Origin of the sequence: Gluconacetobacter sacchari (assembly GCF_014174255.1) — a bacterium.
GTDB lineage: Bacteria > Pseudomonadota > Alphaproteobacteria > Acetobacterales > Acetobacteraceae > Gluconacetobacter > Gluconacetobacter sacchari.
In genome coordinates this window covers 1-112,794 of the sequence record NZ_JABEQJ010000010.1, presented here as the reverse complement: position 1 = coordinate 112,794, position 112,794 = coordinate 1, and the positions used below count along the sequence as shown (strand labels likewise).

Genomic DNA, 112,794 nt, shown 5'->3' with positions numbered 1-112,794 from the left:
CTGGGCGCCGATCCGGTCAATACATTCGAGCGCACGCTGGGCCTGTGGGCCTTGCGGTTCCTCATCCTGTCACTGTGCGTCACGCCGCTGCGCGACCTGGCCGGGGTCGATCTGCTCCGCTACCGGCGGGCGCTGGGGCTGCTGGCCTTCTGGTACGCCCTGTTCCATCTGTCGGCCTACGTGGCGCTGGACCAGGGGTTCGACGCGCGCGCGCTGCTGGCCGACGTGACCGGGCGGCCGTTCATCATCCTGGGCATGGCCGCCTTCGTCATCCTGGCCGTGCTGGCCGCGACCTCGAACGCCCGGGCGATCCGCCGCCTGGGCCGACGCTGGAAAGCGCTGCATCGGTGGGTCTACGTGGCCGCGATCTGTGCGGCCATCCATTTCATACTGTCTTTCAAGGTCATACGCGCGGAGACGCTGCTCTACGCCCTGGTGGTGGCCGGGCTGCTGGCGGTCCGGCTGCGTCGCGCAGCGCGCCGCCGCGCGGCCTGATTCCGGTTCCCTTGTCACGATGCGGGAAAAGCCGGACAGTCATGCGATGAAAGAATGGATGAACGTGCCGTTTCGGTTGAAAGATCCGGAAAAGGGCTGCAATGGCAAGGAAAAGGCGTGATCGCCCGCCACCCGCCGCCGGGCGCGCCGATCGGCGCGGGGCCCGGCCGGCTCGCGCAGAGATGATGTCTCGGTCCGGCGGTTCAGATGGCAAGAGGTTGGGGCCGTCCGGCTTCGCCCGATCCCCGGACGACCCTTTTTCCGCCTTCGGCCCGCCGCGATGGGGCCGGCGGCCCAGACCGTCTTTCCAGGCCTCGGCCTGCGCGCCTCGTTCCGGAGAATGTCATGACCTCGCATACGACCCGAACCGACTCCGCCTACGACGTCGTCCTGATCGGCGGAGGGGTCATGAGCGCGACGCTGGGCGCGCTGCTCAAGCTCCTGCAACCGGACTGGTCGATCGGGATGTTCGGGCGTCTGGACGACGTGGCGAAGGAAAGCTCCAACGCCTGGAACAATGCCGGCACGGGCCATTCCGCGCTGTGCGAGCTGAACTACACCCCCGCCCACGCCGACGGCACGATCGACATTTCCAAGGCGGTCGGCGTCAACGAGGCCTTCCAGCTTTCGCGCCAGTTCTGGGCCTATCTGGTCGAATCGGGCGTCATCGCCTCGCCCCGCGCCTTCCTCAACCCGATCCCGCACATGAGCTTCGTCTGGGGTGACGAGAACTGCGACTATCTGCGCCGCCGGCACGCGGCGCTGAAGGACCACCCGCTGTTCAGCGGCATGCGCTTCTCGACCGACCGGGCCCAGCTCGCGCAATGGATGCCGCTGGTGATGCAGGACCGCGCGCCCGGCACCAGCCTGGCCGCGACCTGGATCGCCTCGGGCACCGACGTCAATTTCGGCGCGCTCACGCATCTCCTGGTCAATTTCCTGTCCGGGCAGGCGGGGTTCGACCTGAAACTGTCGCACGAGGTCGAGGACCTGAAGCAGGACGCGTCGGGCGCCTGGCGGGTCGCGGTGCGCAACCTGGCATCCGGCACGACGGCCTCGGTCGCCGCGCGCTTCGTCTTCATCGGCGCGGGCGGCGGGGCGCTGCCGCTGTTGCAGAAGACCGGCATCCCCGAATCCCGGGGCGTCGGCGGCTTCCCGGTCAGCGGGCAGTTCCTGCGCTGCACCAACCCGGACATCGTCGCCCGCCACCACGCCAAGGTCTATGGCAAGGCGTCGGTCGGCGCGCCGCCGATGTCGGTGCCGCATCTCGACACCCGCGTGATCGACGGCAAGGAGGGGCTGCTGTTCGGCCCTTATGCCGGCTTCTCGACCAAGTTCCTCAAGCAGGGCTCGCTGTGGGACCTGCCGAAATCGATTCGCCTGGACAATCTGGGCGCCATGCTGGCCGTGGCCCGCGACAACATGCCGCTGACCCGCTACCTGGTGCAGCAGGTGCTGCAATCCAACGAAACCCGCCTGAAGGCGCTGCGCGATTTCGTCCCCGGCGCCCGGGCCGAGGATTGGGAACTCATCACCGCCGGCCAGCGCGTGCAGGTCATCAAGAAGGACGCGAAGAAGGGCGGCGTCCTGCAATTCGGCACCGAGGTCATCACCGGGGCCAACGGCTCGGTCGCGGCGCTGCTGGGCGCCTCGCCGGGCGCCTCGACCGCCGTGTCGATCATGCTGACGGTGATCGGCAAATGCTTCCCCGGCGACCTGCCGCGCTGGGAGGCGAAGCTGAAGGAGATGATCCCGTCCTACGGCGCCCCGCTGGCCAACCGGCCCGAACTCTGCGCCCATGTCCACGAATGGACCACGCGCGTCCTGCAACTCGAGGCCTGACGCGGCGGCCCGGGTCTCACTCCTCGTCGTCGTCGTGGTCGATTTCGCTGAACTGGTCGGCCGGATGGCGCACGGGGGCCTGCTGCTGATGGCGCGCCGGGCGCGATTCGGCCTGGCGGCGGGTGAACTGCGCCGCGATGTCGGCCAGTTCGATGAACTGGTCGGCCTGCCGCCGCAGATCGTCGCCGATCAGCGGCGGCGAGGTGCGAACCGACGAGACGACCGAGGTCCGCACGCCCTGGCGCTGCACGCTCTCCAGCAGGCGCCGGAAATCCGCGTCGCCGCTGAACAGGACGGCATGGTCGATCCGGGGAGCCATCTCCATCATGTCGACGGCCAGCTCGATATCCATGCTGCCCTTCACGCGCCGGCGCCCGTTCTGGTCGACGAACTCCCGCGCCGTCTTGGTGACGAGCGAATAGCCGTTATAGACCAGCCAGTCGGTCAGGGGCTTGAGGGGGGAATATTCCTCGCTTTCCAGAATCGCGGAGTAATAGTAGGCGCGGATGACGTTGCATTTGGAACGGAAGAATGTCAGCAGATTGCGGTAATCGACATCGAATCCCAGATGACGCGAGGCCGAGTACAGACTTGAACCGTCGATAAAAAGGCATGTACGGTCGTCGGGTTGAAAAAACATGGGCCTTGAATCCTTGGTCTTTTGGCCAGAGCCTGAAATTTCGCGCGGTTTGATTGCCGCGCGGCATGATATGCCCACCACACGGCAGGTTAAAGCCGTCGGGGGCAAATTGATACGGTCGAATAAGCCGATATCGTTCCTCTGGCAAAACGCAGGAGACGCCGCGCCATGATCCTGGTCGCCATCGGGGCCAACCTGCCGCGCCAGGGCGGCGGCACCCCGCTCGAAACCTGCCGCTGGGCGGTCGGGCGCATCGCCGCCATCCCCGGATTGCGCGTGACGGCGGTGTCGGACTGGTATGAAAGCGCGCCGGTCCCGCCATCGGGCCAGCCGCCCTACGTCAACGGCGTGGCGCGGGTGGAAGGTGCGATCGGCCCGGCCGCGCTCCTGGCCGCCTTGCAGGCGATCGAGGCCGAGGCCGGGCGGCGGCGGACGGTGGCCAACGCCGCCCGGCCGCTCGATCTCGACATCGTGGCGATGGGGGCCTGCGTGCGCGACGCGCCCGATCCCGTCCTGCCGCATCCCCGGGCCTTGCAGCGGGCCTTCGTCCTCCTGCCGCTGCGCGACGTGGCGCCGGACTGGCGCGACCCCCGGACCGGGCAGGGCGTCGGCGCGGCGATCGCGGCCCTGCCGCCCCAGCCGATCCGCCGGCTGGCCGCCGCCTGACGGGGGCGAGCCCTGCCTTGCGTTCGGGCGTCGGTGTGGATAAAATGGTTTTTTTAACTACTGTAAATACCGGAGGCCTGCCTCATGGCTCGCGTCACCGTCGAAGATTGCGTCGAACGGGTTCCCAATCGCTTCGAGCTGGTTTTGCTGGCGGCACAGCGCGCGCGCGGCCTGTCGCGTGGCGAGGAACTGTCGATCGACCGCGACAACGACAAGAATCCGGTCGTCGCGCTGCGTGAAATCGCGGACCAGACGATCGAGCTGGAACAGATCCGCACCGACCTGGTCCGTTCGCTGGCCCGCGCGCCCGAGCCCGAGCCCGCGGACGAGGAAGTGATGGACCTGATCCCGACCGAACAGAACATCTTCGGTCTCCAGGACGTCTCGGCCGAGGAAGAGGCGACCCACGGCGCCGGCATGTCGGCCGAAGAGCTGGAAGCCGCGATCGAGGCCGAGCTGGGCGGCCGCGCGCGGCGATAAGCCGATGGCAGCGGACGCAGCGGGCCCTGCCGATACGGTACCCGTCGTCCAGCAGGGCGGCGCGCCGGTCGCGGGTCCGCCGCTGCCCGCCCGCGTCATTTCCTGCGACGGGCTGGTCCGGCGCGTCCGCGCCTACGCCCCCGATGCCGATCTCGACCTGATCCGCCGCGCCTTCGCCGTCGCGCAGGAGGCTCATGCCGGCCAGGTCCGCGACAACGGCGACCCCTATATTACCCATCCGCTGGCGGTGGCCAGCATCCTCGCCGGCTTCCATCTCGACCCGTCCTCGATCGCGACCGCGCTGCTGCACGACACGATCGAGGATACCGGCGTCAGCTACGACCGGCTGCGCGCCGAATTCGGCCCGGCGGTCGCCGACCTGGTCGATGGCGTCACCAAGCTGACGCGGCTGGAACTCCAGTCCGACCGCACCAAGCAGGCCGAGAATTTCCGCAAGCTGGTCCTCGCGATGTCCAAGGACATCCGGGTGCTGATCGTCAAGCTGGCGGACCGGCTGCACAACATGCGCACGCTGCATTACGTGCAGCGGCTGGACCGCCGCCAGCGCATCGCGCGCGAGACGATGGAAATCTATGCGCCCCTGGCCGGGCGCATCGGCATGGACAAGGTCAAGACCGAGCTCCAGAACCTGTCCTTCGCGGAGCTGGAGCCCGAGGCCAACACCACCATCCGCGCGCGGCTCAACTATCTGCGCGGCCAGGGCGCCGACGTGATCGAGGAGGTCCGGCGCGAGCTGGTCCGGCTGTGCCGCGAGGCCGGCCTGGGCGAGGTCGAGGTCTCGGGCCGCGAGAAATCACCCTTCTCGATCTGGGAAAAGATGCAGAAGCGCAACGTCGCCTTCGAGCAGCTTTCCGACATCATGGCCTTCCGCATCATCGTGCCGACGCGCGAGGCCTGCTATGTGGCGCTGGGGGCGGTCCACGCGGCGTTCCCGGTCATCGTCGGCCGGTTCAAGGATTACATCTCCACCCCCAAGGCCAACGGCTATCAGAGCCTCCATACCGGCGTGACCCTGCGCTATCCGCGCAACCAGAAGATCGAGGTGCAGATCCGCACCGCCGAGATGCACGACATCGCCGAAAACGGCGTGGCCGCGCACTGGATGTACAAGCAACTGTTCGGCGCCGCCGACGGCGCGGCGCAGGCGGGCACGGGCCTGCGCTGGGTGCAGGACCTGCTGGACATCCTGGAGGATTCGGCGGCCCCCGACGAATTCCTGGAAAACACGAAGCTCGAACTCTACCAGGACCAGGTTTTCTGCTTCACGCCCAAGGGGCAGCTCATCTCTCTGCCCCGGGGCGCGACGCCGGTCGATTTCGCCTATGCCGTCCACAGCCAGGTCGGCGATAGCTGCGTCGGCGCGCGGATCAACGGCCGCCTGATGCCCCTGCGGCACGAATTGCAGAACGGCGACCAGGTCGAGATCATGACCGCGCGCGGCGGCACGCCGTCCCCGTCGTGGGAGCGGTTCGTCGTCACCGGCAAGGCGCGGGCGCGCATCCGCCGCCACGTCGCCGCCCAGCAGCGCGAGGCCCACATCGATGGCGGCCGCGCCGCCCTGGCCAAGGCCTTCCGGCAGGAGGGCGTGGACGGGTCGGAAAAGGTGCTGGAGACCATCCTGTCCGACCTGAAGCAGGCCACGGTCGAAGACCTGTATGTCGCGGTCGGCAACGGCAATATCGGCCCGCGCGACGTGGTGCATGCGGCCTACCCCGAGCTGCGCCAGACGCCGCGCGCGCCGCGCATGGTGCCGGGCCTGCCCCTGCGCGCGCCGCCGCGCGCCGGCAAGGCCCGGACGGGCGGCGGCATGGCGCTGGCGGGTATCGGCCCCGGCATCGCGGTCCATTTCGCCGGCTGCTGCCATCCCCTGCCGGGCGACCGGATCGTGGGCATCGTCGCCACGGGCAAGGGCATCACCATCCACACCGCCGGCTGCCAGACGCTGGAGAGCTTCGCCGCGACCCCCGAGCGTTTCATGGACGTGGACTGGGACTACGACGTGATCGCCCGCGGCACCAGCGAGCCGCATATCGGCCGCCTGAGCATCGTCGCGGCCAACGAGCCGTCGATCCTGGCGACTTTGACCAACGTGGCGTCCAAGCATGACGGCACCATCGTCAACCTGCGAATCGTCAACCGGCAGCTCGATTTCATGGAGATCCTGGCGGATATCGAGGTCCGCGACCTGCGCCACCTGTCGTCGCTGATCGCGGCGATGCGCGCGGCCGGCGGCGTCGTCCAGGTCGAGCGGGCGAAAGGATGAGCCTGATCGGCATCGGCTCCGACCTGTGCGACATCCGCCGCATCGAACGCGCGCTGGGCCGCCATGGCGAACGCTTCCTGGACCGGATCTTCACCCAGGCCGAGCGGCGGCGCGCCGAGCGGCGGCACGGCCAGGCGCGGCTGGGCGCCTACGCCAAGCGCTGGGCGGCGAAGGAGGCCTGCGCCAAGGCGCTGGGCACCGGGTTCTCCCACGGCGTGTTCCATCGCGACCTGGGGGTCGACAACCTGCCGACCGGCCAGCCGGTCATGATCCTGACCGGCGGCGCCCGCGCGCGGCTGGACGCGCTGCTGCCTCCGGGCGGCGACGCCCGCATTCTGCTGACGATGACCGACGAATATCCCTATGCCTTCGCGCAGGTGATGATCGAAGCTGGCCGCGCCCCCTAGGATCGGTCTATGGTCCCCTCCGCATCAAACCGGATTCAGACATCATTCCTATGGACGACCCGCACAAGACCCACTCATCCCCCCTCTCGTCAGGCGGGATTCTTCCGGCCATGCGCGGGGCCTGGGACATGGTCCGCACCGTCATCATCGCCGGGGCGCTGGCGATCGGCGTACGCACGATCCTGTTCGAGCCGTTCAACATCCCCTCCGGATCGATGATCCCGACCTTGCAGGTCGGCGATTATCTCTGGGTCGCGAAATACAGCTACGGCTATTCCCATTTCTCCCTGCCGCGCTCGCCCGACCTGTTCAGCGGGCGGATCTTCCAGCGCATGCCGCATCGCGGCGACGTCGCGGTCTTCCGCTTCACCAAGGATACGTCGATCGATTATATCAAGCGTATCATAGGCTTGCCGGGCGACCGGGTGCAGGTGCGCGGTGGCGAGCTTTACCTCAACGACGTGCTGGTCCCCCGCGTGGCCGAGGGCGATTACGTCGCGGTGGACGAACATCGCACCCGCATGGAGGGCCAGCGCTACCAGGAAACCCTGCCCGGCAGCGCCGGCGCCCCCCCGGTCAAGCATGACATCCTCAAGCTGACAAACGAGGGATTTCAAAACGATACCCCGGTCTATGTCGTGCCGCCCGGCTATTTCTTCGCGATGGGCGACAACCGCGACGACAGCGCCGACAGCCGCTTCATGGGCGACGATCCCGAGGATCTGGGCTTCGTGCCGATGGAAAACCTGATCGGCCAGGCGAAATGGATTTTCCTGTCGCTCGATGCGCGCTATCCGGTATGGGAGTTCTGGATGTGGCCGGCCGAAATCCGCTGGAATCGCCTGTTCATGGGGGTGCGATGACCGAAGACGGCGCCGTGGCGTCGGTCGAGGCCCGGCTGGGCTACCATTTTCGCCGGACCCACCTGCTGCGCGAAGCGCTGACCCACCGCTCCGCCGCCCATCAGCGCAGTGGCGGCGCTGGCCGTCGCGGCCGCCAGCCGGCCGCGCTCCGCGGCGCCGGCTCGAACGAGCGGCTGGAATTCATCGGCGACCGCGTGCTGGGCCTGCTGATGGCCGAATGGCTGCTGGAGCGCTTTCCCGACGAGCAGGAAGGCGCGCTCGGACCCCGCCACGCCCACCTGGTCTCCCGCCCGGTCCTGGCGGCCGTCGCCGGCGCGTTGGACCTGACCGAGGCGCTCGACGTGGCCGAGCACGAGGCGCGCGCCGGTGTGCGGCAGGTGGCCAACGTGCTGGCCGACGCGGTCGAGGCGATCCTGGGCGCGATGTATCTGGATGGCGGGCTGGAACCCGCCCGCCGTTTCGTGCGCTCGGCCTGGAACGACGCGATCATCGCCCAGGCACACCCACCAAAAGACCCCAAGACCGCCTTGCAGGAATGGGTACTGGCCCGCGGGCAGCCGTTGCCGTCCTACCGGACGGTCCTGGTCGACGGGCCGTCGCATGCCCCGCGCTTCGTGATCGCGGTGGCGGCCGCCGGCCAGTCGGGCGAAGGGGAGGCGGGCAGCAAGCGCGCGGCGGAAAGCGCGGCCGCGGCGGATCTTCTGCGGCGGATCGGATGATGGATGATCGTAATGGGGGGACAGCCTCGCTGGAAAGGATACGGGACATGACCACGCGCTGCGGCTTTGTCGCCATCGTCGGTGCGCCGAATGCCGGCAAGTCGACCTTGCTGAACCGCATGGCGGGGGCAAAGCTGTCGATCGTCAGCCCGAAAGCCCAGACGACTCGCTTTCGCGTGCTGGGCATCCTGATGCGCGGCACCAGCCAGATCCTGCTGGTCGACACGCCCGGCATCTTCAAGCCCAGGCGCCGGCTGGACCGCGCGATGGTGGCCGCCGCCTGGACCGGGGCCGAGGACGCCGACATCACGCTGCTGCTGATCGACGCCCGTCGCGGCCTGTGCGAAACGGTACGTCCCATTGTGGAGCAACTGGCCAGGACGCGGCGCCGCGTATGGCTGGTGCTCAACAAGACCGACCTGGTGGATCGCCAGGCGCTTTTGCCGCTGACGGCTTCATTGTCCGGCCTGCTGGACGTGGAGCACGTCTACATGGTCAGCGCGCGCAGCGGCGACGGGGTGGATGACCTGCTGGACGCGCTGGGGGCCGCGGTGCCCGAAGGGCCGTACCTGTATCCCGAGGATGATCTGACCGACCTGCCAGACCGCCTGTTGGCGGCCGAACTGGTGCGCGAGCAGATATTCCTCCAGACGCATGAGGAAGTGCCCTATGCCGCGACCGCCGAGACCGAGAGTTTCCGCGAGCAGCCGGACGGCTCGGTACGGATCGAGGTCACGATCTATGTGGCGCGCGCGGGGCACAAGGCGATCCTGATCGGCGAGAAGGGCAGCCGCATCCGCGCGATCGGGGAGCGTGCGCGCAAGGATTTGTCGCGCCTGCTGGGCAGGACGTGCCATCTGTTTCTGAATGTGAAGGAGCGCGCCGGTTGGGACGAGGAAAAGGCCCGGCTGCGAGCGATCGGACTGGACGACGCGTCCTGACGCGGGAATGATCGAGCGTGCTTGTGACCGATCATCAGGGGAGATAAGAGGATCGGCGTGAGCATGGCCCGGACGGGGGACATCCCGGGTGCGGAGCCATCAGATGAGCAATCGGGGGGACCTCGTGACGGATCGCGAAGCACAAGACGTTCAGGGGTATCGCCGTGTCCTGCTGAAAATCTCGGGCGAAGCCCTGATGGGCGAAGGCTCGTACGGCATCGACCCTCAGATGGTGGATACCATTGCCGAGGACGTTGCCACGGTAGCCCGTTCGGGGGTCGAGGTCTGCCTGGTGATCGGCGGCGGCAACATCTTCCGTGGTGTCGCGGCGGCCGCCCGGGGCATGGACCGGGCGCAGGGCGATTACGCCGGCATGCTGGCGACGGTCATCAACGCCCTGACGGTACAGAACGCGCTGGAGCGGCATGGCGTGCCGACCCGCGTGATGTCGGCCATCCATATGTCGTCGGTCGCCGAGCCGTATATCCGCAGGCGCGCGGTGCGCCACATGGAAAAGGGCCGGGTCGTTATTTTCGCGGCGGGGACCGGCAATCCGTTCTTCACCACCGATACGGCGGCCGCTTTGCGCGCCGCCGAAATGGAATGCGACGCCCTGCTGAAGGGCACGCAGGTCGATGGCGTCTATTCGGCCGATCCGCGCAAGGACGCCAGCGCCACGCGCTTCGAGACGCTGACCTATCTCGACGTGCTGGCCCGCGACCTGCATGTGATGGATGCCGCGGCCATCAGCCTGGCGCGTGAGAACCGGCTGCCTATTCTCGTGTTCAATATCCACGCGCCGGGGGCCTTTCCCCAGGTGATGCGGGGTGAGGGACTGTTTACCAAGATCGTCGAAGCATCCTGACAGTTCGTTGAAAACCGGCGATCGTGCGGCGGGATAGGGTTATTTATGACGGATGGCCGCTCGCGAGGCTGCCCGGTTTGAGTGTGGAGGGCCGTTGTGGCTGCTGATCAGAAGACATTGCTGGATGACCTTCTCCGTCGGATGGACGGCGCGCTGGAGAGTTTGCGCCGCGATTTCGCGGGATTGCGGTCGGGACGGGCCAGCCCAGCCCTGATCGAGCCGGTGCGGGTCGAGGCCTATGGCGGCGAAGTGCCCTTGACACAGGTCGGGTCGATCGCGGTGCCGGAGGCCCGGATGCTGACTGTTCAAGTATGGGATCGCTCGCTGGTCGGCGCGGTGGAGCGTGCGATTCGTGATAGTGGGCTGGGGCTGAACCCATCGGCGGACGGTCAGACGGTGCGGGTGCCGATTCCGCAGTTGACCGAAGAGCGCCGCAACGAGCTGGCCCGTACTGCCGCCAAATATGCCGAGAACGCGAAGATCGCGGTGCGCGGCGTGCGACGCGACGGTATGGACCAGACGAAGACGCTGGAAAAGAAGAGCGAAATCAGTCAGGACGATGTGAAAATCTGGTCGGAAGCGATCCAGAAGCTGACAGACCAGTATGTGAAACGGATTGACGATATGCTCGCGGAGAAGGAACGCGAGATCAAGCAGGTCTGACCCCACTGTGACCATCGGTTCCGTACCCGGCCCGGCGGCCGGGACACCTGACACGCAGGCCCTCCCGACTCCCCCGCTCGATGCGGTGAACCGGGAGCGTGGCGGAGCCGTTGCCGTCCCGCCGGGACATGTCGCCTTGATCATGGATGGCAACGGGCGCTGGGCCAGGGCCCGCGGCTTGCCCCGTGCGGCGGGACATAGCGCGGGGGCCGAGGCGGTGCGACGATGCGTGCATGCCGCAATCAAGCGCGGGGTCGGCTATCTGACCTTATATGCGTTCTCCTCCGAGAACTGGCGGCGCGCGCCCGATGAGGTGGCGGATCTGACGTCGCTGCTACGGTATTATCTGCGCCACAAAGTGGCCGAGTTGTCGCGCGAAGGGGTACGGATCCGCATTATCGGCGACCTGTCGCGTTTCGATGACGATGTGCGGGCCGAGGCGAAGCGGGCCGAGGACCTGACGGCCGGAAACCGCAGGCTGACGCTGGTGTTGGCGCTGTCCTACGGTGGACGGGCGGATATCGTGCAGGCGGCCCGGCAGGTCGCGCTGGCGGTCCGCGACGGCGCGCTGGACGCGGATCGGCTGGATGAAGCCCTGTTCGGCCGTTTCTTGCTGACGGCCGATCTCCCCGACCCAGATCTGATCATCCGGACCAGCGGCGAATGCCGTCTGTCCAATTTCCTGCTCTGGCAATCGGCTTATGCCGAACTGGTGTTTCTCGACACCTTTTGGCCGGATTTCAATGAACAGCATTTTGACGCGGCGTTGGACATGTTCGCCCGACGTGAAAGGCGATTCGGTGCCCGTCCTCGGCTCTGAACTTCCCAGCACTCCACGCTCGGGCAGAAACTGGAAGGATCTCCGTACCCGCCTGATTTCGGCTGCCGTTCTCGCGCCGGTGGCGGCTCTGTGTATCTGGGCCGGAGGGGCGGCCTATGCGGCGCTTGTCCTCCTGGCCACGACGGGCATGGTGGTCGAGTGGGGGCGCCTGTTCGGATTGGCCGCGCGGTCGTGGCGGGCCGTGCTGTATGTCGCATGGCCGGTTGCCGCCATGGCCGCCGCGCTGAGTGGACATTGGCTGGTGGCGTTTCTGGTCCTGGGCGGCGCGTTCGTGTTCGGACCTGCGCTATGGAGCGGCCAGGTGGTGATCGGCTGTGCCGGGTTGGCGCTGCTGTGGCTGCGGCTGATGACGGTGCCGGGTACGGGTGAGGTGCTGTTCGTCATCATCTGCGTCGCCGTTAGCGACAGCGGGGCCTATCTGATCGGTCGCATGCTCGGCGGCCCCAAGCTGGCACCCGCGATTTCTCCGGCCAAGACCTGGTCTGGATCCGCAGGGGGGCTGGCCAGCGCCATGGTGGCCGGGGGCCTGGTCTGCGCGCTGGCGTCGGGGTCGGAGACGTGGGTGCGCGGCATCGTGTTCGGAGCTATGATGGCTGTGGCGGCCCAGCTTGGCGACCTGGCCGAAAGTGCGCTGAAACGGGCGCGCGGGGTCAAGGATTCCGGTGCGATCATTCCCGGACATGGGGGGCTTCTGGATCGCTTCGACGGCTTGCTGGTCGCGGCGCCGCTGGCAGCCCTGCTCTCTCTGGGGGCGGCGGGAGGCGAGGCGTTCTGGTATGTGACCCCCGCCGGCCTGCTGTCCGCCTTATTTGCGGGGCACGCCGATACGGGGGCGCATGCGCCGCGCGGCGGACGAACGATCCAATTGGGATGATGGCGTGTCGACGCCGAACGGTAGGGAAGAAAAAAGGCATGAAGTCAGTCACCGTCCTGGGCAGCACCGGCAGTATCGGCTGTTCCACGGTCGATCTGCTATTGCAGGCGCCGGAGCGCTTTCGCGCGGCGGTGTTGGTCGGTGGCCGCAATGTCCAACGCTTGGCCGAACAGGCCCGGGCGCTGCGGGCAGACCACGCCGTTATTGCTGACGAGGCCTGCCTTCCGGAACTCCGAGCACTGCTGGATGGCACCGGCATCGTTGCATCGGGCGGCCGGCAGGCGGTGATCGAGGCCGCTGCGCATCCAGTGGACTGGACCATGGCTGCCATAACAGGTGCGATCGGGTTGGAACCCACCCTCGCGGCGGTCGGCAATGGCCGCTTCGTCGCTCTGGCGAACAAGGAGGCGCTCGTCTGCGCGGGTGATGTCATGCTGCGCGCGGTGCAGCAGGCCGGGGCCACGCTGCTGCCGGTGGATTCCGAGCATAACGCGATCTTCCAGGCGATGGCCGACCGTCAGGTTGCCGAGGTAGAGAAGATTGTGCTGACCGCCTCGGGCGGTCCGTTTCGCCGCGCCAGTCTGGCTGAGATGGAAAAGGCGACTCCGGAAGCGGCGCTGAAGCACCCGACATGGACGATGGGAGCCAAGATCACCATCGATTCGGCCACCATGTTCAACAAGGGGCTGGAAGTCATTGAAGCCGCGCGCTTGTTCGCGCTGACCGAGGACCGGATCGGCGTCGTCGTCCATCCGCAATCGGTGGTGCATGGCCTGGTTCAGTATAGTGACGGCAGTATCGTGGGCCAGATGGGCTCGGCCGACATGCGTATCCCGATCGCCCACACCTTGGCGTGGCCGGCGCGCATGGCGACGAATTCGCCGCGTCTGGACCTGGCGGCGCTGGGACGAATGGATTTTGAAGAGCCAGACGAGGTGCGCTTTCCCGCTCTGCGGCTGGCCCGTGAGTCCTTGCGTGCTGGGGGTGCCGTCCCCACTATCCTGTCTGCCGCGAACGAAATCGCGGTGGAGGCATTTCTGGGGGGTACGATCGGGTTCCTCGAAATTGCCCGCGTGGTCGAGGACGTGATGCAGGTGCTTGGGCGACAGAGCGCCGATTCGCTGGAAGAGGTGCTGCATTGGGACGAGGAAGCCCGCCGCGCCGCCAGGTTGCGAACAGCATCTCTCGCCGCCTAACCCTCGCCGGGGCCCGTGCGCCCGAGATCGGCGATATCGCCATGAGGAGCTGACCCATCATTATGCCCGAGTTGCTGCGGACCCTTCTTGCTTTTGCCCTCGTGCTGGGTGTTCTGGTGTTCGTTCATGAACTGGGTCACTATCTGGCCGCCCGGTGGAGGGGAGTGCATGTCGATGTCTTCTCGATCGGATTCGGGCGCCCCCTGCTGAGATGGCATGACCGGGTTGGAACGGAATGGAGGGTGTGCCCCGTTCCGCTGGGTGGATACGTCAAACCACATGGGTTCGAGGGGCCGGACGAGGCGACTCCCGAGCAGATCGCGGCGTGGCTACCTGGTCGGACCTTTCATGACAAACCGGTATTGTCGCGGGCGATCGTAATCGTAGCCGGTCCCGTTTTCAATTTCCTGCTGGCCATCGTATTGTTCGCAGGACTGTTCATGCTCGCGGGCCGGCCTGAGATTCACAATGTAGTAGGTCAGGTCATGCCGGGCAGCGCGGCCGAAGTGGCCGGGTTGAAGCCTGACGACGTGATCGTGCGAATCGGAGATCGCGCGGTCTCCGATGTCGCGGATATCCAGGCACGTGTCGCGGCAGAGCCGGGTGAGCACACGGAACTGACGGTTAGACGCGGCAACCTGACAATGACCTTGCCTGTGACGGTCGGGACTGTGACGGATAAAGCCGGAGGCAGGACTGGGCAGCTTGGGGTCATGTTCACCGCGACCGTCAGTAAGCCAATGTCGCCGCTGGCGGCGCTTGTCGCCGCAGTGGAGGAAACTTGGCACCTGATGGTCCAGACGCTGACTGGGTTGTGGCAGATGCTGACCGGTCGGCACAGTGCAAAGGATCTCGGTGGCCCGCTGCGGATCGCACAGATGTCTGGACAGGTCGCTCATTACGGGGCGGCCAGTCTTGTGTCTTTCATGGCGCTGCTGTCGGTCAATCTGGGCCTGATTAACTTGTTCCCAATCCCCGTGCTGGATGGTGGCAGGCTGGTGTTTTACGGGCTGGAAGCACTGCTTGGGCGTCCGGTCTCGCGCCGGGTTCGCGACATCAGTTTTCAGGCTGGTTTCGCGGTCATCGCAGGACTGTTTCTATTTTCTACGTTCAATGATCTGTCGCATTTCGGCCTGTTCCGCTGGGTTGCGTCCCTGAGCGGTTGACGCGGCAGCATCTGTGAGTGTGCAGGCGCTTGCGCGAAGGGGGGATTTTCGGATACGTCCGCCAAGCGGATATGATCGTTCCCGCGCGTGGCGACTCCATTATCGCCCGGCGCGGTTTGCTGGTCCGTAGAGCGTCTGGTTTGGGGGAAGCCGAATTTGCCGACTAAACGTTCAACGCTTCTTGCGTCGGTTTGCCTCGTGCCGCTATTTTTCGCCGGAAGCGCCGAGGCTCGGCGTGGCGGAGGGGCGGCGGATCAGGCTTCGGGGACGCATGCCGCTCGGTTAGGCGGCATCATCGAATCCATCCAGGTCACCGGTAACGATCGAATCGAGACCAGCACCGTCCTCTCTTACATGGTCGTACAACCAGGAGATCCGTTCAATCAGGACGAACTCGATCGGTCGTTGAAGACGTTGTACGCCACCGGCCTGTTTCGCGATGTCACACTGCATCGCTCGGGCGACGTGCTTCAAGTGCGTCTGATCGAGAATCCGATTGTCAATCGCATCGTGTTCGAAGGTAATCATGCCGCGAAGGACGAGGATCTGCGCAAGGTCATTGCGTTGCGGCCGCGTGCGGTGTTCTCGACCCAGATCACGGCGTCCGATCGCCAGAAAATTCTGGAGGTTTACGCCAGCAAGGCCCGCTACGCCGCGACCGTAACGCCACAGATTATTCGGCTGGCTCATAATCGGGTCGACGTGGTCTTTCAAATCAACGAAGCCGCTCAGACTTTGATCCACAAGATTGCTTTCGTTGGCAACAAGGCGTTCAGCGAGGCGAGGCTGGCGCAGGTCATTTCGTCGAAAGAGACGGCCTGGTACCGTTTCTTCGCGTCGTCCGACGAATATAACCCCGAGCGTATCCGGTACGATTCCGAACTGTTGCGTCGCTTCTACCTGCGTAATGGATTTGTCGATTTTCAGGTGCGTAATCAGACCGGCGAATTGTCGCCGGACCGTAAATCCTTCTACGTGACCTTTACGGTGGACGAGGGGCCGCGCTACCGCCTTGGGCGCGTGAATATCCGTTCGTCGTTGAAGCACGTCAGTGCGGCGTCGCTGCGCAAATATATCGAGTTGTTCGCGAACCAGTGGTACGATGGTAGCGCGGTGCAGCATAATGCGACTGATATGCAGGAAATCCTGCAAGGCAAGGGTTATCCGTTCGCCATGGTGCGGCCGGAAATCGCCCGTAACCCTGAAAAACGTGTCGTGGACCTGCTGTTCGATGTCAGCGAAGGGCCGCGTACCTATGTCGAACGGATTGACATCAACGGTAATACGATCACGCAGGATGCTGTGATTCGGCGCCAGCTTCCAATGTCCGAAGGCGATCCGTACACTCCCACCGAGCGAAAATACGCCAAGGCGATCCTACAGGATTTGGGGTATTTCAGTACTGTTTCGGTCGATCAGACCCCGGGTTCGGCCCCGGATAGAACGAACGTGGCAATAAATGTCGTCGAGAAGCCAACCGGTGAATTTTCGCTGGGCGGTGGTTATTCGACCGACGTCGGGATCCTGGGCAATATCGGCCTGAAGCAGCATAATCTGCTGGGCTCGGGTGTCGATGCCGGCATTTCGGGTACGATGGCCTATTACCAGCGACAAGCGGATATCTCGGTCAGCGATCCGTATTTCCTGAACCGGAACCTGGTCGCTGGCGTCGATATCTTCGTTATCCAGAACAATTACCAGACCTACCAGAACTATTCAGAAGGGCGGTATGGTATCACGCTGCGGATGGGGTACGCATATACCAACCACCTGTCCCAGTCCTGGAGCTATACGCTGACGGACCGTAACGTCGACAATGCCTACACCGACGCTTCTTGGTACGTTCTCGATCAGACCGGCTGGTCGCTGCTGTCCCAGCTCAGCACGACCATTACCTATGACACGCGCGACAATCGCACGCAGCCGCATAGTGGCTACGTGGTGCGGTTGGGGGGTGACGTCGCAGGTTTGGGCGGGAATGAACGCTATATCCGCGGCAAAGTGGACGTCGGTTATTACATTCCGCTGGACGACTTGACGGGCAACCATGATTGGACGCTGGCGTTGACGAGCGGCGCGGGTGATATCGCCAACTGGGGCGGAGGCCGAAGCGACATCATTGATAACTTCTACTTGGGCGGCAGTACGCTGCGCGGCTTCCAAGACGGTGGTGCCGGACCGCGCAGCATGGGCATCCCGGCCTATACATGGAACGGCCAGTCTTACGCGATGCATTCGCAGGAGGATTTCCTCGGTGGTCGCTTCATTTATACCGCATCGGCCACCCTCAATTTCCCGATGCCTTTTGGAGCCGACATGGGGATCCGTGGGCGTTATTTCGTTGATATGGGTGGGTTGGATGGGTTGCGCCTCAAAAGGCGCTATACATCTTTGCAGGATATGCCCCGCTATACTCCGGTATATGGCGATACGCTGACCCCTCGCGTCACTACCGGCGTCGGCTTTGCGTGGAAAAGCCCTTTCGGTTTGATCAATATCGACCTTGGTATCCCGGTTTTGAAGCAGAAACATGACCGGACCCAATTGTTCCGCTTCGGCTTCGGCCAGCAATTCTGAGGTGACAATGCTTCGTTCACGTGGCGCATCCGCTCTGGTCGCGGCCGTCGTACTATCCTGCGTCAGTGCCGCCAATAGCTCGGTATGGGCGCAGGGGGCCGCGTCGTCGGGGGGAAATGCCGGCTGGTTCGTGCCCAAGACCGCTCAACCCGCACCGGCGACGTCTACTCCTCGCGGTCCGGCGCGTAACGCGGCGGTTCCCATGCCTGCCGCCCCAGTTGACAGTGATGAGACGCAGTCGCAGACGCCGCCGATTCTGCCGTTGCCGCCCGTACCCCCGTCGCCTGATATTCCGCGCGGCGTCGCGCCTCCTGTGCCGGTGATCGGCGTGATCAGTGTGCCTGACGTCATGCGTCTGTCTACTGCGGCACAGCAGGCTGAGCACGTGCTGGGCGGCCGGCGCGACGAGTTAGCGCGCGAAGCGCAGAAAGAACAGGCCGGTTGGCGGGACGAGCAGCAGAAGCTACAGGCCCAGGCTAAGAACATGTCGTCGGATCAGATCCAGCAGCGCGAACGTCACCTGCAAGAGCGCGTGATCAGTGCTCAGCGCGATTTCCGGAATCGCAACCGGATCATTCAGGAAGCGGCACAAGTCTCGCTGGGGCAGATTGAGCGCGAGCTGGTCCAGATCATCCGCCAAGTGGCGGGCAGTCGCGGCATGAACCTGGTTCTCCATCGTGAGCAGGTCGCTCTCAGCCAGGAGGGACTGGACATCACTCAGCAGGTCGCGGACCAGTTGAACAAGGTGTTGCCAACGGTTTTCATTCCTGCAGCGAATGTTGATCCCGAGGTGCTGGCGAAGTCGGGTACCATGCCGACCACCGCAGATGTCGAGCGCCAGCAGCAGGAAGCTCCCGCGCCAGTGGTTGCACCTGCCGCGCCCCCCGCAGCAACGCATCACTAAGCGAGCGCGGCACGAGATGGAGGGGCAAGTCGATACCGCCCTGACGGGAGACGGGCGGTTCTTCCAGCGGAGTGGTCCGTTTTCGCTTGAAAAGCTTGCGGAATGCGCCGGTGCCCGGATTGTCGGGGATGAGGGAAGTGATCCTGATAAGCTTTATGTTGGCGTGGCCCCGCTGCAATCCGCTGGCCCACAGGAAGTCAGCTTCCTTGACAACCGCCGCTATGCACCGCTGCTGAATCAGACGCGGGCGGGCATAGTGTTGCTGGGTCAGGCCTTTGTCGACCGACTGCCGAAGGGAACGATCGGGCTGATTTGTCCGGCGCCCTATCTGGCTTGGGCCCGTGTGGCCGGCCTGTTTCATCCGCCGCCGGCCGTGGCTCCGGGTATTCATCCGACTGCCTTGGTGGGGGTGGATGCGGTCATCGATTCTTCGGCGCAGATTGGGCCCTTCGTGGTGATAGGTGCCGGTGTGTCAGTGGGGGCGAAAACCCGTATCGATTCGCATGTTGTCATTGGCGATGGGGTGCGGATCGGTGCCCATTGCCGGATCGGCACCCACGCCAGCGTATCGCACACGCTTATGGGCGATCGAGTGACGTTGCTGGCAGGCGTGCGGATCGGGCAGGAAGGTTTCGGGTTCGCAGTCGGTCCAGAGGGGTTCGAAACCGTTCCCCAGTTGGGGCGTGTGGTCTTGGAAGATGGGGTTGAAGTCGGGGCGAACTCAACCATCGACCGAGGTTCGTCGCAAGACACTGTCATAGGTGCGGGCTCGCGGCTCGACAATCTGGTACAGATTGGCCATAATGTTCGCTTGGGACGTTGCTGTATCGTGGTTTCCCAAGCGGGGATATCAGGGTCTACGGAACTTGGTGATTTCGTCACCGTTGCTGCCCAGGCTGGTCTGATCGGTCATATTCGGATTGGCGACAAGGCCAGGATCGGTGCGCAATGTGGCGTGATGTCGGATGTAGACGCTGGGGCTGATGTTATCGGCAGCCCTGCGATGCCATTTCGGGAGTTTTTCCGGAATGTGGCGGTGTTGCGGCGTCTGGCAAAGAAGACGCCGCGCGAAGGAGGAGGAGAGGCCTGAGACGCCAGGCCCCCGGAATTCAACCGGAACAGGTGGGTACCCGTGTGAAAATGACGCGTGGATTCGCCGTCCCGAGAAAAATGGTCGGACGACGTGAATAAAGAAGTAGAGGTTCCCGCAGTGGGCGACAGCCCGACCAGTATCGAAGCGATTGACGTGATGCGGATCATGGAAGCGATTCCCCATCGCTATCCATTCCTGCTGATTGATCGAATGGTCGATATCGTGCTGGGGTCGTCTGCGGTCGGGATCAAGAACGTCACGGCCAGCGAACCGCATTTTCAGGGGCATTTCCCCTCGCGGCCCGTGATGCCAGGCGTGCTGATCATTGAAGCGATGGCACAGACAGCGGCGACCTTGGTCGTATTGACGCTGGGGGCGGCATTTGAAGGCAAGCTGGTCTATTTCATGACCATCGATGGCGCCAAGTTTCGGCGTCCGGTGGAGCCGGGCGATCAATTGCGTATCCATGTTGAGAAGGAACGCAGTCGCGCAAATGTTTGGAAATTCAAGGGCGTTGCACGCGTAGATGGGGTGTCGGTCGCCGAAGCGACCTTCAGCGCGATGATTATGGGTTGAAATCGGCTGGACCGAATTGAAACGTTTCGTTGCCGGGTAGGAGTTTCTGGGCGGCGTGGAGTGCGGTATCCGGTCTGCTGAAATGTGACGTTCAAGGTCGGGCCCTGCGGGGTGGGAGAGCATATTGACCGATTTGGCACAAATGGACTCCGTAAGCCGGGCCGCCGAAATTCATCCATCTTCGATCATCGCGGACGGAGCCCGGATCGGGCATGGGGTCAAAGTCGGTCCTTGGTGTTCGGTTGGTCCCGACGTCGTGATCGAGGACGGCGCGCACCTGATCGCCAACGTGATCATCGACGGCCGCACGCGGATTGGTCCTGGCGTCGTCTGCTATCCCTTCACAACGATCGGCTTGGCACCCCAGGATCTGAAATACCGTGGCGAGCCTACACGCTGCATTATCGGAGCGCGGACCGTGGTCCGCGAGCATGTGACGATCCATCGCGGTACCGCTACCGGCAGTGGTGTGACGCGGGTCGGCGACGATTGCCTGATCATGGCGAATTCCCACATCGCGCATGACTGCACGTTGGGCAATGGTGTCATCATCGTAAACAATGTCGTAATGGGTGGACACGTCACGATCGGAGATCAGGCGCGGATCATGGGCGCCGCGGCGTTGCACCAGTTCGTGCGCATCGGTCACGCGGCACTGGTCGGTGGTGTCTGTGGAGTCGAGGCCGATGTCATTCCCTATGGCAGCGTGCTGGGGAACCGCGCCCGGCTGGTTGGGCTGCACTGGATCTGGCTGAAGCGGAACGGTGTGCGGCCAGATGAGATGCATCGGCTCCGTCGTGCATTTCGTGCCCTCTATCCTCGTGCGATGGATGACGAAAAGGCGGCCTTCAGCCATCGGCTGGCAGGTGTGCGGGCTGAATATGGTGACGAGGCGAAGGTGGCAGAGATTCTTGAATTTATCGAGGCTCCCAGTCATCGTGGGCTGGTGCGAGTGGCCGGTGGCGGTGCAGCATCGATCGAATCTGACGGCGTATAGGGCGGAACGCCGACATGGATGTCGGTGATGTGCCGCGTCTGGCTGGAGACTGCGTGGGCATCCTGGCCGGCGGCGGTCCACTGCCGGGTCAGGTGGCGAGGGCTGTGGAAGCGCTTGGGCGCCAGGTTTTCATCATCGGGTTTCAGGATTTCGCAGAACCGCGCGTGATCGAACCCTGGCCGCATCGTTATGTCCGGCTGGCCGCTGCTGGCGAGATCTTGTCGTGCCTGCGGGCGGAAGGATGCCGGGATATCGTCCTTATTGGTCCCGTGCGCAGACCATCCTTTTCTGATCTGCGGCCGGATGCAACGGGCGCGCGGATCATGGCGCGAATTGGTCGGGCGTTGTTCTCTGGTGATGACGGGCTGCTAGCGGCGATCGTGCGCGTGCTGGCGGAAGAGGGGTTCGTCGTTCACGGTGCCCACGAGTTCTTGTCCGGTTCGGTCGGTAGGTCCGGTGTGTTGGGGCGAATTCAGCCCGATGCTGGGGCGTTGGCCGACATCCGTCATGGACAGGATGTCGTCGAGGCAATCGGGCGGCTGGATATCGGGCAGGGCTGCGTGGTGCAGGACGGGCTGGTTTTGGCGGTTGAGGCAGTGGAAGGCACCGACCGCATGCTATTGCGGGCTGGGGAATGTAGGCAACCAGGTCGGCCGGGCGGAGTTCTGGTCAAGATGCTCAAACCTGGACAGGATCGACGTGCCGACCTGCCGACGATTGGCCCAGATACCGTGAGACGCGCGGCGGGAGTAGGGTTGCGTGGTATTGCCTTTCAGGCTGGCGCGACCTTGTTGACCGATCCTGGCGGCTGTATCGCCGCTGCGGACGAGACCGGCTTGTTCTTGATAGGGGTGGGTGCGGCGGGCGTGCCTGCCACCATAGCATGAGGATGACGATGGCTTCGTATCTGCACACGATGGTGCGTGTCCGAAATCTGGATGCCAGCATCGCCTTCTACAAGCTGCTAGGCATGCATGAACTGCGCCGGCGAGACGTCCCTGACGGCAAATATACCTTGGTCTTTATCGGATATGCTGACAATGCGGCCGGTCAGGCAGAAATCGAGCTAACCTACAACTGGGGCCATGACACTGAATATGAGGTCGGGACCGGATTCGGGCATTTCGCGGTCGGCGTGTCCGATGTGGCGGCGGTGGTCGATGCAGTGCGGGTCGGCGGAGGCAAGGTGACACGCGAGGCCGGCCCGGTGAAATTCGGCACTACCATCATTGCCTTCGTCGAAGACCCTGACGGGTATAAAATTGAGTTAATTCAACGATTCTGAATAAAAGCCTGACGAATTAGCGGAGAGGGAGGTCTTTCAGGCGACGGGCCGCCTGCTCGATCGAACGGATGATCTGTTCGGCGAGTTCACGCACCTTTGGATCGGGGTGCTGGCTCAATCGGTCAGCAGAGAGCAACGCCGGGGACAGCTGACCGCGCACATCATGCAGGACTTGGTTCTGCGACTGGGCCTCGGGCGCGAGGTCGGAGCCGGATAGTGGATCGGCGTGATCGTCGTCCAAAACAGTCTTTGGCCCTGGCATCGCGGCTCTTTTCTTGCTCGTTGACGCGCCCGGAAACGGGACGTATAAGGCGCGGCTCAGGCCGAGCAGCTTTCTGGCTGATTCGGCATGTCGTGGAGTTTAGCCGCGACGCATTTGTTGTTGTCAATCGGGGAGTGGCGTCGTGAAGCGCACTTATCAACCGTCCAAACTGGTCCGCAAGCGCCGTCACGGCTTCCGTGCCCGTATGGAAACAGTCGGTGGCCGCAAGGTGATCGCAAATCGACGTTCCAAGGGGCGCAAGCGTCTATCCGCCTGATCGTCAGGCTATGCCGCGTTCCGGACCCGATCGGGATCCGGACCCGGAGATCGCACAGGGGGCTGCGAAGAGTGGCCGACCGTTCCGTCCGTCTCAAGAAACGTGCCGAATTCCTCAGAGTGGCAGCAAAGGGGCGCAAGGTGCCGTCTCCTGGGCTGGTGCTTCAGGCATTGGGTCGTGACGATGCGAACCCGGCAAGGATCGGTTTTACCGTAACGAAGAAAGTCGGTAATGCCATCATCCGCAATCGCACGCGCAGACGTTTGCGCGAGGTTATGCGGGTTGTGGCGCGCGAACAGGAGTTGACGGGCGTCGATCTGGTCGTGATCGGCCGTGATGGAACACGGGGCCGCGATTTTTTGTCCTTGGTCGAAGATATGCGTCGGGCCTTGCGCAAAGCCGGCGTGCGGGGGACGAAGTGAGCCGTCTGGTTCGGGCGGTCACGGTTTGGGTCTTGGTCGGGGCAATTCGCGTCTATCAAAGGCTCGTCAGTCCGTTTCTAGGAACGAATTGCCGTTTCGTGCCTTCCTGTAGCAATTATGCGCAGGAGGCGTTTCGTCGTCATGGACCATTGCGTGGCGCGTTTCTCGCCTGTTGGCGGATCTTGCGTTGCAATCCTTGGAACACCGGTGGATACGATCCCGTGCCTGATCGTGATTGCGCGCGGGCCTCCTGCTGTTCCTCCCACAGATAACGAGAGTCTGGCCGGTCGCTGATGGATACCAAGCGCTTTATCGTGGCGTTGTTACTCTCCGCCATGGTTCTGGTTGGCTTTGAATATTTCGTGCCGAAGCAGAGCCACCAAGAAGTCGCGCAGCAGGCTGCGCGGACTAGCCAGCAGACGCCGCCATCTGACGCGGCGCGTTCGGTCGTGCCGGTCGCAGGCGTCAGTTCCCAACCTGTGTCGGTCGCGTCTCCGCAGGCGGAAACCCGGCTGGAGATCGATGCTCCCAGCGTGCGCGGGTCAATCGACCTGTTGGGAGCGCGACTGGATGACCTAGTACTGCGCGACTATCACGAAACGGTAACCAAAGGTAGCCCGCTGGTACGTATCCTGGAAGCCGCACGCGACCCGCAACCCAATTACGTCGAGATCGGCTGGATGAACCTGACTGGCGGCCAGGTACGTGTGCCTGATGCCTCCACAGTCTGGACCGCTGACGCATCCAAGCTAACGGTCGACCATCCAGTGACACTGTCGTGGGATAACGGCGATGGCGTTACCTTTCAGATCGTGGTTGCGATCGACGCTCATTACATGTTCGCGATCGAGCAGCGAATCGTGAATCATTCGGCGCAATCGGTGTCACTGTACCCCTTTTCCCGCGTCAATCGGGCCTATACCCCCGAGGAAACCGGCGGTTATTTGGTGCATGAAGGGCCGATTTCGGTGGTCGATGGGCGCTTGGACGAAAGTAGCTACAAAAGCCTGCGCACCAGGGCGACACCGCCAAGCAATGCCTCCTGGACCGCGGCAGGGCAGAGTGGCTGGGCCGGTATTACCGACAAATACTGGCTGACCGCGGTGGTGCCCCAGCAGGGCGTGCCGGTGACGGCTAGTTATGGATACCAGGCGAATGGTGGGGCGGGACTCTATCAGGTCGGCTTCGTTGCACAGATGCCGACTGTGGTCGGTACGGGTGCGACTGCCGCGACGGCGAGTCATGTCTTTGCCGGTGCCAAGGAAGTCAGCCTGCTGGAGCAATATCAGTCTAGTCTGCATATCCCAGATTTCTGGAAGGCGGTCGATTTCGGTTGGTTCGCGTTCCTGACCCGGCCGATCTTCTATGTACTCGACTACTTGAATACACTACTGGGTAATTTCGGCCTGGCGCTGATGGCTTTCACGCTGTTGGTCAAGGCGTTGTTCTTTCCGTTGGCGACACGCCAGTTCCGCTCGATGGCGAAGATGCGTAAACTTCAGCCCATGGTTCAGGAGATCCGCGAGCGTTATAAAAGCGACCAGATGGTCATGAACCAGCAGATGATGGCGCTATATAAGACGGAGGGCGTGAATCCGGCTGCCGGATGTCTTCCGATGGTGGTGCAGATTCCGGTGTTCTGGAGCTTGTATAAGGATCTGTATGTTACCATCGAGATGCGGCACGCGCCGTTCTTTGGTTGGATCAAGGACCTGTCGGCCCCGGACCTGAGCAATATCTTCACCTTGTTTGGCTTGATCCACTGGGACCCGACATTACTGTCGCCGTATCTGCAACTGGGCGCGTGGCCAATCCTGTTCGGCGTGACAATGTTCCTACAGCAGAAGCTGAACCCGACGCCTATGGATCCCGCTCAGCAGCGCGTGTTTCAAGTGATGCCGGTGCTGTTCACCTTCTTCATGGCGCGCCAGCCGGCGGGCTTGGTGATCTATTATTGTTGGAACAACCTGCTGACGATGGCACAGCAGATGATGATTCAGCGTCGTACGCGGAGCGTGATCACGCCGGCCGTTCCGCCCTCGCAGGCGACGGTCAGGCGGAAATAAGGTTGGTCTGATGTCGGATTTTGTGGCCCCGCAGTCCTCGCCTGAAGAAGATGAGCGCTTGCGTGAGGCGGGTCGGTTGTTGTTCGCCGGACCGTGCAACTTCTTCTTCGGAGCACAAAAGCTGGATCAGCTCCCGGTGCCCGCCGCGCCGGAAATCGCGTTCGCCGGTCGGTCGAATGTCGGTAAGTCCAGTCTGATCAATGCCCTGACCGGGCGAAAGGCGCTGGCTCGTGCTTCGTCCGAGCCAGGTCGGACGAAGCAGCTCAATTTCTTTGACCTAGGTGGCCGGCTAACGCTGGTGGATATGCCGGGCTACGGCTATGCCAAGGCTGCTAAGGACGTGAAGGAAGATTGGCAGGGTATGATGTTCGCGTATCTGCGCGGGCGCCCGACCTTGCGGCGTGTCATCCTGCTTCTGGACGCGCGGATCGAGATCAAGACGTCGGATCACGAGATCATGACCCTATTGGATCGCGCCGCCGTTACATTCGAAATCGTCCTGACCAAATGCGATGCCCTTCGCCCGGGTTCCTTGGAGGTCAAGCGAGCACAGGTTGCCGATCTGGCACGTCAGCATCCCGCTGCCTATCCCGAGATCTTGCTGACCAGTAGCGAGAATGGACTCGGCGTACCCGAGCTGCGTGCCAGCCTAGCCAGCTTGGCCTTGCCGCAGACGGATGAATTGATTTTATCCTGATCATGAGCAAAGACACTGGGCATGACCTGATGAACCAACCGACGAGCGATAAAACCGGCGATATCGTACAGACGATGAAGGAAGCACAGGAGCGTGCGGCGGTCCTGGCTCAGGCTCTGCCGTTCTTGCGTCGCTACGCTGGCGATACGATTGTGGTCAAATATGGCGGCCACGCGATGGTCGACGATTCGCTGTCGAATGCGTTCGGTCATGACATTGCGTTATTGAAGCTAGTGGGGATCAATCCTGTCGTTGTCCATGGGGGCGGCCCGCAAATTAGCGCGATGCTGACGCGGTTGCAGATCCCTTCGACCTTCGTTGACGGTCTGCGGATTACCGATGCCGCAATGGTTGATGTGATCGAGATGGTGCTGGCGGGCAAGGTCAACAAGCAGGTGGCCGGCCTGATCAATCAGGCCGGGGCTCTGGCTGTCGGGATTTCGGGCAAGGATGGCGGGCTGATCACGGCGCGCCGCCTGCGTCGCAAGGTACGCGACGCCGATAGCCAGATCGAGGAAGTGCTGGATCTGGGTTTTGTCGGTGAGCCGGTGCGCATTGACCCGCGTGTTCTCTACGCCTTATCGGGATCTGGACTGATACCGGTCGTGGCCCCTGTTGGCATCGGTGAGATGGGCGAAACCTACAATATCAATGCGGATACGGCAGCGGGTGCGATCGCCGGCGCGGTAAATGCGACGCGGCTGCTGATGCTGACTGATGTGCCCGGAGTACTGGACGAAAGCGGCGTGTTGATCCCAGAACTGACGGCCGAAGAGGCCAAGCGCGGCATTGCCAACGGAATGATTAGTGGCGGCATGATCCCGAAGGTTGAAACCTGCCTGGAGGCAGTTCGTGCAGGAGCTAGAGCGGCGGTGATTCTGGACGGGCGGGTACCTCATGCTTGTCTGCTGGAACTCTTCACCGAGGCCGGTCCCGGTACTTTGATTCGCGGCGAATAACGGAGCCGACGGTCGGCGGCGGTGCATAGGAAGATGCGTTGACATGCCGAGGCTTCCTTCGCATGGTCCCGCCACATGGCAACAACGGATATCGGACAGACCCGCGCTGACGGAGGATTGCAGGATATGAACGACGAACACGCCCTTCGGCCTCATATTGAGGCGGTGTGGGAACGGCGCGATACGCTCTCCGCCACCACTACTGGTGCTGATCGTGCGGTGGTCGAGCAGGCGCTGGGTGGCCTTGATGCGGGCTTGCTGCGGGTCGCCGTCTCTACCGAGGCCGGCTGGGTAGTCAATGAATGGCTAAAGAAAGCGGTTTTGTTGTCGTTTCGACTGAATGACAGCCGCGTTATGCCGGCCGCTCCGGCACCATTCTTCGACAAAGTGCCTCTGAAATTCGCCGACTGGAATCAAGAAAATTTCACACAGGCAGGATTCCGTGCTGTCCCCGGTGCCATTGTCCGGCGCTCAGCCTACGTGGCGCCCGGTGTCGTCCTGATGCCCAGCTTCGTCAATGCTGGTGCGCGTGTCGAAAGCGGCACCATGGTCGATACATGGGTGACGATCGGAAGCTGCGCGCAGATCGGGCGCAATTGCCATATCAGTGGCGGCGTTGGCATCGGTGGTGTGTTGGAGCCGTTGCAGGCGGCACCGGTGATCATCGAGGATGATTGCTTCATCGGTGCGCGGTCCGAGGTTGCCGAAGGCGTGATTGTGGAGCGTGGAAGCGTCTTATCGATGGGTGTGTTCTTGGGCGCCTCGACCAAGATCGTTGATCGTGCGACAGGCGAAGTCTTTGTTGGACGTGTCCCGGCCTATTCCGTCGTTGTGCCTGGCACGTTGCCGCCGCGCCAGCCGACAGGCACCGATGGTGCCGCGTTGCCCTCATTGGCCTGTGCCGTAATTGTCAAGCGCGTCGATGAGCGCACGCGTGCCAAGACTTCGATCAACGAATTGCTGCGCGATTGATCGGCGCAACGATGGAGCCGGATCTGATCGACGCGCTGTCGCTGGCGCAGGACCTGATACGCGCGCCGTCCATCACGCCCGATAAAGGGGGGGCGATCGGCGTCCTAGCCGACGCCCTGCGCAGCCTCGGGTTCGATGTCATTGACTTGCCCTTCGGCGATGGCGCGGAGCGGACGCCTAATCTGTTCGCCAGACTGGGAACGGCGGGTCCGCATCTGTGTTTCGCTGGCCATACCGATGTGGTGCCGCCGGGTGATGTGGGGTGGACCAGCGGTCCGTTCGATGCCGCAGTGCGAGGCAACGTGCTCTATGGGCGCGGTGCATGCGACATGAAGGGTGGCATCGCGGCTTTCGTCGGCGCAGTGGCGCGGCATCTAGGGGGTAGGCAGCGGCTGAATGGCTCGGTCAGCCTGCTAATTACCGGCGACGAAGAAGGGCCGGCGACCTACGGTACGGTAAAGGTGCTGGAATGGATGGCCGTGAACGGCCAGATCCCTGATTTCTGCGTAGTCGGCGAACCGACGAATCCTGATCGCATGGGCGACGTCGTCAAGATCGGGCGAAGGGGCAGTCTGAACGCGCGCATCGTCGTGCATGGCGTTCAGGGGCATGTGGCCTATCCGCAACGTGCTGACAATCCGATCCACCGTCTGATGGCGATTTTGTCAGACCTGACGGCCCACCCGTTAGACGAAGGGACGGAATGGTTCGAACCGTCGAGCGTGCAAGTGACCAGCGTGGATGTGGGTAATGACGCTACCAACGTCATTCCCGCCCGGGCGTCGGCAAGGCTGAACATCCGTTTCAATGATCGGCATACTGGCAAGGATCTGGCGCATTGGATAACCCGGAGCGTTCGGGCGTACGCGCCAGGGGCGGAAATTGAGATCCGTGTCAGCGGTGAAGCGTTCCTGACGCCGCGGACCCCGCAACTGGACATGCTGCTCGAAGCGGTGCAGCAGGTAACCGGGCGTCAGCCGCGGCTGGATACGGGAGGTGGTACGTCGGACGCGCGCTTTATCAGCCATTATTGCCCGGTCGCAGAATTCGGGCTGGTCGGCGCCAGCATGCACAAAGTCAATGAGCATGTTCCTATCGTCGATTTGCAGGTGCTAACCGATATATATGCCGCGTTTATCGAAAGGCTGATGGCATGATGCAGGGACGGGGCACTCCACCTCGACCGATGCCCGGCTCTCCCGGGGGGATCGCGCGGGGTATGATGCTGCTGGGTCGTGGCCGGCGTGACGGTATGGGTTGTTTTAGCGCGACGCCTGATGCTGTACTGACTGCGTTGGCCCCACGCGTGGCCCTCTGGCTGGTCGGAGGGCTACTGACGGTGGCGCAGGCACCGACACTATTAAGCGGCGCCAAGATCCTGTTTTCACTTTGTCTTGTTCTGGCCCCCGTGGTTCTGACCCAACTATTGGCGCGCCTATGGGCGCGTGAAGCTTTATGGCCGCGTTACATGGCGGCCGCGCTATGGTGCGACTGGCTGGTATTGTTCGTGATGCTGGCGGTGATCACGATAGTCGCCGTACTGGTTCCGGCGGGAATCGGCGTAGAGCACTCGGTATTGATCTTGAATGGGGTCATTTTCGCCTATAATCTGTGGCTGACTTGGTTCGTTGCGTGGGTAGGCTTGGCGCTGAGCATGTGGCGTGCGCTCGTACTGGTGCTCGTGATTGCATCTGTAATCATGGAGCTGGGCGTGCTCTCGTCAATGTTGCCGCCGCATTATTCGCCTTGGCAGGATTTTCTGGCGTTACCATCAGCGCATGCTACGCGGTGAAGCGTTATTTTCTGAAATTCTTGCATGAATTCAATGATAAAAACGGATCGGGGTCATAGCCGACGGCCGTCAAATACAAGCCGTCTGGCGGCGCTGTCGGGCCAGCGGCGCGGCGATCACAGGTGCGTAGCGCCTCGCCGACGCGTTCGGGGGGCCAAGTGCCTTCGCCCACCAGTTTCAGCGTGCCGACCATGTTGCGGACCTGATGGTGCAGGAACGAACGGGCGTCGGCTTCTATCACGATTTCCTCGTCCAGGCGAGTGACGGCCAATCGGTCCAGTGTACGCAAGGGGCTTGCCGCCTGACATGCGCTAGCCCGGAATGAGGTAAAATCGTGACGACCCAACAATTGTTGGGCGGCCAAGGCCATGGCACCGGCATCCAGCGGGCGCTTGACCAGCCAGACGCGACCTTCATCCAGCGCCAGACGGCCTCGCCGGTTCAGGATCCGGTATCGATAGGAGCGGCGGTTGGCGGAAAACCTTGCGTTCCACGCGTGGTCCACCGCCACCGCATCCACGATGGCGACCGGATAGGGTTTCATATGAAAGTTCAGCGCATCGCGAACTTTGGAGCCCGTCAACTCGGTGGCTGAGGGAAAATCCAGATGCACCACCTGTCCAGTGGCATGCACGCCTGCGTCGGTGCGTCCGGCGGTGACGCTGGGGACGGTCCGACCTTTCGCCAATCGGGCGGCGGCATCTTCGAGTACCTGTTGAACGGACAGGTTACCGCTCTGGCGTTGCCACCCGACAAAGGGGCGACCATCATATTCAATTCGGAGTGCCCACCGTTGTATGGTGGGTTCGGACAGGCGCTGGATGTCGGACGTCACGATCCCAATACCGTCCCGGCCGGTACGGACTGACCACGCAGGAATAAATTGGTATCCATCATACTTCGGCCAGGCCGCTGGAGACGGGTAATGCGCAGGGCGCCCTTCCCGCATGCGACTGTCAACGCATCATCCAGAATCGTTCCCGGAGGGGCGAGATGACGGGCCGGAGAAGGCGCGGCGCTGCCGATCTTGATCACTTGGCCATCCAGGGTAGTGAAGGTGCCAGGCCACGGAGTCAGGGCCCTGATCTGCCGATCAAGCGCTGCCGCATCCTGCGACCAGTCGATGCGTCCGTCCTCGCGCGTCAAGCGAGGCGCGTATGTGACACCCTGTTCGGGCTGCGCTTGGGCGGGAGTTGTGGGTTGATCCAGGGTGGTGACAATCAGACGTGCCCCCATTATGGCAAGATCGTCATGCAGGGTGGCTGCGGTGGTGGTTGGCGTTAGTGCAATCCGGTCGGACCGCAGCATGGCGCCTGTATCCAACTCAGCGTCCATCCGCATGATTGTGACCCCGCTGTGGTTGTCGCCGGCTAGGATGGCTGCCTGGATCGGCGCCGCGCCGCGCCAGCGGGGTAGCAGACTGGCATGGATATTGAGGCACCCCAGGCGGGGAGCGTCCAGCATCGCAGTCGGCAGGATCAGCCCATAGGCGGCGACCACGGCGGCATCCAGTTGCAAGGCATGGAAGAAAGCATGTTCCTCCACATTAATCCGTAGTCGTGCGGGGACGCGAACGGGCAGGCCGAGTTCCGCAGCTGCCCGGTGGACAGGCGATAAGCAGATCGCTTGACCGCGTCCAGCCGGCCGGGGTGGCTGGCTGTAGACGACTACAATCTCATGTCCCGCCGCGTGCAGGGCGAACAGAGAGGGTACCGCGAAATCCGGAGTGCCCATGAAGGCCAGGCGCATAGAGGAACTCCATTCGGTTTGGATGCATCGGGAGCGACAGGCGGTGATTATCGTTTCTGACGCTGTTCCTTTGCGAGGCGGCGCATGATCATGTTGCGTTTCAAGGTCGAGAGATGATCAACGAACAGGATGCCCTCGAGATGATCGATCTCGTGCTGGATACAGGTGGCCAGCAGGTCGTCGGCCTCCAGTTCCTGCATTGTGCCGTCCAGGGCGCGGAAGCGGATGCGTACCTGCTGGGGGCGGATCACGTCGGCATACTGGTTGGGGAGAGATAGGCACCCTTCCTCTCGTGAGACGAGGGTTTCCGATTCGGCAATCACTTCTGGATTGATCAGAACAAGAGGTTCACGCTGCCGCTCGTCGCCCAGGTCAACGATGGCAAAACGCAGGCCCAGACCGACCTGCGGGGCGGCCAAGCCGATACCCGGCGCCTGGTACATCGCGGCAAACATGCGGGGAAGGGCATCGCGCAGTACAGGTTCGTCTTCGGGCCGGACCAGCCGTGTTTTCTGGCGCAGGATGGTCTGGGGGGCCACCAGGATCTGCATGGGGGTGGTGCCGGCGATTTCGTCGTGACTGATCATAGGGGCGATGTAGCGATCCTCGCGCCTGCGCGCCAGAGGGTACGCTTGTTTGGGGATGCCGCGACGTGCCTTGCGAAATCAGGCTCCCATCCCATATCATATCCACGTGGGCGCCGGTGATGGGTCCGCGTGACCGTCTCGCTCGGTTGAGGAGGCCTTATGTCGGGAAGACTTTTTGGATCCCCCATGTTTCTGGGGTTTGATCATCTGGAACAGATGTTGGAACGTGCCGCAAAAGGGACTGCTGATGGCTATCCTCCCTATAATATCGAGCAACTGAACGCCACGTCGCTTCGAATTACGCTCGCGGTTGCGGGATTCGTGATGGATGATCTCCAGATTACCCAGGAAGACAACCAGCTTGTCATCCGTGGGCGCCAGACTGACGATACACAGGGGCGCGTTTTCTTGCATCGTGGCATTGCTGCACGACAATTCCAGAAAGCATTCGTTTTGGCCGAAGGGATCGAGGTCAGCGGAGCGTGGCTGGATAATGGTCTGCTACATATTGATCTAGTGCGGCCGCAACCGGAAGTCCGCGTCAAGCTGATTGAGATCACCCAGGGGCGCACGAGCGCGACGACGGCCGAGATCGATCTGCCAAAGGCACATGCGCAGCGCGTCGCGCGGGCAATCGAGGATGCTTGAGCACTGACTGCTGCGCGGCGCGCATGGGCTCAGTTTCGGCGCGGCCAGTCGTCTGTGAGACGATAATGTGACAAGTGAATTGGCCGGCGTGACGATCGTCGCGTGACGCAGGTCATTCGCATGGAGGACCGGATCATGAGAATTACGACGCAGAATGGGCAGGTCGTTCTTCAAGCTGACCATATGCCGGTGACCGCTGACGTTCGTCATCTGACGGACATCCAGATGCGCGCGCTTGGCGTGTCGCGAGTGGCTTATATCAAGCCGGTGATCGTCGAGGGAGAGGGGGCGTTTGCCATCCATGCCGCCGACGGCACACCGATGGCGTTGACCGAGGACCAGGACACCGCCATTGAGGCGATCTTGCAGCACGAGATGATACCTACCTTGCTACATTGAAGAACAAGCCAGATGCCGGGAGCCCCGGCATCTGGTGGCGCTCCATTTCAGCCAGGGGTGGGGTCCAGCCAGCCGATATTACCGTCCTGCCGACGATAGATAACGTTGATCTGTTCACTGATACTATTGCGGAACATCAGGAGGGTAGAGGCCGCCAGGTCAAGGCGCATCACGGCCTCGCTTACGCTCAACGTCGCGATTTCTGCCGTGCGTTCGGCGATGATGGTTGCGTAAGCATGCGTGCTGTTCTCGCGTGTCGCGCCATTTGTCGCGTGTTCTGCGTCATCGGCCGGTCGCAGGATGTAGCTGCGTCCCATTTCCGGCGTGTCGCGGCGGGGTAAAGTGCGGAGATGGTCGTTAACGCGCTCGCGATAGCGTCGCAGGCGACGGGCCATGTGTTCGGCAGCATCGTCGAACGCGCCATGGGCGTCGGTACCCTCTCCTTCACCCCGCAGGGTCAGGCCGCGCGCTGCATGCAGATTGATATCGCAGGTAAAGAAGGATCGGGCGCGGCTGAATGTGACCTGGGCTTCTAGGGCACGGTCGAAATATTTGTCGGCAAGGCGATCAAGATGCCCCGTAACCCGGTGTTTCAAGGCGTCGGAGAGGTCGATCTGTTTGCCAGCGACACTGATTTGCATGTGACATCACCCCTTGCATAGATGAGCGTCCGAAACCGGACGGAACTATGCCGACGGCCCATAAATGCTCATTCCGTCGGGCGTAGCGTCAGGCCTCGAAAGCCTTTTCCCGTTTTCTCTGCGCCGAATTGGGTATCTTCAGCGCATCCCGGTATTTGGCCACGGTTCGGCGGGAGATGTCTATTCCTTACTTTCTTAATTTATTCACAATTGCTTCGTCGGAGAGAATGTCCTGCCGGTAATCGTGTGAGATCAGCAGCTTGATGTCGTAGGCCGGTTGATTCGAAATGGCTGGTGGTCAGAGGGAGAAATTTTCTCCCAGATAGACGCGCCGCACGTCCTCGTTGGCGACGATTTCCTCGGGGCGGCCCTCCATCAGGACCTGACCGCTGTGCATGATGTAGGCGCGATCGATGACTTCCAGCGTCTCGCGGACGTTATGGTCGGTAATCAGCACGCCGATCCCGCGATCCTTGAGATGGGAGACCAGGTCGCGAATCTCGCCTACCGCGATCGGGTCGATGCCGGCCAGGGGCTCGTCCAGCAGGATGTAGTGCGGCTGGCTGGCCAGGGCGCGGGCGATTTCGAGCCGGCGGCGCTCGCCGCCCGACAGGGCCAGCGACGGTGCGCGCCGCAGGTGGGAAATGCCGAATTCGCCCAGCAGGCCGGTCAGCATCTCCTCCCGCCGGTCGGGATCGGTTTCCACGACTTCCAGCGCCGCCATGATGTTCTGTTCGACATTCAGGCCCCTGAAGATGCTGGCTTCCTGTGGCAGGTAGCCGATGCCAAGCCGGGCGCGGCGGTACATCGGCAGGCGCGTGATGTCGGTACCATCGAGGGTAATCGAGCCGCTGTCGGGCTGCACCAGGCCTACGATCATGTAGAAGCTGGTGGTCTTGCCTGCGCCGTTGGGCCCCAGAAGGCCGACGGCTTCGCCACGGTTGACCTGAATCGACACGTTCCGGACCACCGGACGCTTCTTGTAGGTCTTCCCGATCCCGCTGGCGATCAGTCCGCTGAGGGTGTTGGAGGAGGGGGCATATCCCACTTCGTCCTTCGCCTCGTCAGACAGGGCATAAGGAATGTCGTTCATTGGTGGGTTCCGGTGGGGGGAGGATTGGCCTCGTTGGGGACGATCAGGCCGCTGACCCGCCCGCCAGGGTGTTCGGTCATCGTGGCGATCCCGGTGTGCATGTTCACGATTGCCGCGGCTCCGCTGATCTGGTTCTGACCCCGTGTAATATGCACATTTCCGACGATCCGCGCGATTCCGGTATCGGGAACGTATACGCCGCGGTCCCCGGTCACCGTCTCGGTTTGTGTGCGGACGAATACATGTCCGAATGCGTTGACTTTTTCCAATTTTCCCGAGCCGGTCAATGGTTGGCTGCCTTGAGCGGCCGGCTGGGGAGAGGATTGCGCGCTGTAGCCGACCAGGACGTCGGCGCGGATCTGCCGCCCGTCATTGGTGGTGACGGTGGCGTCGCCCCGCCCGACCGACATGCGGGTCTGGGAATAATATTCCATCGAATCGCGGGCTGTCAGGACGTCCTGCGGCGTGACCAGTTTCAGTCCCTTGCCGGTCAGGACCATGACGGCCTGGTCGATGTCGTAGACGCCCCTGTCGCCCCAGGCCTGGTCGGTGTCGGTAAAAATATGGACGTGTCCCAGTGCGTTAAGGCGGTAGACTTCGTTCGCGCCCGATCCGGCGTCGGTACTCTGGGAGGGGGGGGCGGGCGATCCTGGCGGGGGGGCCTTCCTGCGGTAGAAGGCCGTCAGGCGGTCGGCGGTCACGGTGACGTTGCCGCGCACGGCCTGGGCCCGGTCATAGGCGGTAACCGTCTGGGTTTTCTGGTCCCAGTCGAAGCCGCCGGCTGCCGTGACGGTGATCTGGCCGCCATGCGACAGGTCGATGGCCTGGCCGCGCGCGCCACCGGGATGGGGCAGGCAGGACGCGGCGCCAAGGAGCAGGAGCGCGGAGGCGACCTTTGCGGAGGCGGTCATCGGGAGGGTTCCGGGTGGGTGGCGGGGGAGGCGGGTGGAGGCGCGGCCGAGGCGCCGGCATGGGTATCGTCGTTCAAAATCAGCCGTCCCGGCCCTCGGAACTGGGCGACACCCTCGTGCTGGGACAGCAGGGCTCCCTGCGCGTCCAGCACGCCGAACGGGCCTTCGGCATGGACCCAGCGGTCGGACGCGATGATCCCCTGCCTGAGATCGATATCCGCGGTGACCCCGGTCAGGATCACGCCATCTTCGCGGTAGAGTGCCACGTCCTGCGTCAGGTCCAGCAATTGCTCATGTTGCAGATACACGCCCTGCGCGGCGCTGACCATCGTCCAGTCTCCGCCCTGGGTCAGGATGTCGGCGGCCGGACGGGTCAGGCTGATGCGGTCCTGGGTGAGCTGCTGTGCCTGGTCGGCGGTGATCATGAACGGGCGGTCGTGGTCGTCGAGCCCCCGATAGACCGCGCCGAGCATGTTGCCGCTGCTGACGTGCAGGCTTTCCATCTCGCGCAGGGCGCCGCGCTGCATGTTGACCAGCCGGTCGATGGCCGGCCATGCGGCGATCGAGCCCAGGAGCAGCAGGGCGGCCGCGGGCAGCGCCCATTTGGCCCAGCGGACCATGCGCTGGCGCCGCGCGATGTCGCCGGGACGCAGGACCCGCCGGATGTCGGGGCCGACCTTGTGCAGCAGCGACCGCTGCCGGGCGACCTGGTCGGCGGACCGTGCGAAATCCTCGCGTCGGGGGGGCGTTTCGCTCATGCGACGCCCGCGCGCAGCAGGTCGTGGACATGGAGGATGCCGAGCGGCACCCCGTCGCCGTCCAGCACGAACAGGCTGGTAATGGGGCGGACGCGGGCATTCATCAGCCGCAGCGCCTCGGCCGCCAGCACGTCCGGCCCGGTCGTCAGGGGGGTGGGATTCATGATGTCGGCGGCGCGGGTGCGGTCGAGGTCACGGTCCAGGACACGGCGCAGGTCGCCATCGGTGATCAGGCCGGCCAGCCGGCCATCGGCACCGACCACGCCCATGCAGCCGAAGGCCTTGCGCGTCATCTCCATGATGACCTGTCGCAGGGAGGTGTCGGGCGTGCCCAGCGGCATGACGCCGCCGCGATGCATCAGGTCGCCGACGCGGCGCAGCCGGGTGCCCAGCCGGCCGCCGGGATGGAAGATGCCGAATTCGGTCGCCGAGAAGCCCCGCCGCTCCAGCAGCACCACCGCCAGCGCGTCGCCCAGGGCGAGTTGCATCGTCGAGGATGTGGTGGGGGCCAGGCCCATCGGGCAGGCCTCGGGCGCGTCGGGGACGATCAGGGGGATGTCGGCGGCGCGGGCCAATGTCGAGGCGGGCCGTGTCGTGATGGCGACCAGCAGCAGGCCGAAACGCCGCGCATGGGCCACGATGTCGGCCAGTTCGGGCGTTTCGCCCGAATTGGACAGGGCCAGCACGGCATCGCCCGGCTGGAGCATCCCCAGGTCGCCATGCGAGGCTTCGGAGGGATGGACGAAAACCGAGGGCGTGCCGGTCGAGGCCAGGGTGGACTGGATCTTGCGGCCGATCTGGCCGGATTTGCCGATCCCCGTCACGACGACGCGGCCGGCCAGCGTCGAGAAGGCGGCGATCGTGCGGGTGAAGGCCTGGCCCAGCGCCGGCATGCGCAGGGCGGCCGCCATCTGCATCAGCCCGTCGGTTTCGCGCGCCAGCACCCGGCAGGCCGCCGCGATATCGGCCTCGGCCGGGTCGGTGTCGGGAGTCGCGCTGACGGGATGGTCGGATTGGGTCATGCCAGCCGTGTATCGCCATGGCGATGGTCCAGGTCAAACGGAACCATGGACCGCGAGGGGGAAGGGAGCCTCATGGCCGGTGGGCGAAGATGTCCGGATCTTCGTATCCCAGCAGGTCCAGCCGCGCGCGGGCGGGCAGGAAATCGTAGCAGGCCTGGGCCAGGTCGCGCCTGCCCTCGCGATGCAGCAGGGCCTCCAGTACCGCCCAGAGCGCGTGCAGATGGAGCACGTCCGACGCGGCATAGGCCAACTGCTCGGCCGTCAGTTCCGGCGCGCCCCAGTCGGAGGTCTGCTGCTGCTTGCTGAGGTCGACGCCGAGCAGTTCGCGGCATAGCTGGGCCAGCCCGTGGCGGTCGGTGAAGGTCCGGACCAGCTTGGAGGCGATCTTGGTGCAGATGACCGGCGCCACGGTGATGCCGAGCGCGTGCTGGAGGATCGCGACGTCGAAGCGCGCGAAGTGCATCAGCTTGGTGATGGCGGGATCGGCCATCAGCCGCGCGAGGTTGGGGCTGGGCGTGCCCGGCAGGATCTGCACCAGATGGGCGGACTGGTCGCCGGCCGAGATCTGCACCAGGCACAGGCGGTCACGATGCGGCTTCAGGCCCATGGCCTCGGTATCGACGGCGATCGGGCCGTGGAACGTCACCTCGGCCGGCAGGTCGCCGCGATGCAGATGGATCGTGGGCGTGGTGACGGTCATGCGTGGCTCCCCGCGTTGCAGGCGTGCGTGCCCTCGTGACGCTGTGGGACATATAATATCGGAACCGGCCATAAGCGAGGGGGCGCCGGGCGACGGCCCGGAACCCCGGGGGAAGAAGCCCGGGCGGGCGATGTCCGATACAGCATGTAGAGGGATGGTGCCCAGAAGAAGACTCGAACTTCCACGACCTTGCGGCCACAGGTACCTGAAACCTGCGCGTCTACCAATTCCGCCATCTGGGCTTAGAAGGCCCCCGTTTCCGGGGTGGTGAGGGGCATTTACGCCGAAGGAACAGGGCGGTCAACGCCGGTCTTCACATATTCCGCATAAGCAACGACATGGCGCGGCCAACTGGCCGGATGCCTGCCAGAAGCTTGATTTACCGGTATTTGAGAAGGGATGGTGCCCAGAAGAAGACTCGAACTTCCACGACCTTGCGGCCACAGGTACCTGAAACCTGCGCGTCTACCAATTCCGCCATCTGGGCTTAGAAGGCCCCCGTTTCCGGGGTGGTGAGGGGCGTTTACTCCGCCCATGGAGGGCGGTCAACACGGTCCGTACGATTCGTGTCGTTTTTATTGCATGCGCCGCACGGGACGGACGGTGTGCTAGGCATGGAGCAAAAGCAGGGGGATGGACATGGCGACGCGGAAAGTGGCGGCGGTCATCGGAGGTTCGGGGTTTCTGGGGCGCCATGTGGTCCGGCGGCTGGCCGAGGACGGGTATGTGGTGCGGGTGGCCGCGCGGCGCACCGATCGGGCGGCGTCGTTGCGCCCGCTGGGCGATGTGGGGCAGATCGTGCCGCTGGGGGCGTCGATCCTCGATCCGGACTCGCTGGTGCCGGTGGTCGAGGGGGCGAGGGTCGTCGTGAACCTGGTCGGTATCCTGGCCGAGCGCGGGCGGGCGACCTTCCAGGCCGTGCATGTCGAGGGGGCGGAGCATGTCGCGCGCCTGGCGGCTTCGGCGGGGGTCGCGCAATTGCTGCATGTCTCGGCCATCGGGGCGGCGCCGGACAGCCCTTCGGCCTATGGGCGCAGCAAGGCGGCCGGCGAGGAGGCGGTGCTGCGGGCGATGCCGGAGGCGACGATCGTGCGGCCGTCGATCCTGTTCGGGGCGGATGACCGTTTCACCAACCTGTTCGCCACCCTGGCGCGCTTCAGCCCCGTCGTGCCGGTCTATGGCGCGCGGACGCGCGTGCAGCCGGTCCATGTCGCCGATGTGGCCGAGGGGATCCGGCGGCTGCTGCCGGGTGGCGTGCATGCGGGTGCAATCTTCGAATTCGGTGGTCCGGCGGTGCGGACGATGGAGGAGATCGCGCGGCTGGTGGTGGCGGCGGTCGGGCGACGGCGGCTGGTGGTGGCGGTGCCGGCGGCCCTGGCGTGGTGGCAGGCCATGTGGCTGGAGCGCCTGCCCGGAAAGATGCTGACCCGCGACCAGTTGGCGATGCTGTCGCGCGACAATGTGGCGACGGACGGGGCGCCGGGGCTGGAGCAGCTCGCGATCCGGCCGGCGCCGATGGAATTGATTGTTCCGTCTTATCTGGGCGGATATAAAATTACATAAACAAGCCAGTTCAACGTATTATATGGTCAATTGGTCCGAATCGGACCAATGAGGACCTGCGGCGCACTCTTTTGGGAAGCTTGCGATCGGGCTTTTTGCCATAAAGGGCAGCAATGCTGTCTTTTATGGCGGATGGGGCTGTCGTAGGTGTTCCGCCGACATGGATGACGGGCTGCCTGGGGGCGAATGATGGTCGAGCATATGCTGAAATTCGTCTCGGTGCCGCAGAGCCAGCCCGACAAGCGGCCGGCGGCGGAACGGCGGAGCGATTTCGACGAGATCTATCGCGATTTCGCGGTGGAAAAGGCGGAGCAGCAGGCCAGTCGCTGCTCGCAATGCGGGGTGCCGTTCTGCTCGGTCCATTGTCCGCTGGGCAACAATATCCCCGACTGGTTGAAGATGACCGCCGAGGGGCGGCTGGAGGAGGCGTTTGCGCTGTCTTCCGCCACCAACAATTTTCCCGAGATCTGCGGTCGGATCTGCCCCCAGGACCGGCTGTGCGAAGGCAATTGCGTGATCGAGAAGGGGTTCGAGAGCGTCACCATCGGCGCGGTCGAGCGCTTCATCACCGATACCGCCTTCGCCAGCGGCTGGGTCGAGCCGATCCGGCCGCCGGTGGAGCGCGAGGCTTCGATCGGGATCGTCGGCGCGGGGCCCGGTGGCCTGGCGGCGGCGATGCAGTTTCGCCAGCAGGGCTACCAGGTGCATGTCTATGACCGGTACGACCGGATCGGTGGCCTGATGATCTATGGCATTCCGGGATTCAAGCTGGAAAAGGATATCGTCGCGCGGCGCCATCTGTATCTGGAGGAATCCGGGGTCCGGTTTCATCTCGGCGTGGATATCGCGGATGGCGACGGGGAGGGCAGGCTGTCCTTCGCGACCCTGCGGGCGCGGCATGACGCGGTGCTGATCGCGACCGGCGTCTATAAGTCGCGCGATATCGGCGGGCCCGGCGCGGGGCTGGGCGGCATCGTCAAGGCGCTGGATTACCTGACGATGTCCAACCGGCTGTCGCTGGGCGACGCGGTCGCCCCCGGGGAGAGCGCGGCGCTGGATGCCGCCGGCAAGTCGGTGGTGGTGATCGGCGGCGGCGACACGGCGATGGATTGCGTGCGGACCGCGATCCGCCAGGGGGCGAAGACGGTCACGTGCCTGTATCGCCGCGACCGCGCGAACATGCCCGGATCGCTCCGCGAGGTGAAGAACGCCGAGGAGGAAGGGGTGTCGTTCGTCTGGCTGGCGGCGCCCGAGGCGTTTCTGGGCGACGGGACCGTCAGCGGCGTGCGCGCCGTGCGGATGAAGCTGGGCATGTCCGACGCCAGCGGCCGGCAGTCGGTCGAGCCGGTGGAGGACAGCGCCTTCGTGCTGGAAGCCGACCTGGTGATCAAGGCGCTGGGCTTCGACCCCGAGCCGCTGCCGACCCTGTGGGGGCAGCCGGACCTGGCCGTGTCGCGCTGGGGCACGCTGCGGGTCGACCATGAGAGTTTCATGACCAGCCTGCCGGGCGTGTTCGCGGCGGGCGATATCGTGCGCGGGGCCAGCCTGGTGGTGTGGGCGATCCGCGATGGACGGGATGCGGCGGCGCAGATGCATCGCTGGCTGGAAAACCGGGCGGCCGCGTGCGCCCAGGCCGCGGAGTGACGACGATGGACCAGATGACCCAGGATCAGGCATCGCGGGATGCCGGCCAGGATTTCGTGGCCGCGTGGCAGGGGAACGCGCGGGCGATCGGCGGGCTGTATGACGCCACGCAGGAACGCGATGCCTGCGGCGTGGGCCTGATCGCGGCGCTGGACGGGCGCAAGCGGCGCGAAGTGGTCGAGGCCGGGATCGCGGCGCTGAAGGCGCTGTGGCATCGCGGCGCGGTGGACGCGGACGGCAAGACCGGCGACGGTGCCGGCATCCATCTGGAAATTCCGCAGGATTTCTTCGCCGAGGCGATCCATAGCGGCGGCGAGGGCTGCGTGGACAGCCAGATCGCCATCGGCATGGTCTTCCTGCCCAAGACGGACCTGGCGGCGCAGGAACGCTGCCGCCAGATCATCGAGACCGAGATCCTGGCCGTCGGCTATGGCATCTATGGCTGGCGGCAGGTGCCGATCGACACGTCGTGCATCGGCGAGAAGGCCAATGCCACCCGGCCCGAGATCGAGCAGATCATGATCCGCAACCTGCCGGGGCGGGACGAGGCGGCCTTCGAGCGCGACCTGTATGTGATCCGCCGCCGGATCGAGAAGAGCGCGCAGGCCCATTCGCTGGACCTGTATATCTGCTCGATGTCCTGCCGGTCGGTGATCTACAAGGGCATGTTCCTGGCGCAGAACCTGACGGATTTCTATCCCGACCTGCTGGATGCGCGTTTCGTCAGCCGCTTTGCGATCTATCACCAGCGTTATTCGACCAACACCTTTCCGACCTGGAAGCTGGCGCAGCCGTTCCGCCGGCTGGCGCATAACGGCGAGATCAATACCATCTCGGGCAACGTCAACTGGATGAAGAGCCACGAGACGCGGCTGGCCGACCCGGTGCTGGACCCGGTGATGGACGACCTGAAGCCGGTGGTGCAGGCCGCCGGGTCCGACACCGCGATGCTGGACAACGTGTTCGAACTGCTGACCTTCGCCGGGCGGGACGCGCCGATGGTCAAGGCGCTGATGGTGCCGGCCAGCGTCGGCGGCAATTCGGGCATGCCGCAGACGCACCAGGACCTGTACGCCTATTGCAACGCGGTGATGGAGCCGTGGGACGGGCCGGCGGCGCTGTGCGCCACCGACGGGCGCTGGGTGGTGGCCGGGCTGGACCGCAGCGGACTGCGCCCGCTGCGCTATACCGTGACAGCCGATGGGTTGCTGATCGTGGGCTCGGAAACCGGCATGGTGAAGGTGCCCGAGACCGACATCGTGCGGCGCGGGCGGCTGGGACCGGGGCAGATGATCGGCCTCGATCTCCAGGAGGCGAAGCTGTACGGCAACGAGGCGCTGCTGGACCTGCTGGCCGGGCGGCGGGATTTCGGCGCCTGGGTGAAGAACATCCAGAAGATCGGCTCGGTCGTGCGGGCCGACGTGCAGGAGCCGGTGCTGTACGGCCGCGACGAGCTGCGGCGCCGGCAACTGGCGGTCGGCACGAGCCTGGAGGAACTGGAGACCATCCTGCACCCGATGGTCGAGACCGCCGCCGAGGCGATCGGCTCGATGGGCGACGACGCGCCGCTGGCGGTGCTGTCGGCCCGCTATCGGGGGCTGGCGCATTATTTCCGCCAGGCCTTCAGCCAGGTGACCAACCCGCCGATCGACAGCCTGCGCGAGACGCGGGTGATGAGCCTGCTGACCCGGCTGGGCAACCTGGGCAACATCCTGGAGGAATCCGAGGTCCAGTGCGACCTGCTGCAACTGCCCAGCCCGGTGCTGACGACCGGGGAGTTCGAGGCGCTGCGGAATTTCTGCGGCGACAGCGGCTTCGTGATCGACTGCACCTTTCCGGCGGCGGAAGGCGAGGCCGGGCTGCGCGAGGCGATCGCGCGCATCCGGCGCGAGGCCGAGGACCGGGTGCGCGAGGGCTGCACTCATCTGTTCCTGACCGATGAGGCGCAGTCGACCGACCGGGCCTATATCCCGATGATCCTGGCCACGGCGGCGGTGCATACGCATCTGGTCCGCCAGTCGCTGCGGACCTTCACCTCGCTGAACATCCGCTCGGCCGAGGCGCTGGACGTGCATGCGATCGCGGTGACGATCGGGGTCGGGGCGACGACCATCAACCCCTATCTGGCGCAGGAAAGCATCGCCGACCGGCAGCGGCGCGGCCTGTTCGGCGACATGGCGTTGCGCGAGGCGGTGGAGCGCTATCGCAAGGCGGTGGACAAGGGACTGCTGAAGGTGATGTCCAAGATGGGCATTTCCATCGTCTCGGCCTATCGCGGCGGGTATAATTTCGAGGCGATCGGGCTGTCGCGGGCGCTGACGGCGGAATTCTTCCCCGGCATGCCCTCGCGCATCTCGGGCATCGGCCTGTCGGGCATCGCGACCAACGTGCTGAGCTTCCACCGGACCGCGTGGGACCAGTCGGTGGTCGCGCTGCCGGTGGGCGGCCAGTACAAGATGCGCCGCCATGGCGAGATCCATGCCTTCGACGGCAATCTGATCCATATGTTGCAGACGGCGGTGGCGACCGACAGTTTCTCGATCTATCGCCGCTATGCCGACGCGGTGCGTCGCCAGCCGCCGGTGGCGCTGCGCGACCTGCTGGATTTCCGGGGTGGGCGGACGCCGATCCCCGTCGAATCGGTGGAGAGCATCACCCAGTTGCGCAAGCGGCTGATCGCGCCGGGGATTTCGCTGGGGGCGCTGAGCCCGGAGGCGCACGAGACCCTGTCGATCGCCATGAACCGCATCGGCGCGAAGTCGGATTCGGGCGAGGGGGGCGAGGACCCGGCGCGCGCGAAGCCGCGCGCCAACGGCGACAACGCGTCCTCGGCCATCAAGCAGATCGCCTCGGGCCGCTTTGGCGTGACCGCGCAATATCTGAACGATTGCCGCGAGATCGAGATCAAGATGGCGCAGGGCGCCAAGCCCGGCGAGGGCGGGCAGTTGCCGGGCTTCAAGGTGACGGGGCTGATCGCGAAGCTGCGGCATGCGACGCCCGGGGTGACGCTGATCTCGCCGCCGCCGCATCACGACATCTATTCGATCGAGGATCTGGCGCAGCTTATCTACGACCTGAAGCAGATCAATCCCGAGGCCACGGTGACGGTGAAGCTGGTCGCGCGGTCGGGGATCGGCACCATTGCCGCCGGTGTGGCCAAGGCGCGGGCCGACGCGATCCTGATTTCGGGCCATAGCGGCGGGACCGGGGCCAGCCCGCAGAGTTCGGTCAAATATGCCGGCCTGCCGTGGGAACTGGGGCTGGCGGAGGCGCACCAGGTGCTGATGCTCAATCGCCTGCGCCACCGGGTGAAGCTGCGGACCGATGGCGGGCTGAAGACCGGGCGCGACGTGGTGATCGCGGCGATGCTGGGGGCCGAGGAATTCGGCATAGGTACCGCCAGCCTGGTGGCCATGGGCTGCATCATGGTGCGGCAATGCCATTCCAACACCTGCCCGGTCGGGGTCTGCACCCAGGACGACGCCCTGCGCGCCAAGTTCGAAGGCACGCCGGAGAAGGTGATCAACCTGTTCTCGTTCATCGCCGAGGATGTGCGCAATATCCTGGCCTCGCTGGGCTTTTCGTCGCTGAACGAGATCATCGGGCGGACGGACCTGCTGAAGCAGGTGTCGCGCGGTGCCGACTACTTGGACGATCTGGACCTCAATTCGCTGCTGGCGCAGGCCGATCCGGGGCCGCATGCCCGCTACTGCACCCGGGAGGGGCGCAACGAGGTGCCCGAGACGCTGGACGCGCAGATGATCGCCGATGCGCGGCCGCTGTTCGACCATGGGGAGAAGATGCAACTGCACTATAACGTGCAGAACACGCACCGGGCGATCGGCACGCGCATTTCCTCGCTGATCGTGCGGCAGTTCGGCATGGACACGTTGGCGCCGGGGCACCTGACGGTGCGGCTGCGCGGCTCTGCCGGGCAGTCGCTGGGGGCGTTCGCGGTCCAGGGGCTGAAACTGGAAGTGCTGGGCGATGCCAACGACTATGTCGGCAAGGGCCTGTCGGGCGCGACCATCGTGGTGCGGCAGTCGCCGTCGTCGAACCTGGTGTCGAACGAGAATGCCATCATCGGCAACACGGTGCTGTATGGCGCGACGGCGGGGGCGCTGTATGCCGCCGGGCAGGCCGGCGAGCGCTTCGCGGTGCGCAATTCCGGGGCGACGGCGGTGGTCGAGGGCTGCGGGTCGAACGGCTGTGAATATATGACGGGCGGCACCGTGGTCATTCTGGGCGAGGCGGGCGACAATTTCGGTGCCGGCTTCACCGGGGGCATGGCCTTCGTCTATGACGGGAGCGGCACGTTCGAGCAGCGGATCAACCCCGATACGCTGCTGTGGAACCGGGTGGCCGACCCGAAATGGGAGGCGGTGCTGCGCGGGCTGGTGGAGACGCATGCGCGCGAGACGCACAGCCGCTATGCCGCGCTGATGCTGCATAAATGGGAGAGCGTGCTGCCGCGCTTCTGGCAGTTGGTGCCGCGCGAGTATGCCGGGGTGATCGGTTATAACGCTCCGGCCGAGGTCGCGCGCAGCGCGTAAAAGCGCCGCGTTGCCGCCATCCTGCTGTCGCGGCTACCTCTCGGGGGAGTCCGGCGGCGTCTGGCGTGCTGCTAGGCTCTCATCGGGATGAAGATGATGTTTTCTTTATATGTTTTTCCACGATGTAATTCTTAAGCGCAAAACACCACAGGCATATTGGCAGATTATAGATCAATGATGCTCCAAGGCGGTCTTTGAAAGGACTTCCCTCGAGTATATCACTTGTAGGGTCTTGCCCATGTTTTATCTGGTAAAATAACCAAAAAAACTGAAAAAATCGGCCCAAGAAAACAAGTAAATATAGAAATTATTTTATTTTTATAAATGAATATATTATTAAAAAGTAGTTGTAGGTAAAGAAATAAAGAAAAATAGCCACATATCAAAGCCGATAATGTTTTCATAATAAAATAATTCAAATCCATTCGCTCCGGATATGGGGTGAGGACCATAAATTGACGGAAATGATAGCAAAATTGCCGGTGATATCACATAGATTAAAAAAGGATGATAATAAAAATCATTATTTCATCAATCCATTATTATGGTCGTTAGAGCCTGTTGGGAACAGTGCGCCGACGGCGATCCGGCGCGCGTTTCCTGTGCTTCGCGGCGGGCGGCCGATAAGGCCGCTCCTCCGCTCCGATGCTAGGAAACACACGACGGGTGCGGCCCTCCAGGCCGCTCTCGCTCACCATCGCGTATGTCCAAACAGGTTTTTAGCGCCGTAGAGAAATTGCCAAGTGGTACTACTCCTCTGGGAGTTGCGATCACATCCAGGGCCGTTGCCAGCAATTTCTCACTACCCGCAGCGAGAAGGCTTGCAGGACGACAGTTTCGCCGACGGGAGTGACCATGGCAGCCATTGTTGCTGCCAGCCCGATCCACTGACTTTGTGTCTTGGGCATCAGGCTGTCGAGCACATTCCCGGCTGCGGAAAATGTTGCCGGCTGATAGCCGTTTGCGGCTGCTTGAAGCCGGTCCGATGTATAATTCTTGGCCACTTTGCAGGCTTGCGCGGGTGTCTGGCTCAAAGCAGCATGATCAATCAGGAATACAGAGCGTCGTTCCCTCGTTAAGAACCGCCCAGCCATCAAATTTAACAGCCATATAAGCAAAGAATCTGTTATCGCTGTCGCCGTCATATTCCGGCAATTCATCCAACGGGAAATCCGCGAAAATCCGATCAAAAACAGTGCCCGGTTCATCACCGGAGAAGATAGCTTGCTGATTTTTTAAATCGTATTCGATAATCCGGTTGTGGAGAATGGAATATTCAAAAAATTCCTTTAGTTTCAGGAACTTCTTTCTTGTTGTCATCTGCTTTTCGTTGTGAAGGCCTAACGCCCACCATATGCCAAGACCAGTATCCCCATTTATGCCTAAAATAAAATTATCGAAATCACTTTTGTATTCTACCATGACAATATCCCATTAAAAATCAAATTTTACTTTTTTGACGCCATTGCTCAATAGAGGAGAAAATTCAATAGTCCAATACTTTCCTGACGCAGAGACATTGCGAAGAGATACTACTCCTCTGGGAGTTGCGACCGCATATACGACACCGCCATTTCCAAATGACGCCACCTTGGCGTTATCCAAGTTTCCAGTGTATCCGGTTAGCTTTCGGAATAATGTTTCTACTGCCGCTTCGTTCCCGCCGGAGAAATTGAGGTTCTCCTTCTGATACTTGGTGCTGGCGACCTGCGTAACTGTTGTGTTCGCATCAAGCTGCAAGGTGGTACCGGACGCTTGGGGATCAAAAGCAGCCAGTTCATCAAACGTTGCGGAGGCTTCCGCCGTAGCCCCTGAAACGGATACCCTGACTGCCGAATAAACTGTCGCGGTATCGAGTTCCGCATCCAGAGCCGTTGCCAGCAATTTTTCACCACCCACGGCGAGAAGGCTTGCAGCGGCGACAGTTTCACCGACGGGGGTGACCATGACAGCCATTGTCGCTGCCAGCCCGATCCATTGACTTTGTGTCTTGGGCATCAGGCTGTCGAGCACATTCCCGGCTGTAGAGAATGCGGTCTGATAGCCGTTTGCCGCTGCCTGAAGTTGATCCGATGTATAATTCTTGATCGTCGCGTAAGCTTGTGTGATGCTGGTTAGCATCGTTTGTCCGGCATTTACCAGATCGTCGGAAACTTCGCCGATGGTATTATTCAGGAAATTGGTAACTTGATTTGTCGCCTCGGTGGAATGGGATGTCTTGAACAGGATGTCATTCAATGTTTGACCACTGGCGAGGGCGTCTTCATTGGCATTCAGGCCTTCTGGCTCGACGTTGCGCCCCAGCACCAGTTGATAAATGGTATTGATATTATTCTGCGCTTTCTGGGAATGGGCGATGTCTTGACGAACCTGACTTGCCGTCATGGAGGATGAAAGGGCATCTTCGTAAGTCTGAAGACCACCCGCATCTACATTTCGTCCCAAGACCGATTGATAAATAGAATTTATTTCCGTTTGCGCCTGCTGCGAATGGGCGATGTCGCTTCGGACCTGCGTAGGGGATTGCCCATTACCGAACTGCTGATACGCTGTGTTATAATCATCTTCCGCGGCTGAACGGCCTGAGGACGTTCTTGATATCGTCCGCTATGTCCTGATCGATGTCCGACAGCTTGATCGGAACGAAGGTGCCCGACGACGTCTGATAGGTCGCAATCCCATTCCCTGAGTTGTTTGTCAGATAATCAACGCCGTTGACGACGGTGACGGCATGCCCATGAACGGTGATATATTGGGTGCTGGACCCCGGCGGCGACGTGGGCATCGTGTTGCCCGATGTCTGGAAGCCGCCGCCATCTCCAGACGACGGAGGAGAACTGGTGACCGTTACGCTCTCGCCATTTCCGCTCCCGTCCATCCCGCCGCCATCGCCCTCGTCGCCATCGGACATGAGTATCATGACGGCCATGGCGGGGCGAGAAGATGGCGAGGGCGGGGACTGGCCGGCGTCCTGAGGAGGCGCCGCCTCTTCCGCCTTGCTGGGCGTGCCTGTCTGGTGTGCCGCCGCGCGGGAGGGCGGCGTTTGAATGGCTGCTACGGCGACATGATTCCTCCGCGCCGCATGCCGGGTGGCGAGGGCAGTCAGGAAAGCCGGTTGTTCGTGATATCCGTAAAACCGATCTACCGGAGCGGATGAGCCGGCGTGATGGCCGATCGTCACGAGCGCAGCGGGCAGATCGGCTGTATCTGAGGACGCATTGGCAGTCGAAACTGTCGGCATGCGTCGGCGAGGCCGTTTTGTTGGCCGCTGGATGGTCCTGTCGGTCGAACGGGTTGGAAGCGTTTCGTAACAGCCGGGAGGAAGAGCGGGTCGCCAGATTGGACATCGCATACCAACGTAAGGATATGTATTAATTTGTAATATTTAGCTTCATACCATCGCTTGGTTGGCAAGCGCCAAAATCATGTTTGCATGTGTCGAAGCACGGAAATCGGGTGCAGGGTCGTCGTCGACAGCAGGTTTGCAACAGTCTGGCAGATGTCAGGCGTCGCACGGCGTGAGACCAGACGTGCCGACAGGCGGCCAGCATAAGATAAGCCGGCATGGAAAGGTCCACGCGCTCGATGGCGATCGGATTCATTCCATTCATATGATGCAGACGGCGGGACGACCGACGGTTTCACGGGCTGCGCAGGATGCATATGCTTTCATCGCACAATCTGCTTCTCTTCAACTAGAGACGAACCTTGCGCCGCGTCCGGCAGGAGCCCTGCGGATTTTCCGCCGGGCTCCTGCCGGGGGGAATGCACCATCCGACGAGAAGCAGTATTGAGCGAATATCAATATTACGAATTCCAGGCACTCGACCGACCGCTTGACGCGAAAGCCTGCGAGGCCCTCCGGGCGCTGTCGTCACGGGCGCGCATCACGGCGACGAGCTTTACCAATTCCTATGAATGGGGTGACTTCAAGGGCGATCCGGTCGTTCTGATGGAACGCTGGTTCGATCTGCATCTCTATCTGACGAATTGGGGCACGCATCGTCTGATGGTCCGCTTCCCCAGGCAGTTCCTGAACTCTCGATCTCTCGACATCTTCCTTCGTCCGGTCGATTGCGCCGCCCTCAAACTGTCCGGCGAGAATCTGATTCTCGATATCGTTCGCGAGGAACTGGAGCCGGAGGATAATGACTGGGACGACGGTTCGGGCTGGCTCGCCGCCCTGGCGCCCTTGCGGGCCGACATCATCGACGGGGACCTGCGCCTCTTTTATCTGCTGTGGCTGACGGCGGTCCAGGACGGCGCTGTCCCGGACGATGCGATGGAACCGCTGCCGGGAATCGGTCCGCTGACCGGCACGCTCGATGCGTTCGCGCGTTTCTTCCTCATCGATCAAGAGCTCGTCGCGGCGGCGGTCGAGCGACCCGGCGACACGCCGACGACCGAGGCCCTCACCCCGGACACCATCCAGCGTCTGGTTGCCGGATTGCCCGATCGGGAGAAGAATGGGCTGCTTGCCCGTCTGGCCCAGGGTGATGCCCACGTGGCAAGCGAACTTCGGGTCCGGCTTCGGGAACGCCTGGAGTCTCGGTCCTCCGCCAGTCGGCCCGTCGTCACCTTGCGCACGGCAGGCGAATTGCGCGCCCGCGCCCATGCGATCGGTCACGCGCGGGAACGTGAAAAACAGCAACGCCTGGAAATGGAGCGGAAACGGCAGGCGGCGGAGCAGGAACGCGCCCGCCGCGCGCGGCTCGACACTCTTCTGAAGCGGGGCGAGGCGGTTTGGAGCGAGATCGAGGCGGAGATCGAACACCGGAATGCCTCGGGCTACGACAAGGCTCTGCGCCTGCTGCTGGACCTCAAGACCATTGCGGAGGAACAGGGGAAAACGGAGGATTTCAGTCGTCGCCTGGCCGCCATGCGCGAGCGGCACGCCCGCAAGCTCCGGTTCATCGACCGTCTGGTGGCACTGGGGTAAGCACGGCGCCTGCGGCGCGGGAGAGGGGTCAACCTCGCTAGCGGCGACACGTTCGGGACAATCTGTTAGATATCAGCGCAGGATCGGCCCCCTGCACGATGCGCCGGGGGCGTTTAAGGAGTGGCGCGCCGATGCCGAAGCTGAATCTTGCCTCTGGTCCGATGGATCACAGCCCTTTGCAGGCCGACGGCGGCGCGCCGGCCGGCACGGTCGGGGACCTGCCGCGCTGGGACCTGCGGGATTTGTATGAGAGCCCCGAATCGGATGCGCTGCGTACCGACCTGGAGCAGGCCGGTCTCGACGCCGCCGCCTTCGCCTCCGCCTGGAAGGGGCGGCTGGCCGGGGCCGCGCCAGCCGAACTGGCCGGGGCGATCGGCGAATACCAGCGGATCGACGAGGTGCTGGGGCGGGCGGCGTCTTATGCCCAATTGCTGTTTGCCGGCGATTCGTCGGATGCCGCGCTCGGGCAGTTCTCGCAATCGATCAACGAGCGGCTGACGGATATTTCCAGCCATCTGCTGTTCTTTACCCTGGAACTGAACCGCATCGGCGAGGAAGATCTCTCCGCCCGCCTGGCCGATCCGGCGCTGGCGGTGTGGGCGCCGTTTCTCCGTGACCTGCGCGTGTTTCGCCCGCATCAGCTTTCCGACGAGATCGAGCAGGTCCTGCACGAGAAATCGGTGACGGGGGCGGCGGCCTGGAGCCGCCTGTTCGACGAGACGATGGCCGGGCTGCGCTTTCCGCTGGACGGGCGGGACCTGACGGTGGGCGAGGCGCTGAACCGGCTGTCGGACCAGGACCGGGCGGTGCGCGAGCGGGCGGCGAAGGCGATCGGCACCGTGTTCGAGGGCAATATCAAGCTGTTCTCGCTGATGACCAACACGCTGGCGAAGGACAAGGCGATCAGCGACTCGCTGCGGCATTATCCGCGCCCGGGGTCCTATCGCAATCGCAGCAACATGGTGGAGGACGAGGTCGTCGACGCGCTGGTGCAGGCGGTGACGGCGGATTATCCGCGCCTGTCGCATCGCTATTACGCGATGAAGGCGCGGTGGCTGGGGCTGGAGAAGCTGGAGCATTGGGACCGCAATGCCCCGCTGCCGGCGGCGGACGAGCGGATCATCCCGTGGGACGAGGCCACGCGGCAGGTTCTGGCGGCCTATGAGGGGTTCGACCCGCGCATGGGGGCGGTGGCGCGGCGGTTCTTCGACAATCCGTGGATCGATGCGCCGCCGCTGCCCGGCAAGGCGTCGGGGGCGTTCGCCCATCCCACGGTGCCGTCCGTCCACCCGTACTTGCTGCTGAACTATCATGGCCGCACGCGCGACGTGATGACGCTGGCGCATGAGCTGGGCCACGGGGTGCATCAGGTACTGGCCGCCCCCCAGGGCTACCTGATGGCGGGCACGCCGCTGACGCTGGCCGAGACGGCGAGCGTGTTCGGCGAGATGCTGACCTTCCGCGCGCTGCTGGACGCCGAGACCGACCCGGCGCGGCGGCGGCTGATGCTGGCGGGCAAGGTGGAGGACATGCTGAATACGGTCGTGCGCCAGATCGCGTTCTACCGGTTCGAGACGCTGGTGCATGAGGAACGCAGGTCGGGCGAATTGCTGCCCGAGCGGATCGGCGCCATCTGGCGGCAGGTGCAGGTGGAAAGCCTGGGGCCGGCCTTCAACTTTACGCCGGATTACGACGTGTACTGGACCTATGTCCCGCACTTCATCCATTCTCCGTTCTATGTCTATGCCTATGCCTTCGGGGATTGCCTGGTGAATGCGCTGTATGGCGTGTTCACGGCCGGTCATGCGGGGTTCCAGGACCGGTATCTGGACATGCTGCGGGCGGGGGGCACAATGCGGCATCGCGAGTTGCTGGCGCCGTTCGGGCTGGATGCGGCCGACCCCGGTTTCTGGCGCAAGGGGCTGGATGTGATTGCCGGCTTTATCGATGAACTGGAGCGTGGCTGACGTGGCGGAGGAACGGGATCTCGACAATACCGGCGTCTTCGGCGAACTGCGCAGGATGGTGCGGACGTCGGGCGCGGTGGGCGGTATCGCGGCGCGCATCGCCGGCCACAGGATGGGGCTGCGCACCGACCGCGCCACCCATGCCGGGGACCTGAAATCGGTGCTGGGCGGCCTGAAGGGGCCGCTGATGAAGGGCGCGCAGCTTCTGTCCACCATTCCCGGCGCGCTGCCGGAGGAATATGCGGCGGAACTGGCGCAGCTTCAGTCCAACGCGCCGCCGATGGGCTGGAGCTTCGTGCGCCGGCGCATGGCCGCCGAGCTGGGCCGGGACTGGGAGCGGCGTTTTCGCTCGTTCGAGCATGAGGCGGCGGCGGCGGCCAGCCTGGGGCAGGTGCATCGGGGGGTGTTGCCGGATGGGCGCCTCGTGGCGTGCAAGCTGCAATATCCGGACATGCAGGCGACGGTGGATTCCGACCTGCGGCAGTTCCGCATGGCGGTGGGGCTGTATTATCGCATCGACAGCACGATCAAGCAGGATGACGTGCTGGTGGAACTGACCGCCCGCTTGCAGGAGGAACTGGACTATCTGCGCGAGGCGGCGAACCTGCGGCTGTACAACCTGATGCTGGCGGATTGCCCCGATGTCAGCGTGCCGATGCCGGTCGAAGATCTGACGACGCGGCGGCTGCTGGTGATGGACTGGCTGGAAGGCCGCGGCGTGCAGTCGGTGCTGGATGCCAACCCCGCGCAGGAACAGCGGGACGCCATGGCGCGGGCGCTGTTCCATGGCTGGTACGTGCCGCTCTATCGCAACGGCGTGATCCATGGCGACCCGCATATGGGCAATTTCACCGTGCGGCCCGATTACGGGCTGAACCTGCTGGACCTGGGGGCGATCCGGATCTTCCCCGCGCGGTTCGTGCAGGGGATCATCGACCTGTATCGCGCGCTGGAGACCAATGACGAGGACCTGGCCTATCACGCCTATCAGGCGTGGGGCTTCGCGAACATGTCGCGCGAGACCATGCGGGTGCTGAACGAGTGGGCGCGCTTCGTCTACGAGCCGCTGATGCAGGACCGCGTGCGGGCGATCCAGGAAAACGACGACCCGCAATATGGCCGCGCGGTGGCCGAGCGGGTCTATGCCGGCCTGAAACAGACCGGAGGGGTACGGCCGCCGCGCGAGTTCGTGCTGGTGGATCGCTCCGCGATCGGCCTGGGCAGCGTGTTCCTGCGGCTGGGGGCGAAGCTGAACTGGTACCGGCTGTTCCAGGAGCTGATCGCCGATTTCGACGCGGAGAAACTGGCGGCGCGGCAGACGGAGCTGATGCTTCAGGCACGGGTGCCGCCCCCGGTGGAGGCCTGATACGGGGCGGGGGCCGGCCCCTGTCCCTATAGAGGAAGCGCCAGTTGCCCCGCCGAGGGGCGGTGGGGCGTGTCCTGTCCGGCGCGGCGGGCGCGTTCGGTGCGTATGGTGAAGGCGAGGTCGGGGCCGGGCGGCCGGGGGGTGGCGAGCAGGCGGTCCAGATCGCTGGTGGCCAGCGTATGGATGCGGCGCCCGCGGAGCGGGCCGTGCGGCACCCGCGCCAGCAGGGCCGGCTGGCGCGACCATTGCAGCAACCGTTCGACCGACGCGAGCGCCAGCATATCGCGCAGATGGTGGGCCGTCACATAGGCATCGGGGCCGGCGCGGTGGGCGGGGTCGCCCAGGTGCCGGTCCAGCCCGCGCGGCTTGCGGGAATGGCGCAGGCCCTGGTTGGAATGACCGGGCTCGTCGGGCCAGAGGCGCAGCGCGCATTTATAGGTGCAGATCCACCCCATGCCGGCCAGCAGCGGGGGCGGCAGGTGGGCGCGCAGCCAGTCCTGCTCGAAACTGGCGCGGTGTGCCGCGAAGGCGAGCGGACGGGCCGGCGGGCGCAGGATGGCCGGGGCGATGGCGGCGATCGGTGGCGCGTCGCGCACGTCCTGGTCGGTAATGTGATGGATCGCCGTCGTCCAGCGGGCGATCGGGCCGCCGGGATGGGTCAGCCGCGCGTGGGGGCCGGGCATGACGTGCCAGCCATCGGGCGCGCGCGTGACGTCCTGCCAGCCGATTTCGACGATGCCGCCCTGCCGGGCGTCGCGATCGCTGGTTTCCAGGTCGATGACCCGGACATAGGGCGTGGTGCCGTCCATCGGGCCAGTCTAGGGACGGCGGACGCGATTCCCTAGCCGAATCGGCACGCGGCGGGTGCGCGCGCGATGGCTCTTGCGCTGGCGCCGCGCGATGCCCACAGTCCTGAACCATGTCCGCGCCCGCTCGCAAGAAGACCCGCCGTCCCGATCCGTCCGAGGAGATCGTGACCTTTCAGCCCGAACGCCAGCCGGCGAAGGAGAAGACGCGGCGGCTGGTCATCCAGGCGCCCTATGAGCCGGCGGGCGACCAGCCGCGCGCCATCGCCGAACTGGTGGCGGGCGTCGGGGCGGGGGAGCGCGACCAGGTGCTGCTGGGCGTCACCGGGTCGGGCAAGACCTTCACGATGGCGAAGATCATCGAGGCCACGCAGCGGCCGACGCTGGTCCTGGCGCCGAACAAGACGCTGGCGGCCCAGCTCTATGGCGAGATGAAGCAGTTCTTTCCCGACAATGCGGTGGAGTATTTCGTCAGCTACTACGACTACTACCAGCCCGAAGCCTATGTGCCGCGCTCGGACACCTATATCGAGAAAGACAGCCAGATCAACGAGCAGATCGACCGGATGCGCCATGCGGCGACCCAGGCGCTGCTGGAGCGCAACGACGTCATCATCGTCGCCTCGGTGTCGTGCATCTATGGTATCGGCTCGGTCGAGACCTATTCGCGCATGGTGGTGCGGCTGGAGGTCGGGGGGGAGATCGACCGCGACAAGCTGGTCAAGGCGCTGGTCGAGCTGCAATATCGCCGCAACGACGCGGCGTTCCAGCGCGGCACCTTTCGCGTGCGCGGCGAGAGTGTCGATATCTTTCCGGTGCAGAACGAGGACCGGGCGTGGCGGGTCTCGCTGTTCGGCGACGAGATCGAGGCGATTGCCGAGTTCGATCCGCTGACCGGCGACAAGACCGGCGACCTCCAGGAGGTCAGCGTCTATGCCAACAGCCACTATGTGACGCCGCGCCCGACCCTGACCCAGGCGGTGACCAGCATCAAGCATGAACTGCGCCAGCGGCTGGCGGAGTTCACGGCCGAGGGCAAGCTGCTGGAGGCCGAACGGTTGCAGCAGCGCACCACCTTCGACCTGGAGATGATCGAGACCACGGGCGTCTGCAAGGGAATCGAGAATTATTCCCGCTATCTGTCCGGCCGCAAGGCGGGCGATCCGCCGCCGACCCTGTTCGAATACCTGCCCGAGGATGCGCTGCTGATCGTCGATGAGAGCCATGTCACCGTGCCGCAGATCGGCGGCATGGAGCGGGGCGATTTCGCGCGCAAGTCGATCCTGTCGGAATTCGGCTTTCGCCTGCCGTCGTGCCTGGACAATCGGCCGCTGAAATTCGCCGAGTGGGATCGTTTTCGCCCGATGACGCTCTTCGTCAGCGCCACGCCGGGGCCATGGGAGATGGAACGGGTGGGCGGCGTGTTCGCCGAGCAGGTGATCCGCCCCACCGGGCTGATCGACCCGGTGACCGAGATCCGCCCGGTGGAGCGGCAGGTGGACGACCTGCTGGCGGAATGCCGGCTGACGATCGCGGCGGGGGGGCGGGTGCTGGTCACCACCCTGACCAAGCGCATGGCCGAGGACCTGACGGACTATATGAACGAGGCGGGCATCCGGGTGCGGTACCTGCATTCCGACGTCGATACGCTGGAGCGGATCGAGATCATCCGCGACCTGCGCCTGGGGGCGTTCGACGTGCTGATCGGCATCAACCTGCTGCGCGAGGGGCTGGATATTCCCGAATGCTCGCTGGTGGCGATCCTGGATGCGGACAAGGAAGGGTTCCTGCGCTCGCGGACCTCGCTGATCCAGACCATCGGGCGGGCGGCGCGCAATATCGACGGGCGGGTGCTGCTGTATGCCGACACCATGACCGACAGCCTGCGCTACGCGATCGAGGAAACCGCGCGGCGGCGGGCGAAGCAGTCGGAATGGAATGCCGAGCACGGCATTACGCCGCAATCGGTTCGCAAGCATATCGGCGAGGCCCTGTCGTCGGTCTTCGAGCAGGATTACGTCACCGTTACCCCGACCAGGGCGGGGGATGTGGCGGAGTTCGTCGGCAAGGACCTGGGCAGCGCCATCGCGGAGCTGGAAAAGCGGATGCGCGCCGCGGCGGCGGATCTGGAATTCGAGACCGCCGCGCGGCTGCGTGACGAGATCAAGCGGCTGGAGGCGCTGGATCTGGGATTGGATCCGGTGCCCGCGCCCGTTTCCACCGCCGGAGGCGCCGGCAGTACCGGACGGCCGCAGCGCCGCAAGGGGCAGGGGCCCGAGCCGCTGGGGCCGGGCGGCGGCGGGTACGATCCGGCCAGGGGGCGGGGCGGCGGGCGCAGGCGCGGCGGACGATAGGGCGAACGGGACGGGAAGAGAGACGCATGATCGAACTGAAGGCGGGGGCGGCCCGGCTGGGCCTGCTTCCCGAACTGGGTGGTGCCGTGGCCTTCTGGGAAAGCGGGGCGATCTGCGTGTTCGACGCCGTGAGCGACCCGAACCTGCTGGCGCAGAAGGGGCACAAGGTCGCGGCCTATCCGCTGGTGCCGTTTTCCAACCGCGTCGCGGACGGGCATTTCCGCTTCGACGGCGCCGAATACCGGATGAAGCCGAATTTCGGCGGCGAGCCGCATGTGATCCATGGCAATGCCTGGGAGCATCCGTGGGCGCTGGAACTGCTGTCCGACGACAGCGCCACGCTGCAACTGGAATGGCACCCGCCCCATGACCGCCCCATGGAGGAATGGCCGTTCGCCTATCGCGCGCAGATCCGTTTCGACCTGCGCGAGGACAGTCTGGACGTGTGGATGGCGATCCACAATATCGACCAGCGGCCCCAGCCGGTCGGGTTGGGGTTTCATCCCTACTTTCCGCGGCGCGCGGGGGTGAAGCTGGGATTTTCGGCCGATACGGTATGGACGAACGACGAGCGGCATCTGCCGGCGCTGCGGGTGCCGGCCACCGGCGCGTGGTCGTTCGAGCGGATGCGGGCGGTCGCGGACGAGGCGATCGACAATTGCTATGCCGGCTGGGACGGGGCGGCGTTCCTGCGCTGGCCCGACGACGGGCTGGCCCTGACCCTCTCCGCCAGTCCGGCGCTGCGCCACCTGGTGCTGTTCACGCCGCCGGACAAGCCCTTCATCGCCCTGGAGCCGGTGAGCAACATGAACGACGCGCTGAACCATGCGGGGGTGACCGACCGGGGGACCGCGATCCTGGCGCCGGGCGAGCGGCTGGAGGGCCACATCCATTTTGCCCTGACCGCGTGCTGAGGCACAATGCGGCCGATGATGCGCGATGACCATGACGACGACGACGACGAGGCGGCGGGGCCGCGTGCCATAGACGGGGTGTCGCGCTACATCACCCCCGCCGGGATGGAGGCGACGCGGCGGGAACTGGGTGCCCTGCTGCATGAGGAGCGGCCGCGCATCGTCGAGATCGTGTCCTGGGCCGCCGGCAACGGAGACCGTTCGGAAAACGGCGATTACCTGTACGGCAAGAAGCGCCTGCGCGAGATCGACCGCCGGGTCCGCTTTCTCACCCGCCGAATCGAGAAGGCGATCGTGGTCGATCCGGCGGCGCAGACCCAGCGGAACCGGGTCTTCTTCGGTGCGACCGTGACCTATGCGACCGTGGAGGATGTGGAGCGGACGGTCGCGATCGTGGGGGTGGACGAGGCCGACCTGGCGGCGGGGCAGGTGAGCCTGGCATCGCCGATCGCCCGCGCCCTGCTGGGCGGGCGGGTGGGCGACGAGGTGCGGCTGATGACGCCCGGCGGGATGGAACTGATCGAGATTCTGGCCATTTCCTACCCCGAACCTGTGGGGGCCGATGCGCTATGAGGTTTTTCGCGGGCGTGAACTCGACTAAGAAGCAAGGACCGGTGGCGGAACGCGTCATCGGGCTATCGGATTGTGCCCGGAGGTCGCGTTGATGTCCCGCTCGCTGAAGGTTGCCGTGCAGATGGATCCCCTGTCGGGGGTCGACATCAATGGCGATTCGACTTTCGCCCTGATGCTGGAGGCGCAGGCGCGGGGGTACGAACTGTTCGTCTACCAGGTGCAGGGGCTGAGCCTGCGCGAGGGCCGGGTGGCCGGCGGCGCGCGGGCCGAGCGGCTGACGGCGCGCGCGCGCCCGGCGCGGGTGCGGCGGGTCGCGGGCGACCATGCCGAACTGGGCGAGGAGCGGGTGATCGACCTGTCCGCGATGGATGTGATCCTGATGCGCCAGGACCCGCCCTTCGACATGGCCTATATCAGCGCCACCCACATGCTGGAGCATGTGCATGGCGTGGGGCCGGGCAAGGCGCTGGTGGTCAACGACCCGGCATCGGTGCGCAATGCGCCCGAAAAGCTGCTGGTCACGCATTTTCCCGGCCTGATGCCGCCGACCCTGGTGACGTGGGACGTGCTGGCGATCCGCGAATTTCGCGCGGAGTGGCGCGACATCATCGTCAAGCCGCTGTTCGGCAATGGCGGGGCGGGGGTGTTTCGCATCCGCGAGGATGACGAGAACCTGAATTCGCTGCTGGAGATGCATTTCGCGCGGTCGCGCGAGCCGCTGATGATCCAGCGCTACGAGCCGGCGGTGCGCAAGGGGGACAAGCGCGTGATCCTGGCCGACGGCGTGCCGATCGGCGCGATCAACCGCGTCCCCGCGCAGGGCGAGGCGCGGTCGAACATGCATGTGGGCGGCCGCGCGGTGAAGGTGGAACTGAGCCCGCGCGACCGCGAGATCTGCGAGGCGATCGGGCCCATGCTGCGCGAGCAGGGCCTGATCTTCGTCGGTATCGACGTGATCGGCGACTGGCTGACCGAGATCAATGTCACGTCGCCCACCGGGTTGCAGGAAATCGACCGGTTCGACGGCATCAATTCCGCCGGGCTGATCTGGGACTGCATCCTGCGGCGGCTCGACGGTGGAGCGTAACGGGCGCCGGAATGGCGGACGAGGGAGAGGAATGGGTAATTTGCGCTGTGCCGCGGGGCTATGGTCCGCTATCCCCTTGAAGACAATCGCCCGGCAGGGCACAGAGGGTTCCCGATGAGCAACGTTCTTCAAGACGCGCCGGCCGAGGCGGAATCGGCCGGCAGCCTTGCCTGTGCCCCGGCGCCGCGCTCGGCCCTGGACGCCGAGGCCGTCAAGGCCGCCTATCGCCGGTGGGCCGGTGTCTATGACGCGGTGTTCGGCGGGGTTTCGGCCTTCGGGCGCAAGCGGGCGGTCGCGGCGGTGAACGGCCTGCCGGGTTCGGCGGTGCTGGAGGTCGGCGTGGGCACCGGGCTGGCCCTGCCGCATTATCGCGGCGACAAGCGCATTACCGGGATCGACCTGTCGGGCGATATGCTGGACCGCGCGCGCCAGCGCGTGGCGCGGATGAATTTGCGCAATATCGATGCCCTGCTGGAAATGGATGCCGAGGACACGCGGTTCGCCGACGGGTCGTTCGATATCGCGGTGGCGATGTTCGTGGCCTCGGTGGTGCCCAATCCGCGCCGCCTGCTGGCGGAACTGAAGCGCGTGGTGCGGCCGGGCGGCCATATCCTGTTCGTCAATCATTTCCTGGCCACCGGCGGCGTGCGGCTGGCGGTCGAGCGCGGCATGGCGCGGGCGTCGCATTCGCTGGGCTGGCATCCGGACTTCGCGATGGAAGCGCTGCTGCCGCCCGACGACCTGGCCCGCGCGATCATCGCGCCGGTGCCGCCGGCCGGATTGTTCACGCTGGTGACCCTGCCGCGCCTGGAGACGCCCGGCCGGATCGCGCGGCCGGCCGCCTGACGCGGCCCCGGCATGGCGGGAATGCCGGCCATGCCGGACGCGGGGGCTGGTGGCTCTCGTCCTGGTGGCGGGATTTGGGTAACATCATCACGATTTCGAGCATGGTCGCCTGTTTTCGCGATCGATCGGCGCAGGAGAACTGGCGTATGCCGGCAGACAGGCAGGTCTGGATGAAGGACGCGACCGGCGGGACGGTCGGCCACAAGGCGGTTGGCACGCTCTATCTGGTGATGGCGGTCCTGGCCGGGCTGGTCGGCGGCGCGCTGGTCCTGCCGTTGCGGACGGGCGCGGATGCCGGCGCGGCGTGGAGCCGGATGGCCATCGATCACGGCGCGCTGATGGTGCTGTTCTGCGCCCTGCCGGCGCTGGTCGGCGGGTTCGGCTCGTGGTTCGTGCCGCTGCTGCTGGGCGCGCCCGACATGGCGTTCCGTCGCCTGAACCTGGCCTGCTGGGCCGGGGTCGCCCTGAGTTTCGGGCTGGTGGTCGCCGGGGTGTCGAGCGCGGGCGCGATGATGCTGTGGTGCGCGGCGATGCTGGGGTTGGCGATCAATATCGTCGCGACGGCGCTGAACATGCGGGGCCGGGGCGTGGGGCTGGGCGACATGCCGCTGTTCGTCTGGGCGCAGGTGTTGACGGCGATGATGATGGTGGTCGTCCTGCCGGTGCTGGCGGCGGCGCTGACGCGGGGTCTGCTGGCCGGCGCGGGCGCCGATGTCGTGGCGCGCGCGCTGCGGGCGTTTTCGGGACCGGAAGCCGGGCTGCTGCTGCTGCCGGCGGCGGGCGTGATCTGCCAGTTGGTCGAGACGTTCTCGGGCGTGGCGCTGCGGCTGCGCGGAGCGGCGCTGGGGGCGATGGTCGTGCTGTCGGTCGGCGGGTCGTCGGTGTGGGTGCATGACCTGTTCGCCACCGGCCTGGCGGCGCGGCCCGCCGCGTGGCCTCTGGCCGAGCAGGGCGCCATGGCGCTGCCGATGCTGGTGCTGCTGGTGGCGTGGGGCCTGACGATCGGGGCCGGGCGGCCGATCTGGCGCGTGCCGATGCTGTGGGCCGTCGCCTTCATGGCGATGCTGGTCGCGGCGCCGCTGCAAGCCCTGGTGGGTGGCGGGCCGGACGCGCATGCGCTGGTGCTGCCGGCGGCGCTGTTCGCGGCGTTCGGCGGATTCTATTACTGGATCGGCAAGATGGCCGGCCGCGCCTATCCCGAATGGGCCGGGCGCGTGCATGTGGCGCTGGCGGCCGGGGGGAGCGTCGTTTCCCTGCTGCCCGGCGGCGTGATGGCGGGGGCGGCGATGCAGGGCCTGTCGATGGTCGCCTTCGTCGCCGTGCTGGGCACGGCGTTGCTGGGGCGCCGGACGGTTGCCGGCAATTACTGGGGGGCGGGAGCCCGCACCCTGGAATGGACGCTGCCGTCGCCGGCGCCGCGTGATTCCTTCGCCGGCTTCATGGTGGGGGGGGAGCGGGCGTGAGCGCCTCAGCCTCCGCCCCCGACGCGCCGCGTTTCGACGCGGCTTTGGTCGGGACCGAGGCGCGCGACTGGTTCGCGCTGCTGAAACCGCGCGTGATCTCGCTGGTCGTGTTTACCGGCGCGGCCGGGATGGCCATGGCGCCGGGGCATGTGAACCCGGTGATCGCGTGTGTCGCCATCCTGTGCATCTGCATGGCGTCGGGGGCGGCCGGGGCGATCAACATGTGGTACGATCGCGATATCGACGCGATCATGACCCGGACCGCGCGCCGGCCGATCCCGGACGGGCGGATCCGCCAGGGGGAGGCACTGGGATTCGGGATCGGCCTCTCGGCCGCGTCGGTGGTGCTGATGTGGCTGGCGACGAATGCGCTGGCGGCGTTCATCCTGGCCTTTTCCATCTTCTTCTATGCCGTGATCTACACAATGTGGCTGAAACGTTCGACGCCGCAGAACATCGTGATCGGCGGGGCGGCGGGCGCCTTTCCGCCCATGATCGGGTGGACGGCGGCGACCGGCTCGCTGGATGTGATGCCGGTCGTGATGTTCGCGATCGTCTTCCTGTGGACGCCGCCGCATTTCTGGTCGCTGTCGCTGTATGCCTGCAAGGATTACGGGCGGGCGGGCATTCCGATGCTGCCGGTGGTGCGCGGTGCGCGGCATACGCGCTGGCAGATCCTGGTCTATACGCTGATCCTTTCGGCGGTATCGCTGGTGCCGTCGGTGCTGCATCAGGCGGGATGGCTGTATACGGCCACGGCGGGCGTGCTGGATGCCGGGTTCGTGGGGTGTGCGGTGCGCGTGCTGACCGACCGGCAGGATGCGGACGGCGTGAGCCTGACCGGCGACGGCGCGGCGCGGCGGGCGTTCCGCTTCTCGCTGCTTTATCTGTTCCTGCTGTTCTGCGGCCTGCTGGCCGATCATGTCCTGATCGTGGGGTGAGACGCGATGGATCGACCGTTTGCCCTGACGCCCGACCAGGCCCGCGAATGCGTGCGGCGCCATCGCGGCCGGGTTCTTGGCGTGGCGTTTACCCTGCTGGGGGTGGCGGCCGTGTTCTACGGCCTGGCATTGGTCCGCATGTGACGGGCCGCCTGTCCGGGATGGCGGACGGCGATCGTCAGGGGCTGGTTTTTTCGGCGGTTCTGGCTTTCAGATAGAGGAATGCCAGCGCCGCCTCGTCGCTGGCGAACGGGCCGCGCGCGTGGATGGCCCGGCCGAGCAGCGCGTGCAGCGCCTCGATGGCGCGTCTGGCGGACAGGAGCCGCCGGCCCCAGGCGCTCTCGGCCGCGGAGGCCGCTTTTTCGCCCGGGGCTTCATGGTCGTTCAGCGCCGCGATGTCCGGCGGATGGTGCGGCAGGTGGTCGAGCGAGGGATGGATCGCCGCCTGCGGAAAGGCCACGCGGACGGCATCGGCCAGGCCGTCGGGTCCATCGGTCACGGCCATCAGGATATCTTCCACGCCCCGGCGCTTCAGGGACTCCATGATATGGCGGCCCGGCCCGGTGGCGCCCTCATGCCGCCCGATCCACAGGCCGAGAAGATCGAGCGTGCCGTCGAGATGCATGGCCAGCGCGAGATGCGCCGTCCTGTCGCGGATGACGCTGTCGTCGCGGACTCCGACCCGCAGCGTGGTGAAGACGATCACGGGATAAAGCGCGTCCAGGCGGCGGCGGTGCCAGGGGGCGAGCGCGTCGCGCGGGGTGGGTGCCGTCCGGCCGGGCCGTTCCGCCTCCGTCGCGTCCTCATCATCGGTTTCGGGTGTGTGATCCGGCATTTCGCGGCGGCCCGGGGGTGGCGCGTACATCGCGGCCATCCGCTCATCGACGCCGGGAAGGGATTGCGTGGATGGGGCGAGCGATGCGGGGGGCGGGATGTTCGCCGGATCGGGGTGTGCATCCGTTGCCGTCTGGTCGGAGGGGATCGGCGGCGGGTTGCCGGTGTGGTCGGTCGATATGCGTTCTCCGATGCGCGCGGCGGCCCGGCTGTCGACCGGTGCCGAGAACAGGGTGCGTTGGTAGGCGCGTTCCCAGTTGGCCGGAGGCGGGACGTTCTCGCCTCCGCCGAGCGGGGGCGTGGAGGCGAAGGCGGTATCGGTTGCCGGCGGGAGATGTGCCGCCGGCAGGGGCGGGGTGGCGGGAGCCGGGGCGGTTTCGGGGCCGGGAGCGGGCATGCCCGGCAATGGGAGGCCGGGCAGCAGCGCCCCGGGCGGCGCCGCAGGGTCGCTTTCCGCTTCGGCTGAAAGGATGGCCAGGGCGATCAGGGCATCCGCCGACAGGGTGACGGTGTCGCCGTCATCGGGTGCCGGCGCTTGGTCGGAACCGCCGCCGGAGGGCGACGCGCCGCTTTCGGTGCCCGCAAAGGCGGGAGGGGCCGGGTCAGGCTGTACGGGGTCGATCCTGATCATCGGGCTGTTCCCTCGAAGGGTGGGGCGTGACCAGGCTCCGTTTCATGGATTAGAGAATCGTTAACGCATGCCGGCCTGCTGCCCGGGCATGGGATCGGCGGCGTGGCGTATCCGATAGCGTCGATAGAGGATGGTCCACAGGACCAGGCCGCCCATCGTCGCGTAGCCGAGGACCGGGCCGACCATGAGATAGGTGCCGATCGGCAGGCTGAAGATGAGGCCGACCGAGACGGCGACGTTCGCCAGCAGGCCGAAGCCCCATGCCAGCGTCATGACCATGACCGTATGCCGTACGGGCGGCTCGTCGCGGCGTGCGTCGAAATCGGCCAGGGTCTGGTCGGCCAGGGTCTGGATGGATGTGCGGGCCATGGTGGCCCGGGCCAGCGGGTAGATCAGCGGCTTGCCGATCGCGGCCGAGAACAGGAAGGCCAGGCCGATCAGGCATGTCGCCATCTGCTCGCGCAGTTCCAGCAGCCGTGCCGAGCCGCCGCCGACGAAGGCGAGCAGGGAGAGGGCGATGCCGGCCAGGGCGATGACGGACAGCGCGTCGATCCGTCGCCGGAAAAGGAAGGTACCGACGCCCCACACCGCCGGGAGCAGGGAGGAGGCCAGCAGCGCGTCGACGTCGCCCCAGCCCGCATGCATCCGGTCGTAGACCAGCACGGGGGCGGCGCCATTCACCGCCAGGTCGAGCGCGAGGAAGGCGAGGCGGGGGGCGTGGTGCTGCCTGCTCATTGTGCCATGTCCTTGGCGACCCAGTTGCCGTGGAAGCCGGGCGGCACGCGGTGGGGCAGGTGGATGGCGGCGACCGGGGGCTCCTGGAACCGGCGGGCATCGAGGATGACGAGGTCGGTCGTCTCGCTCGCCATGTCGATGACGAAGCCGATCAGCCAGCCATGGCCCTCGGGACTGTCCGCGGTTTCGGGCACGAAGACGAATTCGCCCGGGTGGCGGCTGGGGCCGAAATCGTGGATCTGCCGTTCGCCCGTCGTCAGGTCGTGCGCATAGAGCGCCGTCGCGCCGAGGAAGCGATCGGCCGGATTGGCGGGCAGCGCCAGGCTCCAGACATGGCGGCAGGGCTGGCCGAAGAAGCGTTCGTCCGGGCGGGGAAATTCCTGGGGCGCGGGGTCGAGCGTGCGGATGGCGACCGTGTGGCGCGCGGGGTCGATGGTCCAGCGTTCCAGCCCGCGCGACCGGGCGTCCGGCCCCTGCGCGCCGTCGCCGAACATCGTGTCGTAGACGCAGAGATCGAGAATCACCCGGCCGTCCTGCGTGTCGTGGGCGTTGGCGACGTGGAAGGCGTAGCCCGGTGCCACGGGGCACCAGATGATGTCCTCCTGCCGGCCGTGGCGCGGCATCAGGCCGACCCGCGCCGGGTGCGCCGGGTTCCAGCGATAGGGGAAGCCGTGGCCCGCGACCAGGGTCCGCATGGAAAAGGTGACGGGCAGGTCCAGGATGATCACGAAACGGTCGGTGAGCGCGCAATCGTGGATCATCGGGCCGTGCTTCACCGCGATCGGCTCCTCGCGGATCACGCGGCCGGTTGCATCGGCCACCACATGCCGGATCGTCCCCGGATCGCGGCCTTCATAACAGATGGCGTGCTGTTCGCCCGTCTTCGGGTCGCGGTGGGGGTGGGCGCTGAAGGAGCCGTGCAGCGTGCCGTCGAAGGAATTGTAGCGCTGGTCGTCGAGTGTCTCGCCGAGTTCGACCGGATAGCTGCCAGCCTCGACCAGCGCGAAGGTGCGGCCGCCGATCTCGACGACATTGGTATTCACCGTATCGAATTCGTGGCGCGGGCCTGGCGCCGGGGCGACGCCGCGGGCTTCGGCGACGGCGTTCGAGCGGATCCAGCGGTTGCGGTACCACAAGGCGCGGCCGTCGGCGATCGCGAGCCCGTGGACCATGCCGTCGCCGGTGAACCAGTGATAGGAGGCCGGATCGGCCGCCACCGGATTGGGGCCGATGCGCAGATAGCGCCCGTCGAGCCCGGCCGGGATCGTGCCCGTGACCGGAAGTTCGGTCAGCGTCCGTTCCTCGGTCATCGGGGTGTGCATGCCGGTCAGGAACGGGTTGCCGTTCGCGGGCGCGGGCAGGTGCTTGCGGTTGAAGGCGGCCAGGGTCTCAAGGCCCTTGGCCATCGTTTCGCGGATCGTAGTCTCGATGGGGCTTCCCATGACGGTCTCCTATGTTTACGCTGTTAAGATGAATGAGAATGATAACAGTGTCAACTTAAAGAAGCGGTCCTATCATCACGGTGATCTGCGTGCGGCGCTGATTGCCGAGGGGCTGCGGCTTCTGGCGGAGCGGGATGTGGACGCGCTGTCGCTGCGCGAGGTGGCGCGCGGGGTCGGGGTCAGCGCGACGTCGGTCTACCGCCATTTTCCCGACAAGGACGCGTTGCTGGCCGCCGTGGCGCAGGAAGGGCTGGCGCGGCTGGGAGCGGCGCAGCGTGAGGCGGAGGCGGCGGCCGGCGGGGGGGACGCGGGGTTCGCGGCGACGGGCCGGGCCTATGTGCGCTTCGCGCTGGCCAATCCGGCCCTGTTCCGGCTGATCTTCGCGTCGCCCGTCCTGGCCCCGGCGAAGGCGGCGGGGACGTTGGTGTCCGACGCCGCGGACCTGCTCCAGGCGCATGCCGCGGCGGTGGCGGCCAAGGATGGCGGTGAGGCCGTCATGCGCGCGATCGAAGCCTGGGCGCTGGTGCATGGTCTGGCCATGCTGATGCTGGATGGCCAGATCCCGGCGGACGAGACGATTATCGAGACGGTGATCGGGTAGGGCCGGTCGCCGCCTTGGGGGCCGACCGGAGCGTTCCCGGGTGGCCGCTCATGGATTGCCGCCGCGCTTGCGGCGGAGGCGGATCGCGATCAGGGCGGCGAGGCCCGCGAGGATGATGGCGAAGACCAGCTTGATGGGGAGGCCGGCGCCGCCGCGTTGTGCCTGTGGTTGTGGCTGTGCCGGGGTGGTCGGCTGTGTGGCGGGCGGCTGGGACGGCATGCTGGCCGTGGCGGCCGTCGGTGGCGGCGGGGCAGGCGTTGCCGGGGGTGTGGCGGCCTGTGGCGGCGGGATGAGCATCGCCGCGTCGTCGTCGGACAGGAAGCCGTCGGTATCCGGGCGGTGGGATGCCCGTTGCCAGGCGGTGATCGCGGCCCGCGTGGCGTCGCCATAGACGCCGTCCACCACCGTATCGGCCGGCAGGAGGCCGAGGTCGACCAGTTTTTTCTGGAGCGCGATATGGCGGTCGAGCGGGCGTTGGCTTTCCATAAGGGCGGCGCCGGAGAGGCGGAGGCGATATTGGGCCGCCAGGCGATCCATGGCGTCGTCGTAACAGGTGGCGCCGTTGGGTGGGATGGTCTGCGGCCCTTCACCCGGGATGGGCAGGCCGCAGGACCGGTTGGCCGTGTTCTCGTCGAGGACGACCTGCTGCCTGAGATCTTTCCAGCCATCCTGACCGACCTGATGGCGCAGCGCGTAATAGACCTGATCGAACATCAGTTCATGCCGCGCGGCCTCGCTGTCCCGGCACAGCATGGTGGCCACGCCGTTGTCGGCCGGCGGCGGGTCGCAGGGGAAATCGGGGTGGTACGGGCCGGGCGGCGCGGAACCGGCGCCTGGGGCGGGCCGGTCGGACAGGAGGGCGCGGGCCTGGGCGGCGGAGATGTAGTCGTTGCGGGCCAGGAAGGTCGCCAGCCCCTGCGGGAAGGGAAGCGGAATGCGATCGGCCTTGGAGCAGTCGCGGCCGTTCGCGGTTTCCTCGGCCGATTTCAGGCTGCATGGCGAGACGCCGAACCCGCTCCTGGTGGTGTTCTGCGCACGCGGCAGCATATGGGCCCAGGCGGCGGAAAGCTGGCCGAGGCGGGCCCGGGTGGCGACATAATAGGCCAGGTAGCCGTTGGGCTCCGACCGGCCGGATGCCTCCCATTGCCGGGTCTGCCGTGCCAGATCCTCGACCAGATAGGGCCGGTATGCCGGATCGTCGCTGGCATCGACGAGTGCGCCGTCGTGATAGCGATAGAGGATCACGGGGGTATAGGACCCGGCGTGCGAGGCGAACGTGTACAGAAAGGCCTGATCGTAGGTCACGATGGCGGGGGCGGGGGCGCCCGGCACCGCGACGATGGCGGGCGGGCCGCCGCCATCCTGCATGCCGAGGTCGGCATGGACCCATTGGCCGTCGGGGCGCCGGCCGAAGATGGAGGTCACCTCGCAGCAATGGGCGCCGCCGGTATAGGCCGAAACCATGATCTGCGGCACGGCGGACGCGGCATCCAGCCTCTGGATGCTCACGCGCAGATCCATGAAGCCGGCATCCTGCCCGTAGGGGGCCAGCGGAAAGGTGGCCGAGCGGGCTTGGCCCGCGGCCCTGATGGACAGGGTGGCGATGCGGCAGGTGGCGGGCGGATTGGGATCGGCCGGCTGCCATGTCATGGCGGCGCCGCATCGGGTCGATGCCTTGAGCGTGACGGAGGCTGCCAGCCCGCCGGCGGCGAGATCGAGCCGGGCGCGGTCGCCGAGGCCGGCTTCCGCCAATGGCGGCACGATGGTCGATGCCGCCTGCGCCGGCCCCCGGGCGGCGGCCAGCAGGATCAGGGCGAGCAGGCTGGAGACGGCAAGTCGGCGCCCGGTCGGGGCAGCGTGAAGACATGTCTGCGACATCGCGTTGCTCTTTCCGGTTGATGGTTCCGGCGACGTTCCGCGCGGAAACGTCATTTCGGCTTTCGGGGCACGCGCTTGCGCGCGGGTTTGTCACGGGGTTGCCGGGGAGCCGGTTGCGGGGGCGGCGCCATGAGGTTCATGAGAAGGGCCATGATGTCATCGTCGCCCGCGACGGAGGTGGCGCGGCTTGCTTCCAGCGTCTGGTCCACGATCGCGGCCATGATGGGGATGCGCTGGAGCGGGGTGTCGTGGCTGACGGCATGCGCGGTCACCGCGAAGGAGCGTGCCTGCGGATCGCCCTGGTCCTTCAGCAGCAGCGCCGTCCGGGCGATGATGGAGGCCCAGAAATCCCGGCGTGTCTCAAGCCATGTCCACGTGGCTCGCGCTCGGGCCGTGCTGGTGGCCTTGACCCCGTCGAAGATGTCGTCATCGTCCTCGAACCAGTTGGTGACCATGGGGTAGCGCGCGGGCCAGTCCGCGCTTGCGGCTATGAGCGTTTCCCGCTCGTCCGGATCGAGGGAGGCAAGGGCGTCCTGCGGATCGTATGCGCTCACGATGGCCTGGGCGGAGGCGTCCTGCGTCGGGCGGAGAGTCGTCAGGGCGCAGGCTTCGGCGACGTCGGCCAGGCCGGGCGCCGGATAGACGGCATTTTTACGCCCGTCCGCCAGGGCGATGCTCAGGGCGGTCTGGACGTAATCCAGCGAGACGTCGCCTGGGCCGCCCAGGGTCGTCACCTGTTGCAGGAGGCCGCGCTGCTCCGCCGCGTTAGCGCAGGGGACGATATAGGCGTCCTTGACGCCGAAGCGCTGCTTGAGCAGGACCATGGCGATGGCCCTGGAGCGGCCTTTCTGAAGCGCGATCGCGAGACTCTGCGCGCCCGAGCCGTCGATGGGGCTGGAGTGGCAGCCGATGATCCGGTGCGACGGCGCGATGTGCGTGTCCTGGGAGATGCCGGACCGGATGGCGCTCCTGATCAGGGCGTCCACCCGCCGCCGCACCGGATCGTCGACGATCCAGCTTCTCAGGACCGCCAGGCGGCCGAGAGCCCGTGGGCTGAGCCTGCCGGCGGCCAGGCGGTCGGCCAGGCCTTCGAGGGCGGCGCTGCGGACCTGTTCGGACGTATCGAGAAGCCAGGCGCAGGCCAGTTGTTCGAAGCGTGGGTCGGGATTCGCGGCGGCCACCCTGCACAGCATGGATCTGGCGTCGGGGGGGATGCCGGGCAGGATTTCGGCGAATGTCTGATGCAGGATCGAGGGATCGTCGCCGATATCGCCCAGGAGGCTTGCGGACAGCGCGGCGAACGCGGCTTCGGGACTGGTGTCCTCGCGCGCCGAATGCGGGGATGTCTGGTGCGGGGTGGGTTGCTCGCCGGGCTCCAGGCCCGCCGGGACGGGCAGGCCGGCCCTGACATAGCACCGGGCGATCGCGATGGTTCCTGCCATCGTGACCGCGCCTTTCCGAGACAGGTCCGCCAGGTGGCGCGAGACGGCATCGAGGCAGCGCTGGCCGAAACGCTGGCCGCCTTCCTGCGCCATGCGGGCCTGGTCGAGCGTCATCGTCAGGAGCGTGCATAGCGCCTCGTCCGGATCGGTGCCGGCCGGGATGGAGGCGATTTCCTGCGCGAGGGCCTGGACATTGCGCGGGTCTGCGGCAAGCGCGTGGGCGGCTTGCGTCTGCATGTCATGAAACAGACGGTCGGCGGCAGGGGGCCGGTGAGACGTGCGTGGCCGACCGGGTTTCTTGCTGGCCATGCTGTTCCTTCGGAGGTGGGGAGGACGGGATGCCCTCCAGGTGTCAGTGCGTCTGCTGGATCGCCGAGAGCAGCCAGGCGCCGCCGCGCGTCGGGCGCATGAAGGTCCAGAGTTCGGTGATGGTGACGCGTTCGGTCGAACTGCCGTCGATGACGCGGCCGGTCATGTCGGTGGTGATATCCACCATCGAATAGCGTATCGCGACCGTGGCGTAGTCGAGCCCGTTCTCGCTCCATGCCTCGGACAGGTCGCCATGTTCGAAACGCACGTCGGAGACGACGTTGCGCGCGCCGCGGCTGGCGAGGTCGGACAGTTGGGCGTTGAAATAGCCCACCATTTCCGGTGTCGCCATGTGCTGGAGGGCCGGCAGGTTCTGCTGGCTCCAGGCCGCCTGGATATCGAGCAGCAGGCGCTGGAAAGCGCGATAGTCGTCGGGGGTGATCGTCACCTGGGCCGCCGCCGGACCGGGCCCGTAGCCGGGGCCGGAGGCGACCGCGGCCCGCTGCCGGGCGCCGCCGCCGAATCGGCGGACCAGCCAGCCGACCAGCAGGCCGAGGAGCAGGAGCTGGATCAGCAGGCCGAGGAAGCTGCCGCCACCGGTCAGGCCACCGGCGATGCCGTGGCCGAACAGCACGCCGAACAGGCCGGCGCCCAGCATGCCGCCCAGGAAGCCGCTGGCGAAGGGGTGCGGCCGCGCGGCATAGGGCGAGCCGTACGGCGCGCCGAAGGGCGAACGCGGATAGGAGGATGGCCCGTTCATGTAGCCGCCCGAGGAGGGCGGGGTGATCGAGCGCTGCATCGGCGAGGCGCCGTACGGGGCGGTCTGGGTGGGGGCGGGCGCACTGTAGGTGCGCGAGCCCCGGCTGCCGATGGAGCCGCCGCCGCCGGGCCGGGCGTCGGCGCCGTGCGCCAGGAGGGGGGACAAAGCGAGGGCCGCGCCCAGCAGAAGGATGCCGAAACGGCGGGTCTTGTGGACGGGCTGATGGAGGTTGGTCATTGCTCTCTGCATATCCTGTCGCGCGGGACGGCGTTCAAGACCCCGCGACCATCATATCGTCGATGCGGATGGTCGGGGCGTTGATGCCACGGCGGAAGACCAGGTCGTCCGCCAGGATCAGACGGGCGAACATGTCGTTGAGGTTGCCGGCGATGGTCAGTTCGGCGACCGGCTCGGCGAGCGTGCCGCCCCGGATCATGAAGCCGGAGGCCCCCCGGCTGTAATCGCCGGTCAGGCCGTTGATGGCCGAGCCCATCAGTTCGGTGACGTAGATGCCTTCCGGGATGTCGGCCATCAGTTCCGTCGGGGTGAGGGTGCCGGGGCGGGCATACAGGCTGCCCAGCGAGGGGCCGCCGCCACGGCTGGCCCGGCCGTTGCCCGGCAGGCCCAGTTGGCGGGCGCTGCGGGAATCCAGCGCCCAGTTGGCCAGCACGCCGTCGCGCACCACGACCAGTTCGTCGCAGCGCACGCCCTCGCCGTCGAACGGGTGGGCGGACAGGCCGCGGATCCGGGTCGGGTCGTCGAGGATATCGACGCCCTGCGGCAGGATGCGCTGGCCCATCTTCTCCTTGAGGAAGGACGTGCCGCGGGCGATGGCCGCGCCGTTGACCGCTCCGGCCAGGTGGGCGAGCAGGCTCGCGGACACGCGCGGGTCGTAGACCACCGGCAGGTTGCCGGTGCGCGGGCGGGTGGGGTTGAGGCGGGCCACCGCCTTTTCGCCGGCGCTGCGCCCGATCGCGGCCGGGTCGGCCAGGTCGGAGAGATGCACGGTCGCATCGTAATCGTAATCGCGTTGCATGCCGGTGCCCAGGCCGGCCAGCACGCTGACGGAGACGGAATGGCTGCTGCGGGCGTAGCGGCCGGAGAAGCCGGCCGAGGTCATCAGCACGATATCGGCCAGGCCGAAGCTGGCCGAGCCGCCGCTGCTGTTGGTCACGCCCGTCACCGCCAGCGCCGCGTCCTCGGCCGCGCGGGCGCGGTCCATCAGCGCCGCCGTGTCGGGGCGGGCCGGGTCCAGCAGGTCGAGCCCGGCGGCGTCGACGAAACCCTGTTCGGCCTGGGGCGACAGGCCGGCATGAGGGTCCTCGGGCAGGACGCGGGCCATCGCCAGCGCCTGGTCGACCAGCGCGTCGAAGCGCGCCGGGTCGAGGCTGGTCGCCGAGACGGTCGCCGATCGGCGGCCGAGGAAGACGCGCAGGCCGAGATCGCAGGTTTCCGACCGTTCCAGATCCTCGGTCTTGCCGTTGCGGATCTGTACGCCGTGCGCCGTGCGGGCCGCGTAGGCGGCGTCCACCGCGTCGGCGCCGGCGGCGCGGGCCTTGGCGACCAGGGTGCCGATCAGGTCGAGCGGGTCGGTGCTCATGCCGCCAGGGCCTCGGCGATCGCGCCCAGGGTGGGGATGTTATGGACCGGCCCCAGCGAGGCGAGGGTGGGCGTGCCGCGGAACAGGCGGGCGGCGACGCGACGGACATCGTCGATCGTCACCCTGTTGACCTGGCTCACGGTTTCGGCCGTGGGGACCAGGCGGCCAAAGACCTGGAGCTGGCGGGCCAACTGCTCGCACCGGCTGCCGGTGCTTTCCAGCGACATCAGGAGCGAGGATTTGAGCTGCGCCCGCGCGCGGTCCAGTTCCTCCTGCCCGACCTGATGCTGGACCTTGCGCAGTTCCTCCAGCGTTACGGGCACCAGCTCGCTGGCCTGGTCGGCGCCGGTGCCGGCATAGATGCCGAACAGGCCGCCGTCGCGGAACGGCGCGTTGAAGGAATAGACCGAATAGACGAGCCCGCGCTTTTCACGGATTTCCTGGAACAGGCGCGACGACATGCCGCCGCCCAGCAGGGTGGAGAGCAGCAGGACCGGGTAGTAGTCGGGATCGCCATAGCCGACCGAGGGGAAGCCCAGCACGACATGGGCTTGGTCGAGATCCTTCTCGCGCCGGAATTCGCCGCCCATGTAGCGGGAGTCGACGCTGGCCGGGCTGCCCAGCGTCGGCAGGTCGCGGAAATGGCGCTCGGCGAGGGAAACCACTTCCGCATGGTGCAGGTTGCCGGCCGCCGCGACCACGGTGTTCGCCGTCGTGTAGTGGCCGCGCATGTAGCGCATCAGCGTGTCGCGGCTCATGTCGCGGATCAGCGGCTCGGTGCCCAGGGTGGGGCGGCCCATCGGCTGTTCGGGGAAGGCGGTTTCCTGGAAATGGTCGAAGATGATGTCGTCGGGCGTGTCGTTGGCCTGCCCGATTTCCTGCAGGATCACGCCGCGCTCGCGCTCGACCTCGTCGGGGGCGAAGCTGCTGTGGGTCAGGATGTCGCCGATGATGTCGGCGCCCAGGGCGAGGTCTTCCTTCAGCAGCTTGACGTAATAGGCGGTGTGTTCGCGCGCCGTGTAGGCGTTGATGTGGCCGCCCACATTCTCGATTTCCTCGGCGATGCCGGCGGCGCTGCGGCGTTCCGTGCCCTTGAAGGCCATATGTTCGAGGAAATGCGACACGCCGTTTTCCTCGGCATGCTCGTGGCAGGTGCCGGCGGCGACGTAGGCGCCGAACGACACGGTTTCCACCCGGTCCATGCGTTCGGTGACCACGGTCAGGCCGGAGGGAAGGTGGGTTACGTTGATCTGGTCGGTCATCAGGATCCTGCGTGACGGTCCGGCCGGCGGGGCCGGACGTCCGGAGAAAGGGTCAGGTGGGAAATCAGCTATTTTTCAGCGCCGCCGCCCGCACGCGGTCTTCCACCGCGTTCAACTGGTTGGGCACCACGTCATAACGTTCCGGCCGGTCGAACAGATCCGCCAGGCGGGGCGGCAGGGCGGGGCGGATGCCGACCGCCTGTTCCATCGCGTCGGGGAATTTGGCCGGGTGGGCGGTCGCCATCGCCACCATCGGGATGCCGGGCTCGCGGAACATCCGGCCGGCGGCGATGCCGATGGCGCTGTGCGGGTCGGCCAGATACCGGCTGGCCCGATACAGGGTGCGGATTTCGGCCTTCGTGTCGTCGTCGTCAAGGGCGAGGGCGTGAAACAGGCCGGAAGCCTGCCGCCAGACCGGGTCGGGGACGGCCATGCGGCCGGTGCGGCGGAAATCGGTGACGATCCGCGCGCAGGCCTCGGCATCGCGGTTGAGCAGTTCGAACAGCAGACGCTCGAAATTCGAGGAGACCTGGATATCCATCGACGGCGACAGGCTGGGCACCACCTCGCGCGCGCTCATGTCGTTGTCGCGCAGGAAGCGGGTCAGGATGTCGTTGCGGTTGGAGCCCACGCAGAGCGCGCGCACGGGCAGGCCCATGCGGCGGGCGGCCCATGCGGCGAGGATATTGCCGAAATTGCCGGTCGGCACGGCGAACGAGACCTCGCGGTCCGGGGCTCCGAGCGACAGGGCGGCATGGACGTAATAGGGGATCTGGGCCGCGATGCGGGCCCAGTTGATCGAATTGACCGCCGAGAGGCTCATTTCCTGCCGGAAGGGGGCGTCGGCGAACATCGCCTTGACCAGGTCCTGGCAGTCGTCGAACGTGCCCTGGACCGCGAGGTTGGTGACGTTGGGTTCCCGCACCGTGGTCATCTGCCGGCGTTGCACGTCGGATGTCCTGCCCTCGGGGTGCAGGATGACGATCCGCACGCGCTCGCGGCCCCGGCAGGCCTCGATCGCCGCCGAGCCGGTATCGCCCGAGGTGGCGCCGACGATGGCGACGCGGGCGTCGCGCTCGGCCAGCACATGGTCGAACAGGCGGCCCAGCAACTGCATCGCCATGTCCTTGAAGGCGAGCGTGGGGCCGTGGAACAGTTCCTGGACGAACAGCCCGTCCTCGACCTGGACCAGCGGCACGATGGCGGCGTGGTCGAAGCCGGCATAGGATTCCCGGCACAGGCGCAGCAGCACGTCCGGCGCGATGCAGCCGGCGGTGAACGGAGCGATGATCCGCGCCGCCAGGTCGGGATAGGGCAGGCCGCGCAGGGCCCGCCAGTCTTCGGCGGTGAGGACCGGCCAGCTTTCCGGCAGGTAAAGCCCGCCATCCTCGGCGAGACCGGCCATGAGAACCGAGGAGAAATCGCGGACGGGGGCCTGTCCCCGGGTCGAAACGTAGCGCATGGGACCTTCATACCGCCAAGCGGGCCCAGCGCGAAGGGGGGGGCGTCAGCGTACGGGGGCGGGAAGGGCGGCGGTGTCGATGCGGTAGATCGTGAGCGGCCACTGCACGGCCATCTGCCCGTGGTTGAAGCGCGGCGTGCGGTCGAGCTGTGCGGTGGGGATGTAGAGCTGTCCGGCGGCCGTGATGGCGGGCGCGGCCGGCCAGCGCAGGCGGGGATCGACGACGATGCGCTGGTAGACGCGCCCGGCGGTGAAGCGGAAGATGCTGCCGGTCGAGACATCGTCGAAATACAGCGTGCCGTCGCGGGCGACCGTCATGCCGCCCAGCGGTGGTGTCTTGTACCAGAGCGTCGTGCTGTCATCGAGTTCGAAACTGGTGATGGTGGGATCGGTCAGCAGGTCGGTACCGATCCGGTAGAGGGGGCCGCAGGGGGGCTGGTAGTACAGCCACTGGCCGTCGGGGCTGATTTCGATTTCGGTCGCGTTGACGATCGCGGCGCGGTCGCTGCCGTCCCGCACCACGTGGCCGCCCGCGATGATCGGGTGTTGGGCGGTCAGCGAGGGGTGGTGGTCCATCAGGCGCCGCTGGGGGCCGTGATCGAGGTCCAGCACGATCAGGCCCGGCACGCCGGAATCGAGGATGAAGGCGTGGCCCCTGCCGACGCGGACGCCCGCGACGTGGCTGCCGGGGCGCAGGACGGCCGGGTCGATCGGCCAGGTGCGGGTGACGGTGGCGGAGCGGGTGTCGATTTGCACCAGTTTGGGGGGCGCGACCGGGTGGTCGGCGGCATCGAGGCCGCTATCCAGCACCCAGAGCGTGCCGTCATCGGCCAGTTGGAGGCTTTCGGCCGAGACCAGGCGGTGTTCGGGCGCGGTGGCGGGGTCGGTCCAGGCGGCGTTGGGGAAGGGGCGGGTTGCGCCGCCGGTGTCGCGGAGCGTCAGGGTGGGGCCGGGCGCGCCGGTCCAGGCCGGGCTGTCCAGGATCATGCGGCCGTCGGGCAGGACCGCCAGGGCGGTCCAGACCTGGCTGGTCGATTCCGCGACCGCGACCATGGGGGCCGAGGGATCGAGCGGTGGCGCGGGCTTGGCGGCCATGGCCGGCGGCGTGGCGGGGAGGATCGACAGGGCCAGCGCGGCCGGGATCACGCGGAGCGGGAAGGAGCGGGTGCGGAACATCGGCGCCATGTCGCCACGATCGGCCTCCGATGGCAACCGGCCGGGCGCGTATGGCCGCCATGGTGCCAATGGCGCCCCGTCCGGGTTTCCTCGTCGTATCAGGAGCCGTCGTTCATCAAAAGTGCATCGAGCAGGGGATGCCGTGACGTGGCGAACGGATTGACCACCGTGACGCCGCCCCAGGTGAACCCCTCCTGCAAATCCTCGGACAGCAGCAGCCCACATCCTGCATGCGATGCCACCGAGAGGACGACCGAATCCCCTATCCCCAGCCGGTGATCCGTTGCGAGGTCGGCCGCCGTCAGCATGGCTTCCGGCGAGGTTTCCACCAGCGTGCCCGCTCGCGGGCGACGCAGGCCTTGCAAGGTTTTGGGGTCCTCAAACATCGCCGAACGATCGTGGTGTCGCGCACTTCGTCAGAGGAAGGCGTTGATATTGGTGAGTTCCGCCGACAGATGCCAAAGCCGTTCGGCTTCGCCCTGGTCGGTCGCGTACGCCTTGACCCCGACGAACGGGGCGGCGGCGCATTCGGCGCGGACCGCTACGTCGCAATCCTCGCAGTAGAGGCCGCCCGATGCGTCGAGTTGCGGCGAGGTCGCTGCCCACACCTGCGTTGCCGCCCCCTGGGCCGGGGTCTTGAAGGTCGGGTCGGCCGGCGCTCCGGTCTGGTCGAGCCAGCCTTGCGCCACCATTTCGCCTTGAGTCAGGTGGCGCTGCAAAGGCGTGAAAATCTTGCCCGGATGCAGGGAGAACGCCCGGACACCATGGTCGCGCGCGAGCCGATCGAGATGGACGGCGAACAGCGCGTTGGCGGTCTTGGACTGCCCGTAGGCGAGCCATTTGTCGTAGCCCGCCTCACATTGCACATCGTGCCAGCGGATGCCTGACAGGTGGTGGCCGGCCGAGGAGACGGCGACGACACGGGCGCCGCCGGCGAGCAGCGGCCACAGCAGATTCGTTAGGGCGAAATGCCCGAGATGATTGGTCGCGAATTGCGCTTCCCAGCCTGGGCCGACCCGCTGCGCGGGGCATGCCATGATGCCGGCATTATTGACGAGCATGTCGATATGCCGATGCGAAGCCAGGGCGCGCATGGCGAAGGACCGCACGCTGGCGAGGTCGGACAAATCGAGCGCCGCGATTTCCACACCCGGTATGTCCCGCGTCGCGATCTTCGCGATATCGGGTTCGCGGGCCGCGACGAGCACCCGGGCGCCCGCCGCTGCGAGTGCCCTCGTCGTCTCCAGGCCCAGGCCGGAGTGACCGCCGGTGACAATCGCGCGCTTGCCCGTCAGGTCCATCCCGGACAGCATGTCTGCTGCGGTCGAACGGGCGCCGAAGCCGGAGCCGAGGGGGTGTTGGTCGTCGCTCATGATTATTCTCCGAAAAGGGCAGGGCGGCATGCCAGGCGGTATGCCAGGGCTGCCGGGAGAGAATCGATGATGGCGACGGAACGATCCATGGGGCATGGTTCGGTATTCTGTTGCGTCAGTTCGGATTGCGCCGCCAAGGACCCGTTGTCGGATGTTCTTGCCCTGCTGAGGCCCCGAAGCGCGATCAGTGTGGGCCTCGATGCGGGGGGAGAGTGGGCAATCCGGTTTCCCGCCTATGAGGGCATAAAATTCAACACTGTCCTGCGGGGGGCGTGCTGGGTCCGGGTCGAAGGGGAAACCGATCTGGTGCGGATCGAGGCCGGCGATTGCTTTCTGCTGACCCGGGGACGTCCCTTTCTTTTCGCGACCGACCCCATTCTTCCGGCGATCCATTCGGCGACGATCTATGACGCGGCGAGGGATGGCGTCGCGACCTGCAATGGCGGGGGAGATTTCCTTCTGATCGGCGGGCGCTTTTTCTTTGAAGGCGATCATGCCGGTTTGCTGTGCGGTGCCCTTCCGCCGATTGTTCATGTCCGCGATGCCTCGAACCAGGCGGCGGTGCTGCGGTGGTCGCTGGAACAGTTGGCGACGGAGATGCGGGACGGATCGGTCGGCAGCGCCCTGATGGCCGACCATCTGGCGCAGATCATGCTGCTTCAGGTCCTGCGGCTCTGGCTCGCTTCGGAAAACAGGGGGGCTGGTGGCTGGCTGGGCGCGCTCGCCGATCCACGGCTGGCTCGTGCCATCGGGGCGATGCATGCCGATCCCGCGCGAAAATGGACCCTCGCGGCGCTTGCCGGCATGGCAGGGATGTCGCGAACAGTCTTCGCGGTGCGTTTTCGCGCGGTCGTCGGGCAGACTCCGCTGGACTATCTCGTGGGCTGGCGCATGCGGCTTGCCGCCGACCGGCTGCGTCGTACCGGCGGACGCGTTGCCGATATCGGCTATTCGGTGGGCTATGAATCGGAAGCCGCCTTCAGCGCGGCGTTTCGGCGTGTCCTGGGCCTTACGCCGATGCAGCATCGGCGTGCGGCAGCGGGGGGTCGAGGCGGGCGAAGCCCTGCTGCCGCTGATAGGGGAAACGGGGATAGGGCATGGTGACGGCGCTTGCGGCGTCCAGCTTCGCGACCTGTTCGGGGGTGAGTTTCCACCCTGCCGCGCCCAGGTTCTGCCGAAGCTGTTCCGCGTTGCGCGCGCCGACGATGACCGATGAGACGGTCGGACGGTGCAGCAGCCAGTTGAGGGCCACCTGCGGAACCGTTTTGCCGGTCTCGCCGGCGACGTCGTCCAGCGCGTCGACGACGCGGAAAAGATGGTCGTCATCGACCGGTGGCCCGAAGCGTGCCGTCTCGTGCAGTCGGCTTTCCGGCGGCAGGGGCGCGCCGCGACGGATTTTTCCCGTCAGGCGCCCCCAGCCCAGCGGGCTCCAGACGAGCGCGCCCAGGCCCTGGTCGAGACCCAGCGGCATCAGGTCCCATTCATAGTCCCGGCCAAGCAGCGAGTAATAGACCTGATTGGCCACATAGCGCGGCCATCCGTACCGATCCGCGACGGCCAGCGTCTTCATGATCTGCCAGCCGCTGAAATTGGAGACGCCGATATAGCGCAGCTTGCCGGCGCGCACGAGCGTGTCGAGCGTATACAGAACTTCCTCGACGGGCGTGCCGGCGTCGAACGCGTGGAGTTGGAACACGTCGATATAATCCGTGCCGAGCCGGCGCAGGGCATCGTCGACCGCGCGGATCAGGCGAAAGCGCGAGGAGCCCGCGTCGTTGGGGCCGTCGCCCATGGGAAGGGTCGCCTTGGTGGAAATGAGCGCGGCGTGGCGGCGCCCCTTGAGCGCCGCGCCCAGGATCTGCTCGGACGCGCCGTCGGAATAGACGTCGGCCGTGTCGAACAGATTGACGCCGGCATCGAGGCAAAGATCGATCAGGCGGCGTGCTTCCGTCACATCCGTGCTGCCCCACGCGCCGAAGAGCGGGCCCTTGCCGCCGAATGTTCCCGCCCCGAAAGCGAGGACCGGAACCTTGAGCCCGGATTTGCCGAGAGACCTGTAATCCATGGTGGTTTCCCTTTTCGATACGTTACCGTCTGCCGATATTCATGTTCAGAAGCGCCACCAGGATGGCCGTGGCGGGAAATATGGCCGCGGCCAGTGGCACGACGGACAGCGCGACGCCGTGTGCGATCACCGTGCCGCCCGCCCAGGCGCCGATGGCATTGCCCAGGTTGAACGCCGCGATGTTGACGCTGGAGGCGAGGCTCTGACCGGCTCCTGCCGCCTTTGACAGCACCCATATCTGGAGCGGCGCGACCGTGGCGAACCCCGCCGCGCCGAGAAGGCCGGTGAGCAGGATGGCGGACGGTCTTGCGTGGAAGCCGGGCGTCATCAGGGCCAGGACGAGACCCAGCGCCGCCAGCGTGCCGACGATGGTGGCCGGGAGGTTGCGATCGGCGAGCCGGCCGCCGATCAGGTTGCCGGCCACCAGCCCGCCGCCGAACACCAGCAGGATGGGTGAGACGGCGCTTTCGGGAAAGCCGCCGACATGTGTCAGCAGCGGCGCGATATAGGTGAAGACGGCGAACACGGCGATATAGGTGAAGACGGCGAACACGCCCGCATAGCCAAGGACCGTGGTGGGAAGGCAGAGCAGGACCGCCGGGCGCAGAATGACCCGCATGTCGGCGCGCCACTCGGCATGCTCGGACGGGCGCGCGTCCCGCGGGACCAGGATGGCGATGACGACCAGCGCCATGACGCCGACCGCCGTCACGGACCAGAAGGTGGCCCGCCAGCCGAATTGCTGGCCGATCCATGTGCCGAGGGGGACGCCGAGGACGTTGGCTGCCGTGAGGCCGGTGAACATGACGGCGATCGCGGATGCTTTCCGTTCCGCCGGAACGAGCCCGGTCGCGACAACCGACCCGACGCCGAAGAACGTGCCATGGGCGAGCGCCGTCAGAATGCGGGCCGCCATGAGGGCGCCGTAGGAGGGGGCGAGCGCGCATGCGAGATTGCCGGCCGTGAAGACCGCCATCAATGCGACCAGGACCCGCTTGCGAGGCCATCGGCCGGTCAGCACCGTCAGGATCGGCGCGCCGAGGACCACGCCAAGGGCGTATCCCGAAATCAGCAGCCCCGCCGTGGCGATCGTCACGCCGAGGTCGGCGCCGACGTGCAGCAGCAGGCCCATGATGACGAACTCGGAGACGCCGATACCGAAGGCCCCGGCTGTGAGGGCATAAAGAGGCAAGGGCATGGCTGGTCCCGCATTGTCGCGATCGTCGTGACGAGACGATAGCGGGCGACAGGTGCTGTGATATAGCGTGCTACAAGGAACATCATATGTGAAATGGACGATCAGATGGCCCGGTCCGACATCAACCGCTCGGGAGAGATGGAGGTCTTCGTCCGTGTGGTCGAGCAGGGGGGATTTTCAGCCGCCGCGCGGCTGTGCCGCATGACGCCTTCCGCCGTCAGCAAGCTGGTTGCCCGCCTCGAAGCCCGATTGGGGGCGCGGCTGGTGAGCCGTTCGACACGGCGTTTCCAGCTTACGCCGGAGGGGTGCGCCTTCTATGAACGTGCGACGCGGATTCTGGCGGATATGACGATGCCGAACGCAATGCCGGAGCCGGGGAGCGGCCGGTCGGGCGCATTCGTCTCAATACCAGCGCGTCCTATGCCGCGCATGTGCTTGCGCCGGTCCTGAGTGATTTTCTCGCTCGTTATCCCGGCGTGACGCTGGATATCGTGCAGACCGATGCCGTGGTCGATCTTCTATCGGAACGGACCGACGTGGCGGTGAGAGCGGGACCGCTGAAAAGTTCGCGCCTGGTGGCCCGCAAACTGGGTGAGACGGCCATGGTGATCGTCGGCGCGCCCGCCTATCTGACGCGTCTTGGGGTGCCGAGGACGATCGCCGACCTGGACCGGCATGACCGGCTGGGTTTCAGCTATGTCCGCGCGGCCGATGGCTGGCCGCTGCGGCGGGATGGGGAAACCGTGGTCGTGCCGCCGGTCGGGCGTGTGCAGGCAAGCGACGGAGAGGCGCTGCGGCAACTGGCGATCGGCGGGAACGGCCTGGCCCGGCTGGCGCGCTACACGGTACGCGACGATATCGCGGCCGGGCGGCTTGTTCCGGTGCTGGAGGCATTCAACCCGGGTGATCGCGAAGATTTCCATGCTGTCCATGTCGGTCAAGGCGGGCCGCTTCCCGCCCGCGTCCGCGCCTTGCTCGATTTTCTCGCGGAGCGGGGAACGGTTGCGTAAATGCGCTCGCCTGGTCGGACGCGACATCGCCGCTCGCCCGTTGTGGTGCATCTCCCTGATGATCGCGCATGCCGCTTTACAGACATGCCGGGCGGTTTCCCCGTGGCGCTGACACAGGAAGCCGACCTGGAATGGCGGATTGCGCGATGCGGTCATCCCGCCGAAATCAAACCGGACGATGCCCGGAGGCCGCGACAGAACGCTCTGTGAGGCGCGCAACCTCGTCGAGTGGCCTTTCAACCGGCTCAATCGTCACGACAATTTGGGGAGCTCGGGTTTATCGTGCGTCGCGACGCGGCTCCGTCGGCAGGTGACGGGAGCCCTCGTATCATGCTATTCTAAAGGTGGCGCGTGATAACGCCTTTTCAAAAGGGCGGCCTCCTATGTCGGGTGGCCTGCCGAATACAACACCCGGACCTATGGTCCAGCGGTGCGTGACCTCGGTTGCGTGCCGTCTGGGAAATAGGCAGGGCGTGCTTTTGCCCTTTTGAAACACGTTATCACCCGCCCGACGCCAGGAAGGGCGGGACGATGCGTGTCCGGATTCGCCTTTGTTTCGTCCTGCCGGCGTCGAACGTCGTCGGTGGTGCATGAGGTCGAAATGGCGGATCGGGACGAAGGCAGAATGTCGTATATGTCAGCCCATGACGTCGCGGCGTGCCTCATCAGGGGCTTCGGGCCGGACGCCTACCTCGCCGTCCGACGGCAGATCGTCCGGTGCATGGAACAGAATCTCGCCGACGAAGCGGTGTTCTGGGTGAGAGTCAGGGAGCAGGTTGCGTCGCTGACGCGCGTCGTTCGCAGGAAAGATGAGCGGCTTCAGTGAGCGTTTTATCGTTCCGCCGTGGCAACTTCCGGCTGGCGGGAGGGTATCAAACCATCCCTGTTTCCTTCGGTCGGCCAAGGCGGGATATTTTTGGCAGCACGAACAGCGCCATCATGTTGATAAAGAAATGAAGGAGCATCACGACATACAGATTGAAGCCCACGCCCAGGAGAATGCTGAAAAGGATGGCCAGGCAGAAGGTCGACAGGATGCCGCGAGCGCCCTGATAGTAATGCATGCAGCCAAAGGCGAGGGCGGCAACAAGAATCGCCATCATGGCGTTCTCGCTGATCGTGTATATCAACACGGGGAGGGCTCCGCGGAACATGATCTCCTCTGAGATCGCCGCGTTCACGCAGAGCAGGACCAGGTAGGTTTTCTCGGACTGCGTGTCGGGGCGCAGGGCGGAGACGGCTTCGGTATTATAGAATTTCCTGCCCCTGCGGGTCCGCGCGACAAAAACGATCGCGATCAGTCCGATGCAAAAGCCGAACAGCATCGGGACAAGCTGGCTGAGGTCAATGCTTGTGTTTTCATGCACAACGCGAAATGCGATCTGGTAAGGGAGATAGATCGAAATATTCGTGCGTTCAAAGTTGTAAATCAGGCAGGATCCCGCGACTCCGAAACATAAAAACGATATCGCGAGCCAGGATCTGTAAATTCTGACTTTCTTCTCGGGTGGCGACTCTTTCAGTCTTCGAAATGACTGGCTGCCTCGCGCCGCAACGAGTGCGAAGGCTACCGCCAGCGACAGGGCGAGCAGTTCTGAATGCAAGGCTTCGACCTCTCGTGGGGTTCACGTTCTACCGGACGGGCTCGGTTTTGCAGAATTTCATGAATCGAGAGGTATGGAAACCTGTTCATGGCAGTGCGATATCAGCGCGAGGGAGACGGGCAGGCGTCGATCGTTCCGTCCCGGCCCAGGCCGCGCAGCGTGAGCGCCGTCAGAATTAATAGAAGCGCGACATAGGCGTCGGTCGTGGCGCGCAGGCCGCACGCGCGCACCGCGAAGCCGGCGAGGAAGGCGGGCGCGCTGAAGGCGAGATAGCTCATGACGAAATAGCTGGCGGCCAGCCCCGCGCGCTCGTGAGATTCGGCGAGCGGTACGATCGTGCGCAGAGCGCCCTGCACAGTCAGGCCGAGACCGGCGCCGGCAATGGCCGCCCCGACAAGAAAGACGGTCAGGCTCACGATATGCAGGCCGATCAGCACCAGCGGCAGCCCCGCCAGCACGGCGACCGCGCCCCGGCGCAGCAGGAGCGTGCCCGGTCCGGCGAGATGCACGACCATTGCGACGAGAGCGGGCGCCATGACGACGGCGACCACGGCGCCCCCGAGCAGAACCCCGCCACCGTCGTGGCTGGCGATGCGTGCGATTGCCGGGCCGAGCGAGAGCAGAAGGCCCGCCAGTGCCCATACCGCGATGTTGGCCGGGGCGATCCGCCGCATGGCGCCGCGCGCCGCGAGAGGGACGTGGATTCGTGGCCGGAGGGAGGCCAGCGCGCCGGGTATGCGTGAGACGGTTTCGGGAATGGCGAAGACCACGCCCGCGGACATGACCATGCCGACGGTCAGCAGCCAGAACACGAAATTCAGCGGATCGGGCGCAAACCTGACCAGGATGGCCGAGCCGAGGGCCAGCGCGGCCATCGAACCCATGGGAACCATGCCGCTGATGAGGCCGCCGCGTTCGCGATGGGCGTCCTGAAGCCCCGCGCTCAGCGCGCTGGTGGCGATGCCGGTCGCGAGACCTTGCAGGGCCCGTCCGCAAATGACGTCGCCGATGTTCGCCGCGACCGCGAACTGGAGCATGGCGACGGTCTCGACCGCGATGGCGAGCCAGATGACCGGACGACGGCCGAGATAATCCGACAGAGACCCCAGGCACAGCAGCGCGAGGAGCAGCGTGAGGGCGTACACCGCGAAAGCGGCCTGCAACATCGGCAGGCTTGCGTGCCATTGCGCGTGATAGAGCGGATAAAGCGGCGTGACGGCCGCCGAGGCGCCGAGGAAGAGGAACAGGATGGTACCGTAGATCCACAAGATTCTGGCGCGGATGGGGGGAGTCATGCCGTACTCCTGTCTAATGCAAAGATTGTGCGTTAGAGTGATAGTGAGACGCTTCATTAAAAGCAAATTATTTGCTTTAGCAGGGGGGGGAAGATGATGTCCGAGGCTCGTAGCCCCATGCGATCGGGACCGCGTCCGGGTGGACGGAGTCTGAGAGTGCAGGAGGCCGTGCATGCGGCGGTGACCGCGCTGATCGACGAAACCGGACGGGAGGGGCTGACCGTGCCGCAAGTCGCGGCGCGCGCGGGGGTCACGCCCTCGACGATCTATCGTCGGTGGACAGACATGGCGACGCTGATGCGTGACGTCGCGCAACGCAATCTGCGCGTGGACTGCCCGCTGAAACCGTGTGGCCGCCTGTCGGTGGATCTGCCCGCCTGGGCGGAGATGTACCAGGAGGAAATGGACTCCACGCCCGGCCGGGCAATGATGCGTGACGTTCTGCGCGGTTGGGACGGGACGCAAAAAGCGTGCTCGCTGTTCGATGCGGTGCGGCCGACGATCGTGTCGATCTGCGATGCCGCCGGAGAGCCGGTCACGTTCGATGCGGACGCGGTGATCGATGCCGTGGTGGCGCCCGTCCTGACGCGTATCCTATTCACGGACGGACCCTTGCCCGCCGCGCTTGCGCGCGACGCGGCGGCTGCCTTCGTCGCGCGGCATGCGTCGGGCGGGTAGCTGGATGTCCGGGAGGCGGCCCGGAGCCATATCCATTCACATTGGTTGACGGATATGGCGACGGATTATTTGTTTTTTATAGGATCGCTATCCCGGCGGACAGGCAGCTCCTAGGGGTTGCCCGTGTTCGCGGGGGACGTGTCCGACCACATGTCGCGATGAATCTTCCACTCCCCATTCTGCTTGAGCAGGACGATCGTCTGCCTGCCGCGTTCGACGACGTGGCCGTTTGTATCGAGCATCCTGATCTGGGAGATGCTGGTCGCGGCGTTGGCACCACCGTAGATCTCGTAATGATCAAATTGGGCACCCCCGACGAGATCCGGCCGCAAGATCTTCTCGAAATAGGCGAGGATCGCCGCGCGGCCGGAAATCGCCTCCGCGTTGGGCGGCAGAAGCCTGGCGTCATCGGTGTAGAGACGCGAAATCGCCTGAAGATCTCCTTTGGCGAGATCGGCGGCAAACCGTTCCGTCACAGCCTTGACCGCGGCCGGGTCAGGCGATTGCGCGCCGGCCGCCGAGGCGGGCGAATAGTGCAGCGCGAGCGCCATCGACGCCCCGAGGATATAAGAGAGCGGCCTTGTGACCTTCATCATGATGTCTCCATGAACAATCATTGAATGGCGAAGAGGGGAGGTTGGTCTCAGAGCTGGGAACAGCCGCCGTCGACCACCAGTTCCGTTCCGACGACGTATCGGGATTCGTCGCTTGCAAGGTAGAGAACGGCCGCCGCGATTTCTTCGGGACGGCCCATTCGGCCCAGGGGCACAGTCGAGGCGAACTGCGTCTTGAAGGCTTCCACCTCGGCTTCGGACAGGCCGAGCTTGCCGAGCAGCGGGGTTTCGATGCCTCCTGGCGCGACCGCGTTCACGCGGATCTTGCGGTCGAGCAGTTCGTAGGACCAGCTTCGCGCGAACGACCGGACCGCCGCCTTTGCCGCCGCGACCAGCGACAAAGCGTGTTTTCCGGTCTGATCGATAAAGGAGGTCGTAAGAATGACCGATGCGCCCTCGCGCAGCACGGGCAACGCCGCCTGCATCGTGAACACGGCGCCTTTGACGCTGATGTCCATGACATCGTCGTACTGACGCTCATCGATCGATTGCAGCGGCGTCGGAATGACGTAACCCGCATTCGCAAACAGAATATCAAGACCGCCGAAGGTGTCCTGGATACGGGATGCAACCGCCTGCATGGCCTCGATGGAGCGAACGTCCGCGGCAAGGACGAGCGCCTCGCCCCCGAGTTCGGCATGCACGTCGGCGAACCGGGATTCGTCGCGGCCGGTGACGGCCACGCGGGCACCTTCCTCGATGAAGCGCCTGGCGGTCGCGAGGCCGATGCCGCTTGTGCCGCCGGTGATGAGCGCGGTTTTTCCTGAAAGTCTCATTCTGGATTCCTCACGTTCAAGAGCCGCAGAAAGCGCCCCTTATCGGTCCCGCCGAACCTAGCCGAATGGGAAATGTCCGAAAGGACGTATTTCCCTTAAATACAGACATGGCCTCATTGGGAAATGGGGTGTGGCTAAAAATGAGGGAACTAGGTCCTTTCGGAAATATGCGCCTGGAACTAGGTGTCGCAACTGTTCAGCAGCCGACCCTGCGCGACGGGGTGGCTTGAGGAGAGCGATATGTCTGAAGTTTTCGAAGAAACCGTCCCTGAAAAACTGAGTGCGTACGGCCGCGCGCGGCGTCATGCGATGCTGATGGGCGGAGCGGCGCTTGCCGCGACCGCTACGGCGGGCCTCCTGTCGGAAAAAGCGCGTGCCGGTACGGTCGGCAAGGCCGAGAAGCCTGTCGAATTCCTGTTCGCGATCTATCCGAACGGGACGCTCCTGGATTTCGCCGGCCCCAATGAGATTCTCTCGCGAATTCCCAATACGAATGTTCGGTTCGCCAGCCCCGCCGGAGGCCTCGTTACGCTCGAAAATGGCGTTGTTTTCGGACCGACGGAAAAACTTTCCGACATAGACAAGGTCGATGTCATCTGCGTTCCGGGGGCCCTTGATCTTTCGGCGATGATGAAGCCTGAAATTCTCACGCACATCCGGCAACTGTCCGATACCGCGCAATATGTCACGTCCGTCTGTACCGGCTCCATCATCCTTGCCGCCGCGGGTGTTCTGAAAGGAAGGCGCAGTGCCTGCCACTGGGCGTTTCTGAATGTGCTCAAGGAATACGGCGCGATTCCGGACCCTGGGCGCATCGTGAAGGACGGCCGGTTCATGAGCGGCGGGGGCGTTACCGCCGGGATCGATTTCGGCGTGGCGATCGCGGCGGAACTGCGCGGGGTCCAGGCCGCGCAGGAAGTGCAGCTTCTGGTCCAGTATGACCCGCAACCGCCATTTCATGCGGGCAATCCTTTGGAGGCGCCCCCGAAAGTCCGTGATGCGGTTTATAAAATGCTGCCGGGCTCGGAACACGGCCTCATGCGGCCTATTCTCTGATCGTTCTTCCGGAAGATATCTTCATTGACGGCGCCGGCAGGCGCGAGACGCACCCGTTGACGGCGCGTGATTCGCGCACGTGCCGTCAACGGGTGGAGCCGTGCCTCGGGATTCCTGCCTGTCGCCGCGGCATCCATAGGGCCGGCTAAACGGCGCTTTCCTGCCGGCCGGCGCGCCGGATCGCTTGCGGTGGATGGCCGTGCAGTTTCACGAACGCGCGCCGCATGCGTTCCGGGTCCGCAAAGCCGATCGCTTTTGCGATCTGTTCGATCGGCTCGGAGCCATTCCGCAGCCGGACGCATGCCGCCTCCACGCGCAAACGTTCCACCGCCCTGGCCGGTGTTTCACCGGTCTGGCGACGGAAGGCGCGTCCAAATTGGCGGACACTCAACCTGGCGGCTTCCGCCAGCCGTTCGATCGGCAGAGGCTCGACCAGATGGTCGCGCGCGAACGCAAGCGCCATGCGGATACGGTCCGATTCCGGTTCCATCTGCGACATGGCCGAAAACTGTGACTGCCCGCCGGAGCGCCGGTAGGGAACGACGAGTTCACGCGCGACCGCGCGTGCGATTTCGGGTCCGCGGTCCGTCTCGATGAGCGCCAGCGCCAGATCGATACCGGCCGAAATGCCCGCGGAGGTCCAGAATTTGTCGTCCGATATGAAAATCCGATCGGCTTCGACCCGGAGCGAAGGATATCGCTGCTGGAGTTCCGGCGCGAGACGCCAGTGGGTCGTTGCACGACGGCCATCGAGAAATCCGGTTTCCGCAAGGAGGAACGCGCCCGTGCAGACGCTCGCCACGCGGGCCGTGCGCGCGGCGAGGTCCTTTGCCGCCGCGATGACATCGGGATTTTGGAAGGCCTGGATGTCGCCGCCGATGAAAATGACCGTATCGAAAGCCATGTCGCGGAACGATCGGGTTGGGATGGAAACCCCGGCACTCCCGACGACGGTGCCTCCCTTCTCGGAAATCACCGTCAGGCGGTAGGGATCTCTGTCGACGAAAACATTCGCCTCCTCAAAGGCGCCCAGAGGCCCCGCGAGATCGAGGATCCGGTGATTGGCGCAAATGAAAAATCCGATATGGGACATGGTCCTGATTTAAGGGAAAAACGGATTTATGGCCATATTTTTCTTCTCGAAACGCTCTGGGTGCCGTATGCGGAACAGGGAATTGACCCTGTATGAATTGTCTGTCGGCCATGCCTTCCTCTTGCACGAAAGCTGATTCATTGAAGAACGTGACCCGTCTGATTTTCGCGTCCCTGTCGCTTCTGGGTGGGGGGGGCGGACTTACCAAGGCGCAGGCGGGTGATACCGCCGTTCCGGCCTATGGGGCCATTCATGCGGCCGGGAACGTGGCCAACCATCCGGATCCCTCCCTGCGCTACAGGGTGGTGTTCGAGACGATGCGGGCCGCGCCGGATCCGGCGCAGATCAATCCATCGCTGGAGCGGGCCGCCCGCTTCATGAATCTCCTTGCTGCCGACGGGATACATCCCGCAATCGGCGATGTGGTGGCGATGGTCTACGGGCCGGCCACGCCGTCTGTCCTTTCCGACGCGGCATACCGGGTGCGTTTCGGACGCGATAATCCGAATACCGGGCTGCTGCGCGCACTGCGTAAGGCGGGGGTCACGATCGAGGTTTGCAGCTACGCCCTGGCGGGCCAGAAGATCGAGCGGGACGCCGTTGCCGACGGGGTTCAGATCGATCTGTCCGCCATGGTGACGTTGGCCAACCTGCAACTGAGAGGGTGGGCCGTGATCCACTGATGCCGGCGGAACAGGGGTGAAGGGGACGACCGTCCCCTTCCGGGTCCAGGGCGGCGCCCTGGTCCCGCGTCGTCTTCAATGCGGGCCCGTGCCGCAATAACGCTCGCGCAGGTGGGCGCGGTAGGCCCTGGTCGAGGGCGGGGCGCCGGTGGCGGCCGCGACGATGCCGGCGGTGGAGAGACGGCTGGCCTGGCCATGCACATGGGTGCGCAGCCAGGCGAGCAGCGGGGCGAAATCGCCGCGCGCGATGCCCTGCGCGATGGCGGGGTCGGCGTCGAAGGCCGCCTGGCGGAACTGAGCGGCGAGGATGGCGCCCAGCGTGTAGGTGGGGAAATAGCCCCAGGCGCCGGAGGGCCAGTGGATGTCTTGCAGGCAGCCGAGCCGGTCGTTGGGGACCTCCAGCCCCAGCAGGTCGCGGATGCCGGCATTGAAGGCGTCGGGCAGGTCGCGCAGGGGCAGGGTGCCGTCGATCAGCGCGGTTTCCAGCTCGTAGCGGACCAGCACGTGGGCGGGGTAGGTGATTTCGTCGGCATCGACGCGGATGAAGCCGGGCCTGACCTGGGTGACCGTGCGATAGAGCGCGTCGGCCGACCAGCCGGGGTCGGTTTTGGCCGCCCCGAACGTTTCGCGCAGCAAGGGGGCGATCCAGTCGATGAAGGGGCGCGAGCGCGCGATCTGCATTTCCATTAGCAGGGACTGGCTTTCGTGCAGGCTCATGCCGCGCGACTGGCCGACGGGGAGCGTGCGCCATTGTGCCGGCAGGCCCTGTTCGTACAGCGCGTGCCCGGTTTCATGCACCACGCCCATCAGGGCCGGGAGGAAATCGGCGTCGTCGTAGCGGGTGGTGATGCGGGCGTCGTCCTCGGCCCCGCCGCAGAAGGGGTGGATGCTGACATCGAGGCGGCCGCGCGCCATGTCGAAGCCCAATGCGGTCATGATCCGGCGGCCCAGGGTCTCCTGCCCCGCGACGGGGAAGGGGCCGGCGGGCATTTCGACCGGCGGGAGGGTGGCCTGGTGGGCTTGGGCTTCGGCGATCAGGCCGGGCAGGTCGCGCCGCAACTCGGCGAAGACCGGGTCGATATCCGCGCGGCGGGTGCCGGGATCGTACTGGTCCAGCAGCGCGTCATAGGGGGCGAGGCCCAGTGCCGCGCCCTTGACGATGGCCAGTTCGCGCGTGCGCTCCAGCACGTCGGACAGCAGGGGCAGGAGGGCGGCGAAATCGCCGTCGCGCCGGGCGGTGCGCCATGCGACCTCGCACCGCGAGGCGGCGCGGGACGAGGCCTCGACCAGTTCGGCGGGCACCGAGGCGGCGTGCAGCCAGGCGCGGCGCATTTCATGCAGGTTCGCGGCTTCCCACGTGCCGGCAGGGGCTTGTGCCCGGTCCAGCAGGTCGCCGACGCGCGGGTCGGTCAGCATGTCGTGGCACAGGACGCTGAGGGTGGCGATGCTGTCGGCGCGGCTGTCGGCGGCGCCGGAGGGCATCATCACGTCCTTGTCCCATCCCAGGATGCCCAGCGCGTTGCGGATGCGCCCGATGCGGGCGAAATGGCTGGTCAGATCCTGGTAAGCGCTTTGTGGCATGATCTCTCCGCTTGCGAATGGGACTGGGTGCCGCACTGTGGGCGATCGCGGGCGGCGGATGCAACCGGGACGAACGAGATGGATGGACGGCAGGACGAGGTGGCCGGGGCGATGGCGCGGCTGGCCGAGGGCGACCGGGACGGCGCCGCGTCGGTGCTGCGCGCGGCGCTGGCCCGCGCGCCGGATGACCCCGAGATCCTGCACGGCATGGCGTGCGTGGCCCGCGCGTCGGGCCGGGCGGACCTGGCGATCGGGCTGGCGGGGCGGGCGATCGCGATTCTGCCGGCCGCGCATTTTCACATTACGCTGGGGTGTGCGCTGCATGAGCAGGGGCATCTGGAGCCCGCAAGGGCCGCGCTGCGTGTGGCGACGCTGCGCGAACCGCGCGACGTGCGCGGCCATGCCGCGCTGGCGGCCGTGCTGGGCGCGATGGGGCGTGGGGCGGAGGCCGAGGCGAGCCTGCGCGCCGCGCTGGCGCTGCGGCCGGCCGATGCCGCGTTGCTGCACGGGCTGGCGGCGCGGCTGTCGGGGCGCGGTGCGCATGGGGAGGCGGAGGATCTTTATCGGCGGGTGCGGGATCTGTGCCCGGAGGAGGGGGCGGCGTGGGCCAATCATGGTGCCGTGCTGTTCGCGCTGAACCGGCATGAGGAGGCGCTGGCGGTGCTGGAACGGGCGGACGGGCTGGTGCCGGATGTGGCCGAGACGCTGAACAATCTGGGGCTGGTGCGGATGGCGCTGGGCCATCTGCCGCAGGCGGGGGTGGCGCTGGCGCGGGCGGCGCGCCTGGCGCCGGAGGACGCGCGGATTGCCGTCAATCGCGCGACCATCCTCGCGGAGCTGGGGGAGGACGGGGCGGCGGAGCGCCTGCTGCGCGGCGTGCTGGCGGACCCGGTGGCGGCCGGCGGCGCGGAGGGGGCGCGGGCGGCGTTCAATCTGGGTACGGTATTGCTGGCGCGGGGGGATCTGGCGGCTGGGTGGCGGTTTTTCGAGGCGCGTACCCGGCTGCTGCCGGAGGGGCGCTGGCCGGATATCGCCCCGTGGGACGGGGTGGCGCCGCCGCGCGGGCGGCTGCTGCTGCATGCCGAACAGGGGGTGGGGGATGCGCTACAGTTCCTGCGGTATCTGCCGTACTGTCTGGAGCGGGCGCGGGTGGTGCTGGAACTGCCGCCGGAGTTGCAGCGGCTGGTGGGGACGACGCCCGATCCGGACGGGTTGATCGCGTCGCGCTGTACCGTGCTGCGGCCCGGCGGGTCGGTGCCGGGGGATGTAGTTGCGCGCTGTGCGCTGCTTAGCCTGCCGCATCTGCTGGGGATGGCGGAGCCGCCGCCTTTCGCGCCCTATCTGCTGCCGGCGTTGTCGGCGGGAGCGGGTGGCGGGGAACGGCGGGTGGGGGTGTGCTGGGCGGGCAATCCCGCATATCGCTTCGACCGGCGCCGGTCGATCCCGCCGGAGGAGCTGGCCCCGCTGGGTGAGGTGGCGGGTGTGCGCTTCGTCAGTCTCCAGCATGGCGTCGCGGCGGGTGATCCGCCCTTTGCCATGGAGGCGGCCGCATCGGGCGACTGGCTGGAGACGGCGCGGGCGATCGCCGGGCTGGACCTGGTGGTTACGGTCGATACCGCGATCGCCCATCTGGCGGGGGCGATGGGGCGGCCGGTCTGGCTGTTGAACCGTTTCGGCGGCGACTGGCGGTGGTCGGCCGCGTTCGATCGGGCGGAGCGGCCGTGCTGGGGGGATGCCGCCAGCCGGTGGTATCCGTCGCTGGACCTGTTCAGGCAGGCGGGGCCCGACATGCCCGCGTGCGCGTGGCGGGGGCCGGTGGCGGCGGTCTGCGCGGCGTTGTCCCGCTGGCGCGACGGGCGGCTGGCCGGGGATTAGGGGCTAAATGTATCACGCGCTTCGTGCCCCGGTTGTGGTGGCGGTGCGGAGGCGCAGGTAGCTGAACAGGCCCAGGGCCGCCGTGGCCGCCATCATCCAGCCCGGGACCAGCGGATTGCCGGTGACGGCGATCAGCCAGGTGACGGTGGGCTGGGTCAGGCCACCGAACACCGATACGGCGGTGGCGTAGAGGACGCCGAACAGGAACGAGCGGCTGTGCGCCGGCAGGGCGTCCAGAAAGAGTTTCCACATGCAACTGATGACGAAGCCCGAAAGCGCGAACATGCCGACATTCAGCGCCAGTTGGCTGCCCAGGCCGGGATGGTGGATGGCGCGATAATAGAGCCAGGGCGACAGGAGGCCGATCAGGACCGAGACCCCGGTTACCGCGCCGGGGGCGTCGGGACGGCGGGCGAGGAAGACCATGCTTGCGAGGACGCTCAGCGCGCCGGCGGCCAGGCCGGCCGTCATGGCGGTCATGCCGATGGCCGGGGAGAGGCGCAGCACCGAGACCGCGTAGCTGACGCCGAAGGTGCGGAGATAGGTGGCAATGGTCGCGCTGACGATGCCGAGAAACACGAACAGGATGACCGCGCCGGCCGCGCGCCGTTCCTCGGGCGTGGGGGGCGGCGCGGGGTGATGGGGCGGGATGGCGTGGCCGGCGGCGAGGCGACGGAGGACCATGCCCGCCGGAATGATGACGAGACCGAAGGCGAAGGGCAGCCGCCAGCCCCAGGAGAAGAGCGCGTCGTGCGACAGGCAGAGCGACAGGACGAGGCCCAGCAGCACGGCGAGCAGGCTGCCGAGCAGTTGCGTCATGTATTGCAACGCGCCGAAGACGCCGCCGAGGCCGCCGGGAGCGGCGGTGTAGAGCAGTTCGGTTGCCGGACCGACCTCGCCGCCGTCGGAAAAGCCCTGGAGAAGCCGGGCGCAGATGATGAGGGTGGGGGCGAGGACGCCGATGGTGGACGCGGGCGGGGTCGCGGCGATCAGGAACGAGCCGGCCGCCATCATGCCGAAGGTCAGCATCAGGGCCGCGTGCTGCCCGTGGGCGCGGGCGAAGCGCCCGACGAGGAGGGCGCCCAGCGGGCGCATGACGAACCCGACGGCGAACGTCATCAGCGCGTAGAGCAGGTTCGCCAGGTTGCCGCCGCCGCTGGGGAAGAACGCGCGGCCGATCATGGGCGCGAAGAACGCGTAGGCCAGGAAATTGTAGAATTCGAGAAAATTGCCCGCGCAGGCGGCGCCGATCAGAACGGCCGCCCTGGCGTGGCCCGCGTTTCGTCCCATCGGTGCGTCTCTCCGTTCCGTTCCGCCCGGCCGGGCTGGCGCCATGATGCCGGTTTCGGAATGACCTGGAAACGGTTCGGTGAGGCGGGGCCCCGACCGATGCGTGGATCGGGCCGGGGCAGGCGGGCGTCAGGGAGTGTGGATCAGCTTGTGATTGACGAATTCGGTGATGCCGAATTCCGACAGTTCGCGGCCATAGCCGGAATTGCGGACGCCGCCGAAGGGCAGGTCGGGCGCGGTGCCCGTGACCTCGTTGATGAAGACCATGCCGGTTTCGATCTTCTCGGCGACCTTGCGGCCGCGCGCGACGTTGCCGGTGTGGACCGAGCCGCCGAGCCCGTAGGGCGAGTCATTGGCCAGGGCGATGGCTTCCTCTTCGCTCCCGACCGGATAGATGGTGGCGACGGGGCCGAAGATCTCTTCGTAGAAGGCCGGATTGTCCTTCGTCACGCCTGTCAGGATCGCGGCCTGCATGAAGAAGCCGTCGCGTTCGAGCCGCGTGCCGCCGGTCACCAGGGTCGCCCCGTGCTTCACCGCCTTGTCGACCTGCGAGATCGCGCGGGTCATCGCGTCCTCGCTGCTCATCGGGCCGTGGGTCACGCCCTGTTCCAGCGGATCGCCATAGCGGAATTCGCCGATCGCCTTTTGCAGGCGGATCGTGAAATCCTCGACCAGCGAGTCATGGACGATCATGCGCTTGGCGGCGGTGCAGACCTGGCCGTTGTTCCACATCCGCCCCGCGACGGCGTTGGGGATCACCTGGTCCAGATCGGCATCGTCGAGCACGATGAAGGCGTCGGCGCCGCCCAGTTCCATCGTGCTTTTCTTGAGCGCGCGGCCGGCCTGGGCCGCCACCGCGCTGCCGGCGCGCTCGCTGCCCGTGAGGGCGACGCCACGGATTTCCGGCCGGGCGATCAGGGATTCGGACTGGTCGTTGGTGATGAACAGGTTGGTGTAGGCGCCGGCCGGGGCGCCGGCCTCGCGGAACAGGGACTCGAACGCCTCGGCGCATTGCGGCACGCCGGGCGCGTGCTTCACCATCACCACATTGCCCGCCATCAGGTTGGGGGCGGCGACGCGCGCGAGCTGGTAATAGGGGAAGTTCCAGGGTTCGACGCAATAGATCACGCCGAGCGACTGGCTGAGGACCGTGGCGCGGCCGCTTTTGACCTCCAGTTCCATCGGGGCGAGGAATTGCTCGGCCTTTTCGGCGTAATAGGCGAGGATATCGGCCGAGAGTTCGATTTCTCCGATCGCTTCGGGCAGTATCTTGCCCATTTCGATGGAAATCAGGCGCGCGTGTTTTTCCCTGTCGCGGCGCAGGATGTCGGCGGCCCTGGCGACGATGGCGCGGCGCTCGGCGAAGGGGCGGTGGCGCCAGTCGTCCCTCCAGAGCGTGTGCGCGGTTTCCAGCTTGCGCCCGATCTCCTGGTCGCTGTGCAGATCGAAGGTTTTCTCGGTCTTGCCGGTGGCGGGGTTGATCGTGCGATACATGCTCATCGGGCCATTCTCCTGGGCGCCTTCAACACAGAAGCCTTCCATGTTGGGTGGGCGGTCCGAATATCCAGAGCGGGATCGCGGAGGCGTGATCGGCCCGTCAGATCGACAGGGTTTCGATGGGGGGCGCGTCGGCGTCGCTGGTCGCGGCTTCCTCGGCCTGGCGCAGGCCCACGATCAGGGCCTCGCGGATTTCGGTCAGGCGGCGTTCGTCGGTGATCTTCAGGCCGAACAGATCCTTGACGTAGAAGACGTCGACCGCGCGCACGCCGTAGGTGGTGATGTGGGCCGAGGCGATCTGCAATTTATGGTCGCTGATCGCCTGCGTCACGTCATGCAGCAGGCCGGGCCGGTCGCGGCCGTTGATCTCGATGACCGTGTAGCTGTTGGAGGCGCGGTTATCGATCACGACCCGGGGGGGCACGTGGATCGCGCGCATGCGCCGCCCGTAGCGCATGCGGCCCATGCCGGCGATTTCGCGCGTGATATCCACCCGCCCGGACAGGGTCTGCTCGACCAGGGTGGAGAGGCGGGCGAGCTGGTGCGGTTCCTCGAACGCCTCGCCGCCGGCGTCCTGGATCCAGAACGTGTCCAGCGCCATGCCGTTGATCAACGTGTGGATGCGCGCATCCACGATCGAGGCCCCCGCGATGGCCAGCGCGCCGGCGATGCGCGAGAACAGGCCGGGATGGTCGGCGGTGTAGATCGTGACCTCGGTCACGCCGCGGGTGGGCAGGGGCTGGGTTTCGACCGTCAGCGGAGACTCGCGCCGTTCGGATTCGCGGACCAGCAGCGCGTGGCGGGCGTGGGTGTCCTGGTCGAAGGACAGCCAGTAGCTGCCATAGCCCAGGCCGAGGAAATGCTCCGTGTCCTCCTGGGTGAAGTCGTCCTCGTCCAGGATTTCGGCCACCGCTTCCTTGGCGCGGGCCACGCGCACGTCGCGCTCGGTGGTGGCCAGGCCGCCTTCCAGCACCTCGGCCACGCGCATGTAGAGTTCGTGCAGCAGGGTGGCCTTCCAGGCGTTCCATACGCGCGGGCTGACGGCGCGCATGTCCACGATCGTCAGCAGCAGCAGCAGGCGCAGCCGCTCGGGCGACTGGATGGTGTCGGCCAGGTCCAGGATGGTCTTGGGGTCGTCGATATCGCGTTGGAAGGCGGTCTGGCTGAGCAGCAGGTGGTGCAGCACCAGCCATGAGACGGTCTCGGTCTCCTCGCCGGTCAGGCCCATTTCGGGGCAGACCTCGAGCGCGATCTCGGACCCGAGTTCGGAATGGTCGCCGCCGCGCCCCTTGGCGATGTCGTGCAGCAGGATGGCCATGTACAGCGCGCGGCGGGACTGGAGATTGCGCGCCAGGTCGTAGGCCAGCGGGATTTCGTCGGCCATCGCGCCATGTTCGATCCGGCCGAAGATGCGGATGGCCTCGATCGTGTGCTCGTCGACCGTGAAGACGTGATAGGTGTCGAACTGCATCTGGCCGACGATGCGCGACCAGTCGGGCAGCAGGCGCCCCATGATCCCGGTTTCGTTCATGATGTGCAGCCAGTAGGCGTTGCCCTGGCGGCGGTCCTCGGCGGTGGCGTGGAAGCTGGGAACCTCGTCGCGCGGCGCGGTTTCGGCGGCGGAGAGGCGGGGGGCGCGTTCCGGCGGGGCGCCGCACAGCAGGTCGAGGAAGATCCGCGCCGCCTCGGGATTGCCGCGCAGGCTGGCGGCCCGGCGCTCCCACCGGATCAGCTTGTGCATGGCCAGCGGGTGGATCGGCAGCTTGCGCGTGCGCGCCCATTCCAGCAGCCGCATCATCTGGATCGGCTCGTCATCGAACGAGGTGCCGCGTTCGGGCAGGATCTGGCCGTCCAGAACCGTGAAGCCCGCGTCGCGCATCGCGGCGTCGGCCTGGGGGGCGTTGGCGGTCGGGCCCAGCGCCTGGCGCATCACCGCCGGTTCCAGCACGTGGGTCAGGCGCATGACCTCGCGCACCGTCAGGAAATAATGGCGCATGAAGCGCTCCACCCCGACCTGGCGGCCGTGGCGGGTATAGCCCATGCGCGCGCCGACCACCGGCTGGACGTCGAAGGTCAGCCGTTCCTCGGCGCGGCCCGAGATGTAGTGCAGGTGCAGCCGCACGCTCCACAGGAAGTTCCACGAGCGGCGGGCGCGCTTGGCTTCCTGCTCGGTCAGCAGGCCCAGGCTGCTGAAGCCGGGGGCCAGCAGGTCGGAGACGTGGCGGGTGCCGAAAGTGTAGCGGCACATCCAGTACAGCGTTTGCAGGTCGCGCAGGCCGCCGCGCCCTTCCTTGACGTTCGGTTCCACCAGGTAGGGGCTGTCGCCGAACCGGTGGTGGCGGGCCGTGCGTTCCTTGCGCTTGTCGGTGATGAAGCGCGCGGCCCCGGCCTCGACGCACGCGACGATGTAGCGGGCCTCGAACATCGCGAACAGCGCGTCGTCACCCGCCAGCAGCCGGGCATCCAGCAGGGTGGTGCGGACGGTGGTGTCGGCTTCGGCCTCGGCGATGCATTGGGGGATCGAGCGGGTGGCGTGGCCGACCTTCAGCCCCAGGTCCCACAGGAAATACAGGATATATTCGACGACGCGGCCGACATCGGCCGAGGGCTCGTCGGGCGTGAGGAACAGCAGGTCGATATCGCTGAAGGGGGCCAGCATGCCGCGTCCGTAGCCGCCCGTCGCGGCCACCGCGAGCGCCGGCGGCCCGGATTCGGGCGCCCCGGGTTCGCGCGCCGGATCCAGCGCGTGCGCGACCGTGAAATCGACCAGGGTGCGGATCATGCCGTCGGTATATCGCGCCAGTTGCTTGGCGGCGGAGGCGCCATGCAGGCGATGGGCCTCGAATTCCTCGCGGACCGTGGCCTGGAAGCGGGCGAGATGCCGGCGGAACAGGCCGATCGCCACCTCACGCGGGACGGCATCGCCCGTTTCCGGTGACAGGAGAGAGGCCGCGAGGCATTGGGTCAGGTCCCTGACGGACAGGGAAGGGGAAGACGGAGTCGGCATCGCGGCGTGATCGGTTCCTGAAAATGCTGACGGCCGGACAGGCGCCCGGCCACACAGACTATCCGTGGTCCAGATGTCGCGATTCTTCAAGCATCAGTTTCTTGAGCGCGTAGACCATGTCCAGCGCGCCGCGTGGCGTCAAGGCGTCCGGATCGAGCTGGTCGAGCATCTGGCGCACCGCTTCGGGGATCTCGGGCCCGGCGGTATCGGCGGCTTCGGGCCGCGCCGGCGGGTCGGCGGGAGCGAAGAGCGGGAGGGGGCGGGCGCCGACCGCGCGTTCCTTTTCCAGGCCGGTCAGGAGCCGCGCCGCACGGCGGACGACGGGCTCCGGCACCCCCGCCAGCCGGGCGACATGCACCCCCCAGCTTCGGCGGGCCGCCCCCGGCACGACCTCGTGCTGGAACACCACCTGGCCCTTCCATTCGCGCACGCTCATGGTGTGGGGGGACAGGCGGGGGAGACTCTCGGCCAGTTCGGCCAGCTCATGGAAATGGGTTGCGAAAATCGAGCGGCACCGCAACGTGGAATGCATGGCTTCCAGCACCGCCCAGGCGATGGCCAGGCCGTCCAGCGTCGCGGTGCCGCGGCCGATTTCGTCCACCACCACCAGCGAGCGCGGGCCGGCCAGGTTGAGGATCGCCGCCGTCTCGGTCATTTCGACCATGAAGGTCGAGCGGCCGCGCGCCAGGTCGTCCGACGCGCCGACGCGCGAGAACAGGCGGTCGACGATGCCGATCCGCGCGGCCTTGGCCGGAACCGGCAGGCCGGCCTGCGCCAGGATCACGGCCAGCGCGTTCTGGCGCAGGAAGGTCGATTTGCCGGCCATGTTCGGCCCGGTCAGCAGCATGACGCGCTGGGCCGGGTCCAGCACGCAATCGTTGGGGGTGAAGCGCTCGCTGCGTGGCAGCGCGGCCTCGACCACCGGGTGGCGGCAGGCCGTGAGAGCGAAGGCGGCGTCGTCGGTGATGTCCGGCCGGCACCACAGGCCGCCGGCCGCGAGGTCGGCGCAGGATTGCAGTACGTCCAGCACCGCCAGTGCCTGGGCGATGGCGGGGACCGCCGGCTCGGCCAGGATGTCGCGCACCAGAGTGGCGAAGATGGCGCGCTCACGCGTGCCGGCGCGTTCGCCGGCCTCGGCGATGCGGCGGTCCAGGGTGATCAGTTCGTCGGTCGCGAAGCGCGCGGCGCTGGCGGTGCCCTGGCGCAGGATCAGGTCGGTGCGGTCGCGCACCCGGGCCGCCGCGGCGGTGGGGATTTCGATGACGTAGCCGAGCTGCGCGTGATGGCGGACCTTGAGGCTGGCGACGCCGAATTGCTGCGCGTAGTCGTTCTGCAATCCGGCGATGATGCGCCGGCTGTCGTCGCGCAGCCCGCGTTCGGCATCCAGTTCGGGATCGAAGCCCGCCGCGATCACGCCGCCATCCTCGACCCGTGCGGGCAGGGAATCGGCCAGGGCGTGCTTCAGCCGCTCTTCCAGCGCCGTGCCGCCGCCCAGGTGGCGCATCGCGTCCGCGATCGGGGCGGGTGGCGCCGCGCGGCCATCGGCCAGGGCGGCGGCGATGCGCCGGGCGATGGACAGGCCGTCGCGCACCGCCGCCGCGTCGCGCGGCAGGCCACGGCCCAGCGACAGGCGGGCCAGGGCGCGGGCGATGTCGGGCGTGCCGCGCAGCCCCTGGCGCAGGGCCGCGCGGACGCCGCCCTCGTCGATCAGCCACGACCATCCGTCCTGGCGGGCGGCGATCGGGGCGCAGCGGGTCAGCGGGGCGGCGATCCATTCCGCCAGCAGGCGGCTGCCCGGCGCGGTGACGGTGCGGCCGACGCTGGCCAGCAGCGTATGCTCGGTGCTGCCGTCGCGGGTGCGCAGCAGGTCGAGGCTGGCGCGGGTGGCGGGGTCGAGGCCCAGGATGCCCCCGTTTTCATGGGCGTGGGGGTGGGCGAGGCGCGGCATCTGCCCGGCCTGGCTGCGGCGGACGTAATCGAGCGCCATCGCGGCGGCGACCGCTTCCTCGTCGGAAAAGGTGCCGAAGGCGTCCAGGTTGGCGACCTGGAAGGTTTCGGCTACCCGGCGGCGTGCCGTCGCGGCGGCGGGGACGGTGGCCTGCGGCGCGCGACGGGCATCGAAATCGCCCAGCTCCACCCCGGCGGCGGCCAGGATCTCGGCCGGGTCCAGGCGGCCCAGCAGGTCCATCAGCCCGTCGGGCGGGACCGATGCGGTCTCGAACGCGCCGGTCGAGATGTCGATCCAGGCGACGCCCCAGCCACGGGTTGACGGGGCGCGGCCGGCGCCTGCCGCTACCGCCACCAGCAGGTTCTGGCGGCCGGCTTCCAGCAGTTCGTCCTCGGTCAGGGTGCCGGGGGTGACCAGGCGCACCACCGCGCGCGCCAGCGGGCCCTTGGCGACGCCCTTGCCGGGCTTGCGCGGCGGCTCGGTCTGCTCGGCCACCGCGACGCGGAACCCCCGGCGGATCAGCCTTGCCAGGTAGGCCGAGGCGGCCGCCACCGGCACGCCGCACATCGGGATCGGCATGTCGCCATGGGTGCCGCGCGTCGTCAGCGCGATGTCCAGCGCCCCGGCCGCCGCTTCGGCGTCGGAGAAGAACATTTCGTAGAAATCGCCCATGCGGAAGAACAGCAGGGCTTCGGGATGTTCGGCTTTCAGGGAAAACCATTGCGCCATGGCGGGGGTGGCGCCGTCCGGGGAAGGGAGCGTCATGCCGGCCTGTGTACAGGCCCCGGGGCTGGTGGGCCAGCCGGGAAATGCGTCGCCGCTCAGGCTGTACGGCTGCGCCGCCGGCCCAGGCGGGCGCGCAGCGTCGTGACGGCGGCGCGGAGCTCCATCACGCCCAGGGTTTGCAGCGCGATGCCGTAGGCCAGCATGCCGGCCGCGACCAGCGCCATCAGCGCCACGATTCGCAGGGGGCCGTGGCGGACGGCCAGGGGCCCCAGGGCCGTCAGGTTCAGCATCAGCAGCGTCGCCGCCATGAACAGGGCCGCGAGCAGCATGCGGGCGACCCGCGAAAGCGTGGCGGGGGCGATGCGCAGCAGGCCCCGGCGGCGCAGCAGGACGGCGAGCGTGGCGACATTGACGATGGCCGCGAGCGCGCTGGCCAGCGGGGGGCCGGCATGGCGCAGCGGATGCATCAGCAGCAGGTTCAGGATGAAATTGAGGGTGAGGGTGAACAGGCCGATCCGCACCGGCGTCGCGGTATCGCCCCTGGCGAAGAAGCCCGGGGCGAGGACCTTGATCAGCACGAAGGCCGGCAGGCCGATGGCGAAGGCGCGCAGCGACTGCGCCGACAGCATGGCGTCGCGTTCGGTGAAGGCGCCGTGCTGGAACAGGGTGGCGATGATCGGGTGGGCCAGGACGATCATGCCCAACGCGGCGGGCAGGGTCAGGACCATCGCGTAGTCGATCGCCCGGTTTTGCGCGCCATGTGCGCCCTCATGGTCCTGGGCCGCGACATGGCGGCTGAGGACCGGCAGCAGGGTGGTGCCGGCGGCCGCCCCCAGCACGCCCAGCGGCAACTGGTTGATGCGGTCGGCGAAATAGATGAACGATACGCTGCCCGGCGGCAGGTACGAGGCGATGATGGTATCGACCAGCAGGTTGATCTGGCTGATGCCGCTGCCCAGGCAGCCGATCGCCATGCGCCGGACCAGGGTGTGGATGCGCGCCGTCAGGCGCGGCGGCAGCAGCATCAGGCGGAAGCCGGCGCGCCTTGCCGCCAGCAGCAGCAGCCCGAGCTGGACGACGCCCGATGCGGTGACGCCCCAGGCGGCGGCCTGGCCGACATTGCCCGTCAGCGGCGCCAGCAGGAGGATCGCGGCGATGCCGACGACGTTGAAGGATACATAGGCCGCAGCAGCGGCCCCGAACCGGTGCAGGCCGTTCAGCACGCCCGACACCAGCGCCGCGGCGCAGATCAGGACCAGGTAGGGAAAGGTGATGCGGCTGAGCGCGACCGCGATATGGAAGCGGTCGCCCTGCATGGGGAAGCCGGCGGCGATCACGCCGACGACCTGGGGCATGAAGAGTTCGCCCAGCACCGCGATCAGCGTCAGCCACGTCAGCAGGACGCTGAAGGTCTCGCTGGCGAAGCGGCGGGCCTGCTCGGGGCCCTCGGTCGTGAGCATGGCGGAGAAGAGCGGCACGAATGCCGTGTTGAGCGCGCCCTCGCCGAACAATTGGCGGAACATGTTGGGCAGGCGGAAGGCGACCTGATAGGCGTCCTGGACCGGGCCGGCCCCCAGGAAGGCCGCCAGAAGCTGGTCGCGCACCAGGCCCAGCACGCGGCTGAGCATGGTCCAGCCGCCGACGGTGAGAAAACCCTTGAGCAAGCGGGACCTCCTGATCTGCCGCGCGCATGATGCATGACCCCGCCGGTCCGGCCCAGCGTGATTCGCGCGGCGCTACGGCGGTTTCAGCGAGGGCGGTCAGTGATCGAGGATCGTGCGCTCGATGGCCAGGCGCATGCGCCGCGATTCGGGCGAGGTCAGGCTGACGAACCAGTTGGCCAGCGTGCCGTCCCGGCCGATCAGGTATTTGTAGAAATTCCAGCGCGGGCGGGCGAGCACGCCGCCCTGCTGGCCCAGCCACTGGAAAAGGGGAATCGCCTCGGGGCCGCGGACGTGGCTGCGCGTGGCCATGGGGAAGGTCACGCTGTAATTGCGGGCGCAGAACGTGGCGATCTGCTCGGCGGAGCCGGGTTCCTGCTGGCCGAAATCGTTCGACGGCACGCCGACCACCGTCAGGCCGCTGCCGCGATAGAACGACCACAGCGCCTGCAAGCCCTCGAACTGGGGGGTGAAGCCGCATTTCGACGCGGTGTTGACGATCAGCACCGGCTTGCCGCGCAGGGCGCCGAGGTCGATCGTGCCGCCTTCCAGGGCCGGCAGGGTAAAGTCGTAAGCGGTCGTCATGGCAGCCGATTCGATCTGTTGCGGTCTGTGGCGAGCCCGTATCCTAAAACAGTTCCCGCCGCCGCACGAGTGGGCATGCCCGGCGCGCTCCGCCGCTCTGGACAGCACGGCGTGCAAGGCACACTCTCGTTACGGTTTTGGATTGGTAGGGTATGCATGGCGGTCCTGCATGGAATTTTCGGGCTGGCCTGCCTGATCGCGCTCGCCGTGGCGTTTTCGGCCGACCGGCGGGGCATCCGGCCCCGGATCGTATTGGCCGCCGTGGCGATGCAGGTGGCGCTGGGGGGGCTGGTCCTGTTCGTGCCGCCGGGACGGCTGGCGCTGCATGCGGTGTCCGGCGCGGTCGATACCGTGCTGGGATACGGCGCGCAGGGCAGCGCCTTCCTGTTCGGCCCGTTGGTCGGCCCGCGCATGGATGCGCTGTTTCCCGGGGGGGGATTCGTCTTCGCGCTGCGGATCCTGCCGCAGATCGCCTATATCTCGGCGTTGATCGCGATCCTGTATTATTATCGCGTCATGCAGCGCCTGGCACGGCTGCTGGGCGGGTTGCTGCGGCGGGTGCTGGGCACCTCGATGATCGAATCCTTTTCCGCCGTCACGACGATCTTCCTCGGCCAGAGCGAGATGCCGGTGGCGCTGCGCCCGTACGTGCCGCTGCTGACGCGCGAGGAACTGTTCGCCGTCATGTGCAGCGGCACCGCCTCGGTCGCGGGCTCGGTGCTGGTGGGGTATGCGGGCCTGGGCGTGCCGATGGATTACCTGCTGGCGGCGTCGGTGATGGCGATTCCGGGCGGCCTGCTGTTCGCCAAGATATTGATGCCGTCGCGCACGCCGACGCGGGTTTCGGGTCTCGACCTGGAATTCGGCCATGAGCATCCGGTCAATGTCTTCGAGGCCATCGCGATCGGCACCGCCAGCGGTGTCGGCGTGGCGGTGGCGGTGGGGGGAATGCTGATTGCCTTTATCGGGCTGATCGCGCTGGCCAATGGGCTGATCCATGGGTTGGGGGGCTGGTTCGGCGTGGGGAATCTGTCGCTGGAGACGATTTTCGGCGTGATCTTTGCCCCGCTGGCGTGGCTGATCGGGGTGCCGTGGCATGAGAGCGGGGTGGTTGGCGCGATCATGGGTCAGAAACTCGTGTTCAACGAGTTCGTGGCCTATGTCGCGCTCGGTCCGCATTTTCATGATGCGACGCTGGACGCGCGCGCGCTGGCGATTGCTTCGTTCGCGCTGTGCGGGTTTGCCAACCTGTCGTCGGTGGGTATCCTGATTGCCGGCTTCGGCAGCATTGCCCCCGAGCGGCGGGGAGAGGTGGCCGGCATGGGGGTGCGGGCGGTGTTTGCCGGGTCGCTGTCGAATTTCGCCAGCGCCACGATTGCCGGCATGTTCGTCGGTTAGTCCAATGTGTCGGTGGGGAGGCTATCGGACGGCCGGCGGCGTTTATGTTGCCGGGAACCCCAGCCAATTGCGAAGTCCGCCGATGATGGATTTGAGGGATAGCCGTCGCGCAGACATATCAGGCGCAGGAAGCGGGCGGTGCGCTCGGCCCGATCTACGATCTCATTCCGCTCCCGGCAGGCGACATAGAGCGCATGATGGATGCGGTCGATCGTGCGATCCCAGGTCCACAGATCGAAATAATCGTAGACCGTCGAGCGCTGCGGCAGATCTTTCTGGACCGCCCGCCACTGGCAGCCGGTCGACAGGACATACATCAATCCGTTGACGACCTCGCGCAGTCGGACGCTCCGTTTGCCGCCCCCGGACGGACGTTAAGAGGTTTTTCGAACCCTCCATCTGCTGGCTCCCTCGCGGACCGGCGCGCCGAAGGGACCGTCCGCGCCCCGAAGGAGAACCTGCTCTGGGTTCGGGTCTTCGAAACCGTCGAGGAGTTCCGGCAGGCCCTGCTGGAATTCCGCGATCCATACAACGAAACCCGGCTCCTCGAACGGCATGGTTTCCTGTCCCCCAATGCCGTGTGCGCCGGGGCTCTTTCCAATGTGGCTCGCGCCGCCTAGGCCCTGACCAACTGTCTCAAACACCGAGGCCGGTACACCAAATGGCCTCCGGGAAGCCCGGGACGCTTCGACTCTCGATTTGGGACGCTGGTGGGAACGTCACTGTGAAGGTTTTAAGAAGATCGGAGAATTTCCTTCCGAAATGCAGGCCGCTGCATTAGCAGACTGGCGTTGATTCATGGGGGAGGCACCTGTGCCCGTCATATTCAGCAATGGTATGTTCGCTCGTTACCTCAGCGGGACCGCATGAGCGAGTGGGTCAGGTCCCAGTCAAGTTGGTCGCTTCTGTTACTCAGGATACAGCGAAGGACAGGGCGCTCCGATGCCGACGATCTGCTGCAATCCGCATTTCTCAAGCTGCTCGAACTCAAGCCTGGCAACATACGCAATGTGGAAGCGTATTTGGTCCGGGCGGCCCAGAATGCAGCATGCGACTCGGTGCGCCGTGAACGAAACGGTCCGATATCCTTTGTCGATGACGAACACATGCAGTCCGTACCCTGCACCGGCCCGACGCCGGTCGAGACAGCCATGTCCCGACAGAGGCTCGACACATTAGCAAGGAGCATACAGGATCTGGACGAACGGACGAAGGAAATTTTCCTGCTTCATCGTATTGAAGGGCTCTCCTATCCGCAAATCGCGGAACGGGTTGGATGCACCGTTAGCAATGTAGAAAAACATATCAGTAAGACCTTGGTCTTGTTGGCAAAAAGACTCCTGGATTAAGACCTATGGCCACTCTTCACGAAACGGCGGCGTACTGGTTCGCGCGGCTCCATGCGCCGGACTTTTCTGAACAGGATCGGCAGAGGTTTACCGCTTGGTACAATGAAACGCCCGCGCAGGCGCAGGCATATGAACTGATTTCCGCAATTTGGCAGGCATCTGAAATCGCGACCTCCCAATCTGGCAGGACTGTGGCGGTCTCTCCGGCTCTTCTGACCCGCAGGGGGGTGCTGGCTGGCGTGTCCGCCCTCATGCTCGGCGCTTTCGCCGTGCTTCCCGACCCTGCCGAAGCGACGATACGCGCTACCAGAACCGGCCAGCAGATGACGTTCGCAGCCTCGCCCTCAATGACCGTTCTGCTGGACAGCGACAGTTCGGTTGCCGTCCATGGGCGCCCCCGCACGCTTGCACTGTTGTACGGACAGATCCAGGTCAATTGCCGTGGGGACGACACGCGTAACGGGATTGATCTGGAACAGTGGCATGCCTGCCTTCCGTCCGGATCGTTCAATATGTTTCGTTCTCCCCTCAAGAACACGCTCACCGTTCTGAGTGGAACAGCGGTTCTGTCCCGCGCGGGCATGGCGTCCCCGTGCGGGCTTCGGGCAGGGGAGCGTGCGACCATCCTTCCCGACGGCCGTCTGTCGATCGACCACCCGCTCATCGACGACGTCATGGCGTGGCGCAGCGGACGCCTGGCTTTCCGCAACACGCCACTGAGCGAGGCGGTGGAGGAAATGAACCGCTATTCGACGACAAAGATTCTGGTTCAGGATTCCGCAGCCAATCTTCGTATCTCCGGATTTTACCATTTCGGGCAAAACGCAGCCTTCGCGCGTCTTCTGGAAAACGTCCTTCCCGTCCGTGCGACTTTCGGCAAGGAGATCACGATCGTTAAGCTTTGATGACAGCGATCATTTTTTACTGAGGTGGAGGGGGCCCCCATTCGTCAGCAAGGAAGACGCCCGATGCGGCGCCATGCTTCGGAGACCTCCTCTCATGCCTTGCTTCAAATCCTGCTTTCCTCCCGCCATGCTGGCGGCGACCTTTCTCGCCGGCGTCGCCGGACAGGCGTTTTCCCAAACGCTGCCTTCGCTGACCCTGCATATCGGCGCGCAGCCTATCTCCACGACGCTGGCCGAACTTTCCCGTATCAGCCATCACGATATACTTTTTTCGGAAACGGCGTTGGAGGGGCGCATGGCCCCCGCATTGAATGGCAGATATACGTTTGACGAGGCGTTGCAGCACCTGACCCAGGGCAGCGGCCTGCGAGTCTCCAGGGACGCCGGCGGTACAGTCGTCATCCGGCCGGACACGGATCCCGCGGCGAAAAAACTATCGAAGCCTCCCGCCAGAAGCGCTCCGGTGCGTGAAGAGGCCATGGTCGTTTTCGGGACGGGTCAGTCCAGGCAGGTTCAGACTCTCTCGCGCAGCGAAATCCGTAAGGCGGCGCCCGGCACGTCGCCTCTGGCCGTCCTTTCCGAACTTCCCGGCGTCAATTTCCAGTCTTCCGATCCTCTGGGAGCGTACGAATGGGCCCAGCAGATCACGATACGCGGTTTCTTCACGGACCAGATCGGCTATACGCTGGACGGAATTCCTTTGGGAAATATGCAGTATCGCAATAATAACGGTCTGGCCATCGGTCGTGCCCTCGAGACCGAGAACAACGGTCCGGCCACCCTGGCCCAGGGCACGGGCGGCCTTGGTACCGCCTCCACCAGCAATTTGGGCGGAACAATTCAGTTCTCGTCCATCGACCCCACGGATCATTATGGCGTGGATGTAGCAGGAACCGTCGGCAGTTCGAACACCTGGCGCGGCTTCATGCGTCTCAACAGTGGCATCCTGCCAGGTGGGGGAAAACTTTATGCCAGCTATGATTATCAGTTCGCGGACAAGTGGAAAGGATGGGGGCAGCAGAAGCAGCAGCAGATCAACTTCAAATATGTTCAGCCGCTCGGCGATTCCGTAAAATCCACGACCTACCTCGATTTCGACGATCGCCGCGAAGACGATTACCTCGATCTCTCGAATAACCTGATCAAACGCTTCGGCTACGACCACGACGATATCAGCAACAACTACAAGCTTGCCGAGCAGATCGCGCGTGCCTATCAGGCGGACCAGGTACTGCCGGCCCCCTATACCTCGCCGGATGATACGTACTATCGCGGCGGCGGCGTTCGACAGGACATGGTCGGCTATGAAAAACTGAATTACCATTTGGTGCCGCATCTGTCCGGTAGCACGACCGTTTACGGTCATTACGACCGGGGACCCGGCACCTGGACTGACCCCTATGATCCCACCCCCGCCACCTTGGGCGGCTCGCCGCTTTCGGTTTCGACGACGGAATACCGGATGCAACGCGAGGGCATCATCACCAGCCTCGGCTATCAGCGCTGGAATCACAAGATTGAAGCCGGCTTCTGGTTTGAAAACAATCTTTTCAGTCAGGCCGCGAAGCTTTACCCCCTTCAGGAGGGTGTTGCGCCATCGGATTTCCAGCGTTTCTACGAAAATCCATTTGACGTGCAGTGGCAATACACCTTCCGCACACATGTTTATCAGTTCCACCTCGAGGATAGCTGGTCGATTACGCCAAAGTTGCGCGTGAACGCCGGGTTCAAATCCCTGGTCTCCAACAGTGCGGTCACGACGGCGCAGAGCAGCAACCCGATCAACGCTTCCATTTCCGCATCCAACGGCTTTCTGCCGCAGGCAGGCGTGCTGTACCGCTTTGACCGGCATCACGAAGTTTTCGCTGACTTCTCGCGAAACATGTCCGCCTACACGGCATCCGCCTCTACCGGTCCCTTTTCGACCACGCAGGCGGGTTTCGCTTATATCCATGACAAGCTGAAGCCGGAAACGACCAATACCGAGGAAATCGGCTACCGTTTCCATAATGACAGCGTCCAGGCGTCGCTGACCGGATATTATGTCGATTTCGAAAATCGTCTTCTGGCTTCTTCCTTGAGTTCCGTGATCGTCGGAAACCAGAATGTCCTCGAAAATGTAGGCAGTGTGACGTCGCGCGGCGTCGAAGCGGCAGCGAACTGGCGCTTTTTCAGAAACTGGTCCCTGTACGGCGCCTGGTCCTATAACGACGCCCACTACAATGACAATATCACCGGCGTCGATGGATCGGTTCTGCATATTGCTGGCAAGCAGGTGGTGGCGGCGCCGCGCAATATCGGCAATTTCAAACTGGCCTATGATGACGGAACGATTTGGGGACAGTTCGGCGGGCAGTATATGAGCCGCCGTTTCTACACCTTTCTGAACGATGCGCCGGTTCCCGGACGCATCCTGTTCAATCTCTCGGCGGGATATCGCTTCCAGCAGCCGGGTTTTCTGCGGGGGCTCGAAGCCCAGGTGAACGTCGTCAACCTGTTCGACAAGGGATATATTTCAAGCATCGGCACCACGGGATTCAAGAACAGCGACCCCAACGGAACGTACCAGACCTTGCAGGCGGGTGCGCCGCGCCAGGCTTTCTTCACGCTCAGGAAGCATTTTTTCTGATCCCGTCCAGTTTTACTGAAAGGGTTGCCCGATCCATGACGTCATTCTCACGCCGCAATATCCTGGGTTCTGGGGGCGCCCTTCTTTCTGGCGCTCTGGCAACGAGCGCCTTCGGACAGGTCCCGTCCGCCAGCACGCAGGAGCCGTTCTCGTTCCTGTTCATTACCGACACGCATCTTCAGCCTGAACTCGATGCGATGAAAGGCTGCCAGATGGCGTTTCGGTCGGCAACCCGCGAGAAGGCGGATTTCGTGTTGCAGGGGGGCGACCATGTCTACGATGCGATGGAAGTTTCCATGCCACGCGCCCGCCGGCTTCTAGACCTGTACGAGATGACGGAACAGGAACTGGGCATGAAGGTTTACCACACCGTCGGAAACCACGACTGCTTCGGTGTCTATGCCAAAAGCGGCGCCTCCGTCCATGACCCCGATTTCGGCAAGAACTTCTTCCGCAAGGCATTCGGCGAGACGTATTATGCGTTTCAACACAAGGGGGTCCATTTTATCGTCCTGGACTCTGTCACCATCACGCCTGATCGCGATTACGAAGGGCGTTTCGACGCACGCCAAGTCGAATGGTTGGGTTCATATCTGCGCACGCTTCCGGCCACGGCGCCCATCATCGTCTGCACTCATATTCCGATGGTGACCGCGTTCTATACCTATGCGGACGAGAGTCCGTCCCTTTTCAAACATCAGGCGCTCAGCACCGTCAACACGCGCGAAATTCTGGCATTGATGGCGGGCCATAACGTATTGGCCGTCTTCCAGGGACATACCCATGTCCTGGAGCAGGTCGAACATAACGGGATCCAATTCATCACCGGCGGTGCCGTCAGCGGAAACTGGTGGCATGGCAGGCACCTTGGAACGCCTGAGGGATACATGGTCGTCCATGTCGAAAACAACGCCATTCGCACGGAATACAAGTCCTTCGGGTTCAAAACCGTGAGCCCCCAAAATACCTACTGACGCTGGGCATTCCGGCATGCACCGAGGAGGCGTGGAGCAAAGGCGCTGGCGACGGAGGTTGAGGATCTGGTTCGACCCGTGCCATGCATCACTCGGACCTGGATCCAGCCGGCGCCGCCAGTGTGCTGGATGTTGACGCGGCCGAATTGGCTGGACAATTTTTTCTATACGCTGGCGATGCTGCCGGTTCGCATGGCGGAAGGACGCTTTTTGCTTGCGGCGAGCCTGCTCGGGGATCCGCTGCACGGCGCGGAGCCGGTCTTATGGTCTCCGTCCGGGCCGGCAGCGAACGGGAGGCGTTCAATGCCGCCAGTTTTATGGGCTGGCTTGAGCTGAGGTGGAGCCGGAAAATCGGACAGGGTGTTAAGCTCATCCCGACCTGAAGGAATGGACGGGAATGAAGACGACGAGAAAGCGCTACAGCGCGGAGTTCAAAGCGAAGGTGGC

The 112,794-nt window shown here is 65.6% G+C and carries 104 protein-coding genes, 2 tRNA genes and 2 pseudogenes (1 of these 108 only partly in view); 62 read left to right on the top strand and 46 right to left on the bottom strand.

Annotation, left to right across the window (positions count from 1 at the left end):
- Positions 1-495: the 3' portion of a protein-methionine-sulfoxide reductase heme-binding subunit MsrQ gene (gene msrQ / locus HLH48_RS09650; protein WP_182997288.1), read on the top strand. The gene continues 117 nt to the left of window position 1, outside the view; 495 of the gene's 612 nt are visible here — the last part of the coding sequence; its start codon lies off the left edge, out of view; its stop codon occupies positions 493-495.
- Between the two features lie 345 nt (positions 496-840).
- Complete coding sequence (locus HLH48_RS09645; protein WP_182997287.1) at positions 841-2,337, top strand: malate:quinone oxidoreductase; 1,497 nt, start codon at positions 841-843, stop codon at positions 2,335-2,337.
- Positions 2,338-2,353: 16 nt separating this feature from the next.
- Here the strand turns inward: HLH48_RS09645 and HLH48_RS09640 are convergent, their stop codons facing one another.
- The gene (locus HLH48_RS09640; protein WP_182997286.1) at positions 2,354-2,977 is read right to left on the bottom strand and encodes a LabA-like NYN domain-containing protein; all 624 of its coding nucleotides are present in this window, start codon (positions 2,975-2,977) and stop codon (positions 2,354-2,356) included.
- A gap of 168 nt (positions 2,978-3,145) precedes the next feature.
- Between HLH48_RS09640 and folK the strand changes: the two genes are divergently transcribed.
- From folK to gloA, 20 genes are all read left to right on the top strand, one after another.
- Positions 3,146-3,643, top strand: a complete 498-nt coding sequence (gene folK, locus HLH48_RS09635; protein ID WP_182997285.1) for a 2-amino-4-hydroxy-6-hydroxymethyldihydropteridine diphosphokinase — start codon at positions 3,146-3,148, stop codon at positions 3,641-3,643.
- An 84-nt stretch (positions 3,644-3,727) separates the two neighbouring features.
- Positions 3,728-4,123 carry a DNA-directed RNA polymerase subunit omega gene (gene rpoZ / locus HLH48_RS09630; protein WP_182997284.1) on the top strand — a complete coding sequence of 132 codons (396 nt, stop codon included), beginning with the start codon at positions 3,728-3,730 and terminating at the stop codon, positions 4,121-4,123.
- A gap of 4 nt (positions 4,124-4,127) precedes the next feature.
- A complete protein-coding gene (locus tag HLH48_RS09625; protein ID WP_246387193.1) occupies positions 4,128-6,407 on the top strand; it encodes a RelA/SpoT family protein in 2,280 nt (759 codons plus the stop codon).
- Positions 6,404-6,814 carry a holo-ACP synthase gene (gene acpS / locus HLH48_RS09620; protein WP_182997283.1) on the top strand — a complete coding sequence of 137 codons (411 nt, stop codon included), beginning with the start codon at positions 6,404-6,406 and terminating at the stop codon, positions 6,812-6,814. Before HLH48_RS09625 ends, acpS begins: the two co-directional genes overlap by 4 nt.
- A 50-nt stretch (positions 6,815-6,864) precedes the next feature.
- Positions 6,865-7,677, top strand: a complete 813-nt coding sequence (gene lepB, locus HLH48_RS09615) for a signal peptidase I (RefSeq protein ID WP_182997282.1) — start codon at positions 6,865-6,867, stop codon at positions 7,675-7,677.
- Positions 7,674-8,396, top strand: a complete 723-nt coding sequence (gene rnc / locus HLH48_RS09610; RefSeq protein ID WP_182997281.1) for a ribonuclease III — start codon at positions 7,674-7,676, stop codon at positions 8,394-8,396. The genes lepB and rnc overlap by 4 nt, the downstream gene beginning before the upstream one ends.
- A gap of 38 nt (positions 8,397-8,434) precedes the next feature.
- On the top strand, positions 8,435-9,337 hold the full coding sequence (era, locus tag HLH48_RS09605; protein WP_182997323.1) for a GTPase Era: 903 nt from the start codon (positions 8,435-8,437) through the stop codon (positions 9,335-9,337).
- A gap of 103 nt (positions 9,338-9,440) precedes the next feature.
- A complete protein-coding gene (pyrH, locus tag HLH48_RS09600) occupies positions 9,441-10,202 on the top strand; it encodes a UMP kinase (protein WP_182997280.1) in 762 nt (253 codons plus the stop codon).
- Between the two features lie 96 nt (positions 10,203-10,298).
- Positions 10,299-10,865 carry a ribosome recycling factor gene (frr, locus tag HLH48_RS09595; protein ID WP_182997279.1) on the top strand — a complete coding sequence of 189 codons (567 nt, stop codon included), beginning with the start codon at positions 10,299-10,301 and terminating at the stop codon, positions 10,863-10,865.
- A 142-nt stretch (positions 10,866-11,007) separates the two neighbouring features.
- Positions 11,008-11,685: a polyprenyl diphosphate synthase gene (gene uppS, locus HLH48_RS09590; protein ID WP_182997322.1), complete on the top strand. Its 678-nt coding sequence runs from the start codon at positions 11,008-11,010 to the stop codon at positions 11,683-11,685.
- Complete coding sequence (locus tag HLH48_RS09585; RefSeq protein WP_343065402.1) at positions 11,666-12,580, top strand: phosphatidate cytidylyltransferase; 915 nt, start codon at positions 11,666-11,668, stop codon at positions 12,578-12,580. Before uppS ends, HLH48_RS09585 begins: the two co-directional genes overlap by 20 nt.
- Positions 12,581-12,618: 38 nt before the next feature.
- On the top strand, positions 12,619-13,776 hold the full coding sequence (gene dxr / locus HLH48_RS09580) for a 1-deoxy-D-xylulose-5-phosphate reductoisomerase (protein WP_182997277.1): 1,158 nt from the start codon (positions 12,619-12,621) through the stop codon (positions 13,774-13,776).
- Positions 13,777-13,838: 62 nt separating this feature from the next.
- The gene (gene rseP, locus HLH48_RS09575) at positions 13,839-14,942 is read left to right on the top strand and encodes an RIP metalloprotease RseP (RefSeq protein ID WP_182997276.1); all 1,104 of its coding nucleotides are present in this window, start codon (positions 13,839-13,841) and stop codon (positions 14,940-14,942) included.
- Between the two features lie 156 nt (positions 14,943-15,098).
- Positions 15,099-17,519 carry an outer membrane protein assembly factor BamA gene (bamA, locus tag HLH48_RS09570; RefSeq protein ID WP_182997275.1) on the top strand — a complete coding sequence of 807 codons (2,421 nt, stop codon included), beginning with the start codon at positions 15,099-15,101 and terminating at the stop codon, positions 17,517-17,519.
- A 7-nt stretch (positions 17,520-17,526) separates the two neighbouring features.
- Complete coding sequence (locus tag HLH48_RS09565) at positions 17,527-18,423, top strand: OmpH family outer membrane protein (RefSeq protein ID WP_182997274.1); 897 nt, start codon at positions 17,527-17,529, stop codon at positions 18,421-18,423.
- A gap of 16 nt (positions 18,424-18,439) precedes the next feature.
- Positions 18,440-19,513 carry a UDP-3-O-(3-hydroxymyristoyl)glucosamine N-acyltransferase gene (gene lpxD / locus HLH48_RS09560; RefSeq protein WP_182997273.1) on the top strand — a complete coding sequence of 358 codons (1,074 nt, stop codon included), beginning with the start codon at positions 18,440-18,442 and terminating at the stop codon, positions 19,511-19,513.
- Between the two features lie 159 nt (positions 19,514-19,672).
- Positions 19,673-20,092: a 3-hydroxyacyl-ACP dehydratase FabZ gene (gene fabZ / locus HLH48_RS09555; RefSeq protein ID WP_220795069.1), complete on the top strand. Its 420-nt coding sequence runs from the start codon at positions 19,673-19,675 to the stop codon at positions 20,090-20,092.
- A gap of 142 nt (positions 20,093-20,234) precedes the next feature.
- Positions 20,235-21,089, top strand: coding sequence for an acyl-ACP--UDP-N-acetylglucosamine O-acyltransferase (gene lpxA / locus HLH48_RS09550; RefSeq protein WP_182997320.1), 855 nt, complete (start codon positions 20,235-20,237; stop codon positions 21,087-21,089).
- Between the two features lie 14 nt (positions 21,090-21,103).
- Positions 21,104-21,976: an LpxI family protein gene (locus HLH48_RS09545; protein WP_182997272.1), complete on the top strand. Its 873-nt coding sequence runs from the start codon at positions 21,104-21,106 to the stop codon at positions 21,974-21,976.
- An 8-nt stretch (positions 21,977-21,984) separates the two neighbouring features.
- Positions 21,985-22,374, top strand: coding sequence for a lactoylglutathione lyase (gloA, locus tag HLH48_RS09540; RefSeq protein ID WP_182997271.1), 390 nt, complete (start codon positions 21,985-21,987; stop codon positions 22,372-22,374).
- A gap of 16 nt (positions 22,375-22,390) precedes the next feature.
- Here the strand turns inward: gloA and HLH48_RS09535 are convergent, their stop codons facing one another.
- The gene (locus tag HLH48_RS09535; protein ID WP_182997329.1) at positions 22,391-22,615 is read right to left on the bottom strand and encodes a hypothetical protein; all 225 of its coding nucleotides are present in this window, start codon (positions 22,613-22,615) and stop codon (positions 22,391-22,393) included.
- A gap of 163 nt (positions 22,616-22,778) precedes the next feature.
- Between HLH48_RS09535 and rpmH the strand changes: the two genes are divergently transcribed.
- The 9 genes from rpmH to HLH48_RS09490 all read left to right on the top strand — a co-directional run bounded on the left by rpmH (position 22,779) and on the right by HLH48_RS09490 (position 29,821).
- Positions 22,779-22,913 (top strand): 50S ribosomal protein L34, encoded by a 135-nt coding sequence (rpmH, locus tag HLH48_RS09530; RefSeq protein WP_182948709.1) that lies wholly within the window; start codon positions 22,779-22,781, stop codon positions 22,911-22,913.
- A gap of 71 nt (positions 22,914-22,984) precedes the next feature.
- A complete protein-coding gene (gene rnpA / locus HLH48_RS09525) occupies positions 22,985-23,335 on the top strand; it encodes a ribonuclease P protein component (protein WP_182997270.1) in 351 nt (116 codons plus the stop codon).
- Positions 23,332-23,607 (top strand): membrane protein insertion efficiency factor YidD, encoded by a 276-nt coding sequence (gene yidD, locus HLH48_RS09520; protein ID WP_182997269.1) that lies wholly within the window; start codon positions 23,332-23,334, stop codon positions 23,605-23,607. Before rnpA ends, yidD begins: the two co-directional genes overlap by 4 nt.
- 21 nt (positions 23,608-23,628) lie before the next feature.
- Positions 23,629-25,401, top strand: a complete 1,773-nt coding sequence (yidC, locus tag HLH48_RS09515) for a membrane protein insertase YidC (protein WP_182997268.1) — start codon at positions 23,629-23,631, stop codon at positions 25,399-25,401.
- Between the two features lie 10 nt (positions 25,402-25,411).
- Positions 25,412-26,098, top strand: a complete 687-nt coding sequence (gene yihA / locus HLH48_RS09510; RefSeq protein WP_182997267.1) for a ribosome biogenesis GTP-binding protein YihA/YsxC — start codon at positions 25,412-25,414, stop codon at positions 26,096-26,098.
- Positions 26,099-26,127: 29 nt separating this feature from the next.
- Positions 26,128-27,057 carry an acetylglutamate kinase gene (argB, locus tag HLH48_RS09505; RefSeq protein WP_182997319.1) on the top strand — a complete coding sequence of 310 codons (930 nt, stop codon included), beginning with the start codon at positions 26,128-26,130 and terminating at the stop codon, positions 27,055-27,057.
- Positions 27,058-27,183: 126 nt separating this feature from the next.
- On the top strand, positions 27,184-28,029 hold the full coding sequence (gene dapD, locus HLH48_RS09500; RefSeq protein WP_182997266.1) for a 2,3,4,5-tetrahydropyridine-2,6-dicarboxylate N-succinyltransferase: 846 nt from the start codon (positions 27,184-27,186) through the stop codon (positions 28,027-28,029).
- An 11-nt stretch (positions 28,030-28,040) separates the two neighbouring features.
- Positions 28,041-29,186, top strand: coding sequence for a succinyl-diaminopimelate desuccinylase (dapE, locus tag HLH48_RS09495; protein ID WP_182997265.1), 1,146 nt, complete (start codon positions 28,041-28,043; stop codon positions 29,184-29,186).
- A gap of 62 nt (positions 29,187-29,248) precedes the next feature.
- On the top strand, positions 29,249-29,821 hold the full coding sequence (locus HLH48_RS09490; RefSeq protein ID WP_246387191.1) for a hypothetical protein: 573 nt from the start codon (positions 29,249-29,251) through the stop codon (positions 29,819-29,821).
- Between the two features lie 4 nt (positions 29,822-29,825).
- Here HLH48_RS09490 and truA read toward each other — a convergent pair whose 3' ends face one another.
- The 3 genes from truA to def are packed head-to-tail and all read right to left on the bottom strand — an operon-like array spanning position 29,826 to position 32,157.
- Positions 29,826-30,620 (bottom strand): tRNA pseudouridine(38-40) synthase TruA, encoded by a 795-nt coding sequence (truA, locus tag HLH48_RS09485; protein ID WP_182997318.1) that lies wholly within the window; start codon positions 30,618-30,620, stop codon positions 29,826-29,828.
- A 32-nt stretch (positions 30,621-30,652) separates the two neighbouring features.
- Positions 30,653-31,570, bottom strand: a complete 918-nt coding sequence (fmt, locus tag HLH48_RS09480) for a methionyl-tRNA formyltransferase (protein ID WP_182997263.1) — start codon at positions 31,568-31,570, stop codon at positions 30,653-30,655.
- Between the two features lie 47 nt (positions 31,571-31,617).
- On the bottom strand, positions 31,618-32,157 hold the full coding sequence (gene def / locus HLH48_RS09475; protein ID WP_182997262.1) for a peptide deformylase: 540 nt from the start codon (positions 32,155-32,157) through the stop codon (positions 31,618-31,620).
- 159 nt (positions 32,158-32,316) lie between these two features.
- On the opposite strand from def, the gene HLH48_RS09470 reads away from it, so the two are divergent.
- Both HLH48_RS09470 and HLH48_RS09465 read left to right on the top strand, forming a co-directional pair.
- Positions 32,317-32,805, top strand: a complete 489-nt coding sequence (locus HLH48_RS09470; protein ID WP_182997261.1) for an Hsp20 family protein — start codon at positions 32,317-32,319, stop codon at positions 32,803-32,805.
- Between the two features lie 135 nt (positions 32,806-32,940).
- A complete protein-coding gene (locus tag HLH48_RS09465; RefSeq protein WP_182997317.1) occupies positions 32,941-33,204 on the top strand; it encodes a DUF1150 family protein in 264 nt (87 codons plus the stop codon).
- 47 nt (positions 33,205-33,251) lie between these two features.
- Here the strand turns inward: HLH48_RS09465 and hpf are convergent, their stop codons facing one another.
- The 9 genes from hpf to HLH48_RS09420 all read right to left on the bottom strand — a co-directional run bounded on the left by hpf (position 33,252) and on the right by HLH48_RS09420 (position 38,816).
- Complete coding sequence (gene hpf, locus HLH48_RS09460; protein ID WP_182997260.1) at positions 33,252-33,845, bottom strand: ribosome hibernation-promoting factor, HPF/YfiA family; 594 nt, start codon at positions 33,843-33,845, stop codon at positions 33,252-33,254.
- Positions 33,846-33,933: 88 nt separating this feature from the next.
- Positions 33,934-34,023 (bottom strand): RNA polymerase factor sigma-54, encoded by a 90-nt coding sequence (locus HLH48_RS23915; RefSeq protein ID WP_456305409.1) that lies wholly within the window; start codon positions 34,021-34,023, stop codon positions 33,934-33,936.
- A gap of 120 nt (positions 34,024-34,143) precedes the next feature.
- Positions 34,144-34,938, bottom strand: a complete 795-nt coding sequence (gene lptB / locus HLH48_RS09450; protein WP_182997259.1) for an LPS export ABC transporter ATP-binding protein — start codon at positions 34,936-34,938, stop codon at positions 34,144-34,146.
- Positions 34,935-35,849 carry an LptA/OstA family protein gene (locus HLH48_RS09445; RefSeq protein ID WP_182997258.1) on the bottom strand — a complete coding sequence of 305 codons (915 nt, stop codon included), beginning with the start codon at positions 35,847-35,849 and terminating at the stop codon, positions 34,935-34,937. The genes lptB and HLH48_RS09445 overlap by 4 nt, the downstream gene beginning before the upstream one ends.
- Positions 35,846-36,607 (bottom strand): LPS export ABC transporter periplasmic protein LptC, encoded by a 762-nt coding sequence (lptC, locus tag HLH48_RS09440; protein ID WP_182997257.1) that lies wholly within the window; start codon positions 36,605-36,607, stop codon positions 35,846-35,848. The genes HLH48_RS09445 and lptC overlap by 4 nt, the downstream gene beginning before the upstream one ends.
- A complete protein-coding gene (locus tag HLH48_RS09435) occupies positions 36,604-37,629 on the bottom strand; it encodes a KpsF/GutQ family sugar-phosphate isomerase (RefSeq protein ID WP_182997256.1) in 1,026 nt (341 codons plus the stop codon). Before HLH48_RS09435 ends, lptC begins: the two co-directional genes overlap by 4 nt.
- Positions 37,630-37,699: 70 nt before the next feature.
- On the bottom strand, positions 37,700-38,329 hold the full coding sequence (locus tag HLH48_RS09430; protein WP_182997255.1) for a ribonuclease D: 630 nt from the start codon (positions 38,327-38,329) through the stop codon (positions 37,700-37,702).
- Positions 38,330-38,484: 155 nt separating this feature from the next.
- Positions 38,485-38,571 (bottom strand) — tRNA-Leu (locus HLH48_RS09425).
- A 158-nt stretch (positions 38,572-38,729) separates the two neighbouring features.
- Positions 38,730-38,816: transfer RNA gene (locus tag HLH48_RS09420), tRNA-Leu, on the bottom strand.
- 152 nt (positions 38,817-38,968) lie between these two features.
- Between HLH48_RS09420 and HLH48_RS09415 the strand changes: the two genes are divergently transcribed.
- The 3 genes from HLH48_RS09415 (at position 38,969) to gltB (ending at position 46,089) form a co-directional block, all read left to right on the top strand.
- Positions 38,969-39,892, top strand: a complete 924-nt coding sequence (locus HLH48_RS09415) for a complex I NDUFA9 subunit family protein (RefSeq protein ID WP_182997254.1) — start codon at positions 38,969-38,971, stop codon at positions 39,890-39,892.
- 189 nt (positions 39,893-40,081) lie between these two features.
- The gene (locus tag HLH48_RS09410) at positions 40,082-41,536 is read left to right on the top strand and encodes an NAD(P)-dependent oxidoreductase (RefSeq protein ID WP_182997316.1); all 1,455 of its coding nucleotides are present in this window, start codon (positions 40,082-40,084) and stop codon (positions 41,534-41,536) included.
- Positions 41,537-41,541: 5 nt separating this feature from the next.
- Positions 41,542-46,089 (top strand): glutamate synthase large subunit, encoded by a 4,548-nt coding sequence (gltB, locus tag HLH48_RS09405; protein WP_182997253.1) that lies wholly within the window; start codon positions 41,542-41,544, stop codon positions 46,087-46,089.
- A gap of 770 nt (positions 46,090-46,859) precedes the next feature.
- Here the strand turns inward: gltB and HLH48_RS09400 are convergent.
- From HLH48_RS09400 to HLH48_RS09385, 4 genes are all read right to left on the bottom strand, one after another.
- Positions 46,860-47,123 carry a hypothetical protein gene (locus HLH48_RS09400; RefSeq protein WP_182997252.1) on the bottom strand — a complete coding sequence of 88 codons (264 nt, stop codon included), beginning with the start codon at positions 47,121-47,123 and terminating at the stop codon, positions 46,860-46,862.
- Between the two features lie 10 nt (positions 47,124-47,133).
- Entirely contained in the window at positions 47,134-47,511 is a 378-nt protein-coding gene (locus HLH48_RS09395; RefSeq protein ID WP_182997251.1) for a hypothetical protein, read from the bottom strand.
- A gap of 12 nt (positions 47,512-47,523) precedes the next feature.
- A complete protein-coding gene (locus tag HLH48_RS09390) occupies positions 47,524-48,549 on the bottom strand; it encodes a DUF4214 domain-containing protein (RefSeq protein WP_343065403.1) in 1,026 nt (341 codons plus the stop codon).
- 100 nt (positions 48,550-48,649) lie between these two features.
- Positions 48,650-49,000, bottom strand: coding sequence for a hypothetical protein (locus HLH48_RS09385; RefSeq protein WP_182997249.1), 351 nt, complete (start codon positions 48,998-49,000; stop codon positions 48,650-48,652).
- 879 nt (positions 49,001-49,879) lie between these two features.
- Between HLH48_RS09385 and HLH48_RS09380 the strand changes: the two genes are divergently transcribed.
- The 3 genes from HLH48_RS09380 (at position 49,880) to HLH48_RS09370 (ending at position 54,361) form a co-directional block, all read left to right on the top strand.
- Positions 49,880-51,028 carry a hypothetical protein gene (locus HLH48_RS09380; protein WP_182997248.1) on the top strand — a complete coding sequence of 383 codons (1,149 nt, stop codon included), beginning with the start codon at positions 49,880-49,882 and terminating at the stop codon, positions 51,026-51,028.
- A gap of 161 nt (positions 51,029-51,189) precedes the next feature.
- The gene (locus tag HLH48_RS09375; RefSeq protein WP_246387199.1) at positions 51,190-52,995 is read left to right on the top strand and encodes a M3 family oligoendopeptidase; all 1,806 of its coding nucleotides are present in this window, start codon (positions 51,190-51,192) and stop codon (positions 52,993-52,995) included.
- Entirely contained in the window at positions 52,976-54,361 is a 1,386-nt protein-coding gene (locus tag HLH48_RS09370) for an ABC1 kinase family protein (protein ID WP_182997246.1), read from the top strand. The genes HLH48_RS09375 and HLH48_RS09370 overlap by 20 nt, the downstream gene beginning before the upstream one ends.
- Positions 54,362-54,387: 26 nt before the next feature.
- On the opposite strand, the gene HLH48_RS09365 is transcribed toward HLH48_RS09370, so the two are convergent.
- Positions 54,388-55,170: a DNA polymerase III subunit epsilon gene (locus tag HLH48_RS09365; protein WP_182997245.1), complete on the bottom strand. Its 783-nt coding sequence runs from the start codon at positions 55,168-55,170 to the stop codon at positions 54,388-54,390.
- Between the two features lie 110 nt (positions 55,171-55,280).
- On the opposite strand from HLH48_RS09365, the gene uvrB reads away from it, so the two are divergent.
- From uvrB to HLH48_RS09325, 8 genes are all read left to right on the top strand, one after another.
- Entirely contained in the window at positions 55,281-57,521 is a 2,241-nt protein-coding gene (gene uvrB, locus HLH48_RS09360) for an excinuclease ABC subunit UvrB (protein WP_182997244.1), read from the top strand.
- A gap of 26 nt (positions 57,522-57,547) precedes the next feature.
- Positions 57,548-58,435 carry an aldose 1-epimerase gene (locus tag HLH48_RS09355; protein ID WP_182997243.1) on the top strand — a complete coding sequence of 296 codons (888 nt, stop codon included), beginning with the start codon at positions 57,548-57,550 and terminating at the stop codon, positions 58,433-58,435.
- An 18-nt stretch (positions 58,436-58,453) separates the two neighbouring features.
- Positions 58,454-59,008 carry a transcription elongation factor GreB gene (gene greB, locus HLH48_RS09350; protein WP_182997315.1) on the top strand — a complete coding sequence of 185 codons (555 nt, stop codon included), beginning with the start codon at positions 58,454-58,456 and terminating at the stop codon, positions 59,006-59,008.
- Positions 59,009-59,099: 91 nt separating this feature from the next.
- Positions 59,100-60,095 carry a glutathione synthase gene (gene gshB / locus HLH48_RS09345; RefSeq protein ID WP_182997242.1) on the top strand — a complete coding sequence of 332 codons (996 nt, stop codon included), beginning with the start codon at positions 59,100-59,102 and terminating at the stop codon, positions 60,093-60,095.
- A 114-nt stretch (positions 60,096-60,209) separates the two neighbouring features.
- Positions 60,210-60,941 (top strand): class I SAM-dependent methyltransferase, encoded by a 732-nt coding sequence (locus HLH48_RS09340; RefSeq protein WP_182997241.1) that lies wholly within the window; start codon positions 60,210-60,212, stop codon positions 60,939-60,941.
- 146 nt (positions 60,942-61,087) lie between these two features.
- The gene (locus tag HLH48_RS09335; protein ID WP_182997240.1) at positions 61,088-62,404 is read left to right on the top strand and encodes a cbb3-type cytochrome c oxidase subunit I; all 1,317 of its coding nucleotides are present in this window, start codon (positions 61,088-61,090) and stop codon (positions 62,402-62,404) included.
- Positions 62,401-63,345, top strand: coding sequence for a heme o synthase (gene cyoE / locus HLH48_RS09330; RefSeq protein ID WP_182997239.1), 945 nt, complete (start codon positions 62,401-62,403; stop codon positions 63,343-63,345). Before HLH48_RS09335 ends, cyoE begins: the two co-directional genes overlap by 4 nt.
- A 6-nt stretch (positions 63,346-63,351) precedes the next feature.
- Complete coding sequence (locus tag HLH48_RS09325) at positions 63,352-63,489, top strand: hypothetical protein (RefSeq protein ID WP_182997238.1); 138 nt, start codon at positions 63,352-63,354, stop codon at positions 63,487-63,489.
- A 34-nt stretch (positions 63,490-63,523) separates the two neighbouring features.
- Here the strand turns inward: HLH48_RS09325 and HLH48_RS09320 are convergent, their stop codons facing one another.
- The 3 genes from HLH48_RS09320 to HLH48_RS09310 are packed head-to-tail and all read right to left on the bottom strand — an operon-like array spanning position 63,524 to position 66,987.
- Positions 63,524-64,810, bottom strand: coding sequence for a transposase (locus HLH48_RS09320; RefSeq protein ID WP_182997237.1), 1,287 nt, complete (start codon positions 64,808-64,810; stop codon positions 63,524-63,526).
- A 60-nt stretch (positions 64,811-64,870) separates the two neighbouring features.
- On the bottom strand, positions 64,871-65,545 hold the full coding sequence (locus HLH48_RS09315) for a VC0807 family protein (protein WP_182997236.1): 675 nt from the start codon (positions 65,543-65,545) through the stop codon (positions 64,871-64,873).
- A complete protein-coding gene (locus tag HLH48_RS09310; protein WP_182997235.1) occupies positions 65,542-66,987 on the bottom strand; it encodes an 8'-apo-carotenoid 13,14-cleaving dioxygenase in 1,446 nt (481 codons plus the stop codon). The genes HLH48_RS09315 and HLH48_RS09310 overlap by 4 nt, the downstream gene beginning before the upstream one ends.
- 28 nt (positions 66,988-67,015) lie before the next feature.
- Between HLH48_RS09310 and HLH48_RS09305 the strand changes: the two genes are divergently transcribed.
- Positions 67,016-67,588, top strand: coding sequence for a TetR/AcrR family transcriptional regulator (locus HLH48_RS09305; RefSeq protein WP_182997234.1), 573 nt, complete (start codon positions 67,016-67,018; stop codon positions 67,586-67,588).
- Positions 67,589-67,636: 48 nt separating this feature from the next.
- Here HLH48_RS09305 and HLH48_RS09300 read toward each other — a convergent pair whose 3' ends face one another.
- The 9 genes from HLH48_RS09300 to HLH48_RS09260 form a co-directional block, all read right to left on the bottom strand.
- Positions 67,637-69,466 (bottom strand): peptidoglycan-binding domain-containing protein, encoded by a 1,830-nt coding sequence (locus HLH48_RS09300; protein ID WP_182997233.1) that lies wholly within the window; start codon positions 69,464-69,466, stop codon positions 67,637-67,639.
- Between the two features lie 50 nt (positions 69,467-69,516).
- Positions 69,517-71,145 carry a hypothetical protein gene (locus HLH48_RS09295; protein WP_182997232.1) on the bottom strand — a complete coding sequence of 543 codons (1,629 nt, stop codon included), beginning with the start codon at positions 71,143-71,145 and terminating at the stop codon, positions 69,517-69,519.
- Between the two features lie 115 nt (positions 71,146-71,260).
- The gene (locus HLH48_RS09290) at positions 71,261-72,214 is read right to left on the bottom strand and encodes a Tim44 domain-containing protein (protein ID WP_246387190.1); all 954 of its coding nucleotides are present in this window, start codon (positions 72,212-72,214) and stop codon (positions 71,261-71,263) included.
- Between the two features lie 34 nt (positions 72,215-72,248).
- The gene (locus HLH48_RS09285) at positions 72,249-73,577 is read right to left on the bottom strand and encodes a TldD/PmbA family protein (protein ID WP_182997230.1); all 1,329 of its coding nucleotides are present in this window, start codon (positions 73,575-73,577) and stop codon (positions 72,249-72,251) included.
- A complete protein-coding gene (locus tag HLH48_RS09280) occupies positions 73,574-74,839 on the bottom strand; it encodes a M16 family metallopeptidase (protein ID WP_182997229.1) in 1,266 nt (421 codons plus the stop codon). The genes HLH48_RS09285 and HLH48_RS09280 overlap by 4 nt, the downstream gene beginning before the upstream one ends.
- Positions 74,840-74,903: 64 nt before the next feature.
- Positions 74,904-76,301 (bottom strand): threonine synthase, encoded by a 1,398-nt coding sequence (gene thrC / locus HLH48_RS09275; protein ID WP_182997228.1) that lies wholly within the window; start codon positions 76,299-76,301, stop codon positions 74,904-74,906.
- Between the two features lie 45 nt (positions 76,302-76,346).
- The gene (locus HLH48_RS09270; protein WP_246387189.1) at positions 76,347-77,486 is read right to left on the bottom strand and encodes a major royal jelly family protein; all 1,140 of its coding nucleotides are present in this window, start codon (positions 77,484-77,486) and stop codon (positions 76,347-76,349) included.
- An 89-nt stretch (positions 77,487-77,575) separates the two neighbouring features.
- On the bottom strand, positions 77,576-77,863 hold the full coding sequence (locus HLH48_RS09265) for a PIN domain-containing protein (RefSeq protein ID WP_220795059.1): 288 nt from the start codon (positions 77,861-77,863) through the stop codon (positions 77,576-77,578).
- 30 nt (positions 77,864-77,893) lie between these two features.
- Positions 77,894-78,850 carry an SDR family NAD(P)-dependent oxidoreductase gene (locus tag HLH48_RS09260; protein WP_182997227.1) on the bottom strand — a complete coding sequence of 319 codons (957 nt, stop codon included), beginning with the start codon at positions 78,848-78,850 and terminating at the stop codon, positions 77,894-77,896.
- A gap of 66 nt (positions 78,851-78,916) precedes the next feature.
- On the opposite strand from HLH48_RS09260, the gene HLH48_RS09255 reads away from it, so the two are divergent.
- On the top strand, positions 78,917-79,954 hold the full coding sequence (locus HLH48_RS09255; RefSeq protein WP_246387188.1) for an AraC family transcriptional regulator: 1,038 nt from the start codon (positions 78,917-78,919) through the stop codon (positions 79,952-79,954).
- Here the strand turns inward: HLH48_RS09255 and HLH48_RS09250 are convergent.
- The gene (locus tag HLH48_RS09250) at positions 79,860-80,915 is read right to left on the bottom strand and encodes an aldo/keto reductase (protein WP_182997226.1); all 1,056 of its coding nucleotides are present in this window, start codon (positions 80,913-80,915) and stop codon (positions 79,860-79,862) included. The genes HLH48_RS09255 and HLH48_RS09250 overlap by 95 nt on opposite strands.
- A 22-nt stretch (positions 80,916-80,937) precedes the next feature.
- The gene (locus HLH48_RS09245; RefSeq protein ID WP_182997225.1) at positions 80,938-82,113 is read right to left on the bottom strand and encodes an MFS transporter; all 1,176 of its coding nucleotides are present in this window, start codon (positions 82,111-82,113) and stop codon (positions 80,938-80,940) included.
- 93 nt (positions 82,114-82,206) lie between these two features.
- Here HLH48_RS09245 and HLH48_RS23205 point away from each other — a divergent pair, with 93 nt between their 5' ends.
- The 3 genes from HLH48_RS23205 (at position 82,207) to HLH48_RS09235 (ending at position 83,949) form a co-directional block, all read left to right on the top strand.
- Positions 82,207-82,563 (top strand): LysR family transcriptional regulator, encoded by a 357-nt coding sequence (locus HLH48_RS23205; RefSeq protein WP_264813522.1) that lies wholly within the window; start codon positions 82,207-82,209, stop codon positions 82,561-82,563.
- On the top strand, positions 82,545-83,123 hold the full coding sequence (locus tag HLH48_RS23200; RefSeq protein ID WP_264813524.1) for a LysR substrate-binding domain-containing protein: 579 nt from the start codon (positions 82,545-82,547) through the stop codon (positions 83,121-83,123). Before HLH48_RS23205 ends, HLH48_RS23200 begins: the two co-directional genes overlap by 19 nt.
- Positions 83,124-83,658: 535 nt before the next feature.
- Positions 83,659-83,949, top strand: a complete 291-nt coding sequence (locus HLH48_RS09235; protein WP_182997224.1) for a hypothetical protein — start codon at positions 83,659-83,661, stop codon at positions 83,947-83,949.
- A gap of 46 nt (positions 83,950-83,995) precedes the next feature.
- Here HLH48_RS09235 and HLH48_RS09230 read toward each other — a convergent pair whose 3' ends face one another.
- Together HLH48_RS09230 and HLH48_RS09225 are read right to left on the bottom strand one after the other, a co-directional pair.
- Positions 83,996-84,727: a CPBP family intramembrane glutamic endopeptidase gene (locus tag HLH48_RS09230; RefSeq protein WP_182997223.1), complete on the bottom strand. Its 732-nt coding sequence runs from the start codon at positions 84,725-84,727 to the stop codon at positions 83,996-83,998.
- Between the two features lie 101 nt (positions 84,728-84,828).
- Positions 84,829-86,022, bottom strand: a complete 1,194-nt coding sequence (locus HLH48_RS09225) for an MFS transporter (protein ID WP_246387187.1) — start codon at positions 86,020-86,022, stop codon at positions 84,829-84,831.
- Between the two features lie 180 nt (positions 86,023-86,202).
- Here HLH48_RS09225 and HLH48_RS09220 point away from each other — a divergent pair, with 180 nt between their 5' ends.
- Entirely contained in the window at positions 86,203-86,700 is a 498-nt protein-coding gene (locus HLH48_RS09220; RefSeq protein ID WP_343065401.1) for a TetR/AcrR family transcriptional regulator, read from the top strand.
- 110 nt (positions 86,701-86,810) lie between these two features.
- Here HLH48_RS09220 and HLH48_RS09215 read toward each other — a convergent pair whose 3' ends face one another.
- Complete coding sequence (locus HLH48_RS09215) at positions 86,811-87,251, bottom strand: YybH family protein (protein WP_182997221.1); 441 nt, start codon at positions 87,249-87,251, stop codon at positions 86,811-86,813.
- Between the two features lie 92 nt (positions 87,252-87,343).
- Complete coding sequence (locus HLH48_RS09210) at positions 87,344-88,090, bottom strand: SDR family oxidoreductase (RefSeq protein ID WP_182997220.1); 747 nt, start codon at positions 88,088-88,090, stop codon at positions 87,344-87,346.
- Between the two features lie 240 nt (positions 88,091-88,330).
- On the opposite strand from HLH48_RS09210, the gene HLH48_RS09205 reads away from it, so the two are divergent.
- Positions 88,331-89,146: a DJ-1/PfpI family protein gene (locus HLH48_RS09205; protein WP_182997219.1), complete on the top strand. Its 816-nt coding sequence runs from the start codon at positions 88,331-88,333 to the stop codon at positions 89,144-89,146.
- A gap of 145 nt (positions 89,147-89,291) precedes the next feature.
- On the opposite strand, the gene HLH48_RS09200 is transcribed toward HLH48_RS09205, so the two are convergent.
- On the bottom strand, positions 89,292-90,239 hold the full coding sequence (locus tag HLH48_RS09200; protein WP_182997218.1) for a GlxA family transcriptional regulator: 948 nt from the start codon (positions 90,237-90,239) through the stop codon (positions 89,292-89,294).
- A gap of 149 nt (positions 90,240-90,388) precedes the next feature.
- On the opposite strand from HLH48_RS09200, the gene HLH48_RS09195 reads away from it, so the two are divergent.
- Complete coding sequence (locus HLH48_RS09195) at positions 90,389-90,922, top strand: DsrE family protein (protein WP_264813534.1); 534 nt, start codon at positions 90,389-90,391, stop codon at positions 90,920-90,922.
- A 75-nt stretch (positions 90,923-90,997) separates the two neighbouring features.
- On the opposite strand, the gene HLH48_RS09190 is transcribed toward HLH48_RS09195, so the two are convergent.
- Positions 90,998-92,503, bottom strand: a complete 1,506-nt coding sequence (locus HLH48_RS09190; protein WP_182997216.1) for a carboxypeptidase M32 — start codon at positions 92,501-92,503, stop codon at positions 90,998-91,000.
- A 78-nt stretch (positions 92,504-92,581) separates the two neighbouring features.
- Here HLH48_RS09190 and HLH48_RS09185 point away from each other — a divergent pair, with 78 nt between their 5' ends.
- The gene (locus HLH48_RS09185; RefSeq protein ID WP_182997215.1) at positions 92,582-94,378 is read left to right on the top strand and encodes a tetratricopeptide repeat protein; all 1,797 of its coding nucleotides are present in this window, start codon (positions 92,582-92,584) and stop codon (positions 94,376-94,378) included.
- 12 nt (positions 94,379-94,390) lie between these two features.
- On the opposite strand, the gene HLH48_RS09180 is transcribed toward HLH48_RS09185, so the two are convergent.
- From HLH48_RS09180 to HLH48_RS09155, 6 genes are all read right to left on the bottom strand, one after another.
- The gene (locus HLH48_RS09180) at positions 94,391-95,668 is read right to left on the bottom strand and encodes an MFS transporter (protein WP_182997214.1); all 1,278 of its coding nucleotides are present in this window, start codon (positions 95,666-95,668) and stop codon (positions 94,391-94,393) included.
- Between the two features lie 129 nt (positions 95,669-95,797).
- Entirely contained in the window at positions 95,798-97,168 is a 1,371-nt protein-coding gene (locus HLH48_RS09175; protein WP_182997213.1) for an NAD-dependent succinate-semialdehyde dehydrogenase, read from the bottom strand.
- A 97-nt stretch (positions 97,169-97,265) separates the two neighbouring features.
- Positions 97,266-100,172, bottom strand: a complete 2,907-nt coding sequence (locus HLH48_RS09170; RefSeq protein ID WP_182997212.1) for a [protein-PII] uridylyltransferase — start codon at positions 100,170-100,172, stop codon at positions 97,266-97,268.
- Between the two features lie 58 nt (positions 100,173-100,230).
- Positions 100,231-102,885, bottom strand: a complete 2,655-nt coding sequence (mutS, locus tag HLH48_RS09165) for a DNA mismatch repair protein MutS (protein WP_182997211.1) — start codon at positions 102,883-102,885, stop codon at positions 100,231-100,233.
- 56 nt (positions 102,886-102,941) lie between these two features.
- The gene (gene murJ, locus HLH48_RS09160; RefSeq protein WP_182997210.1) at positions 102,942-104,510 is read right to left on the bottom strand and encodes a murein biosynthesis integral membrane protein MurJ; all 1,569 of its coding nucleotides are present in this window, start codon (positions 104,508-104,510) and stop codon (positions 102,942-102,944) included.
- A gap of 96 nt (positions 104,511-104,606) precedes the next feature.
- Positions 104,607-105,092, bottom strand: a complete 486-nt coding sequence (locus HLH48_RS09155; RefSeq protein WP_182997209.1) for a glutathione peroxidase — start codon at positions 105,090-105,092, stop codon at positions 104,607-104,609.
- A gap of 156 nt (positions 105,093-105,248) precedes the next feature.
- Here HLH48_RS09155 and HLH48_RS09150 point away from each other — a divergent pair, with 156 nt between their 5' ends.
- On the top strand, positions 105,249-106,490 hold the full coding sequence (locus HLH48_RS09150; protein WP_182997208.1) for a NupC/NupG family nucleoside CNT transporter: 1,242 nt from the start codon (positions 105,249-105,251) through the stop codon (positions 106,488-106,490).
- Between the two features lie 170 nt (positions 106,491-106,660).
- Here HLH48_RS09150 and HLH48_RS23770 read toward each other — a convergent pair.
- A pseudogene (locus HLH48_RS23770) lies at positions 106,661-106,855 on the bottom strand (transposase); the annotation flags it as partial.
- Positions 106,856-106,871: 16 nt separating this feature from the next.
- Between HLH48_RS23770 and HLH48_RS23190 the strand changes: the two are divergent.
- From HLH48_RS23190 to HLH48_RS09125, 5 genes and pseudogenes are all read left to right on the top strand, one after another.
- A pseudogene (locus tag HLH48_RS23190) lies at positions 106,872-107,110 on the top strand (hypothetical protein); the annotation flags it as partial.
- Positions 107,111-107,356: 246 nt separating this feature from the next.
- On the top strand, positions 107,357-107,839 hold the full coding sequence (locus HLH48_RS09140; protein ID WP_182997207.1) for an RNA polymerase sigma factor: 483 nt from the start codon (positions 107,357-107,359) through the stop codon (positions 107,837-107,839).
- A gap of 5 nt (positions 107,840-107,844) precedes the next feature.
- Positions 107,845-108,744 (top strand): FecR family protein, encoded by a 900-nt coding sequence (locus HLH48_RS09135; RefSeq protein ID WP_182997206.1) that lies wholly within the window; start codon positions 107,845-107,847, stop codon positions 108,742-108,744.
- A 94-nt stretch (positions 108,745-108,838) separates the two neighbouring features.
- Entirely contained in the window at positions 108,839-111,373 is a 2,535-nt protein-coding gene (locus tag HLH48_RS09130; protein ID WP_182997205.1) for a TonB-dependent receptor domain-containing protein, read from the top strand.
- Positions 111,374-111,408: 35 nt separating this feature from the next.
- Positions 111,409-112,347, top strand: a complete 939-nt coding sequence (locus HLH48_RS09125) for a metallophosphoesterase family protein (RefSeq protein WP_182997204.1) — start codon at positions 111,409-111,411, stop codon at positions 112,345-112,347.
- Positions 112,348-112,794 lie beyond the last annotated feature (447 nt).

What these genes read in the sequence shown, in the direction of transcription:
- HLH48_RS09125 (WP_182997204.1), top strand. Translation starts at nt 111,409, where the DNA reads ATGACGTCATTCTCACGCCGCAATATCCTGGGTTCTGGGGGCGCCCTT.
- HLH48_RS09190 (WP_182997216.1), bottom strand. Translation starts at nt 92,503, where the DNA reads ATGCCACAAAGCGCTTACCAGGATCTGACCAGCCATTTCGCCCGCATC.
- HLH48_RS09435 (WP_182997256.1), bottom strand. Translation starts at nt 37,629, where the DNA reads ATGACCCAATCCGACCATCCCGTCAGCGCGACTCCCGACACCGACCCG.
- HLH48_RS09415 (WP_182997254.1), top strand. Translation starts at nt 38,969, where the DNA reads ATGGCGACGCGGAAAGTGGCGGCGGTCATCGGAGGTTCGGGGTTTCTG.
- HLH48_RS09640 (WP_182997286.1), bottom strand. Translation starts at nt 2,977, where the DNA reads ATGTTTTTTCAACCCGACGACCGTACATGCCTTTTTATCGACGGTTCA.
- HLH48_RS09265 (WP_220795059.1), bottom strand. Translation starts at nt 77,863, where the DNA reads ATGTTTGAGGACCCCAAAACCTTGCAAGGCCTGCGTCGCCCGCGAGCG.
- HLH48_RS09150 (WP_182997208.1), top strand. Translation starts at nt 105,249, where the DNA reads ATGGCGGTCCTGCATGGAATTTTCGGGCTGGCCTGCCTGATCGCGCTC.
- HLH48_RS09135 (WP_182997206.1), top strand. Translation starts at nt 107,845, where the DNA reads ATGGCCACTCTTCACGAAACGGCGGCGTACTGGTTCGCGCGGCTCCAT.
- lptB (WP_182997259.1), bottom strand. Translation starts at nt 34,938, where the DNA reads ATGAACGACATTCCTTATGCCCTGTCTGACGAGGCGAAGGACGAAGTG.
- lepB (WP_182997282.1), top strand. Translation starts at nt 6,865, where the DNA reads ATGGACGACCCGCACAAGACCCACTCATCCCCCCTCTCGTCAGGCGGG.
- HLH48_RS09365 (WP_182997245.1), bottom strand. Translation starts at nt 55,170, where the DNA reads ATGGACGGCACCACGCCCTATGTCCGGGTCATCGACCTGGAAACCAGC.
- HLH48_RS09295 (WP_182997232.1), bottom strand. Translation starts at nt 71,145, where the DNA reads ATGCAGACGCAAGCCGCCCACGCGCTTGCCGCAGACCCGCGCAATGTC.
- HLH48_RS09255 (WP_246387188.1), top strand. Translation starts at nt 78,917, where the DNA reads ATGATGGCGACGGAACGATCCATGGGGCATGGTTCGGTATTCTGTTGC.
- HLH48_RS09140 (WP_182997207.1), top strand. Translation starts at nt 107,357, where the DNA reads ATGAGCGAGTGGGTCAGGTCCCAGTCAAGTTGGTCGCTTCTGTTACTC.
- HLH48_RS09340 (WP_182997241.1), top strand. Translation starts at nt 60,210, where the DNA reads ATGAGCAACGTTCTTCAAGACGCGCCGGCCGAGGCGGAATCGGCCGGC.
- HLH48_RS09625 (WP_246387193.1), top strand. Translation starts at nt 4,128, where the DNA reads ATGGCAGCGGACGCAGCGGGCCCTGCCGATACGGTACCCGTCGTCCAG.
- HLH48_RS09270 (WP_246387189.1), bottom strand. Translation starts at nt 77,486, where the DNA reads ATGGCGCCGATGTTCCGCACCCGCTCCTTCCCGCTCCGCGTGATCCCG.
- HLH48_RS09155 (WP_182997209.1), bottom strand. Translation starts at nt 105,092, where the DNA reads ATGACGACCGCTTACGACTTTACCCTGCCGGCCCTGGAAGGCGGCACG.
- fmt (WP_182997263.1), bottom strand. Translation starts at nt 31,570, where the DNA reads ATGCGCCTGGCCTTCATGGGCACTCCGGATTTCGCGGTACCCTCTCTG.
- HLH48_RS09320 (WP_182997237.1), bottom strand. Translation starts at nt 64,810, where the DNA reads ATGATCAGGATCGACCCCGTACAGCCTGACCCGGCCCCTCCCGCCTTT.
- HLH48_RS23205 (WP_264813522.1), top strand. Translation starts at nt 82,207, where the DNA reads ATGGACGATCAGATGGCCCGGTCCGACATCAACCGCTCGGGAGAGATG.
- rnc (WP_182997281.1), top strand. Translation starts at nt 7,674, where the DNA reads ATGACCGAAGACGGCGCCGTGGCGTCGGTCGAGGCCCGGCTGGGCTAC.
- greB (WP_182997315.1), top strand. Translation starts at nt 58,454, where the DNA reads ATGCGCGATGACCATGACGACGACGACGACGAGGCGGCGGGGCCGCGT.
- HLH48_RS09545 (WP_182997272.1), top strand. Translation starts at nt 21,104, where the DNA reads ATGGATGTCGGTGATGTGCCGCGTCTGGCTGGAGACTGCGTGGGCATC.
- uppS (WP_182997322.1), top strand. Translation starts at nt 11,008, where the DNA reads ATGGATGGCAACGGGCGCTGGGCCAGGGCCCGCGGCTTGCCCCGTGCG.
- HLH48_RS09370 (WP_182997246.1), top strand. Translation starts at nt 52,976, where the DNA reads ATGAACTGGAGCGTGGCTGACGTGGCGGAGGAACGGGATCTCGACAAT.
- HLH48_RS09465 (WP_182997317.1), top strand. Translation starts at nt 32,941, where the DNA reads ATGAGAATTACGACGCAGAATGGGCAGGTCGTTCTTCAAGCTGACCAT.
- HLH48_RS09285 (WP_182997230.1), bottom strand. Translation starts at nt 73,577, where the DNA reads ATGAGCACCGACCCGCTCGACCTGATCGGCACCCTGGTCGCCAAGGCC.
- HLH48_RS09170 (WP_182997212.1), bottom strand. Translation starts at nt 100,172, where the DNA reads ATGCCGACTCCGTCTTCCCCTTCCCTGTCCGTCAGGGACCTGACCCAA.
- HLH48_RS09215 (WP_182997221.1), bottom strand. Translation starts at nt 87,251, where the DNA reads ATGGCGCTCGCGCTGCACTATTCGCCCGCCTCGGCGGCCGGCGCGCAA.
- yidC (WP_182997268.1), top strand. Translation starts at nt 23,629, where the DNA reads ATGGATACCAAGCGCTTTATCGTGGCGTTGTTACTCTCCGCCATGGTT.
- HLH48_RS09200 (WP_182997218.1), bottom strand. Translation starts at nt 90,239, where the DNA reads ATGTCCCATATCGGATTTTTCATTTGCGCCAATCACCGGATCCTCGAT.
- dxr (WP_182997277.1), top strand. Translation starts at nt 12,619, where the DNA reads ATGAAGTCAGTCACCGTCCTGGGCAGCACCGGCAGTATCGGCTGTTCC.
- def (WP_182997262.1), bottom strand. Translation starts at nt 32,157, where the DNA reads ATGATCAGTCACGACGAAATCGCCGGCACCACCCCCATGCAGATCCTG.
- HLH48_RS09310 (WP_182997235.1), bottom strand. Translation starts at nt 66,987, where the DNA reads ATGGGAAGCCCCATCGAGACTACGATCCGCGAAACGATGGCCAAGGGC.
- fabZ (WP_220795069.1), top strand. Translation starts at nt 19,673, where the DNA reads ATGCGGATCATGGAAGCGATTCCCCATCGCTATCCATTCCTGCTGATT.
- acpS (WP_182997283.1), top strand. Translation starts at nt 6,404, where the DNA reads ATGAGCCTGATCGGCATCGGCTCCGACCTGTGCGACATCCGCCGCATC.
- lptC (WP_182997257.1), bottom strand. Translation starts at nt 36,607, where the DNA reads ATGAGCGAAACGCCCCCCCGACGCGAGGATTTCGCACGGTCCGCCGAC.
- folK (WP_182997285.1), top strand. Translation starts at nt 3,146, where the DNA reads ATGATCCTGGTCGCCATCGGGGCCAACCTGCCGCGCCAGGGCGGCGGC.
- HLH48_RS09645 (WP_182997287.1), top strand. Translation starts at nt 841, where the DNA reads ATGACCTCGCATACGACCCGAACCGACTCCGCCTACGACGTCGTCCTG.
- HLH48_RS09280 (WP_182997229.1), bottom strand. Translation starts at nt 74,839, where the DNA reads ATGACCGACCAGATCAACGTAACCCACCTTCCCTCCGGCCTGACCGTG.
- HLH48_RS09185 (WP_182997215.1), top strand. Translation starts at nt 92,582, where the DNA reads ATGGATGGACGGCAGGACGAGGTGGCCGGGGCGATGGCGCGGCTGGCC.
- HLH48_RS09315 (WP_182997236.1), bottom strand. Translation starts at nt 65,545, where the DNA reads ATGAGCAGGCAGCACCACGCCCCCCGCCTCGCCTTCCTCGCGCTCGAC.
- thrC (WP_182997228.1), bottom strand. Translation starts at nt 76,301, where the DNA reads ATGCGCTACGTTTCGACCCGGGGACAGGCCCCCGTCCGCGATTTCTCC.
- HLH48_RS09325 (WP_182997238.1), top strand. Translation starts at nt 63,352, where the DNA reads ATGGATCGACCGTTTGCCCTGACGCCCGACCAGGCCCGCGAATGCGTG.
- HLH48_RS09470 (WP_182997261.1), top strand. Translation starts at nt 32,317, where the DNA reads ATGTCGGGAAGACTTTTTGGATCCCCCATGTTTCTGGGGTTTGATCAT.
- HLH48_RS09430 (WP_182997255.1), bottom strand. Translation starts at nt 38,329, where the DNA reads ATGACCGTCACCACGCCCACGATCCATCTGCATCGCGGCGACCTGCCG.
- pyrH (WP_182997280.1), top strand. Translation starts at nt 9,441, where the DNA reads ATGAGCAATCGGGGGGACCTCGTGACGGATCGCGAAGCACAAGACGTT.
- HLH48_RS09395 (WP_182997251.1), bottom strand. Translation starts at nt 47,511, where the DNA reads ATGGTAGAATACAAAAGTGATTTCGATAATTTTATTTTAGGCATAAAT.
- HLH48_RS09205 (WP_182997219.1), top strand. Translation starts at nt 88,331, where the DNA reads ATGTCTGAAGTTTTCGAAGAAACCGTCCCTGAAAAACTGAGTGCGTAC.
- HLH48_RS09250 (WP_182997226.1), bottom strand. Translation starts at nt 80,915, where the DNA reads ATGGATTACAGGTCTCTCGGCAAATCCGGGCTCAAGGTTCCGGTCCTC.
- HLH48_RS09300 (WP_182997233.1), bottom strand. Translation starts at nt 69,466, where the DNA reads ATGTCGCAGACATGTCTTCACGCTGCCCCGACCGGGCGCCGACTTGCC.
- HLH48_RS09305 (WP_182997234.1), top strand. Translation starts at nt 67,016, where the DNA reads ATGAATGAGAATGATAACAGTGTCAACTTAAAGAAGCGGTCCTATCAT.
- uvrB (WP_182997244.1), top strand. Translation starts at nt 55,281, where the DNA reads ATGTCCGCGCCCGCTCGCAAGAAGACCCGCCGTCCCGATCCGTCCGAG.
- HLH48_RS09565 (WP_182997274.1), top strand. Translation starts at nt 17,527, where the DNA reads ATGCTTCGTTCACGTGGCGCATCCGCTCTGGTCGCGGCCGTCGTACTA.
- HLH48_RS09355 (WP_182997243.1), top strand. Translation starts at nt 57,548, where the DNA reads ATGATCGAACTGAAGGCGGGGGCGGCCCGGCTGGGCCTGCTTCCCGAA.
- dapD (WP_182997266.1), top strand. Translation starts at nt 27,184, where the DNA reads ATGAACGACGAACACGCCCTTCGGCCTCATATTGAGGCGGTGTGGGAA.
- HLH48_RS09130 (WP_182997205.1), top strand. Translation starts at nt 108,839, where the DNA reads ATGCCTTGCTTCAAATCCTGCTTTCCTCCCGCCATGCTGGCGGCGACC.
- HLH48_RS09445 (WP_182997258.1), bottom strand. Translation starts at nt 35,849, where the DNA reads ATGACCGCCTCCGCAAAGGTCGCCTCCGCGCTCCTGCTCCTTGGCGCC.
- HLH48_RS09210 (WP_182997220.1), bottom strand. Translation starts at nt 88,090, where the DNA reads ATGAGACTTTCAGGAAAAACCGCGCTCATCACCGGCGGCACAAGCGGC.
- gltB (WP_182997253.1), top strand. Translation starts at nt 41,542, where the DNA reads ATGGACCAGATGACCCAGGATCAGGCATCGCGGGATGCCGGCCAGGAT.
- HLH48_RS09225 (WP_246387187.1), bottom strand. Translation starts at nt 86,022, where the DNA reads ATGACTCCCCCCATCCGCGCCAGAATCTTGTGGATCTACGGTACCATC.
- HLH48_RS09290 (WP_246387190.1), bottom strand. Translation starts at nt 72,214, where the DNA reads ATGACCAACCTCCATCAGCCCGTCCACAAGACCCGCCGTTTCGGCATC.
- dapE (WP_182997265.1), top strand. Translation starts at nt 28,041, where the DNA reads ATGGAGCCGGATCTGATCGACGCGCTGTCGCTGGCGCAGGACCTGATA.
- argB (WP_182997319.1), top strand. Translation starts at nt 26,128, where the DNA reads ATGAACCAACCGACGAGCGATAAAACCGGCGATATCGTACAGACGATG.
- HLH48_RS09175 (WP_182997213.1), bottom strand. Translation starts at nt 97,168, where the DNA reads ATGAGCATGTATCGCACGATCAACCCCGCCACCGGCAAGACCGAGAAA.
- HLH48_RS09245 (WP_182997225.1), bottom strand. Translation starts at nt 82,113, where the DNA reads ATGCCCTTGCCTCTTTATGCCCTCACAGCCGGGGCCTTCGGTATCGGC.
- hpf (WP_182997260.1), bottom strand. Translation starts at nt 33,845, where the DNA reads ATGCAAATCAGTGTCGCTGGCAAACAGATCGACCTCTCCGACGCCTTG.
- HLH48_RS09490 (WP_246387191.1), top strand. Translation starts at nt 29,249, where the DNA reads ATGATGCTGCTGGGTCGTGGCCGGCGTGACGGTATGGGTTGTTTTAGC.
- yihA (WP_182997267.1), top strand. Translation starts at nt 25,412, where the DNA reads ATGTCGGATTTTGTGGCCCCGCAGTCCTCGCCTGAAGAAGATGAGCGC.
- lpxA (WP_182997320.1), top strand. Translation starts at nt 20,235, where the DNA reads ATGGACTCCGTAAGCCGGGCCGCCGAAATTCATCCATCTTCGATCATC.
- HLH48_RS09335 (WP_182997240.1), top strand. Translation starts at nt 61,088, where the DNA reads ATGCCGGCAGACAGGCAGGTCTGGATGAAGGACGCGACCGGCGGGACG.
- lpxD (WP_182997273.1), top strand. Translation starts at nt 18,440, where the DNA reads ATGGAGGGGCAAGTCGATACCGCCCTGACGGGAGACGGGCGGTTCTTC.
- HLH48_RS09385 (WP_182997249.1), bottom strand. Translation starts at nt 49,000, where the DNA reads ATGTCCGATGGCGACGAGGGCGATGGCGGCGGGATGGACGGGAGCGGA.
- rseP (WP_182997276.1), top strand. Translation starts at nt 13,839, where the DNA reads ATGCCCGAGTTGCTGCGGACCCTTCTTGCTTTTGCCCTCGTGCTGGGT.
- HLH48_RS09375 (WP_246387199.1), top strand. Translation starts at nt 51,190, where the DNA reads ATGGATCACAGCCCTTTGCAGGCCGACGGCGGCGCGCCGGCCGGCACG.
- gloA (WP_182997271.1), top strand. Translation starts at nt 21,985, where the DNA reads ATGGCTTCGTATCTGCACACGATGGTGCGTGTCCGAAATCTGGATGCC.
- HLH48_RS09410 (WP_182997316.1), top strand. Translation starts at nt 40,082, where the DNA reads ATGGTCGAGCATATGCTGAAATTCGTCTCGGTGCCGCAGAGCCAGCCC.
- gshB (WP_182997242.1), top strand. Translation starts at nt 59,100, where the DNA reads ATGTCCCGCTCGCTGAAGGTTGCCGTGCAGATGGATCCCCTGTCGGGG.
- rpoZ (WP_182997284.1), top strand. Translation starts at nt 3,728, where the DNA reads ATGGCTCGCGTCACCGTCGAAGATTGCGTCGAACGGGTTCCCAATCGC.
- mutS (WP_182997211.1), bottom strand. Translation starts at nt 102,885, where the DNA reads ATGACGCTCCCTTCCCCGGACGGCGCCACCCCCGCCATGGCGCAATGG.
- HLH48_RS09260 (WP_182997227.1), bottom strand. Translation starts at nt 78,850, where the DNA reads ATGAGCGACGACCAACACCCCCTCGGCTCCGGCTTCGGCGCCCGTTCG.
- HLH48_RS09180 (WP_182997214.1), bottom strand. Translation starts at nt 95,668, where the DNA reads ATGGGACGAAACGCGGGCCACGCCAGGGCGGCCGTTCTGATCGGCGCC.